This is a genomic window from Vibrio cionasavignyae (assembly GCF_050337155.1).
In the GTDB taxonomy this organism is placed as follows: domain Bacteria; phylum Pseudomonadota; class Gammaproteobacteria; order Enterobacterales; family Vibrionaceae; genus Vibrio; species Vibrio nomapromontoriensis.
On the sequence record NZ_JAKJSR010000013.1, the window covers coordinates 115,344 to 230,686 of the forward strand.

At 44.6% G+C, this 115,343-nt stretch carries 100 protein-coding genes and 2 pseudogenes (2 of these 102 cut by a window edge); 36 read left to right on the forward strand and 66 right to left on the reverse strand.

All coding sequences use genetic code 11. From position 1 onward, the window contains the following. The 6 genes in view from L4D74_RS10130 to rpiB are tightly spaced (at most 56 nt apart) and all read right to left on the reverse strand, a layout consistent with a single transcriptional unit that may run on beyond the window. Window positions 1–922, reverse strand: partial view of a dihydroxyacetone kinase subunit DhaK gene (locus tag L4D74_RS10130; protein WP_428752021.1) — the 5' portion only. It extends 77 nt beyond the left edge of the window; 922 of the gene's 999 nt are visible here — the first part of the coding sequence; the start codon lies at window positions 920–922; its stop codon lies beyond the left edge, outside the window. Window positions 923–964: 42 nt separating this feature from the next. Beyond that, entirely contained in the window at window positions 965–1,972 is a 1,008-nt protein-coding gene (locus L4D74_RS10135; protein WP_428752022.1) for a 4-hydroxythreonine-4-phosphate dehydrogenase PdxA, read from the reverse strand. 18 nt (window positions 1,973–1,990) lie between these two features. Then, on the reverse strand, window positions 1,991–3,277 hold the full coding sequence (locus tag L4D74_RS10140; protein ID WP_428752023.1) for a TRAP transporter large permease: 1,287 nt from the start codon (window positions 3,275–3,277) through the stop codon (window positions 1,991–1,993). Further along, window positions 3,274–3,849, reverse strand: a complete 576-nt coding sequence (locus L4D74_RS10145) for a TRAP transporter small permease (protein ID WP_265674280.1) — start codon at window positions 3,847–3,849, stop codon at window positions 3,274–3,276. Before L4D74_RS10145 ends, L4D74_RS10140 begins: the two co-directional genes overlap by 4 nt. A gap of 56 nt (window positions 3,850–3,905) precedes the next feature. Further along, window positions 3,906–4,889, reverse strand: a complete 984-nt coding sequence (locus L4D74_RS10150; RefSeq protein ID WP_428752024.1) for a TRAP transporter substrate-binding protein — start codon at window positions 4,887–4,889, stop codon at window positions 3,906–3,908. Window positions 4,890–4,940: 51 nt separating this feature from the next. Next, a complete protein-coding gene (gene rpiB, locus L4D74_RS10155) occupies window positions 4,941–5,387 on the reverse strand; it encodes a ribose 5-phosphate isomerase B (protein ID WP_428752025.1) in 447 nt (148 codons plus the stop codon). Between the two features lie 435 nt (window positions 5,388–5,822). On the opposite strand from rpiB, the gene glpX reads away from it, so the two are divergent. Further along, window positions 5,823–6,830, forward strand: a complete 1,008-nt coding sequence (gene glpX, locus L4D74_RS10160; RefSeq protein ID WP_428752026.1) for a class II fructose-bisphosphatase — start codon at window positions 5,823–5,825, stop codon at window positions 6,828–6,830. A 44-nt stretch (window positions 6,831–6,874) separates the two neighbouring features. Then, entirely contained in the window at window positions 6,875–7,849 is a 975-nt protein-coding gene (locus L4D74_RS10165) for a sugar-binding transcriptional regulator (RefSeq protein ID WP_428752027.1), read from the forward strand. A gap of 235 nt (window positions 7,850–8,084) precedes the next feature. Here the strand turns inward: L4D74_RS10165 and L4D74_RS10170 are convergent, their stop codons facing one another. From L4D74_RS10170 to L4D74_RS10180, 3 genes are all read right to left on the reverse strand, one after another. Then, entirely contained in the window at window positions 8,085–8,294 is a 210-nt protein-coding gene (locus tag L4D74_RS10170) for a hypothetical protein (protein WP_428752028.1), read from the reverse strand. Between the two features lie 325 nt (window positions 8,295–8,619). Next, window positions 8,620–8,832, reverse strand: coding sequence for a transcription antiterminator/RNA stability regulator CspE (gene cspE / locus L4D74_RS10175; protein ID WP_250619120.1), 213 nt, complete (start codon window positions 8,830–8,832; stop codon window positions 8,620–8,622). 406 nt (window positions 8,833–9,238) lie between these two features. After that, window positions 9,239–9,475, reverse strand: a complete 237-nt coding sequence (locus L4D74_RS10180) for a hypothetical protein (RefSeq protein WP_428752029.1) — start codon at window positions 9,473–9,475, stop codon at window positions 9,239–9,241. A gap of 87 nt (window positions 9,476–9,562) precedes the next feature. Between L4D74_RS10180 and L4D74_RS10185 the strand changes: the two genes are divergently transcribed. Next, window positions 9,563–9,991: a hypothetical protein gene (locus L4D74_RS10185; RefSeq protein WP_428752030.1), complete on the forward strand. Its 429-nt coding sequence runs from the start codon at window positions 9,563–9,565 to the stop codon at window positions 9,989–9,991. A gap of 337 nt (window positions 9,992–10,328) precedes the next feature. On the opposite strand, the gene glmS is transcribed toward L4D74_RS10185, so the two are convergent. The 10 genes from glmS to L4D74_RS10235 all read right to left on the reverse strand — a co-directional run bounded on the left by glmS (window position 10,329) and on the right by L4D74_RS10235 (window position 22,409). Beyond that, window positions 10,329–12,161, reverse strand: a complete 1,833-nt coding sequence (glmS, locus tag L4D74_RS10190; protein WP_428752031.1) for a glutamine--fructose-6-phosphate transaminase (isomerizing) — start codon at window positions 12,159–12,161, stop codon at window positions 10,329–10,331. A gap of 72 nt (window positions 12,162–12,233) precedes the next feature. Continuing rightward, window positions 12,234–13,001 carry a DeoR/GlpR family DNA-binding transcription regulator gene (locus L4D74_RS10195; protein ID WP_265674298.1) on the reverse strand — a complete coding sequence of 256 codons (768 nt, stop codon included), beginning with the start codon at window positions 12,999–13,001 and terminating at the stop codon, window positions 12,234–12,236. Between the two features lie 334 nt (window positions 13,002–13,335). Next, window positions 13,336–14,610: a 4-aminobutyrate--2-oxoglutarate transaminase gene (gene gabT, locus L4D74_RS10200; protein WP_428752032.1), complete on the reverse strand. Its 1,275-nt coding sequence runs from the start codon at window positions 14,608–14,610 to the stop codon at window positions 13,336–13,338. Between the two features lie 13 nt (window positions 14,611–14,623). Continuing rightward, entirely contained in the window at window positions 14,624–16,051 is a 1,428-nt protein-coding gene (locus tag L4D74_RS10205; RefSeq protein ID WP_428752033.1) for an NAD-dependent succinate-semialdehyde dehydrogenase, read from the reverse strand. Window positions 16,052–16,113: 62 nt separating this feature from the next. After that, complete coding sequence (aguA, locus tag L4D74_RS10210) at window positions 16,114–17,196, reverse strand: agmatine deiminase (RefSeq protein WP_428752034.1); 1,083 nt, start codon at window positions 17,194–17,196, stop codon at window positions 16,114–16,116. A 10-nt stretch (window positions 17,197–17,206) separates the two neighbouring features. Beyond that, window positions 17,207–18,073, reverse strand: a complete 867-nt coding sequence (aguB, locus tag L4D74_RS10215) for an N-carbamoylputrescine amidase (RefSeq protein ID WP_428752035.1) — start codon at window positions 18,071–18,073, stop codon at window positions 17,207–17,209. Between the two features lie 151 nt (window positions 18,074–18,224). After that, window positions 18,225–19,502, reverse strand: coding sequence for an NAD(P)/FAD-dependent oxidoreductase (locus tag L4D74_RS10220; RefSeq protein ID WP_428752036.1), 1,278 nt, complete (start codon window positions 19,500–19,502; stop codon window positions 18,225–18,227). A 76-nt stretch (window positions 19,503–19,578) separates the two neighbouring features. Continuing rightward, complete coding sequence (locus L4D74_RS10225; protein ID WP_428752037.1) at window positions 19,579–21,063, reverse strand: aldehyde dehydrogenase; 1,485 nt, start codon at window positions 21,061–21,063, stop codon at window positions 19,579–19,581. A gap of 26 nt (window positions 21,064–21,089) precedes the next feature. Beyond that, complete coding sequence (gene puuR / locus L4D74_RS10230) at window positions 21,090–21,647, reverse strand: HTH-type transcriptional regulator PuuR (RefSeq protein WP_428752038.1); 558 nt, start codon at window positions 21,645–21,647, stop codon at window positions 21,090–21,092. Between the two features lie 15 nt (window positions 21,648–21,662). After that, entirely contained in the window at window positions 21,663–22,409 is a 747-nt protein-coding gene (locus L4D74_RS10235; RefSeq protein ID WP_428752039.1) for a gamma-glutamyl-gamma-aminobutyrate hydrolase family protein, read from the reverse strand. A gap of 345 nt (window positions 22,410–22,754) precedes the next feature. On the opposite strand from L4D74_RS10235, the gene L4D74_RS10240 reads away from it, so the two are divergent. Both L4D74_RS10240 and L4D74_RS10245 read left to right on the forward strand, forming a co-directional pair. Continuing rightward, on the forward strand, window positions 22,755–24,098 hold the full coding sequence (locus L4D74_RS10240; RefSeq protein ID WP_428752040.1) for a glutamine synthetase family protein: 1,344 nt from the start codon (window positions 22,755–22,757) through the stop codon (window positions 24,096–24,098). Window positions 24,099–24,116: 18 nt separating this feature from the next. Continuing rightward, a complete protein-coding gene (locus tag L4D74_RS10245) occupies window positions 24,117–25,592 on the forward strand; it encodes a Na+/H+ antiporter NhaC family protein (protein WP_428752041.1) in 1,476 nt (491 codons plus the stop codon). Between the two features lie 147 nt (window positions 25,593–25,739). Here L4D74_RS10245 and L4D74_RS10250 read toward each other — a convergent pair whose 3' ends face one another. The 3 genes from L4D74_RS10250 to L4D74_RS10260 are packed head-to-tail and all read right to left on the reverse strand — an operon-like array spanning window position 25,740 to window position 27,398. Then, entirely contained in the window at window positions 25,740–25,976 is a 237-nt protein-coding gene (locus tag L4D74_RS10250; RefSeq protein ID WP_428752042.1) for a GNAT family N-acetyltransferase, read from the reverse strand. Then, window positions 25,973–26,554 carry an HD domain-containing protein gene (locus tag L4D74_RS10255; RefSeq protein WP_428752115.1) on the reverse strand — a complete coding sequence of 194 codons (582 nt, stop codon included), beginning with the start codon at window positions 26,552–26,554 and terminating at the stop codon, window positions 25,973–25,975. The genes L4D74_RS10250 and L4D74_RS10255 overlap by 4 nt, the downstream gene beginning before the upstream one ends. A 43-nt stretch (window positions 26,555–26,597) precedes the next feature. Further along, the gene (locus L4D74_RS10260; RefSeq protein WP_428752043.1) at window positions 26,598–27,398 is read right to left on the reverse strand and encodes a PhzF family phenazine biosynthesis protein; all 801 of its coding nucleotides are present in this window, start codon (window positions 27,396–27,398) and stop codon (window positions 26,598–26,600) included. Window positions 27,399–27,789: 391 nt separating this feature from the next. Between L4D74_RS10260 and L4D74_RS10265 the strand changes: the two genes are divergently transcribed. Further along, on the forward strand, window positions 27,790–28,812 hold the full coding sequence (locus tag L4D74_RS10265; RefSeq protein WP_428752044.1) for a GGDEF domain-containing protein: 1,023 nt from the start codon (window positions 27,790–27,792) through the stop codon (window positions 28,810–28,812). Window positions 28,813–28,951: 139 nt separating this feature from the next. On the opposite strand, the gene L4D74_RS10270 is transcribed toward L4D74_RS10265, so the two are convergent. The 3 genes from L4D74_RS10270 to L4D74_RS10280 all read right to left on the reverse strand — a co-directional run bounded on the left by L4D74_RS10270 (window position 28,952) and on the right by L4D74_RS10280 (window position 35,662). Then, entirely contained in the window at window positions 28,952–31,858 is a 2,907-nt protein-coding gene (locus L4D74_RS10270; protein ID WP_428752045.1) for an HD domain-containing phosphohydrolase, read from the reverse strand. Between the two features lie 55 nt (window positions 31,859–31,913). Then, on the reverse strand, window positions 31,914–34,817 hold the full coding sequence (locus L4D74_RS10275) for an HD-GYP domain-containing protein (RefSeq protein WP_428752046.1): 2,904 nt from the start codon (window positions 34,815–34,817) through the stop codon (window positions 31,914–31,916). A 272-nt stretch (window positions 34,818–35,089) separates the two neighbouring features. Next, window positions 35,090–35,662 (reverse strand): aldolase/citrate lyase/malate synthase family protein, encoded by a 573-nt coding sequence (locus L4D74_RS10280; protein WP_428752047.1) that lies wholly within the window; start codon window positions 35,660–35,662, stop codon window positions 35,090–35,092. A gap of 156 nt (window positions 35,663–35,818) precedes the next feature. Here L4D74_RS10280 and L4D74_RS10285 point away from each other — a divergent pair, with 156 nt between their 5' ends. After that, on the forward strand, window positions 35,819–37,357 hold the full coding sequence (locus L4D74_RS10285; protein WP_428752048.1) for a DUF3612 domain-containing protein: 1,539 nt from the start codon (window positions 35,819–35,821) through the stop codon (window positions 37,355–37,357). A gap of 420 nt (window positions 37,358–37,777) precedes the next feature. Here the strand turns inward: L4D74_RS10285 and L4D74_RS10290 are convergent, their stop codons facing one another. Next, window positions 37,778–38,251 (reverse strand): methylated-DNA--[protein]-cysteine S-methyltransferase, encoded by a 474-nt coding sequence (locus L4D74_RS10290; protein ID WP_428752049.1) that lies wholly within the window; start codon window positions 38,249–38,251, stop codon window positions 37,778–37,780. Then, window positions 38,248–39,627, reverse strand: coding sequence for a DNA-3-methyladenine glycosylase 2 family protein (locus L4D74_RS10295; RefSeq protein WP_428752116.1), 1,380 nt, complete (start codon window positions 39,625–39,627; stop codon window positions 38,248–38,250). The genes L4D74_RS10290 and L4D74_RS10295 overlap by 4 nt, the downstream gene beginning before the upstream one ends. A 383-nt stretch (window positions 39,628–40,010) precedes the next feature. Here L4D74_RS10295 and L4D74_RS10300 point away from each other — a divergent pair, with 383 nt between their 5' ends. From L4D74_RS10300 to L4D74_RS10335, 8 genes are all read left to right on the forward strand, one after another. Further along, window positions 40,011–40,421, forward strand: coding sequence for a MaoP family protein (locus L4D74_RS10300; RefSeq protein ID WP_428752050.1), 411 nt, complete (start codon window positions 40,011–40,013; stop codon window positions 40,419–40,421). A 198-nt stretch (window positions 40,422–40,619) separates the two neighbouring features. Further along, window positions 40,620–41,354: a GntR family transcriptional regulator gene (locus L4D74_RS10305; RefSeq protein WP_428752051.1), complete on the forward strand. Its 735-nt coding sequence runs from the start codon at window positions 40,620–40,622 to the stop codon at window positions 41,352–41,354. A 301-nt stretch (window positions 41,355–41,655) separates the two neighbouring features. After that, a complete protein-coding gene (xdhA, locus tag L4D74_RS10310; RefSeq protein ID WP_428752052.1) occupies window positions 41,656–43,101 on the forward strand; it encodes a xanthine dehydrogenase small subunit in 1,446 nt (481 codons plus the stop codon). Next, window positions 43,094–45,493: a xanthine dehydrogenase molybdopterin binding subunit gene (xdhB, locus tag L4D74_RS10315; RefSeq protein ID WP_428752053.1), complete on the forward strand. Its 2,400-nt coding sequence runs from the start codon at window positions 43,094–43,096 to the stop codon at window positions 45,491–45,493. Before xdhA ends, xdhB begins: the two co-directional genes overlap by 8 nt. A 73-nt stretch (window positions 45,494–45,566) precedes the next feature. Next, window positions 45,567–46,478, forward strand: coding sequence for a xanthine dehydrogenase accessory protein XdhC (gene xdhC / locus L4D74_RS10320; protein ID WP_428752054.1), 912 nt, complete (start codon window positions 45,567–45,569; stop codon window positions 46,476–46,478). Between the two features lie 161 nt (window positions 46,479–46,639). After that, complete coding sequence (guaD, locus tag L4D74_RS10325) at window positions 46,640–47,992, forward strand: guanine deaminase (RefSeq protein WP_428752055.1); 1,353 nt, start codon at window positions 46,640–46,642, stop codon at window positions 47,990–47,992. A gap of 269 nt (window positions 47,993–48,261) precedes the next feature. Further along, complete coding sequence (locus L4D74_RS10330; protein ID WP_428752056.1) at window positions 48,262–48,627, forward strand: YgiW/YdeI family stress tolerance OB fold protein; 366 nt, start codon at window positions 48,262–48,264, stop codon at window positions 48,625–48,627. Between the two features lie 366 nt (window positions 48,628–48,993). Continuing rightward, window positions 48,994–49,176: a hypothetical protein gene (locus L4D74_RS10335; protein ID WP_428752057.1), complete on the forward strand. Its 183-nt coding sequence runs from the start codon at window positions 48,994–48,996 to the stop codon at window positions 49,174–49,176. 217 nt (window positions 49,177–49,393) lie between these two features. Here L4D74_RS10335 and L4D74_RS10340 read toward each other — a convergent pair. The 6 genes and pseudogenes from L4D74_RS10340 to puuE form a co-directional block, all read right to left on the reverse strand. Further along, window positions 49,394–49,660, reverse strand: a pseudogene (locus L4D74_RS10340) (urate hydroxylase PuuD); the annotation flags it as partial. A gap of 126 nt (window positions 49,661–49,786) precedes the next feature. Then, window positions 49,787–50,686 (reverse strand): annotated as a pseudogene (locus L4D74_RS10345) (urate hydroxylase PuuD); the annotation flags it as partial. A gap of 70 nt (window positions 50,687–50,756) precedes the next feature. Then, on the reverse strand, window positions 50,757–51,284 hold the full coding sequence (locus tag L4D74_RS10350; RefSeq protein WP_428752058.1) for an ureidoglycolate lyase: 528 nt from the start codon (window positions 51,282–51,284) through the stop codon (window positions 50,757–50,759). A 17-nt stretch (window positions 51,285–51,301) separates the two neighbouring features. Further along, window positions 51,302–52,288 (reverse strand): allantoicase, encoded by a 987-nt coding sequence (alc, locus tag L4D74_RS10355; protein WP_428752059.1) that lies wholly within the window; start codon window positions 52,286–52,288, stop codon window positions 51,302–51,304. 111 nt (window positions 52,289–52,399) lie between these two features. Continuing rightward, entirely contained in the window at window positions 52,400–52,915 is a 516-nt protein-coding gene (gene uraD, locus L4D74_RS10360) for a 2-oxo-4-hydroxy-4-carboxy-5-ureidoimidazoline decarboxylase (RefSeq protein WP_428752060.1), read from the reverse strand. 62 nt (window positions 52,916–52,977) lie between these two features. Then, the gene (gene puuE / locus L4D74_RS10365; protein WP_428752061.1) at window positions 52,978–53,901 is read right to left on the reverse strand and encodes an allantoinase PuuE; all 924 of its coding nucleotides are present in this window, start codon (window positions 53,899–53,901) and stop codon (window positions 52,978–52,980) included. A gap of 479 nt (window positions 53,902–54,380) precedes the next feature. On the opposite strand from puuE, the gene uraH reads away from it, so the two are divergent. Further along, window positions 54,381–54,734: a hydroxyisourate hydrolase gene (gene uraH / locus L4D74_RS10370; protein ID WP_428752062.1), complete on the forward strand. Its 354-nt coding sequence runs from the start codon at window positions 54,381–54,383 to the stop codon at window positions 54,732–54,734. A 187-nt stretch (window positions 54,735–54,921) separates the two neighbouring features. Further along, complete coding sequence (locus L4D74_RS10375) at window positions 54,922–56,262, forward strand: NCS2 family permease (RefSeq protein WP_428752063.1); 1,341 nt, start codon at window positions 54,922–54,924, stop codon at window positions 56,260–56,262. Between the two features lie 96 nt (window positions 56,263–56,358). On the opposite strand, the gene L4D74_RS10380 is transcribed toward L4D74_RS10375, so the two are convergent. Beyond that, complete coding sequence (locus L4D74_RS10380) at window positions 56,359–57,558, reverse strand: sensor histidine kinase (RefSeq protein WP_428752064.1); 1,200 nt, start codon at window positions 57,556–57,558, stop codon at window positions 56,359–56,361. A gap of 68 nt (window positions 57,559–57,626) precedes the next feature. Further along, window positions 57,627–58,310, reverse strand: coding sequence for a response regulator transcription factor (locus L4D74_RS10385; RefSeq protein WP_428752065.1), 684 nt, complete (start codon window positions 58,308–58,310; stop codon window positions 57,627–57,629). A gap of 163 nt (window positions 58,311–58,473) precedes the next feature. On the opposite strand from L4D74_RS10385, the gene L4D74_RS10390 reads away from it, so the two are divergent. Further along, the gene (locus L4D74_RS10390) at window positions 58,474–59,247 is read left to right on the forward strand and encodes an efflux RND transporter periplasmic adaptor subunit (protein WP_428752066.1); all 774 of its coding nucleotides are present in this window, start codon (window positions 58,474–58,476) and stop codon (window positions 59,245–59,247) included. A 178-nt stretch (window positions 59,248–59,425) separates the two neighbouring features. Further along, the gene (locus tag L4D74_RS10395; RefSeq protein WP_428752067.1) at window positions 59,426–62,461 is read left to right on the forward strand and encodes an efflux RND transporter permease subunit; all 3,036 of its coding nucleotides are present in this window, start codon (window positions 59,426–59,428) and stop codon (window positions 62,459–62,461) included. Window positions 62,462–62,581: 120 nt separating this feature from the next. Here the strand turns inward: L4D74_RS10395 and L4D74_RS10400 are convergent, their stop codons facing one another. Both L4D74_RS10400 and L4D74_RS10405 read right to left on the reverse strand, forming a co-directional pair. Beyond that, complete coding sequence (locus L4D74_RS10400) at window positions 62,582–63,313, reverse strand: transglutaminase-like domain-containing protein (protein WP_428752068.1); 732 nt, start codon at window positions 63,311–63,313, stop codon at window positions 62,582–62,584. 116 nt (window positions 63,314–63,429) lie between these two features. Continuing rightward, entirely contained in the window at window positions 63,430–64,194 is a 765-nt protein-coding gene (locus L4D74_RS10405; protein ID WP_428752069.1) for a helix-turn-helix transcriptional regulator, read from the reverse strand. 262 nt (window positions 64,195–64,456) lie between these two features. Here L4D74_RS10405 and L4D74_RS10410 point away from each other — a divergent pair, with 262 nt between their 5' ends. Beyond that, entirely contained in the window at window positions 64,457–66,310 is a 1,854-nt protein-coding gene (locus L4D74_RS10410; protein ID WP_428752070.1) for a hypothetical protein, read from the forward strand. A gap of 73 nt (window positions 66,311–66,383) precedes the next feature. Here the strand turns inward: L4D74_RS10410 and L4D74_RS10415 are convergent, their stop codons facing one another. Further along, window positions 66,384–67,316 (reverse strand): LysR family transcriptional regulator, encoded by a 933-nt coding sequence (locus tag L4D74_RS10415; RefSeq protein ID WP_428752071.1) that lies wholly within the window; start codon window positions 67,314–67,316, stop codon window positions 66,384–66,386. Between the two features lie 203 nt (window positions 67,317–67,519). On the opposite strand from L4D74_RS10415, the gene L4D74_RS10420 reads away from it, so the two are divergent. Then, window positions 67,520–67,810, forward strand: a complete 291-nt coding sequence (locus tag L4D74_RS10420; protein ID WP_265674347.1) for a putative quinol monooxygenase — start codon at window positions 67,520–67,522, stop codon at window positions 67,808–67,810. Window positions 67,811–67,882: 72 nt separating this feature from the next. Next, window positions 67,883–68,539: an NAD(P)H-dependent oxidoreductase gene (locus L4D74_RS10425; protein ID WP_428752072.1), complete on the forward strand. Its 657-nt coding sequence runs from the start codon at window positions 67,883–67,885 to the stop codon at window positions 68,537–68,539. A gap of 73 nt (window positions 68,540–68,612) precedes the next feature. Here the strand turns inward: L4D74_RS10425 and L4D74_RS10430 are convergent, their stop codons facing one another. Then, on the reverse strand, window positions 68,613–69,611 hold the full coding sequence (locus tag L4D74_RS10430) for a LacI family DNA-binding transcriptional regulator (RefSeq protein ID WP_428752117.1): 999 nt from the start codon (window positions 69,609–69,611) through the stop codon (window positions 68,613–68,615). 107 nt (window positions 69,612–69,718) lie between these two features. Continuing rightward, the gene (locus L4D74_RS10435) at window positions 69,719–71,158 is read right to left on the reverse strand and encodes a 6-phospho-beta-glucosidase (RefSeq protein WP_428752073.1); all 1,440 of its coding nucleotides are present in this window, start codon (window positions 71,156–71,158) and stop codon (window positions 69,719–69,721) included. 273 nt (window positions 71,159–71,431) lie between these two features. On the opposite strand from L4D74_RS10435, the gene L4D74_RS10440 reads away from it, so the two are divergent. Then, complete coding sequence (locus L4D74_RS10440; protein WP_428752074.1) at window positions 71,432–72,046, forward strand: HAMP domain-containing protein; 615 nt, start codon at window positions 71,432–71,434, stop codon at window positions 72,044–72,046. Next, complete coding sequence (locus L4D74_RS10445; RefSeq protein WP_428752075.1) at window positions 72,030–74,441, forward strand: tetratricopeptide repeat protein; 2,412 nt, start codon at window positions 72,030–72,032, stop codon at window positions 74,439–74,441. Before L4D74_RS10440 ends, L4D74_RS10445 begins: the two co-directional genes overlap by 17 nt. A 124-nt stretch (window positions 74,442–74,565) precedes the next feature. Here the strand turns inward: L4D74_RS10445 and L4D74_RS10450 are convergent, their stop codons facing one another. From L4D74_RS10450 to L4D74_RS10485, 8 genes are all read right to left on the reverse strand, one after another. Beyond that, window positions 74,566–75,060 carry a YcxB family protein gene (locus L4D74_RS10450; protein ID WP_428752076.1) on the reverse strand — a complete coding sequence of 165 codons (495 nt, stop codon included), beginning with the start codon at window positions 75,058–75,060 and terminating at the stop codon, window positions 74,566–74,568. A 287-nt stretch (window positions 75,061–75,347) separates the two neighbouring features. Beyond that, window positions 75,348–76,778 (reverse strand): aspartate kinase, encoded by a 1,431-nt coding sequence (locus L4D74_RS10455; protein ID WP_428752077.1) that lies wholly within the window; start codon window positions 76,776–76,778, stop codon window positions 75,348–75,350. A gap of 96 nt (window positions 76,779–76,874) precedes the next feature. Beyond that, window positions 76,875–77,261, reverse strand: coding sequence for an ectoine synthase (locus L4D74_RS10460; protein WP_428752078.1), 387 nt, complete (start codon window positions 77,259–77,261; stop codon window positions 76,875–76,877). A 15-nt stretch (window positions 77,262–77,276) separates the two neighbouring features. Then, a complete protein-coding gene (ectB, locus tag L4D74_RS10465) occupies window positions 77,277–78,542 on the reverse strand; it encodes a diaminobutyrate--2-oxoglutarate transaminase (protein WP_428752079.1) in 1,266 nt (421 codons plus the stop codon). Between the two features lie 10 nt (window positions 78,543–78,552). Beyond that, window positions 78,553–79,107: a diaminobutyrate acetyltransferase gene (gene ectA / locus L4D74_RS10470; protein ID WP_428752080.1), complete on the reverse strand. Its 555-nt coding sequence runs from the start codon at window positions 79,105–79,107 to the stop codon at window positions 78,553–78,555. A gap of 511 nt (window positions 79,108–79,618) precedes the next feature. Beyond that, window positions 79,619–80,731 (reverse strand): NADH:flavin oxidoreductase, encoded by a 1,113-nt coding sequence (locus tag L4D74_RS10475; protein WP_428752081.1) that lies wholly within the window; start codon window positions 80,729–80,731, stop codon window positions 79,619–79,621. A gap of 306 nt (window positions 80,732–81,037) precedes the next feature. Continuing rightward, the gene (locus L4D74_RS10480) at window positions 81,038–81,616 is read right to left on the reverse strand and encodes a hypothetical protein (protein WP_428752082.1); all 579 of its coding nucleotides are present in this window, start codon (window positions 81,614–81,616) and stop codon (window positions 81,038–81,040) included. A 165-nt stretch (window positions 81,617–81,781) separates the two neighbouring features. Further along, window positions 81,782–82,696: a LysR family transcriptional regulator gene (locus tag L4D74_RS10485; protein ID WP_428752083.1), complete on the reverse strand. Its 915-nt coding sequence runs from the start codon at window positions 82,694–82,696 to the stop codon at window positions 81,782–81,784. Between the two features lie 125 nt (window positions 82,697–82,821). Here L4D74_RS10485 and L4D74_RS10490 point away from each other — a divergent pair, with 125 nt between their 5' ends. Both L4D74_RS10490 and L4D74_RS10495 read left to right on the forward strand, forming a co-directional pair. Beyond that, the gene (locus L4D74_RS10490) at window positions 82,822–83,886 is read left to right on the forward strand and encodes an HlyD family secretion protein (RefSeq protein ID WP_428752118.1); all 1,065 of its coding nucleotides are present in this window, start codon (window positions 82,822–82,824) and stop codon (window positions 83,884–83,886) included. Between the two features lie 3 nt (window positions 83,887–83,889). After that, a complete protein-coding gene (locus L4D74_RS10495) occupies window positions 83,890–85,452 on the forward strand; it encodes a DHA2 family efflux MFS transporter permease subunit (protein ID WP_428752084.1) in 1,563 nt (520 codons plus the stop codon). A 98-nt stretch (window positions 85,453–85,550) separates the two neighbouring features. Here the strand turns inward: L4D74_RS10495 and L4D74_RS10500 are convergent, their stop codons facing one another. Together L4D74_RS10500 and L4D74_RS10505 are read right to left on the reverse strand one after the other, a co-directional pair. Beyond that, a complete protein-coding gene (locus L4D74_RS10500; RefSeq protein WP_428752085.1) occupies window positions 85,551–85,937 on the reverse strand; it encodes a hypothetical protein in 387 nt (128 codons plus the stop codon). A gap of 97 nt (window positions 85,938–86,034) precedes the next feature. Next, on the reverse strand, window positions 86,035–87,327 hold the full coding sequence (locus L4D74_RS10505) for an alpha/beta fold hydrolase (RefSeq protein ID WP_428752086.1): 1,293 nt from the start codon (window positions 87,325–87,327) through the stop codon (window positions 86,035–86,037). 240 nt (window positions 87,328–87,567) lie between these two features. On the opposite strand from L4D74_RS10505, the gene L4D74_RS10510 reads away from it, so the two are divergent. Further along, on the forward strand, window positions 87,568–88,755 hold the full coding sequence (locus tag L4D74_RS10510; protein ID WP_428752087.1) for an alpha/beta hydrolase: 1,188 nt from the start codon (window positions 87,568–87,570) through the stop codon (window positions 88,753–88,755). A gap of 112 nt (window positions 88,756–88,867) precedes the next feature. Here the strand turns inward: L4D74_RS10510 and L4D74_RS10515 are convergent, their stop codons facing one another. Both L4D74_RS10515 and L4D74_RS10520 read right to left on the reverse strand, forming a co-directional pair. Further along, window positions 88,868–89,899, reverse strand: a complete 1,032-nt coding sequence (locus L4D74_RS10515) for an NADP-dependent oxidoreductase (RefSeq protein WP_428752088.1) — start codon at window positions 89,897–89,899, stop codon at window positions 88,868–88,870. 145 nt (window positions 89,900–90,044) lie between these two features. Further along, a complete protein-coding gene (locus L4D74_RS10520; RefSeq protein ID WP_428752089.1) occupies window positions 90,045–90,629 on the reverse strand; it encodes a TetR/AcrR family transcriptional regulator in 585 nt (194 codons plus the stop codon). Between the two features lie 334 nt (window positions 90,630–90,963). Here L4D74_RS10520 and cspE (L4D74_RS10525) point away from each other — a divergent pair, with 334 nt between their 5' ends. Continuing rightward, complete coding sequence (gene cspE, locus L4D74_RS10525) at window positions 90,964–91,176, forward strand: transcription antiterminator/RNA stability regulator CspE (protein ID WP_102468934.1); 213 nt, start codon at window positions 90,964–90,966, stop codon at window positions 91,174–91,176. A 102-nt stretch (window positions 91,177–91,278) separates the two neighbouring features. Here cspE (L4D74_RS10525) and L4D74_RS10530 read toward each other — a convergent pair whose 3' ends face one another. Further along, entirely contained in the window at window positions 91,279–92,055 is a 777-nt protein-coding gene (locus tag L4D74_RS10530; RefSeq protein ID WP_428752090.1) for an AraC family transcriptional regulator, read from the reverse strand. Window positions 92,056–92,154: 99 nt separating this feature from the next. Here L4D74_RS10530 and L4D74_RS10535 point away from each other — a divergent pair, with 99 nt between their 5' ends. After that, window positions 92,155–93,321, forward strand: coding sequence for a multidrug effflux MFS transporter (locus L4D74_RS10535; RefSeq protein WP_428752091.1), 1,167 nt, complete (start codon window positions 92,155–92,157; stop codon window positions 93,319–93,321). A gap of 108 nt (window positions 93,322–93,429) precedes the next feature. Here the strand turns inward: L4D74_RS10535 and L4D74_RS10540 are convergent, their stop codons facing one another. From L4D74_RS10540 to L4D74_RS10565, 6 genes are all read right to left on the reverse strand, one after another. Then, on the reverse strand, window positions 93,430–93,690 hold the full coding sequence (locus tag L4D74_RS10540; protein WP_265675767.1) for an HP1242/YdcH family protein: 261 nt from the start codon (window positions 93,688–93,690) through the stop codon (window positions 93,430–93,432). Window positions 93,691–93,790: 100 nt separating this feature from the next. Then, window positions 93,791–94,552, reverse strand: coding sequence for a regulatory protein RecX (locus L4D74_RS10545; RefSeq protein ID WP_428752119.1), 762 nt, complete (start codon window positions 94,550–94,552; stop codon window positions 93,791–93,793). A gap of 227 nt (window positions 94,553–94,779) precedes the next feature. Continuing rightward, window positions 94,780–94,932: a hypothetical protein gene (locus L4D74_RS10550; protein ID WP_250617636.1), complete on the reverse strand. Its 153-nt coding sequence runs from the start codon at window positions 94,930–94,932 to the stop codon at window positions 94,780–94,782. Between the two features lie 270 nt (window positions 94,933–95,202). Further along, the gene (gene araH, locus L4D74_RS10555) at window positions 95,203–96,195 is read right to left on the reverse strand and encodes an L-arabinose ABC transporter permease AraH (RefSeq protein ID WP_428752092.1); all 993 of its coding nucleotides are present in this window, start codon (window positions 96,193–96,195) and stop codon (window positions 95,203–95,205) included. A gap of 14 nt (window positions 96,196–96,209) precedes the next feature. After that, window positions 96,210–97,724, reverse strand: coding sequence for an L-arabinose ABC transporter ATP-binding protein AraG (gene araG, locus L4D74_RS10560; RefSeq protein ID WP_428752093.1), 1,515 nt, complete (start codon window positions 97,722–97,724; stop codon window positions 96,210–96,212). 56 nt (window positions 97,725–97,780) lie between these two features. Beyond that, window positions 97,781–98,782, reverse strand: coding sequence for an arabinose ABC transporter substrate-binding protein (locus L4D74_RS10565; RefSeq protein ID WP_428752094.1), 1,002 nt, complete (start codon window positions 98,780–98,782; stop codon window positions 97,781–97,783). A 368-nt stretch (window positions 98,783–99,150) separates the two neighbouring features. Between L4D74_RS10565 and L4D74_RS10570 the strand changes: the two genes are divergently transcribed. The 5 genes from L4D74_RS10570 to araC all read left to right on the forward strand — a co-directional run bounded on the left by L4D74_RS10570 (window position 99,151) and on the right by araC (window position 104,653). Next, a complete protein-coding gene (locus L4D74_RS10570; protein WP_428752095.1) occupies window positions 99,151–100,851 on the forward strand; it encodes a ribulokinase in 1,701 nt (566 codons plus the stop codon). A gap of 28 nt (window positions 100,852–100,879) precedes the next feature. Further along, a complete protein-coding gene (locus L4D74_RS10575) occupies window positions 100,880–101,602 on the forward strand; it encodes an L-ribulose-5-phosphate 4-epimerase (protein WP_428752120.1) in 723 nt (240 codons plus the stop codon). A 57-nt stretch (window positions 101,603–101,659) separates the two neighbouring features. Continuing rightward, window positions 101,660–103,153 carry an L-arabinose isomerase gene (araA, locus tag L4D74_RS10580; protein WP_428752096.1) on the forward strand — a complete coding sequence of 498 codons (1,494 nt, stop codon included), beginning with the start codon at window positions 101,660–101,662 and terminating at the stop codon, window positions 103,151–103,153. Between the two features lie 62 nt (window positions 103,154–103,215). Then, the gene (locus tag L4D74_RS10585) at window positions 103,216–103,755 is read left to right on the forward strand and encodes a hypothetical protein (protein WP_428752097.1); all 540 of its coding nucleotides are present in this window, start codon (window positions 103,216–103,218) and stop codon (window positions 103,753–103,755) included. 61 nt (window positions 103,756–103,816) lie between these two features. Beyond that, window positions 103,817–104,653 (forward strand): arabinose operon transcriptional regulator AraC, encoded by an 837-nt coding sequence (araC, locus tag L4D74_RS10590; protein ID WP_428752098.1) that lies wholly within the window; start codon window positions 103,817–103,819, stop codon window positions 104,651–104,653. Between the two features lie 111 nt (window positions 104,654–104,764). Here araC and L4D74_RS10595 read toward each other — a convergent pair whose 3' ends face one another. The 6 genes from L4D74_RS10595 to gcl form a co-directional block, all read right to left on the reverse strand. Next, window positions 104,765–106,618, reverse strand: coding sequence for a M48 family metallopeptidase (locus tag L4D74_RS10595; RefSeq protein ID WP_428752099.1), 1,854 nt, complete (start codon window positions 106,616–106,618; stop codon window positions 104,765–104,767). Beyond that, the gene (locus tag L4D74_RS10600) at window positions 106,618–107,208 is read right to left on the reverse strand and encodes a LemA family protein (RefSeq protein ID WP_428752100.1); all 591 of its coding nucleotides are present in this window, start codon (window positions 107,206–107,208) and stop codon (window positions 106,618–106,620) included. Before L4D74_RS10600 ends, L4D74_RS10595 begins: the two co-directional genes overlap by 1 nt. Before the next feature lie 456 nt (window positions 107,209–107,664). Next, window positions 107,665–108,297: a TetR/AcrR family transcriptional regulator gene (locus L4D74_RS10605; protein WP_428752101.1), complete on the reverse strand. Its 633-nt coding sequence runs from the start codon at window positions 108,295–108,297 to the stop codon at window positions 107,665–107,667. 413 nt (window positions 108,298–108,710) lie between these two features. Further along, complete coding sequence (locus L4D74_RS10610; protein WP_428752102.1) at window positions 108,711–109,604, reverse strand: 2-hydroxy-3-oxopropionate reductase; 894 nt, start codon at window positions 109,602–109,604, stop codon at window positions 108,711–108,713. Window positions 109,605–109,646: 42 nt separating this feature from the next. Then, a complete protein-coding gene (gene hyi / locus L4D74_RS10615; protein WP_428752103.1) occupies window positions 109,647–110,423 on the reverse strand; it encodes a hydroxypyruvate isomerase in 777 nt (258 codons plus the stop codon). Window positions 110,424–110,462: 39 nt separating this feature from the next. Next, window positions 110,463–112,238: a glyoxylate carboligase gene (gene gcl / locus L4D74_RS10620; RefSeq protein ID WP_428752104.1), complete on the reverse strand. Its 1,776-nt coding sequence runs from the start codon at window positions 112,236–112,238 to the stop codon at window positions 110,463–110,465. Window positions 112,239–112,551: 313 nt separating this feature from the next. Here gcl and aceB point away from each other — a divergent pair, with 313 nt between their 5' ends. Both aceB and L4D74_RS10630 read left to right on the forward strand, forming a co-directional pair. Continuing rightward, window positions 112,552–114,168, forward strand: coding sequence for a malate synthase A (gene aceB, locus L4D74_RS10625; protein ID WP_428752105.1), 1,617 nt, complete (start codon window positions 112,552–112,554; stop codon window positions 114,166–114,168). A 173-nt stretch (window positions 114,169–114,341) separates the two neighbouring features. After that, entirely contained in the window at window positions 114,342–114,779 is a 438-nt protein-coding gene (locus L4D74_RS10630; protein ID WP_428752106.1) for a GlcG/HbpS family heme-binding protein, read from the forward strand. Window positions 114,780–114,935: 156 nt separating this feature from the next. Here the strand turns inward: L4D74_RS10630 and L4D74_RS10635 are convergent, their stop codons facing one another. Continuing rightward, on the reverse strand, window positions 114,936–115,343 hold the 3' portion of the coding sequence (locus tag L4D74_RS10635; protein WP_428752107.1) for a hypothetical protein. It continues 27 nt past the right edge of the window; the window shows 408 of its 435 coding nt (coding positions 28–435); the start codon falls outside the window, past its right edge — the gene reads right to left on this strand; it ends in the stop codon at window positions 114,936–114,938.

Here is a 115,343-nt window from a genome sequence, read left to right on the forward strand (position 1 = left end):
GTGAATAACCCGACATCTCCTGAGAGGTACAGTAATTACCCACTAACGTGTGGTGAACGCTAATACCACGTTCAGCAAGCAAAGCGTGTGCTTTTCGGCTTGCGATTAACAATTCCATATAAGTCGATGAGCCCAAGTTGTTCACAAGTAAACAGACTTCATCACCCTTTTGGTAAGGTAAGTCATCACACAGTTGATCGATTAACTTCGTCACAACCTCATCTGCCGATGACATTTTTTCTCTTGCAACACCAGGTTCACCATGCAACCCCATACCAATCTCAAGTTCATCATCTGGTAATTCAAAATTAAAGGTGTTGGTTTGCGGCACCGAGCCTGCTGATAACGCCACACCTATTGAGCGCGTATTGTCTCGTGCGCGCTCCGTGACCTTCACAACGTCTTCAAAGCTATATGACAAAGAGGCGGCACCAGCAATTTTCAATACATAAACATCCCCTGCCGTGCCGCGTCTTTCCGTGATTTTTTCTAGCGGCGCTGACGCCACGTCATCCCATACTCGAATGGTATGAGTCTTAATATCATCGTCGTCTGCCAGTTCTGCGGCGATATCAAAATTCATATTATCTCCGGCGTAATTACCATATATATAGATAACGCCTTTGCCGCTATTTACCGCTTCTGTGGTTTGTAAAATAACGTTTGGTGGAGGCGCTGCAAAAATATCACCTAATGCGGCGGCATCCGCTAAACCATGCCCGACATACCCAGCAAATAAAGGCTCATGACCTGCACCACCACCCGTCAAGATGGCCACTTTATCAGAAGGAAGATCGGTGCGAATTGCCGCTGTAATACCCGGAAGTGCTTCCAACTTTCCGCTCATGACAGACAGAAGACCTTCAAATTGTTCTTGTGCCACATTAAGCGGCTCATTAATCAGTTTTTTTGGTTTTCTCATGGGTTCACCACTTATTTCTTAAGAGTTCTTTCAGGTTTATTTTTATGCGTTGTTTTGATAGCTAGTGGCCATTTTCACCGTCAGCTTCAACGCATTTTCCATCGCTGGAGTTGCCGCAATATTCTTTCCATAAATATCAAATGCAGAGCCATGGTTAGCGGTCGCTATTGGCAATGGGATCCCACCTTGAACCGTGACACCACGATCAAAACCCATCATTTTTAAGGCTGTTGCACCTTGGTCGTGATACATAGACACAATTGAATTCATCTTCTCTTTTTCAACAATCCACATCGTGGTATCACCGGGGAAAGGGCCAAATGCCTGAATGCCTTTTTCCTTGGCTTTTTCAATCGCGGGAGTAATCACAGTAATTTCTTCATCACCAAACAGCCCACCTTCGCCCCCATGAGGGTTTAATGCCTGAACAGCGATTCTCGGCTCCTCAAAACCTGCCGATTTTAAGGTGTTATTCATCAACTCGATGGTTTTAAGAACAGAGTCTATGGATAGATTTTCAACCACATTTTTAAATGGAATATGAGAGGTCACTCGACCTGCCCAGATATCATCAACGACGTTAATTTCACAGCCAAAGTCATGGAAGTCCGTCAGTTCAGCAAACCATGAAAGTTCGTCTCTGTGCTCTAACCCGGCCATACTCATTGCTTTCTTATTTAACGGTGCAAAGCAGATTCCATGCGTCTTATGCGCCAACGTTAGGTCGACGGCAATTTTCAATGTTTCCAGAACGTAAGTGCCACCTTGCGGCGTCGCTTTCCCATATTCAATGCTATCAACGTGGGATGATTTGAACTGAAGGAGCACAGGCTTACCCGTTTTAAAGTCAGCCTGCTCGAAGGTATCTACAACATCGTATTCAAAGGAAGCTTGAGCAATGTCCATGCCTTTTCGCAGCTCATATTCATCCGCAATGATCAAAATATTAGCTAATGACCGGCTGGCCGGCTGATTAAGCACTTTTGCCGCGACTTCTGGGCCAATACCCGATGGGTCACCTAATACAAGAGCAATCGTTGGTTTCGTCATTTTCTCATTCCTTGATAATTATTTGTTATAAATGTAATCCACGAACCCTACAGACAAAGCTGGTACGTAGGTCGCGAGCAGAAGCACGATAAACAGAACGCCAATAAATAACGCATTCACCTTGGTCACTTGCCAAATATCACGCTTAGCGATAGAACAAGCCGTAATAAGAACACTGGCGACTGGAGGCGTTTGTTGCCCAATAGAGATATTCAATGCCAACATGATGCCAAAATGAATAGGGTCAATGCCCAACTCATGAATAAGTGGCAATACGATTGGAACCGTTAGTATGATAGCGGCGGCGCCGTGTAGAAAAATACCGACGATAAGTAGCATGACATTCAGCATCATCAGTACCACGTACTTGTTTTCTGAAATACTCAGAATACCGGCAGCCATAGTCTGAGGCACTTCTTGCTCGGTTAGGAATAACCCTAAAACAGCTGATGTCGCAACAAGTAACATCACAACAGAAGTCCCAGTCACTCCTTCCATCGCAGCTTTATAAAACAGTTTCAGATCCATTTCTCGGTAAATGAAAACACTGATCACCAAGGCTAAAAGTACGGCGATACCTGCCGCTTCTGTCGCGGTCATAAAGCCGGACAATATCCCACCAAGAATGGCAAAAGGTAGGGTTAGCGCCCAAAATGCATCTTTGAACGCTATCCATAATTTACGCAAACTAAAGGCATTTTCGCGAGGTAAGTTATATTTCACTGCATAGTAGTAACACACGCCAAACATACCCGCAGCACCAAGTAGGCCTGAGACAATCCCCGCTACGAATAGCTGAGAGATCGAGACATCTGCCATTGCACCGTAAATGATCATGGGTAAAGAAGGAGGAATAATTACAGCAAGAGAAGCCGATGAAGAAGTGACAGCCGCTGAGAAACTAGCTGAATAACCTCGTTTTTTCATCGCTGGTATTAAAATAGAACCCAATGCGGCAACGTCCGCTACCGCTGAGCCTGATATCTCTGCGAAAATCATCGATACGCCAACGTTGACCATTGACAATCCGCCACGGACAAAACCAACAATCGCACTAACGAAGTTAATGAGTCTCAGCGAGATGCCACCCGTGTTCATTAACGCGCCTGCGAATACAAATAAAGGTATCGACAGCAGCGTAAACTTAGAACCACCTTCGAACATCGACAGTGCAGCATTATAAATCGCATCAATGCCTGACGTAGCGACCATACCAACAAGGGCAACAGAACCAATTGCAACCGCAATAGGCACATTGATCATCACTAACCCGATTAGACAAGCGAGTACAATTAGTGCGCTCATTTCACCACCTCCATCACTTCTGCCATATCTTTCTTAGCATCACGAATTGCGTCTTGAATTTCTTCTTCCTCTTGCGTTGAGCCTTTACAGACCATTTCCCATGCTTTCGGAAAAGAACAAAGTTGCGCCACAACAAAAAGAACAGCACCAATTGGCAAAGCAGATTGGGCGAACGATAAGGTAATAAACTCCAAGCTAGTCAAGGTTTCATCACCAAAAATTTCTAAAAGGTAGTAACTTGCCCACGCCATCACCACAAAAAAAGCAATGACAATAAATTCACTCAATAAGAAGACCAGCTTTCTTACCCCTAACGATAAGCTTGCAACGAGTCCACCAAATCCCATGTGGGAGCGTTTTAGCGCACAAAGTGCCGAACCATAAAATGTTAACCAGGCCAATAGAATCGCCGACACTTCGTCATACCAGTACAAAGATGCACCGCTAAAACGAGAAAAAACAGCAACAATGATGATTGCACTTAGAGACAGCAATATCGTTAATGAAATAGCGATAAGCACTTTTTCTAGTACATTTGAAATGGTATTTATGCCAGCTAGAAAAGACATCATAATCCCTCGTAAGAACACCTGAGAAAGCCATGACCTCATCGGCCATGGCAATATCGTTACTTAGCGCTTGCCATTGCTTTAGTTAACATGGCAGAGCCGTTATTTACATTTTCAACAAAGTCATCGTAAATAGGTTGGCTGGCATTAACAAAAGCATCTCGATTAGCCACATTTAACTTCATGCCACCTGCGACCAACTTGTCTTTAAGCTCACTCTCCAGTCGAGCCGCTTCTTTGTAGCCCCACTGCTGAGCTTCTACCGCCGAAGCTTCTAGGATTTCTTGGACTTCTGAAGGGAATTTTTTGTAGTGACGAGCGCCAGCGGTTAAGTACGCAGGGGTATACACGTGGTTAGTCACACTCACGTAACCTTGCACTTCGTGTAGCTTAGCCGCATAAATATTGGTATATGGGTTTTCTTGACCGTCAATAACACCAGTTTGCAAACCAATAAAGACTTCACTGAAACTCATTGGCGTTGGGTTTGCTCCCCAGTTTTTAAACATTTTTACGCGCCAAGAACTATTAGGTGTGCGAATCTTAAGACCTTCTAAGTCTGCAGGGGTATTAATTGGACGTTGTGCATTGGTGATATTACGGAAACCATTTTCCCAAAAACCTATCACTTTATAGCCTTTTTTCTCTGCTGCTGGTGCGATATACGGCCAAAATACATCCTGTTCAATTTTTGCCACATGTTGACGATCGGATACGAGGAAAGGTAACTCAAACAACGCCATTTCAGGGACATGAGTCGGAAGTGTTGACGTCAATAATGCAAGATCAATGGTGCCCAACTTTAGTTTTTGTTGGACATCTTTATCTTTTCCTAACTGAGCCGCACCGAAGAACTTTAGGTTGTAATCAAGACCAGATTTCTTGAATTGCTCGTTGGCATAATCCGCAAAATGCTGCGTAGTGTTGTATTGCAACGAACCGAGTTGTGCACTGGTGGCTACTTTAAGATCTTTTGCCGCGACTGCTGATGACATCATTACTGCAATTGCGATACTGGTATAAGTTAGCGTTTTATTTTTCATGTTAAATTTCCACGTTATTCCATTAATCAGATGGGTAATTTGCAATTATTGTTATGAAATGAACTCTTTTTCGATCTCCTTAATTCGATTTACTTTGGGGGTTGAGGGCCCATCAACAAACTCTGCTGCAAGCCAAGTATCTAATATTGATTTCGCAAGCTCAGAACCAATAACTCGCGCACCCATCGTGATGATTTGTGCGTCATTGCTTTTTCTTGCCCTTTCTGCTGAGAATGTGTCGTGACACAATGCAGCCCTAATACCGGGAACTTTATTTGCCACTATTGAGACGCCGATTCCAGTACCACATAAGATGATCCCTCTTTGGTGTTTACCCTCACTAACAGCCACGCTGACCGCTTTTGCAATGTCGGGATAAAGCGCCTCACTATCGGAATCAACACCATAATCAGCAACTTCAATACCCTTTTCGAGCATGTGTGCCTTAAGACACTCTTTCAGCTCAATGGCAGCATCATCACATCCAATCGCTATCATTCCTTACTCCTACCATGTACATATGACCAAACAAGTTACAAATGATAATGCACTTATAACCCTAATATTTACATGCGTTTCTATATTAAACGAGATGTAAATCACTTTTTATTTACATAGCAGCAACATTTATGTGATCAAACTACAACCTAGCTTTATCGTTAAAGGATGACAATTGTTCTTACCTCATTGGTCAAAATTCACACCGACAACACACAAAATCCAATAAAATCAAGGGACTATAAAAATGCACCCTCTCAACAAATAGAGTTAAAACTCTATCTTATAAAATAGATCCACAGAATTGTGTCATTTATATTTCAATTGAGTAATTAGTTACTCAATTCATAAATGAGAGCGCTGCAGCATTTATATTAATGCACATATGGTACTCATAGTGAACACATGAACAACAATCGCTAATATGGAGCTTTTATGAATACCGATCTCTCTCTAACTTTTTCCCAAGTAACCGAAGCTGCCGCGCTCGCTGGATATAAATGGCTAGGGTGTGGTGACAAAGAGCAAGCCGATCAATCTGCAGTAGAGGCGATGCGTCTATTACTAAGCAATGCTGCTATCAATGGAAAAATCATCATTGGAGAAGGGGAAATCGATGATGCCCCTATGCTATTTATTGGAGAGGAGCTTGGAAAAGGCGGTCCGAATATAGATATTGCCGTTGACCCAATAGAAGGAACACGAATGACCGCGATGGGACAATCAAACGCCATCGCAGTACTTGCGGCAAGTGAACAAGGAAGTTTATTGCAAGCACCCGATATGTATATGGAAAAGCTGGTTGTGGGACCGAAATCTCGCGGGGTCATTGATTTGGACTTATCTCTAGAGGAGAACTTAACTCGTGTCGCCCAGTCATTAAATAAACCTATTAATGAGTTGGTCATGGCGACATTAGCCAAGCCTAGACACGACGAGATTATTAAACAAGTACAATCTTTAGGTGTAAGGGTGTACGCTTTTCCAGACGGTGATGTCGCCGCCTCTCTTCTGACTTGTATGACAGAAAGTGATATAGATTTGATGTACTGTATTGGCGGCTCTCCAGAAGGCGTGATTACTGCAGCAGCCATGCAAGCCTTGGGTGGTGACATGCAAGCCAAACTACTTTTTCGCGATCAAGTTAAAGGTCAATCAGCCGAAAATCAGTTGCACGCGCATATAGAGCAGCAACGGTGCGTAGAAATGCACGTCAACGCCAATACTAAACTCGAGCTAAACGATCTGGCCCGTTCAAAAAATGTTATATTTTCAGCAACGGGTATCACCAAAGGCGACTTACTAGAGGGAGTAAAAGCCGGAAGTCAAAACCTAACGACAGAAACACTATTGATTCATGGGCAAAGCCGTATAATCAGAAAAATCCGATCTACGCATGATTTTTCATTACTTAATAGTGAATTACACGCCAAATCAGCCTAAATTGTCGCAAACTTAATTTGCGCCCAATAACGCGGTAAGGGAATATGGATTTATCAAATATTGAACAAACAGAAGAAAATAATCTACTCACTGAAATCGCTGTTGCGTATTATCAAGATGGAGCGACTCAGGAAGAAATTTCTAAACGGTTTGGGCAATCCAGGGTCACGATAGGACGGCTGCTAAAAAGAGCTCGGGACAAAGGTATTGTTGAAATAAAAGTTAAATACCATCCAGTATTTGGCGCAAAATTAGAAGAACAATTAAAAGAACGATTCGGCCTAAAGCGCGCTCTTATCGCCCTTGACCAACCGACGGAAGATGAGCAACGCAGTTTACTCGCCGGTGTTGTCTCTACTTATCTCTCTTCCACTCTTAAGGATGGAATGGTTGTTTCAATAGGGCAAGGTCGAAATGTCTCTGCAGTATCTGAGCATATTGGCATTGTGAATCCGAAAAAGTGTACGTTTGTATCGAGTATCGGTGGCATACACCCTAGAGGAGGCATGTTAAATGCCGACCACATATCACGTCGCTTTGCTAAAACATTTGATGGAGTGAGTGAAACGCTCTACGCACCAGCATTTATTAAAGACCCAAACCTACGCCAAGCGCTGATGGAAGATGAAACTGTTCAGCAAACATTGGATATAGCTAAAAAAGCAGATGTCGCTTTGGTGGGTATTGGTGATCTCAGTGAAAGCAGTTATATGGTGAACTTAGGGTGGTTCTCAGTTCAAGAAATGGTAGAAGCAAGGATTCAACAAGGCGTGGTGGGAGAAGTGGGGGGGTATGATTTTTACGATATAAAAGGGAGAGTTCAGGATACAAAAATGAGTAATCGAGTCGTTGGACTTACCATCAGCGATTATCAAAAAATCCCACAAGTTATCGCCATCGCTTCAGAAGCCAGTAAACCTTTAGCTATTGTTGGCGCACTGCGAACCGGAGCCATTGACATTTTGGCGACCAGTGTAGCCAATGCTATAACAATATTGAATCTCGACGCTCAGCAATAACGCACATCTATGATTTTATTTATAGAAAGGCAACGAAACGGTTGCCTTTCTATTATTAGCTATTAGGTTAAATATATTCATAAGATAATGAGCAGTCTGTCATTTTAGAAGATGAGTCTGAATCTACATGGCAAGAATAATGGGGTAATTGCCATATACAAAAAGTATTTTAGTGCAACGTTTCTAAAATTTATGATTCAGAGTATAGCGAAAAGTAGAATGATATTGTGTGACGTTAAGAGGATAGAGAAAAACGCCCAATACATTCATTTAGACTGTTAGTAATATTTCCTTGCTGAGTTCTCTCACAGTAGGAAAAATCGATACCAACATTACCCATATTATCTTTCATCATAACATGGCGCGATAAAATATCGCCGTTAAGCTGGTGTATTAACACACTCCAAGAGAGTTGATTTTTAAATAAAACAAAATTTACTGTCATTGATTACCTTTTTTTGCATTGCTGTTGCTATTATTTTTACAGTGTTGAAACCAAAAGCGTTTACGACCCATTGAACGAGACATAGAAGATCCTTAATATTATTTTGCAATGAAGATACCGTCACTCACATGAATGAGATATGTTAACTTGCTGATTTTATAGAAATTATGGTGTTGAGACTTATATTGATATTGCGAAGTGAATAAAACGTGTGACATGCGTGAAAGGCAGGTGTTGCGTATTTTCTGTGTTCGAAATTCCAGTATAGAGAATAAAAGTAGATATTACCGCAAACGGCCATCGGCCATTTGCGGTAACGTCGAAATTAGATAGCTACAACGTTAGCAGCTTGAAGACCTTTTTGGCCTTGCTCAACTTCGAAAGATACTTTTTGGCCTTCAGCAAGAGTTTTGAAACCCTCAGAAGCGATAGCACGGAAGTGTACGAATACGTCTGCGCCGCCGTTGTCTTGAGTTAGGAAACCAAAACCTTTCTCTTCGTTAAACCATTTTACGATACCAGTTGTTTTAGTAGACATAATGTGTCCCTTATAAGTTAAATTCATTAGAAAAATATCGCGATTTCGCGATGCGCTGAAAGCTTGAATTATTGAATGTGACGATGAAGCTAAGGGAACCGCTGAGGATAACAACTATTACGAAGAATTCTGAGGATTGCTTTACTTGATGTATCATTAATAACTCTGAACAACAGAGCGAGGTGGATAATACTAGAGTTCCGGAGGTTGTCAAGCGGTTTTATGACAAGATATTCAATAAATATTTTTCGATGCCTCTCTCTTTTACAATTGACCGCTAACAGTGAGAAAAAAGGCGTTGCACTATTAAAGCTGGCATGTGCGACGCCCTGCCAACTCCTTCTATAAATCAGTCTCGCGTAAAGTATTGTCGTCATACCTATGTCCATGCGCTACGTCTACGTAACTATGCAAAGAGACCAATTGATAGCCATGAATATAACCTTACCGAGCCACCGCCCAATGAGACGCCACCGCCATTGCCATCGGTATATGGGTCTGTTGAATCCATCCAAGCGGTGTTCAACACCGTTACGTCAAATAGCTCGCTCATCACTTCTGAACCCGAAACAGCAACCGAGTACAAAAGGACAGACACCTTAAAATACTTCTGGTTTCTGTCCTTTGGTTTGCTCCCATACATACTCTTACACCTTTCCATAAGAGCTAGATGCTAAACTCACATGTCGTATATAAAAACAACACTTTTAATAATAGCGATAACAATCTTATGAATTTCAAAGTCCTCTTAATAGCGTTGGGTCTAACCAGTACAGTGCTGTTTTCATCGCTCGCGACAGCTAAACCATCTTGCAGTATTGACGCTTTTCAACCTGTCGATATTACGCCTAGTATTCAAGAAAGCTTGGTAGAAAAACAAAACGGGCAAGTCGTATTGACTCAACAAGCGACGATGCGCTGCGCAAACATTACATTCTCCACCGCCTATACTCGCAATCGAGTCGCTCATACCATGGCTCAATCCTTTGAAGCCACTTACTTTGATGGCAAACACGCAACGTCTCGCTCTGTCACTTTCAACGAAGACGAGCTACGAGCCGGCTATATCAAAATTGGTCCACACCAACCCCGCAGCGCTTACGTCTGTTTTACTAAATCAGAAACACCTATAAACACCATTACATGTGACATTGACTAATCACTTTTTCGATCCACTACGAAAATTGAACATAACAAACCATACCCCGAAATCTATCTGGTCATCTAGCGACAGCAGAGATAACGATACGCTAGGAAAAACAATACCGCGACAGACCAAACTCTACCGTTTTAACTAGAAATAATCGCGGTTTTGATTCCAACCACCGTTGAGGTCCCCTGAGTGGAATAACACCATATAGACTATGGTATCGCCGGAACATAGGGAGCTTTCACAATAAAAAAGCGGCGCTGATTATATCTGTGCCGCTTTTATGATATTGCTCTTGGTACGTGAGTATGCTTCTTTAACAACTACGCGCCTAAACGCAACATACTTACTCAACTGTCACCGCTTTCGCAAGGTTACGCGGTTGGTCAACGTCTGTGCCTTTAATCAGCGCGACATGGTAAGACAACAACTGCATCGGTATGGTGTAGTAGATTGGTGCAATGATATCGTCTACTCGCGGCATTTTGATGATTTTCATGTTTTCATCGCCTTCAAAGCCTGCGTTCTCGTCTGCGAATACATATAACAAACCACCACGAGCACGTACTTCTTCAATATTGGATTTTAGCTTTTCTAACAGATCATTGGTTGGCGCGACGACAACGACTGGCATGTCTGCGTCAATCAGTGCCAAAGGACCGTGTTTTAGTTCACCTGCTGCATAAGCTTCCGCGTGAATGTATGAGATCTCTTTAAGCTTCAACGACGCCTCCATCGCGATAGGTGAAAACTCACCACGACCAAGGAACAAAGTATGGTGTTTATCAGCAAAATCAGGTGCTAGAGCTTCGATTTCTTGATCAAAAGCCAAAGCTTTTTCGATATTCGCAGGCAATTGATGTAACGATTTTACAATTTCAGTTTCACGCTCTGCTGTCATACGCCCTTGTAAACGGCCTATAGATACCACCATCATCAGGAGTGCAGCGAGTTGAGTTGTAAAAGCTTTGGTTGAAGCCACACCAATTTCGGTCCCAGCTCGCGTCATAAAGGCGAAATCTGACTCACGAACCAAAGATGAACCTGCGACATTACAAATAGTCATCGCCGCCATATAGCCTTTTTCTTTTGCAAGACGCAGCGCTGCTAGTGTGTCCGCGGTTTCACCCGATTGAGATAGCGTAACTAAGAGGCTATTTGGGCGAACGACGAAATCTCGGTAGCGAAATTCAGAGGCTATCTCCACATCGCAGCTCACGCCTGCTAACGATTCAAACCAATAACGAGCAACCATCCCTGCGTTATAAGATGTCCCACAAGCAATAATTTGTACGTGGTCAACTTTATTTAAAATTTCAACAGCATTAACACCAATACTTTCTGGCACTACCGCAGTGTCGGTAATACGACCTTCCATTGTATTGAGCAGAGCTCGGGGCTGTTCAAAGATCTCTTTTTGCATGAAATGACGGTATTGACCTTTATCACCGGCATCATGCTCGGTATTCGACTCCGCTATTTCACGCTCTACTGGGTTACCAGCAGCATCAATTACGTTCACTTCTCGGCGAGTAATCTCAGCCACGTCACCTTCTTCAAGATACATGAAACGACGAGTCACACTCAGTAGCGCAAGTTGGTCAGAAGCCAAGAAGTTTTCACCGACACCAAAGCCGATAACAATTGGGCTACCTGAACGCGCAGCGACAATGCGGCTTGGATCTTTACGATCGACAACCACGGTACCGTATGCACCATCCAGCTGAGCAGCGGTTTTTTGCAAAGCTTCAACTAAAGTTTCGGACGTACGGCGTTCCCACTCAACAAGGTGAGCGATAACTTCAGTATCCGTTTGAGAGTGAAAGACATAACCACGCTCTTTCAGCACGCTACGTAGCTCTTCATGGTTCTCGATAATACCATTATGCACAACGGCAATATCACCAGAGACGTGTGGATGCGCATTTGCTTCTGAAGGTTCACCATGTGTTGCCCAACGCGTATGAGCGATACCTGTACCGCCAATCACATGTTGTGTATTTACCGCATCGGCAAGCTCTTGTACTTTACCTAATCGACGAACTCGCGTCAGTTCTGCGCTTTCGTTGACCACAGCAACACCCGCTGAGTCATAGCCGCGATACTCAAGGCGACGAAGACCTTCAACCAAAATTTCAGCGACATCACGTTGCGCTACCGCACCTACGATTCCACACATAACATTTCTCCATTTATTATCTTTTCCTCCTATGAACGCAAGCAAGTCATTATCTAGGAGGAGAAATTTGAATTAGGCGCAGATTACCTTGACGCCGTTTGATTCTATTTGTTGTTTTTGTTGAAGTGATAAGCCGCTATCTGTCACCAAGACATCTATGGCATCCCAAGCAAGTTCCAAGTTCGGTATCTTTCGGCCAATTTTTTCAGACTCAATCATAACAATGACTTCACGAGCGACTTCTGCCATCACGTTACTTAACCCTGTAAGCTCATTGAATGTCGTCGTACCTCGAGTAAGATCAACGCCATCTGCTCCAATAAACAATTGGTCAAAGTCATACGATCGTAGTACCGATTCAGCTACTTTGCCTTGAAATGAATCAGAGTGGCTGTCCCAAGTTCCCCCGGTCATCAATAGTGTCGATTCGTTTTCTAGTTCATTAACAGCATTCGCTAAGGCGAGCGAATTAGTCATAATGACCAAACCTTTTTTACTTCCTAAACAGGAAACCAGTGCGCCGGTCGTACTGCCGCAATCAATGACAATGCGGTTGTGATCTCGAATCAAGTCAACGGCAGCTTTAGCGATGCCTTCTTTATCCGCGATATCTTCAATAGAGTGATTCAGAACTTCATCAACCGCTTCTTGTGGCAGCGCCACGGCACCGCCATACCGTCTTAAGAGCTGGCCATTATTCTCTAAAGAAGTCAGATCCTTTCGAATCGTCACTTCTGAGGTATCAAATAGCGCAGACAGCTCTTCTACACTGACTTGTCCTTTCTCTTTCACCAGCTGTGCAATTGAATGACGCCTTACTTGGGTATTTCGCTTTCGCATTAGTTTCACTTCAAAACTTATTAACTAAGCAAATTATTTCACAACGGAAGATAATAGGCAAATTAGTACGCGGTAAATTTCACACATACGCCTAAATGTCTCATTTTTATTACATGACTGGCTATTTTTCTCAATTACGAAACGAAACATGTAAAGTTCATACCTTCCGATATAATAAGGGAGCGCTAATAGCGTTAAAGAAAATTGACGGTACTTAATCGCTACAATAAAAAAGCCCCCTCGGGCTCGAATCGAGGGGGCTCGCTTTACCACGGTATGCTCATTTAGTCTCAAAATGACACACCGCTTATTGGAACTCAGGTTAAATGGTGAATTATTTCGCCACTTCTTGGATGATGGCTTCAAGTCTATCTAGACCATCCGCTAATACCTCAGGTTCAATCGTTAACGGTGGCAGCAAACGAATCACATTCGCTTTCACCCCACAAGATAACAAGATCAATCCATTCTCTTGCGCCTTACTGATCACGGCCTTGGTAATATCTTGACCAGGAAGCCCGGTCGAGGGATCGGTAAACTCAATCGCCATCATCGCGCCGATAGTACGAACCTCACCAATTGCTGGCACGGTTTCTTTCAGCTTATTAATACGCGCATTCACTATCTCACCAATGCCCTGCGCTTTCGCGCAAAGCTGCTCTTCTTCAACAATCTTAAGCACTTCTAATCCAGCAACACAGCCAAGCGGGGAGCCTGCATAAGTCCCACCTAGACCACCGGGCAATGCCGAGTCCATGATATGCGCTTTACCCACGACTGCTGAAATTGGGAAACCACCAGCAATGCCTTTCGCCATTGTCATCATATCTGGTTCAATACCTAAGTATTCTGTTGCGAACATTTTACCAGTACGTGCAAAACCGGTCTGAATTTCGTCGGCAATGAGCATGATACCGTGGTCATCACACAATTGACGTAATGCCTGAGCAAACTCTGCAGGCGCTTGATAGAAGCCACCTTCGCCCTGTACTGGTTCAAAAATGATGGCCGCTACTCGGCTTGGTTCAATATCGCAAGCAAAGAGATCGTGTATCGCTTGCAAGCTCTGCTCGGTTGAAATGCCATGATAGGCATTTGGGTACGGAGCATGGAAAATTTCATTCGGAAACGGTCCAAAACCCGCTTTGTAAGGCGCAACTTTACCGGTTAATCCCATCGTCATATTGGTGCGACCGTGGAACCCGCCTTTAAAAGCAATGACACCACTACGGCCCGTATGTGCGCGCGCCACTTTTACTGCGTTTTCTACCGCTTCAGCACCCGTTGTTAGGAAAATGGCTTTCTTCGGTGTATCACCAGGCGCGATATCAGTGAGCTTTTCCGCTAGCTCGACAAACGATTCGTAAGGCGTAACCATGGCACAAGTATGTGAAAAGTTATCAATCTGCGCTTTCACCGCTTCTGAAATACGCTTATTGGAATGGCCCGTATTGGTCACGGCAATACCCGCCGCAAAGTCGATGTATTTATTGCCGTCGACATCCCAAACAAAGGCATTGTCAGCTTTCTCAACGTAAAGGGGATAGAGCGCGCCCATACCCTGAGCAATTACTTGGCTTCTTCTTTGGTGTAGTTGTTGGTTTTTCATTGTTAATTCCTTCTTAATTGCCACCAAAACATAGGTATTTAACGTCCATATATTCGTCTATCCCTTGTTTTGCGCCTTCACGTCCAATACCCGATTGTTTCACGCCACCAAATGGCGCAACTTCTGTTGATATAATGCCTTCATTGATGCCTACCATGCCGTACTCTAGAGCTTCTGCTACCTTCCAAACACGGTGGATATTTTGGCTATAGAAATACGATGCTAAGCCGTAAATCGTATCGTTAGCCATTTCAATCAATTCTTCGTCAGTTTCAAAACGTACCACTGGCGCGACAGGGCCGAAGATTTCTTCTTGAATGATGTCCATATTGTGCGTGACATCTTTCAAAATAACAGGCTGCATAAAGAGCCCATCCATCGCCTTAATTTCTGTTGTCGGTGTTGCGCCTTGCTCAATTGCACGGTCAATCAGAGCTTGAATGCCTTGCTTCGCTGATTCGTTAATAACCGGACCAATATTGACCCCTTCATCTAAACCATTGCCGATTTTGAGCTGTTGAACGGCGGCATCAAATTTAGTCACAAACTCATCGTATACTGCGTCGTGTACGTAAAATCGGTTAGCACACACACACGTCTGTCCTGCGTTTCTAAATTTTGATGCCATTGCGCCTTGAACCGCAGCATCGATATCCGCATCCTCAAAAACGATAAACGGGGCGTTGCCACCTAGCTCCATAGAGGTGCGTTTGATGTCTTTGGCGCTTTGCGCCATCAATACGCTGCCCACTTGAGTAGAACCAGTAAATGACAATTTTCGAATCAGAGGGTGGGATGTGAAAATCGCACCTATCTTGCGAGAACTTTCACCTAGAACGACCTGCAGCACATCACGAGGAATACCCGCTTGATAAGCCAACTCAACAACGGCGAATGCCGACAACGGCGTCGAATCTGACGGCTTAACAATAAAACTACAGCCTGCGGCGAGTGCCGGACCCGCTTTACGGGTGATCATCGCAATAGGAAAATTCCAAGGCGTAATTGCACAAGCCACGCCGATAGGTTGCTTAATCGTGACTAAGCGCTTATCCGCTGTAGGCCCTGGAATAGATTCGCCGTACGTACGTTTCGCTTCCTCAGCAAACCATTCAATAAAACTGGCACCATAAAGCACTTCACCCGCCGCTTCCGCTAATGGCTTACCTTGTTCTAACGTCATGATACGCGCTAAATCATCTTTATTTTCAAGGAGCAATTGATACCAACGATTAAGCATGCCAGCGCGAGTTTTAGCTGGCAGTTTTGCCCACTCTTTTTGGGCAATATGAGCACGTTCAATGCTGTCCATTAATGCCGCTTCATTCGATACTGGCGCTTGACCTACCTGCTCCCCTGTTGCTGGGTTAGTTACGGTGACCGTCTGCTCAGCCGCAGAAGTCATAAAAGAGAGTAAGCTTTTATTCTGTATTTGCTGCATGGTAATTTACCTTCTTTTCGTCTTCCTTGGGCTCTACGCGCATTCGGAAAACACCTAAATTATTAAGCAGGGATCTGCTGTGTTATACAATGGATATTGCCACCACCCAGTAGTACTTCTCTGGTTGGGATACCCACGATGTCGAAATCGGGTAGTGCTTGTTCTAATATTTCTATTGCCACGCGATCGAATTGTTCATCAAGCAATGGAAGAAACACGTGGTCATTGACCATGAGAAAGTTCGCATACGAGGCACTTAATCGTTCGCCTTCTTGACGCACCATTCCGTCACTGGATTCAATCCCATCCGCTTCTTCTTGTGTGTAATACAAGGGGCCCGGCACAGGGATCTTGATGATCTCAATAGTTCGCCCTTTCGCATCTTGTTGGCTAGCTAGCGCGGTATAAGCTTCACGAGAAAGTTTAAATTGTGGATCAAATGGGTCGTCTGTCCAACTCAGTACCACCTTCGCCGGTCCAATAACATGAATCAGGTTATCAACATGACCGTCGGTTTCATCGTTATAAAGACCTTTCGGTAACCAAACAATTTTCTCAGCACCCAAATACTCACACAAGTTGTGCTCGATTTCCGCACGCTCTAGCTGTGGGTTACGACCGGGGCTAAGCAAGCACTCTTCCGTGGTATAGAGTGTGCCTTCTCCATCAGTATGAATGGATCCCCCCTCTAACACGATCGGCGCTCGATAATGATCCATACCCGCAACGTCACACACCGACTCTGCCACTTGATCATCTGCACGCCAATCATCATAAAGGCCGTTAAACTCGCCCCCCCACGCGTTGAACTTCCAACTCACGCCACGGCGCTCACCCAGAGCATTCACAACAACCGTTGGTCCAATATCACGCATCCAAGAGTCGTTATAATCCATTTCCACTAGCTTAATTGAGCTATGCAGTAAAGCGCGGGCACGTTCATAATGTCCAGATGCCACAGCCACTGTCACCTGTACCACATCTGCAATCGCGTTCGCGACATTGGCAAATGTTTGCTGAGCAGGAATGGCATCATTACGCCAATTGTCTTTTCGCTCTGGCCACGCTAACCACACTTCTCTCACTGGCTCAAATTCTGCTGGAAAAGAAAACCCGTCTTGTTTTGGTGTTGTTGTGAGTCTCATAGTGACCTCGCTATATCGCCATGCTCATCACGTCTTGATATAAATCAGGACGACGATCGCGGAACAAGCCCCATGCATGACGAGCTTTTGTGGTCGCCTGCAGATCGATTTCCGCATACACGATAGTCTCGCCTTCTCGTGGCGCTTCGGCCAGTTTTCCACCCGTATGATCAGTAATAAACGATGATCCATAAAAGGTGGTCTCAATGCCGTCGTCCACTTCCACGCCAACACGGTTGGCCGCAACGACGGGTACCAAGTTAGCCGCAGAGTGACCTTGCATCGTACGCTGCCAGTGATCACGAGAATCAAGCGTTAAATCTTGTGGTTCAGAACCAATCGCCGTTGGGTAGAAAATCGCTTCTGCACCATTTAGTGCAAGGCTACGCGCCAATTCAGGAAACCATTGATCCCAACAAATACCCGCGCCAAACGTACCAAATTTGGTTTTCCAAACTTTAAAACCAGTATCACCCGGGCTGAAGTAGTATTTTTCGCTATAACCTGGACCATCTGGGATGTGTGATTTGCGATAGTTTTCCAAGATCGTGCCATCAGCATCAATCATGACAAGTGAGTTAAAAAACGTATTACCTGCCTTCTCAAAATAGCTCACCGGAATCACAACGTTTAACTCTTTTGCCAGTTCACTCATGGTATGAATCAAAGGGCTGGTATCAAACTCTTCCGCGAGTTCAAAGTATTTGGATTCTTGCTTCTTACAAAAGTAAGGGGCAGCGAACAGCTCTTGGGGGACAACCACATTAGCGCCGTTTGCCGCCGCTTCGCGGATAGCGCTTTTGATTTTGGTCATATTGGCTTCAAGGTCCCACGTTTTGGACAATTGAAGCGCGGCGAATTTAACTACTCTACTCATGAGATCTTCCTTTATCTTATCGTTGATTTTGGCTGATGAGCGCCCGTCATAGCAGGCGCTTCTTTTTTCTTGTTTCACGTTATTGAACGGTGATTATGGTTTTGTCATCATTCGTCGTTCATAATGTTGGACTAATTTCGTTATTGGGTAATTAAATGGCTAATTTGTCTCGTAAGTTGTAGTACGCCGCACCCATTGCCGTCATTGGAATGGCAAAGTGACGGCCACCAGGGAAAGCGATATGAGTCAGTTGTGCGAATGCATCAAAACGCTCAGCATGACCCGCCAAGGCTTCGGCCAATAGCTTACCCGCTAGGTGCGTACACGTAACACCGTGACCACTGTATCCTTGCAAGTAATAGATATTGTCAGCGAAAGCGCCAAATTGAGGCATACGCGAATACGTCAGTAGGAAATTACCCGTCCACTTATAATCAATACCAATCCCTTTCAATTGTGGAAAAATCTTCTCCATTTTAGGGCGCAGTAGTGATTCAATATTTTCAGGGTCACGAGCGCCATACACCACGCCACCACCAAACAGCAGACGTTTGTCAGCACTTAAGCGGAAATAATCCAATAGATAATTACAATCTTCCACACAGTAATCTGATGGTAAAACCTGTTGTAACTGTGCTTCTGTCAACGGCTCCGTCGCCACAACCTGAGTGCCACAAGGGATAGCTTTGTTACTAATATTTGGCGCCAAGCCACCTAAATAAGCATTGCCTGCTAACACCATGTACTTGGCTTTCACGCTACCGTGCTCAGTATGGGCAACTGGGTTAGCGCCTTTCTCTATTCTTGTTACCCCTGACTGTTCGAAAATTCGACCACCCAAAGCCGTTACTGCCGCGGCTTCACCTAGAGCAAGTTTAAGTGGGTGGATGTGACCACCACTCATATCAAGTAGCGCACCTTTGTAGGCTTTTGTGCCAACCGCCGTCTCTACTTCACCTGCATCTAACAAACTTAATTGGTCGTTGCCATAGCGTTCCCAGTGCTTTTTATGTTCTTCTAAACCTTTCATTTGTTTAGAGTTTAAAGCGGTAAACATGCCACCTTGTTTAAAGTCGCAATCAATATTGTGCTTATCGATTAAGCCACGAATAATGCTGCCGCCTTCAAAAATCATGTCGCAAAGTGCTTTCGCTTGTTTTTCACTATAGCGACTTTCAATCACATCAACGTCGCGGCTGTAGCTATTAACGATTTGTCCACCGTTACGACCCGATGCGCCAAAACCCACTTTTGCGTTTTCTAAAATAACAACCTTAAAGCCTTTTTCTGCTAAATGTAGCGCCGACGACAAACCTGAAAATCCAGCACCAACGACACACACGTCGCACTCGATATTGTCACGCAGTTGTGGGTACTCACTTACATTTAAGATTGAGTCCGCGTAGTATGAATCTGTATGTTTATTCATTATTCAATTCCTTGTTGTTGCCACGGCTTGTTCTATCCCTATAGGGCTAAGCATGACGGTACTAAGCGCTACTGGCCTAAGGTTGGAGACGTATCCACGTCGTTTTGGTTTCAGTAAACTTTTCAATGGCGTGGATCGATTTATCTCGTCCGTTTCCGCTCATTTTAAAGCCACCGAATGGGACGGTCATATCGCCCTCGTTGTAGTTGTTCACCCATACAGAACCAGCTTCTAGCTGCTTAGCCACGCGGTGAACTCGATTTAGGTTGTCACTCCAAAGTGCGGCACCCAGTCCGTATTTAGAGTCATTGGCAATTTGAATGGCTTCTTGCTCGGTTTTGAATGAAATCACACACAGCACAGGACCAAATATTTCTTCTTGTGCCACGCGCATTTTGTTATCCACTTGATCAATGATGATGGGCTCAACAAAAGCACCGACACCTGCCACATCACCACCACAGCGGACTACTGCTCCTTCGTCTTGAGCCAGTTGTACATAACCTAGCACTTTTTCTTTATGCTCACGGTCAATCAATGCCCCCATGGATGAGGCGGGATCCATAGGATCTTTTGGCATAAAACGCTGTGCTGCCGACATCACTTTATCAATAAAAATATCTTTAATGCTTTCATGAACTAACAACCGAGTGGCAGCAACACACACTTCGCCTTGGTTATAGAAACATCCTGCCGCCGTTTCTGCCGCCGCTTTATCAAGGTCTTGATAATCTTCAAATACAATATTGGCGTTTTTGCCGCCCGCTTCTGCCCACACTCGCTTGAGGTTGGTTTCACCAGAGCTGATCATCAAATGTCCTGCAACACGAGTCGAGCCAGTAAATGCAATACAATCAACATCATCATGTCTTGCTAGCGCTTCACCGGCTTCATGACCAAACCCTGTGACGACTTGGAATACGCCGCTTGGGATCCCTGCTTCGTTGGCCAATTTCCCAAGGAAAATTGCACTCAGCGAAGACTTCTCGGAAGGCTTAAGAATGACACTGTTGCCTGCTGCTAATGCCGGACCTAGTTTCCAGCTTCCGAGCCAAAGCGGGAAGTTCCAAGGGACTACCGCCGCCACAACGCCAATAGCTTGATGGGAAACAAACGCATGGACATTTTTTTCAGTCGGAGCGACCTCTCCATACACTTTATCAATCGCTTCTGCGTACCAACGAATGGACTGGGCAGACCCTGGAATATCAGTCGACACACTGTGCGATATCGGCTTACCCGTATCCAGTGTCTCTAACATGGCTAGTTCTTCTGTATTGGCATCAATGAGCGCGGCAAATCTCATTAGCACCGCTTTACGATGTGAAGGCGCACTCTGGCTCCATTCACCTTCGATAAACGCTTGCCTCGCGTACTTAACCGCAAGATCCACATCGCCAGATTGACAGCGAGGAATAGTCGCTATGATTTCATCTGTCGCTGGATTGACGACCTCTAGCGTTTCACCTTGTATTGCATCACGATACTCTCCATTTAAGAAAGCTCGCTGCTCTATCGCTAATGCGTCTTTAAATTCAATCCATTGCTCTTGCGTTTTCATACGCGCTCCTTGCTTACCTCAAGGCGCTAGAATGCTTTAGGCGTGTGGGCACTAATCATTCTGCATGCCTTATCGGAGTGGTTAGTAAATTTGTGAGGAATCGTGGTGTCAATAACATAAGACTCACCCGCTTTAATCAGATAAGTTTCGCCATCGTATTCCAGCTCAACTTCACCGTCTAAAACGGTGCCGACTTCCTCACCTTCATGTTTAATATTGGCCGACCCTGTTGTGCTATGCGGTGCATATTCTTCAATCAGGAATCCAATTTCTTGTTTATTACTGCCATTGCTGACTAGTTTCATTGAAACTAACTTGCTGCCAATTTCAATTAACTCATCATTCTTCACCAGCACTTTTACTTTTTTGTCACTCTGCTGCTCTAAGGTAAAAAACTCGGAGAGTGACAATGAAAATTCGTTCACTATTTTTTGCAACGAACTCACCGATGGACTGACCTTACCATTCTCGATCGAGGAAATTGCGCTGTGTGTAATGCCCGCCTTTTCCGCCAACTCTCGTTGTGACCATCCACGCTCTTTTCTTAATTGCGCAATATTTTTACCAATTTGCTGGTTGTCCATTATTCAGTCCTTAAATCAATCTGAAGCGGACATAATAAATTCTTTAAATAAAATTTGTGAGAAATGATTGGTTTTTGCTTGCCATTCTGGGTGCCACTGCACGCCAACAAAGTATTTTTGCCCAGGTAAACTGAATGCTTCAACTAAACCATCTGGTGCTTTGGCCTCAACTCGTAGTGCACTTGCCAGCGTTTTCACTCCTTGGTTGTGCAATGTGTTCACTTCAAATGATGACGTGTCTTGCCATTGTTCTTGCTGTAACCATTTTGAAATAACGCCACCAGCCTCAACCATAACGGGATGAGCAGGTGCATATTTTTCGTCAAATTCCTCAACGGGGTTTTCACGGTGATCGTTGTAGCCAGATTCATGCACAGCAGGATCAAGCGAGCCTCCCAGCGCCACATTCATTTCTTGGAAACCACGACAGATCCCTAAACACGGTATGTTTTTATCAATAGCTTGACGTATTAACGTAATCGCTAGTTCATCTCTGTCTTCATCTTTTTTCGCTTCTTCATGTGTGCCGTTATAGCGGTGAGGCGCAACATTAGAGTGACTGCCAGGAAACACCAACCCATCGCAAACACTGAGCACTCGATCAAGTTCAGAGGCTTCAATCGAAGAAGGAAGAATAAGAGGTGTTCCTCCAAAGTCTCTGATTGCCTGAAGATAAAACTCATTCAGTGCTTGTATCTGGTAACCGGCCAGCGACTTTCTACAACTTACGAGTCCGATCATTGGTTTTCTTATTTCAGACATTGTCACATCCACGTTCGATTTATTTAACAAAAACACTACAAGCGACGTACAAAATTATCAACACCCGTGTTCGAAATAGATGCCAAAATGTGATTGCCGTCCCTATTTTGGTTAAAAAAAACACTAATTTCGTTCGAAATATTGAGCAAAAGGCGATCAACTGTTACAAATTAGTTAACAAACAAACAAGCACCAAACAAATAAGACCTAACAAATACCAATAAAAATCAAATAGTTAATGTGTAATTTGGCTATTAACCATATTATTAACGTGGTTTTTGTAGTGAAATTGTTAAATCAAGCCTAAGTGTCACTGATTACACCGGGCTATCAGGAGTAGTAAAGATGGAAGCATATCTACAGGAAGTTAAAAATTTTCGCCAAAAGTGGCCTGAAATTGAATACGTTGACCTTATATTTACCGACCTAAACGGAACCCCAAGAGGTAAGCGAATTCCAGTTAATGCACTGGAGAAACTCGCGAAAGGCGTTGCGCTCCCCCTTTCAACCATCACGCTGGATACAAAAGGCGCCGTGGTTGAATCTGCTGGTTTGGGCGAAGACCTTGGTGAACCGGACAATCTATGCTTTCCTGTCCTAGGTAGCCTATTACCCACTGCAAAAGAGCAAACCGGACAAATATTACTCAGTATGATGGAAGATGACGGCAAAACACCCCATCACCTTTTCATCCGCAATATTATCGATCGCATGCTTAATCAACTTCACAGCAACAATCAATTTCCTGTCGTGGCACTTGAGCTTGAATTTTACTTAATAGACAAAGTGCGTGGTGAAAACGGTGAATTGCAAACCGCTATTAACCCAACCAAAAATCGTCGCGAACGCGATACTGAAGTGTACGACGTTGATGGGCTTGATGATTATGCTGATTTCCTTGCGGATTTAAACAACGCCGCTGCGCAACAAGGATTGAATACCGCAGGAGCACTGTCTGAATCGGCTCCGGGTCAATTTGAAATTAACTTCAATCACTCCCAAGATGTACTACGTGTTTGCGATGAAATCATCTTTTCAAAACGACTTATAAAACAAGTTGCTCATAAGCACGGCTTTGATGCCACGTTCATGGCGAAACCATTCCTAGAAGAAGCGGGCAATGGACAACATATGCACATCAGTCTGGTTGACGATAAAGGCAATAACCTGTTTTCTCTGCCAGACGACACTGCAAGTCCACTTTTTTATCAAACCCTTACCGCAATGCTGTCCCATATTTCTGACTCGATGGCACTGCTGTGTCCTAACGTCAACTCATACCGTCGCTTTGTTCCAGGAGCCTATGTTCCAACCAAAGCCGATTGGGGTGAAAACCACCGAGGCGTTGCACTTCGTATTCCAATCAGTGACGGAAAAAACCGTCGCATAGAGCACCGCATTGCCGGCGCCGACGTAAACCCTTACATCCTCGCTGCCGTTGTGCTCTCTGCAGTACTTGCGAGTAATAACTATAACCAAGATCAATGTCCTCCTGCTCTGAGCGATACCGCTATCGACTTGCCTACGCGCATGTCCGATGCCCTAACTCAACTCGAAAACAGTGAATTAGGTGAGTATTTCTCTAAGGACTTCATCGATCTCTACCTTGCTTGCAAACAAAGTGAACTCATCGAATTTGAGCGCATCATCACGCCGCTAGAAATCGACTGGATGTTACACTCGGCATAACAGAAGGAATTTGTTTCTATGACTACCCAAACCAAGGCGCTGGATGCGTCGTTTAAACTCAGCAGTAAACACGTGGCGGTAAGCCTTAGTATCGTGTTCCTGTTCATTACTTTTACCACCATTGGACTGAATCATATTCCAGGGGAAAGTTATGGCTGGATGAGTTTATTACCCACTAGTTTAGTTTTGGTCTTCGCCTTAACAACGCACCGAACCGTCGAAGCACTATTTAGTGGCACCATTGCCGGTGTCTTACTGATTAACCCTACTGAAGCCGTTGAACAAATTGTTGGCATCTCTATGGATGTCATGATGAATGAAACCATTGCTTGGATCATTTTGGTCTGTGGCTTAATGGGCGGATTAATTGCGGTGCTCGAAAAAGGCGGCAGTATCCTTAGCTTCAGTGACATGCTGGTTAATAAAGTTAAAAGCCGCAACCAATCACTTTTGATGACCTTTTTTCTCGGCATTTTGATCTTTATTGATGACTACCTCAATGCAATTGCCATCTCATCATCGATGAAAAAAATCACTGATGGCTACCAAGTCTCTCGTGAGAAACTTGCCTATATGGTGGATTCCACTGCGGCTCCCATCTGTATTTTGGTGCCTATTTCCACCTGGGCAATCTTCTTTAGCTCACTGCTTGAAGCCAATGGCGTGGCTGAACCAGGTAAAGGTATTGCCGCCTACATCGAAGCCATTCCTTATATGGCTTACGGCTGGGTAACGTTGATCATTGTGTTTTTAGTCGCAATGGGAAAAATGCCAGACTTAGGCGCAATGAAAGTAGCGGAAGCCCGTGCCAAAGCAGGTCAAGTGAAACCGGATGGTGCGACCGATATCGATTTTGGTGCTGACATCAAAGCCCACTCCAATCCAACGATGGGATTGATCAACTTCTTGTTACCGATGGTCGTCCTTGTGGGGGCAAGTTGGTACTTTGGGATAGATCTACTTGCTGGGGTATTTGTTGCCATCATCTTTACTATCTGTTTTTACGGCATCCAAAAACTCGTAACGATGAATGAGCTATTTGACGCGGTTTACGACGGCATTAAGGTCATGCTATTGCCACTTGCAACCGTTATTGGTGGTTTCATGTTGAAAAGTGTCAATGACTCGCTTGGTCTGACACAGTTTGTTATTGAAACCGCAAGCCCATATTTGTCGCCGCAGTACTTCCCTGCCCTTATCTTCTTGATTACTGGTGGACTTGTTTTTGCGTCAGCATCTTCATGGGGAACCTTTGCAGTCGCGATGCCAATCATTTTGCCACTGGCAAACCAAATTGGTGTCCCCTTGCACCTGACGATAGCGGCAATGCTTTCAGCTTCTGCAGCGGGGAGTCACTCATGTTTCTTTAGTGACTCTACCGTACTGTCTGCACAGGGCTCTGGCTGTACATCCATGCAGCACGCAACCACTCAGTTCCCTTACGCTCTGATTGGTATTATTGCCACCACACTATTCTTTATCGTTGTTGCCTAAGTTAAGAGATAGCCAACAAGGATAAAACTCAAAAGGGATGCCACTCAGCCGGCATCCCTTTTTTTATCCTTACCTATCAATTATTCTTACTTGCCAATTACTCTTAGCTATCAGTTACAGTTACCCATCAATGAATCAAACCAATCGCTAGGAAAGCGCTTTCGCGACATACCAACAGTCGGCTTCTATCTCATACTCTTGTGATTTTGCCCAACTTAACCCTTCGGCAACCAATTGTTTCGCAACACCTTGACCACGGAAAGCATCAGGAACAAAAGTATGAGTAAAATTGACGCTATTGCCATTCAATTTATAATCCAACACCCCCTCTTGTCCGTCTTTACTGTACACAAAGCGCTTTCTTTCGATTTGATGTTCAATCATGATATCTCTCGTTCTAACTGCGTTAAATAAGACTGCATAAATTCCATTCTCACCATCGCTTCATTCTGTCCAGCCTCTGTTCGCATCGTTTTAGCAATCGAAAACAATTTGGTATAAAAATGGTCGATTGTAAACTCGCTATCATCTGGTGATCTTTCCGCACAAAACGGATCATTCACTGAGTATAATGTTCGCCCTAAGCTTGCCGACACCTGAATACAGCGCGTAACACCAACGGCGCCTAGAGCATCGAGTCTATCCGCATCTTGAACAACTTTTGCCTCTAGCGAAGTTGGCTCTACATTAGCCGAATAGCTATGGGCAACAATAGCATGATGAATGGCACTGATATGAGGTTTTGGATAACCAATTGTAGAAAGAAAATCGCTGGCTTTATTGGCCGCTATGAATGAACTTTGCTTTCTCTCTGGATGATCTTTGGGATAGGTAAAACAATCATGTAAATAGGCTGCTGGTAGGACTATGTCCAAGTTAGCGCCTTCCGCCAGAGCTAGTTGTGTCGCCGTTTTTACCACACGCAGCACATGGTTTAAATCATGCGCTACGTCAGTGGTCATTTCTTGCTGTATAAATTCAACTAGCCTTGGTCTCCATATTTGATCAAACACTAATGGTTCCTCTGATTAACGTCACCGCCTGTCCCGTTAACTCTATACGCTCACCTTTCAACATCATGCCAACATAACCACCACGCTCTGACGCTTGGTAGCCAATCAACGAACACTTATTCAGTTGTTCTCCCCAATAAGGGGCAAGCGCACAGTACGCCGAACCGGTGACGGGATCCTCATCCACCCCAACCCAAGGAGCAAAATAACGGGCAATAAAATCAACATCAGGGCGACTAGACTGTGCCGTTACTGCCATAGCACGACCTTCGCAGGTAATAAGCTGATGGAAGTTAGGATTCAGTTGCCGTAATAGCTCTTCATGCTTTAACACTACAAAATCTTTACCACCTTCAAACGCCCCCCAGAAGACGATATCGTCCTCTTTTATCCCTAATGCCTGGCATTTATCTTGCGGGTAATGAGTCAGTGGATTTGCACTATATAAAGGGAAGTCTAAAGATATTCGCTCGCCACTTTTATGGGCATGGAGTTCCCCCGATAAGGTATGGAAGGTAAAATTTCCCGTCTCATCAAGCAGATTCATTTCATCCATGACGTTGACGGTGGCTAATGTTCCATGACCGCACAGGGCGACTTCAACTTTCGGTGTAAACCAGCGAAGTCGGTTATCAGATAAAGATAAAAATGCAGTTTCAGATATCGCCATTTCTTTAGCAATGGACAACATTAACGATGCAGGTAATGGGGTATCGGTAATGCAAACACCCGCAGGGTTGCCTTTAAATGGCTCACTGGTAAATGCATTAACTTGGTATATACCTAACTGCATAACATCTCCTTATAAACAGTGTCTCTTACAATAATAGATAATCCGAAAGCAAATGGTTGGACTTTATTTTGGAATAAAGGTCTTACTTGAGTAATTCGCTCCAACAATATTCACGAATCCACTAAAAATCGACGTTTAGCTTATCTATAATCACGGATCCTATGCTACTTAACAATACTTTAACCACCAAAGCATTCAAATACACAATGGTTCACCGCGAATTTATACAAAATCAAGAAAAATCGCATCTTATTTCAAAAACTGTGGTTTCAAAAGTGACAAAGCTATCAAGTCGTTAGATAATCAAAAAACCGTTTACCGAATGGTCACTCGAAATATGCCTCAGGCGAACGATTCGCTATATTGATATGTTAAGGACTACCTAACAACCATGAAAAAAAACAATTTCCAAAAATCTGCGGCTAACCTAAAAAAAGCAGTGCCTCTCATGGTTAAGCATCATGTTCCAGCCACACCTGCTAACTATGCGCTATGGTATACCTACGTTGATCAAACCGTCCCAGAGCTTAATGAACAAGTCGATGCTCTACTCAAAGACTACGATGTACTTCCTCCGGTTAATGCCAATACACTGTATCGAGAGCATATTGCTAATAAGGCCGAGGTAGATCTGAGCAACCTTAAACAAAATATGGAAGCATTAGTCACCGAGGTTTCAAGTTCAATGACGGATGCCATTGCTGATACGTCTGACTTTTCAAAAGTGCTAACTAAAAGTTTTGATGGACTGAGTTCGAGTATCGAAGCCAATAACAACCCAACTTTGGATGAGGTCATGCCATTAATCCAAGAGTTGGTCGATGAAGCAAACGATATTAGACACTCAACTGACTTTATTCACAATCAGCTGAAAAGCGCTAGCGACGAGATTAGCCGCCTAAAAGTCGAACTGGCTAAAGTACAATGTAATGCGATGTTCGATAGCTTAACGTCAATATACAATCGCGGCGCATTCGATGCAGATCTCACGATGTTCTGTGATGCAAAGCAACCTATGAGCCTTATCTTTCTCGATATCGACCATTTCAAGAAATTTAACGACGAACTAGGACACTTATTTGGTGACACCATACTAAAAGGGATCGCTCAACGCCTTAAGCAAGCGTGTCGCGGTGGTATCAGCGCCTACCGATTTGGTGGTGAAGAGTTTGCTCTAATCGTCCCAAACAAATCGCTACGAGTTGCGCGTCAAATGGCCGATACCATAAGGTTATCGATTGAAAAAATGGCGATCAAAGATCGCAAAAGCGGCAATAAAATGGGTAACGTCACCGCTTCATTTGGCGTTGCCGAATTTGTAGAAGGGGATACCTATGACACGCTTGTCGATAAAGCCGATAAACAGCTCTACGATGCCAAGCGCTCAGGTCGTAACCGAGTAATGCCCTACTAGACCAAAGAGTTACTCCCCCTTTGGAGTAATATTCTCACTGCGATACAAGCCGATTCAGCGTAACGACCAACTTCGCTGAACCGGTTTTCTTTTTGTATCTATCTACAACTTGTCTCTTCCTACCATTCGCCTCTTCTTACTACTCATCGCTTCCTACCAATAAATAATCGGCAATAATCACCTCATCAATTTGGCTTGGCTGTAAAAACTGCTCAGCAAAGACTTGGTAAACGCCAGACTCTAGAAATAAATGAAATAGCGCCCGGTCTAAATGACGGTCTTTAACCATAAAGGACATAATACGCAGCGATTCCGATAACGTTTTAGGGCTTTTATAAGGTCTATCAGCACTCGTTAGCGCTTCAAAGACATCCGCTAATGCCATCACCTTGGCGGTAATAGGCATCTCTTCCCCTTTAAGCCCTAGAGGGTAACCGCTACCATCTACCTTTTCATGATGCCCACCAGCGATAATTGGCACATGACGCATAGATTTAGGGAATGGCAAACTCTCGAGCATGCGTATCGTTTCAACAATATGATTGTTAATAATATAACGCTCTTCATTATTTAATGTCCCTCTTCTAACTGAGAGATTATAAACTTCTCCTAACTGATTTTGATACGTAGGCGGCTTCAAATTGAAACGTCCATCCGTTTTAGGCGGCGTTTTCCAAGGTATGTTATGAGTATCATCATCGGTCAATACCGACGTTTCACTTGGGCCATCAAAAGGCAAATCGCTGTACCGACGGCGCTCTTCCCATGCCAACCCTAACCGTTCATCGATACTTTTCTTCCACTGCCGTTGCGCTATTGCTTGAATCCGCGCCAGCGATTCGTCATCAAGGAACTCACCGCCAATATTCGTTTGTGCGATAAATGCAAAGTCATCATCTAACTTCTGCCACTCATCTTCCAATCGCTGTAAAGACTGAGCATCCAACGAGTCGTCTAATGCTTCTGATAATGTGGCAATATGTGCATCGCGCTTTAACACTTCAAAACGAGTTCTAATCTCGTGAATCCGGTTATAAATGGTTTCCAACTTAGTAGCCTTATCCACTACATATTCCGGTGTAGTTATTTTCCCGCAATCATGCAACCAAGCGGCTAAATGCAGTTCCTGCCACTGTTCATCATTTAACGTAAACTGAGAAAATGGCCCACTTTTAGCCTCGACAGCCGCTTGTGTCAGCATTTCGGTAAGTACTGGGACGCGCTGACAATGATTCCCGGTGTATGGCGACTTAGTATCGACAGCGCCTGCCATAACCTCAATAAATGCCTGCATCAACGCCTGTTGGTCCGCTAATATTTGGCTAGTTTCAATTGCGACTGATGTGTATTCCGTTAGAGCCTTAATATAAGGCAGTTTATAAGTAAGAAGCTCATCTACCACTCGTGAGTCCATCGTCAAGCCAAAGCCACCTAGTAATTGATTACGCCTATCAAACAACGGGATAAACAAAAAGGACTCATGCGCAGAGATGCCCTGAATATATGCTTTTGCGTGGTCATACCCATAAACGAGTGTTGAGTCAGACGCGAGGAACTTTTCACGAAACGAGGTGAACTTAGGGTCATCCATATCTATGAATTTGGTAGAGTCAACGGGCAGTAGCTCGCCATTTTTCTTCATTATACAGTGGGGATTCAAGCGCATATTGGCATCAGAGAGGTAGATATAGGCCTGAGTCGCCTCTGACGAGTCTAAGGCTGCTGCATGTAACAGCTCTAAAAGTTTCTCTAAATCCTGCTCTTTGGCAATATTGCGAGTTAACGTTAAAAAATTTGAGATGGTGACCTGCATGGCGCATAAAGAACGAGATAAGTCATGTATCTCTTTAATGTGTGATTTGCTTTCATCGCCTAACTTAAAATCAAACTGCTCAATTCTACGCGCTCTTTCTGTGGCTTTCTTTATCGGCTTAGCTATCTGCTGTGCAATGATATAAACCAGAGGCAACGCAATAAGCAATATAATCAGGGAAGCATACACGGACGTTTTTGCAATAGTCTGTGATTTATCCAATAACTCGCTTGATTTCACCACCATTAACAAATACAGATCATGCCCTGATTTTGCGGTTGACGCCTCAATACGACCAATCCAATGCTCACCTTGCGCTTCAAATTCAATTGAACGCTCCAAAGCAAGCCCAACAGTCTCAACAGCTTCTTTGACAATAGGGTTCGCTATATCGCCAATATGTAAATTGGCACTCTTTCTTACCTCTTCCTGTACTTGGATTAACTCAGGATCACTGTAAGCATATAGCCGTTTTTTCCCATCAAATAGAACTCGAAATGACGACTCTCTCGTGACCGAGCCGGACAACACATCTGATATTTTATCCAACGTTAAATCGGCAGACACGACTGCACCATTCGTCGCACGCTTAGTTATCGTTGTGCCTATTTTTCCTACTAAAGAGAAATAGTACGGGCTCGACAACAACAACGTATCAACCTGAGCCTGCTGATACCACGCTTTTTCTCTTGGATCTAAATACAGCTCTGACCTTTGCTCACTAACAAGCAAATGATGCTGATCATTTAACTCATACGTCATTAGTTTGTCAGCATCACTTGAATAATTAAATATGACAAATGCTGTATTTGCTTCAACCTTCAGCTTACGGCGCATCATGTCATCATAGAGCCGATAGACTGAGAAAAAATCACCGTTTGGAAACACAATAGAATAGGACAAAACATAAGGGCTAGAGGAAAGCATACTGACCACCGCCGGTATCGCTGTTACCCGTTCTTTTGCTGTCACATACCTCGACAGTTCCCCTTTAGATAGAGCCTCTACCGCAGTATAAGCGGGTTGATAATGCACCGTAAGATTAGCTTGGGTCTCTTTGGCAATACGATCAAACAGATGCTCATTGGCATCCAGCAACACCTCACTTAAGCTATTCTGTGTTAACCAAATTTGAACGCTACTCACCGCGAGAACAACCACCAAAAACAAACTCGAAATGTGAATATGAAGAGGATACTGCGTCCAACTCCCACCTCTATGGTTATTCGTCATCTTCATTCCTATCTACGATTATAATAATAGTAAGAATAGGTTAGCTTCATTCATCTCACATTGTATTCGTACCAAAATAATCGGTGATATCGATTTCACTAATTTGGTTAGTGGAGACGTAACGCTGTGCGTATTGTAAGTAAACGCCAGAGGTCAAGAATAGTTCAAACAGTTCACCATCAAGGTGACCATCTTTAACCATCAAACTCATAATCGACAATGTGTCCGACAAGCTTTTAGGTTGTTTATAGGGGCGATCTTGACTCGTCAACGCCTCAAACACATCCGCTATCGCCATCGCTCGTGCTGGCAACGGTAGCTCTTCCCCTCGCAAGCCTAAAGGATAGCCAGTGCCATCCATTCGCTCATGGTGACTTCCCGCCAACAAAGGGACATTTTTCATCGCTTTGGGAAATGGTAAGCGCTCTAACATTCTCAACGTTGCAATCATATGACTGTTAATAATGTAACGTTCTTCTGGATTTAGCGTCCCCTTCCTTGTCGATAGGTTATATAGCTCGCCCAAGTTATTTTGGTATTCCCCCGCCTTTAATATAAACCGAGGCTCCCGCTCGGGTTCTTTCTCCCAAGCAATTAAATGCTCAACGCCATCCTTCAGTACAGGCTCGTCGCTATTCGCTTTAAATTCCGAAGCAGCATAACGAGACTGCTCCTCCCTCGATAACCCTAATCTAGGGTCAATCGTTGCAGTCCATCTTTGCTTAGCTATCTCTGCAATCTTCTTTAGCGTTTTATCGCTAAGATAGTCATCACCCGTATTAGCCTTCGCAATGAGTGCAAAATCTTCGTCAATGGCTTGCTGCTGTTTATTTAAGTAAGCCCGCTCTACCTCCGATAACGCACTCTCGGGTCTAGCGTGATACAAGCTCAGTTCTGCATCACGTTTAAGAATTTCGAACCGCATCCGAATCTCATGAATTCGATTGTAAATGGTGTCAAGTTTCGTCGACTTATCAATCACATGCTCTGGCGTCGTTACCTTTCCACAATCGTGCAACCATGCCGCAATGTGTAGCTCTTCCCATTGTTCTTTTGTCAAAGAAAAAGAAGCAAATGGGCCATCTTCTTGCTCTTGAGCTGCTTTTGTTAACATCTCCGTTAATACCGGAACTCTTTGGCAATGATTCCCTGTATAAGGAGATTTAGTATCGATCGCTTCGGCCATGACCTGAATAAACGAGTCCAGTAGCTCACGCTGGCTTAACAACATCGTTTGCGTTTCAATAGTCACAGAAGCGTAGGCGGCAAGAGCTTCAATGTATTCTAGGTTATCTTTAAGCACTAAGTGTTCATTTGCTCTGTCAAAACCCAAGCCCAAGGCACCAATTACATTTTTCTGTCTATCCATTAGCGGAACAAACAGTAAGTTATCGGTATTTTTTTCGCGCGTAATATAGGGTAGCACCTCTTCGGAAGGCACATAAATCGCCTGTTTCATATTAAAAAACTGATGGCGTTCTTCTGCAAGATTAGGATCGTTTAACGATAATCGTAATGCTTTAGAAACATCTAGCTCACCACGAGTTTTCAAATGAACATATTTGGGCTCAAGCAAGGTTTCATCATCGTTTAGCAGATAGATATAAGTACTATTGGCTAGGGTTGCTTTTGCCGTCTCACTACACACCAGTGCTAATAACCGTTCAAGGTCATCTTCCTTGGCCATCGAGTTAGTCAGTGACAAAAAGCGTTGAATTGTTGATTGCATCGCATTTAAGGAGTCCGACATCGCAATTATTTCAGAAACACGGGAGCGTTCTTGCGTACCATCATTAAACTTAAAATGCTGAATCGTTCTCGCTTTGTTTGTTGCTTGTCGTATAGGCTTTGCCAACCACTGCGACATATAATAAATGCAAGGTAGCACCAATAATAACGCAAAAAATGAACCCACAATGGAGCGCTGAGCGACCGCGTTTGCATCCTTAAGCAATTGATCCGATTTTACTGCCATCGCCAAGTTAAACAATTGGTCTCGGGTCCCTTTTAGACGATCGATTTTAACCACCCATTTCTCACCTTTATAGATGATCTCTTTGGCTTGTTCACCAAACGCTGAAAAATTGGTAGTACTTGCAATTAATGGGTGGTCAATGTCGGTCAGCTTGAGTAGTGTCGCTTGCCTTAGCGCGTCTCTAACTTGAAATAGTTCAGGTTGGCTATACGCATAAACATTATAATCATTGTCATACAGTACTCTTAACGCATCGCGACTTTCGTCCGAATCTTGCAATACCATAGACACTTGATCGAGCAGAATGTCTGCGCCAAACACGGCGCCATTCGTTGCTTTTCTATGCAAAGTAATCCCTGTACGACCCAAAAGTGGCATGTAGTAAGGTTTGGACACCTTAGAGATTGTCAACACCGAGTTACGAAACCAATCTCCCTTCCTAGGATCGAGCTTTAAATCTTCAATGATGTTCGTTTCAAGCAATACCAATTGGTTATTGTAACTTTTCACCACTAGCTCTTCAGTCACAACGCTGTAGTTAAACGCAGCAAACTCAGCATTCGGACCCACACGCATTTTTTTTCGAATATCATCATCTTGTACTCTAGCAACCGCCAACCACTCCCCGTCTGGAAATCCCGCTTTCAATGAGAATAGATGACGATTGGCTCTAAGCTGGGAGACTAGCTCTGGTACAAATGCAAAACGCTTACTAGGGTCAGCCTCTCGAATCAGTTCTCCAGCGGAATAGGCATCAACAATGCTAAAAGCAGGGCCAAAGTGATACGACATATTACTGCGAGTCTCGCTAGTTATGCGCTCAAACAAATTTTCGTTGGCATTGAGTAGCACTTTGCTCAAGCTTGATTGTGTAATCCAAATTTGCACCCCACAAACCAACACCACCAATATTACGAACATGGCAGTCATATGAACATGAAGTGGCAGAGACCATTTTTTCTGATTGTTACGGGCGTTTGGCATGATGGATAACACATTGAATTAACACAGCCTAAGACTAGTTGAGAACCGAGTCTACGAGAAGTCAAGAATAGATATATTGCATAAAAAACACATAAAACCAGGAGCCAGCGCCATTTCTCTGCGGGACATAAAAAAGCCTCCCTGAATCAGGGAGGCAAATTTACTCTTCATCACTATCGTTTAGTCCATTATTGCTATACATACTGCGTATTGCTCGCCGCACCATGTGGTACGCAATAATCTACCTTAGTTAGTCATGACACAGTAACTTCTTAGTAGGTATAGCTAAACCCCAACATATAATCATCACCATTTTTAGCGGTGTACTCTTTATCTTCGCCGCTCGCTCTTGGGCGACCATCCTCGTCACCTTGAACCAAGCTAACCCAATGTCTGATACCCGAAGCATGTAGCTGTTCACCTCGGCCAAAAGTCGTGCATGTTTCTAATTGAACATCATCAATCTCGACCAGTTCCAAACGACCCGTCCCTTTTCGGCAGCCGATCATCACTTCAACATGAGTGCCACTTTCATCCCGAAAAAGAATCGACTCCGGTGAACATTTGTCTCCCACATAAGCAACAAACTGTTTTGCTCGCTTAAGCCCACTATGCTGCCCATTTTTAAAATAGGCTTGCACGTGTCTGTAATCGATTTCGTAGCTAACCACATCCTCGTGGGAGCCATTATCCAAAGGAAACAGCGTGTCCAGCAACTGTTTTGCCATCTTCTGTTTTTCAATTTGCTCATCAGCTTTGACCATTTCCACGGCGAACACAGCTTCTGCGATAAACGTTGAATGGTTTTTATGTAGTTCTGTCTTATCGAATGTCAGCATGTTCATAATCTCTTCCTTTTACTGCCGCTAGTCTCAAATAGAGCAAATACACTAAACAGGTGTTTAAATTAATATTCGTTTTGTGATCTTGCTTACTATGTAGACTAGCGCTTTTTTTACTACAATTTCACAACAAAAATTTTACAGTGTGAATTTTACAAAATGCCGTTGTCAAAAAGCTTAATCAGACAGTCTCACTTTTTGGGGACTAAAGTTCGAAACCTCAGAAAACGTAACCATTTAACAATGGAAGACCTTTCTACTCGTTGTATTCGGGTTAACCCCGAGTGCGCGCCATCTGTTTCTTACCTTTCGATGATAGAACGAGGTAAGCGAGTGCCAAGTATCGATATGCTCGAGGTCATTGCAGAAGTCTTTCAGAAGAATCCCGCTTGGTTTCTTGATAGTGAACCCGAACAAGAAGAAATAACCCCTGTTAGAGGCAATCGAGGTGGAATAAGCGGTATGGCGCTAGAGCCTAGCTTTCTTTTTTCTAACGATATTTTGCAAATCGCCATTCCTGAAATGCTGTCGCAGACCGGGATCACCGGACGGCAATTCGCCCACCTGCTCATTCGTGCGCATCAAGAAAGTTTACAAAATCATTTTCCCGACCTAGAACGAGCTGCCGAAGAAGTGGGCTTAAAGCGTCTAAACCTTTCTGTCGAAGACCTTATCGACATCGCCAAAAACCTAGGACTACGAGTGCAGTGGGTCAACCGCACACCAAAAGATGTCGTTGATGAGCTTGGTATTAACGCGAAACAATTAGTGACCTCTTTTTTTGAACCACCAGGTACCATTTATCTCAATGAAATCTTAAAAGCCTACCCCACTCGGCTTAAATACGATCTCGCGGTTTACATTGGTCATCGAGTATTACATAGCGAAGAGGGGTTAAAGAGTGTGTTGAGCGTCGGTCATCATAATAGCTGGGAAGATTCCACTAACTCACTGTCAACATCGGCGCTCAACTCACAAGATATTTTACAAGCATGGCGAGACTTTGAATCAAGCTTCTTTGCCGGAGCGCTACTATGCCCAAAAGTGCCATTTCGACAACTCCTAGACCGATGTGGCTATGAAATAGATGCCCATAAGCATGCTGGTGTCTCGCCGTCTGTTGCTATGCGCCGAATGACAGTAGTATCACCTTACCCCCACTGGCATTACTTTGACGCTTACGGGCCTGGGAAGTTAAAAGCGGTGTATCGCGGAAACGGAATTCCGCTTCCATGGGGAAACATGCGAATGGTGAACGACCCTTGCCAACATTGGGCAGTATTTAGACGCCTTTCTGAACCGAGAAATGGTTCTTCTGCGCAACTCTCTATCCTAAATGTCAATGGTGAGCCAAGAATTTACTGCTGTGAATCCGTCAATATGACCGATCCGGCAGGCAATAATCGAGTCCTTTGCGCAGGCATTGATCTCAACCCAGCCATTGATGCGCAAGGAGGAAATGCGTTGGATATCGCCAACGAATTAAAAGGGCTTTGCGTCAATAGTGGCGGCAGTGCAACGATACCTAGGAGCATCAAAAAGGATCTCACTACCATTTCAAAGATCCTTAATATTAACTGGATTGAACGAGGTATTGATAATGAAGCGCGGTTGATTTGTTCACGGGGTGCAGGTTGCCCACGCAAACCTAGCTGCTATGACAAGTCAGATGACCAACACGAAATAATTTTAGAATAACGCTGTGTTTAGAAAGAAAAAAAGCCAGCCACAAAATAAGGTGACTGGCTATATACATGTGTGAACAAGAGGTGTTCACTAACAACGTCAGTTGGCTAGGTGACCCTCGGCTTAATAAGGGTCACTTATATACATGCAGATAGCGTGCCAAGTTTTAAATCTTCTTTTTTTTGCTGTTATTGCTTGGTTTTCCTATTAAGTGAATAAACTATACTCATATAATTTTTGCATAATGCAATTAAATCCGCAAAATGCAAACACTCGCAATTGCAAATCGATAAAAACCCACCGTTAACAATAATAAATATGAAACTTATCACTAAATGCTACCGTGTTATTGCGTGCACCTAACAACCCAAAGCAATAAATTAACTTTAAGCTGACAGAGCAAGGGTGCCATTGTGGTCACTAGCGTTGAGTCTATGCTCTATTTTCAAGATTCAGCAAAGCCTTTTTGCGTGCCACTCCACCGGCATAGCCCGTTAATTGACCACTTTTTCCAATGACACGATGGCACGGTACAATCACCGATATCGGGTTTTTCCCATTTGCTGAGCCTACGGCTCTCACCGCTTTTGGGTTACCGATGTAATCTGCCAACTCTTGATAACTCATTGAATGCCCATAAGGAATATCGCATAACGCTTGCCAAACCTGCATCTGAAAAGGGGTTCCTTTTGCCGCAAGTGGGATATCAAAAGTCTTACGAACACCAGAAAAATATTCACTAAGCTGTTGCTTTGTAAGTAATAAAATTGGATGGTCCGCTTGCAACTCCCCCAACTGTTCTGGCTGGGTGGTATGCTCCTCAAACCACACCCCGGTGAGCCCCTGCTCCGTAGCCTGAATCGTCACTCGCCCCAATGGGCTGTCTACTACCGCATAAAATGTCATGAATGTTGGCTCCAACAATGTAAAGTGGCATAACTTCCCCACGGTGAAACTCGGCTCGCGACACACGAAGGGTGAAGGTCTGTGTATTTTTTCACAATAAGATCGGTGGCTAGTAACAAGTCTGGCTGAGACAAGCCACGTAGCTTCGCATAGTTCATCGTCCACGGGCCAATGCCTTTTATTTCAGCCCACAAATCAGGGGCGAGATTTACATCGTCGTTAAGGGCAGTAGCTAACCGCAATAATGTGTCTTTTCGGCTCTGAGGCATTCGCAAAAAGCTCAAATCATGTTGGATAACTGAACATGGATCAGGAAACACCTTCTGCCCAGATTGAGTTTTATTTACTGTATCAGTGAGTAAATTAACTTGTCCAATCGCCGCTTTCACAGAAACTTGCTGCCCCAGCACCGCTCTAACTCCCGCCTCCCACGTTGACCATACCCCGGGGATACGGATGCCACTATGGCGTACGAGGTTTGCATCGACGTTTGATAGATGACTTTCAATCGCCGACAGATCCGCATTGAGGTCGAACATACGTTTAATATTACTGACCATAGAATACAACTGCCTCGCATCTTCCACATCAAACTCGACACGAACGGTTTTTTTATCTTCGAAGTCCGCCCAAACTTTAAACCACCCTAACGTTCGATCCAGTTCGATATATCGCTCATAAGAGTGCTCAGTCACTCGCTCTATGCCATCAATGGCTCTAAATTGATAAAATGCCAGAAGCCGTTGCCAGTCATAAGCACCACGGTAAGCAAGTACCAACGAGTTACTTGCCCCATCAACACGCTGCTGCCGTCGCACATTAGTTGGATTGAGCTTCAATAACTTTTGAAAGGCATCATTAAATCGGCGAGTACTGTTAAAACCACAAGCAAAACCAATATCCGTTACGCTCATAGAACTGCAGTGTAGTAACTGCTTTGCAAACATGAGTTGCTGATATTGCGCATATTGCTTTGGCGACATACCAAGGTGCTTTTCAAATACTTGTCTTAAATAACGGCTACTTATACCAAGCCTCGCAGCTAAGCGCTCGACACTACTCTGTTGCAACGCGCCTTGCTCGATCAAATGGATTGCTCGCCGGAAGGTCGTTTCAACGCCTTGCCACGCCCACGAGCTCGGGGCGCTATCCGGCCGACAACGCAGACAAGGGCGGTAACCAGCCTGTAATGCCATTGGAGCATTTACAAAATACTCAACGTTCTCTTCTTTAGGCAAATTAGCAGGACAAATAGGACGACAAAATATGCCGGTTGTCTTCACGGCAACGAAAAACTGACCGTCAAATCGACTATCCCGAGACAAGCGGGCCAGTCGAAATTGTTCTATTTGTTGATGATGAATGCCTTCTTGCATCTTTGGTTCACGCCCGTTGAAGTCATTCGTCAAGAACTCGTAAGTCGATAAATCGTTCAATGATACCGCCATCTGTTGTTAAACTCCCTTGTACTGCACGACCATGCCAATAATTGTCATCGTGATTAGTACAATAAGTGTAACGCACCTTCTCATCTAAACTCGCCATTTTCGGAAGTGAATATAAAAACGTGACGAACATAAAAATGTCATCACAGCATCATATTTTCTTAACGATAAAAATGAAAAGTAATGGTTCGCCAAGATGTTAGCAAATCTATGTTTCATCGGGGTGAAAATACTGGTTAAAAAACCTGCAATTTCGTCGACACTTTCTATACTAGGTCAGTGTCAAACAGTTAACATGATTGCATGAGGTTATTATGTCTGATGTAGATTTTCGTCTTGGCAATAAGCCATTTTATGACAACAACAAATTTCGCCGTGGCTTTGCAAAATCTGGCGACTTTACGTTAGCCGAAGAAGAGATTTTAATTCGTTATGGTGCGACTATGAATCAACTCGAACAAGGTGAGATAGCACCTGAGAGCATAGTCGAACAACACTTTTTGCTGGTCATGCAAGATGAAAGACAGGCTGAAACTAAGATCGAAAAAGCATGGGTCAAGTATATTCATTTAGCTCGCGATCGACGACGATTTCACACATTAAACGGTAAAAAGCCAGTTGAAGCTGAAGCGAGTCGCGACGACGATGACGATGACGACTACCAGCAAGATGACGTGTTGGACGACAGTTTGGTCACTGAGGACTCAGATATCGCCGATAGATAACGCTCAAATAATCAGCCGTCATCCATGGCGGCTAGATTGCTTTATTCTATGCACGCCTTTGTGATTTGTTGCTAACACGATGTTCTTCATAAATTCTGCACGACTCATCACAGTTTTCGTTTCAGCTAGATACTTGTATACAAAGTGAAGTATTATTGTTCTATTAGTTCATATTTTGTAAACGAGTACTGTTACCTGATGGCAAGCCTGAAAAACTCTGTAAACACAAACATTAAAACCAAGGTGGCGGGGCAAACCCAAGATGACGTGGTCTATTGCCATATCTTTGATGCCATTTTAGAACAACGCCTACCACCAGCAACCAAGCTGAACGAAGAAGCCTTAGGCGAAATTTTTGGTGTTAGCCGCACGATCATTCGTCGAGCTCTGCTACGTTTGTCATTGGAAAAAGTGGTCGATATTCGCCCCAATCGAGGTGCCATTGTTTCAGCGCCTACTGTCGATGAAGCAAAACAAATCTTTAAGGCGAGAGAAGTGATGGAGCTAGCAATCACTGAGCTAGCGGTCAACAACGCAACACCAGCACAAATCGCCGAATGTCGAAAACTCGTTGCCAAAGAAAACAAAGCTTTTGCTGTGAATGACTATGGTTCGGGCCTGCGTTTGTCCGGCGAATTCCACATCAAATTGGCTGAAATGGCAGACAATGCGCCACTGTTAACCTTCCAGCGTAGCCTTGTGTCGCAAACATCACTACTGATTGCGCAATATGAAACTGGCAGTCACTCTAACTGCTCTCTAGATGAACACACAGGGCTTCTCGACGCGATTGAAGCTGGTAATGAACAACAAGCGCTAAGCTTAATGAAAGAGCATTTAGACCATATACGCTCCAAGTTGAATCTCGACAATGCCACCACCTCAAATGATTTGCATGTCGTGTTCTCCGATCTCCTTAAAGCAAAATCCTAATGCTTGCAGTGCCTCCGTAAAAGGAGGGACTGCGCAACTTCCCCAAGCCACCTCCCCATTTAAATTCGTTTTACTCTTTACCGATCATCACAACACAACAAATAATTAACACATCAAACATAAGCTAACCTTTTAGATATCAACCACATAACTCAACCCTTTCATTATCAAAGACAATCCACCCTAAAATAATGTTGCTATTTTGTAAGAAAATAGTTGACCAAGCGGTCAGTTTGGCTAATTATTGACCCAAAGGTCAGAAAAATAATTAGTCTCTAAACGTCTTACACAAGGAGGTCTCTTGATTACTTTCCTACTCAATCAAGATATTAGACAAGAAGAAAATCTGTCTCCCAATATGACAGTACTGAATTACCTAAGAACACAGGTAAACAAAAATGGCACCAAAGAAGGGTGTGGTTCTGGTGATTGCGGAGCTTGTACTGTGGTACTGGGCGAACTTGTCGACGGCGAGCTTAGTTACCGCTCGGTTAATTCCTGTCTGACCTTTATTTCAGCTCTACATGGTAAACAACTCATCACGGTTGAAGATTTACAAGCAAAAGATCGCTCTCTTCATCCTGTTCAACAAGCCATCGTCGATTTTCATGGTTCACAATGTGGTTATTGCACGCCTGGGTTTATTATGTCTATGTTTGCGCTAGGGAAAAACAAACCTAACGCCAATAAACAGGATGTCATGGAGTCTCTCGCGGGCAACCTTTGTCGATGTACTGGTTATCGCCCAATTGTTGATGCCGCGTTATCTCTATGTGATGACACCCCACTCACTGACCAGTTTTCTGAACTCTCTCGAATCACCATTCAAAAACTGGAAAAGATCCAACAAAACGAAGCCAGTTTACGAGCAGGTCACCTTACCGCTTTTTCTCCTAAATCCACCGAAGAGCTGGCGAAACTGTATCAAGCGCACCCAACGGCAAAATTGGTTGCTGGAGGAACGGATTTAGCGTTGGAAGTGACACAATTTCACCGAGAAATAGAGACACTAATCAGCGTCAATTTAGTCGAAGACATGAAAGTGTGCGAGGACGCGGAAAACGATTTAATCATCGGCGCAAACCTCCCTATCAGCGACGCTTATCAACTGTTGCAGCGCTACTACCCAGATTTTGGTGAATTGTTGCATCGCTTTGCCTCTTTGCAAGTACGAAATCAGGGTACGATTGGTGGCAACGTCGCCAACGCTTCTCCGATTGGCGATACACCGCCACTATTAATTGCCCTAGACGCCAAAGTACAGCTCCGCTGTGGCAGCGAAACCCGCACATTACCGATTGAAGAATACTTCATCAGTTACAAAGTCACGGCTCAAAAGCCAAGTGAATTTATCGAAAAAATCATTATACCTAAACCAACACAATCGGGCTTTCGTGCCTACAAATTATCCAAGCGATTGGATGACGATATCTCGGCTGTTTGTGGCGCCTTTGATCTTAAAATTGACAACGGTACGGTCACTCATGCTCGCATTGCCTTTGGTGGTATGGCTGCCATACCTAAGCGAGCCAACCTCTGTGAACAACGTCTTGTAGGACAACCTTGGAACGAACAAACCATTGAACACGCCATGGCCGCTATAGCGGATGAGTTTGAGCCTCTTTCCGACTTTAGAGCCAGCCAAGAATATCGCTCAATGACCGCTTGCAACATGCTAAAGCGCTACTACATAGAAGAATCGAACAAGAACAATCAGATTGAAACGAGGGTAACGTCTTATGTCTAATGTGAATCACAACCCATTGACTCACGAAGAGATGGTGGCGCTAGTCAAACAAGATCTCAAAACGGGAGTTGGTAAAAGCGTCAAACATGACAGTGCACCCAAACAAGTCACTGGCGAAGCCGTCTACATTGATGACCGTTTAGAATTTCCCAATCAGTTGCACGTCTATGCGCTACTAAGCACACAGGCACATGCCACTATCACTCGTATTGATGTCTCTCCATGTTATGAATTTGAGGGCGTTGAAATTGCCATCACATCAAAAGACATCCCTGGTCAACTCGATATCGGCGCCATTCTTCCCGGCGACCCATTATTGGCTGATGGTAAAGTAGAATACTATGGGCAACCTGTTATCGCCGTTGCTGCCAGCAGCCTAGAAATCGCTCGAAAAGCGGCCCACGCCGCTATTGTTGAATACGAAGTCCTACCTGCGATCCTAGACGTAAAAGAAGCGCTCGAGAAAAAACACTTTGTCACGGAAAGTCATCAGCAAAAGCGTGGCGACTCCGCTAAGGCCATCGCCCAAGCGACCCATGTCATTGAAGGTGATATTGATATTGGCGGTCAAGAACACTTCTATCTAGAGACTCAAGTCAGCAGTGTCATGCCAACCGAAGATGGCGGCATGATTGTTTACACCTCCACACAAAACCCCACAGAAGTACAAAAACTGGTTTCTGAGGTGCTTGGAGTAGCGATGCATAAAGTCGTCATTGATATGCGCCGCATGGGGGGAGGCTTTGGTGGTAAAGAAACCCAAGCCGCAGCACCGGCTTGTATGGCTGCTGTCATTGCTCATTTGACTGGTCGTCCCACCAAAATGCGTCTATTACGTAACGAAGATATGACGATGACGGGTAAGCGACACCCTTTTTACAACCAGTATAAAGTCGGCTTTGATGACAATGGCGTGATCCAAGGCAGTGAAATTATTGTTGCCGGTAACTGCGGTTACTCACCTGATCTTTCTAGCTCTATTGTTGACCGTGCTATGTTTCACTCTGACAACGCCTACTACCTTGGTGACACAACCATTACCGGGCATCGCTGTAAAACCAATACTGCGTCAAACACCGCCTATCGAGGCTTTGGTGGTCCACAAGGCATGATGACGATTGAACATATCATGGACGAAATTGCCAGGTACCTAAACAAAGATCCATTAGAGGTTCGTAAAGCGAATTACTATGGCGACGAAGGACGCAATGTCACACATTACTACCAAACGGTAGAAGATAACTTCATGCCAGAAATCACCGAACAACTTGAGCAAAGCAGTGATTATCATGCAAGGCGTAAAGCCATCGCCAAGTTCAATCAGCAAAGTCCTATCCTAAAAAAAGGCTTGTCGATCACCCCAGTTAAATTCGGTATTTCCTTTACCGCGACGTTTCTAAACCAAGCTGGCGCCCTAATCCATATTTACACCGATGGCAGTATTCACTTGAATCACGGTGGTACCGAAATGGGACAGGGTCTTAATATCAAAGTTGCACAAATCGTTGCTCAGGAGTTTCAAGTTGATGTTGACCGTATCCAAATCACCGCAACCAATACCGACAAGGTGCCGAACACCTCGCCGACCGCCGCTTCATCGGGCGCCGACCTCAACGGTAAGGCCGCACAAAACGCAGCCATGACCATCAAGCAGCGGTTGATCGATTTTGCGTCCGCTCACTTTTCTGTTACACCAGAAGAGGTCATTTTCAAAAATGGCTTTGTGCAAATTCGTGAAAAGATCATGACCTTTGCCAACTTCGCTGAACTGGCATGGATGAACCAGATCTCTCTATCGAGTACTGGGTTCTATCGCACGCCGAAGATTTACTATGACCACGAAAAGGCTCGCGGTCGTCCATTCTATTATTTCGCCTACGGCGCATCTTGCTCTGAAGTCATCATTGATACGCTTACTGGTGAGTACAAAATCCTCAGAGTGGATATTTTGCACGATGTCGGCGCATCGCTAAATCCCGCCATCGATATTGGACAAATCGAAGGTGGCTTTGTACAAGGCGCTGGCTGGTTAACCACGGAAGAATTAGTGTGGAATGAGCAAGGTCGCCTGATGACTAATGGGCCTGCGAGTTACAAAATCCCCGCTATTGCCGACATGCCGATCGACTTTAGGACTGAGCTTCTAGAAAACCGCAGCAATCCAGAAGACACCGTCTTTAACTCCAAAGCGGTGGGTGAGCCACCATTTATGCTTGGAATGTCGGTTTGGAGTGCATTAAAAGATGCTATTGCGTCTGTTGCCGTAGATGGTGCTATCCCTAAATTGGATACGCCAGCAACACCAGAGCGCGTGCTCATGGCTGTACAGGCTGTCAGCACACCGCTAAAAAACAATTCCACTTCAGCCAAGGGCTACCAACGCAGCGCCTAACACCGCCGCCACGCGGTCTCTTTTCAAAAGGGACCGCCTACTGAAGGGTTGAGGGATATTTAAGGAGAACGGTATGTTTAAAGACAATTGGATTCAAGCACTGGCACAACTTGAGAAAGACCATGAGTCTTGCGTCATGGTAACCGTACTAGAAGATAAAGGCTCGGTTCCTCGCGATGCCGGAACGAAAATGCTAGTCACGCATGATCGTATTATTGCCACCATTGGTGGCGGTCACCTCGAACATGTCGCCGCAAAAATGGCTAGAGAGATGCTAGAAACAAGAGAGCAAGGGCTGAAAGTTGAGCGCTTCAATCTTGGCGCCCGTTTAGGGCAATGTTGTGGGGGAATGGCAACTCTAAGCTTTGAACCTATCGGCACAGCAGAAAGACATCTCGTGATCTTCGGAGCGGGCCATGTGGCGAAAGCCTTAATTCATATCGTGGCTACCCTGCCATTTCGCGTTACTTGGATCGATGAACGAGAAGAGGAATTTCCTGATAGTTTACCTCATGGCGTGACTAAGCTTGTCTCCGATGATCCCGTCGGTGAAGTGAGACACCTGCCATCAAACAGCTATTATTTAGTGATGACACACAACCATCAGCTTGATTTTGAGCTGGCAAAGGCCATCATTGATAAAAATGACAGTGTGTACTTTGGTATGATTGGCTCCCTCACTAAACGCAAGAAATTCGATTTCAGATTGTCGCAACGTGGCTATAACCAAGACCAAATTAATAGCATGGTTTGCCCTATCGGCATTAGCGCGGTAACAGGTAAGCACCCTGCAGAAATCGCCGTTTCTGTTGCTGGCGAATTAATTGCCCATTATCAAGGGCAAAGTATCGAGCAAAAGCGCCCAACTCATGGCAATAGGAATGATAACCGCGCGGCGGTACGCACCTCAAAAGAGAGCAATATCATAGACCAAGACAACAATATTGCCCCAAACGATGAAGCGCCACATCAACATATCGCGTAACCCAAGCTCGCCGCAATTGCGAGTGATTAGAATGGCAAAACTCTCACGGCACACAATGTGCTGGGCATGCCCATCACGAGCATCAGACTCAATACGCGTTTAGGTTACACACAGAATACATACACTGGTAAGCATGCTTGCTGGTAGAAAAGGAAATCAAAATGACAACGCAACGCAGCGCCTATCGCGCGAGCATACTCCATAGTATCGCAGACCCTAAAGAGGTCGATTTAGAACAGTCGTACCAATATTTCGAAGATGGGGTGTTAGTCGTAGAAAACGGTCATGTCATCGATATCGGTCCAGCAACAGAGGTTCTCGCACGCCACAGCCCATCCATGCCTGTGACGAGCTATCAAAACAAACTCATTACCTCCGGTTTTATTGATACCCATATTCACTACCCGCAAACCGGTATGATCGCCTCCTACGGTGAACAACTGCTCGATTGGCTTGAAAACTACACCTTTCCGGAAGAGCGCCGCTTTAAAAACCCTATCTATGCCCATAAGGTGGCAAAACTATTTTTAGATGAGCTTGCCAGTAACGGTACCACCACCGCTCTGGTATTTGGCACCGTTCACAAGGAATCGATTGACGTATTTTTCTCAGAGGCTGAAAAGCGAAATTTACGCATGATAGCCGGCAAAGTCTTAATGGATCGAAATGCACCAGACTACTTAACCGACACACCAGAATCCGGCTATCAAGCTTCAAAAGATCTGATTGAGAAATGGCATCAGCGAGGTCGGTTACTTTATGCCGTCACGCCAAGGTTTGCCCCAACAAGTACACCAGAGCAACTGGCGACCGTTGGGAAGTTATTAGAAGAATACCCCGATGTATACCTACATACTCACTTGTCCGAAAACAAAAAGGAAATTGAATGGGTACTTGACCTATTCCCAGAACGTGATAGCTACTTAGATGTCTATGATCACTACGGCTTACTACATAAGCGATCCGTTTTTGCCCACGGCATTCACCTATCAGACTGTGAGTGTGAGCGCCTTGCAGAAAGCGAATCGGCCATCGCTTTCTGCCCTACCTCTAATCTATTTCTTGGGTCAGGACTCTTTAAACTCACCAAACTTGAAGAAAAAGGCGTGCGTGTGGGAATGGGAACGGATGTCGGTGCTGGTACCAGCTTTTCTATTCTTCAAACCATGAGCGAAGCGTATAAAATCATGCAACTGCAGCAAGAAAAACTACATCCGTTCAAGTCACTTTATCTCGCCACTCTCGGTGGTGCGAAAGCACTGCACTTAGAAGATAAGATTGGCAACCTTGCCGTGGGCAAAGAAGCGGACTTTGTGGTTCTCGATCTCCATGCCACGCAGCTCATGCGCTTTAGGATGCAGCAAACTACAACGTTGGAAGAGAAGCTGTTTGTATTAATGAGCTTAGGTGATGACCGCACTGTCTGTGAAACCTACATCTATGGTAATAAAGCGTATGATGTAAACCAGTCCCAATCCAAACGTCCTGAGAAAAAAATCGTCAATCTTATTTAGCGTGAATCTATAAGACTGACCATCCTCATCAAAAAAGTCGCCTTTGAATGGCGACTTTTTTGATTATGAACGAATTCTGAATATTCACTTCAGTCCTCATTAATTCAGCCTAGTGCATAGTAGCACCATCAACGAAACGCTCAGGCAGTGCTTCATTGGATTAGTCAACGACTCAAGAACATAGAGTTCTATGAATCCGTCGCTAAAAATACCAACGACACCGCCTATTAATAGCACTATAAACGAATACTATAAGTTCTGAGGTTCACATGAAAAACATCATCATCGCAACAACTCTTGTCCTAGCATCTGGCTTCGCAGCGGCAAATACGATGCCAGCTAATGGCGGTTTCAACGGTCCAACTGAAGGAATGCAAACCACCGTTGAGCAAGCGCTAAAAGCCAATGACGATACACCAGTGCAAATCACAGGCACCATCACTCACGCGTTAGGTGATGAAGACTATCAATTTACTGATGGTACCAATACCATTGTCGTTGAAATTGATGATCGTGTTTGGCAAGGGGTTGACGTAACACCGCAAGACACGGTTATCATTACGGGTAGCCTAGATAAAGATGCATGGGAAGACGCGACGATCGATGTCAACCGCATTGTAATTGCAAGCAAATAATCGCAAGCAGATGGTTCGGTGACAAAGACTCCACAACGTGGGTTCTTTGTCACGTAAATTTAACAAGCGCTCATGCAGCCAATAGTGGACACTCTGTTTAAATTCGATGCCGATCGAAAAATACCATTTTTTTCTTGCCATAGGATCCGCCTAGTCAAACTCCTAAAATAGTTCACTACTCCAAATTAGCCTGGTATTTTGATATTAAAAACCATGTAGAGTGCCTTTATAGCGTGATACATCTACAACTTTCAATTAACCCTATAGTGTTAATCCACCGCACCTATTGATCTAGATCAAATCAATTCTTTTGAAAAACGTTCATGTTAATCACTTGTTGTTAAAGGTTAATAGAAAGGAAGCAGTATGGAACTTAAACAAGACCCAAGATGTTATACAGACGTTTGTATCAATGGAAAATGGTTTCATCACGATCACTGTACTACCCGAGCTTATATGCTCAAAGGCGGCAGTTCAGCCTGTATTGAGCTGGCCAAAATGCCGAAGACTGAAAATGAGTTGGTCGACTTACTTAATGACCTTTTCTAAATAACCAGTACCACTTAAATCATCGCCGCTTAACTGCGGCGGATTTCCAGCAATAACGTCCCACGCTGGCTTTACCTACATCACCTAATCAAATACCGGCAATAAAAAAGCACCAGAACCTATCGATCCTGATACCTTCTTGTTCATTCACGTTTTACGTTCACAAGATACTACCTTGGGTACCTTCACGAGACATAAAGGCGACCTCACTAGCCCATCACTGTATTTGCGCTCCCTGTTCTACCCATTCGCCAATTAAAACACGTTCATCATCGGTCATTTGGGTTAAATTACCCAAAGGCATGACTTTGGTCGTCACTGACTGGGCGACAATGCGAGAAGCGTTAATTTTGATCTCCTGTGGAGTATCAAGCATGAGCCCCCCTGGCGCGGTTTGAAACGCGGCATGTGAAGGTGTGGCCGAATGACACACCGTGCAACGTACTTGAATCACTTGGTTAATCTGCGCAAAGGAAGACGCCGAATCCTCTATGGCCACATCGCTGCTCTGACTATCAGTGCTAACCACGTCTGTTGAGGTATCATTGGATTCCTTCTCGATAGAACTCTCAGTCACAGTGCTAGTGTGCCCAGCTTTCATTACCGATGGCTTATTGGCGTACGGCGAGGTAACGAACGCCAATGTGATCATACCTAATGCGGCGACGGGTATGGTCCATGCGAACTTTTGACTGCCATGGCGAGTATTAAAGTAATGACGAACCAAAATACTAAATACCGATAAGCCTGCTAATATCAGCCAGTTATAGTGTGACCCATAGGTACTAGGGAAGTGGTTACTGATCATGATGAATAATACTGGCAGCGTGAGATAGTTGTTATGTCTAGAGCGCAACAACCCTTTGGCTGGCAGACGTGGATCTGGCTCTGTATTCTCTTCAATCGCCTTCACCAGATTACGCTGTGCGGGCATGATAACAAAGAACACGTTACCCACCATGATAGTGCCAATTATCGCACCAACATGAATGTAAGCGCCTCGTCCACTAAAGACCTGAGTTAATCCATACGCCGCCGCGACCAAACCAAGAAACAGCACAACGCCTAGAATAACCGGGGTTTTTCCTAAGAATGAATCACAAAGAAAGCTGTACACCAACCAACCTACTGCTAAAGAGCCAATGCCAATCGCGATGGCGGTAGCAGAATCGATACCAGAGCCTGGGGCAACAAGATAAAGGTCTGCGTTGAGGTAATACACAGCGCCGAGTAAGCAGACCCCTGTTATCCAAGTAAAGTACGCTTCCCATTTAAACCAATGCAAGTTATCTGGCATTTTAGGCGGAGCCAATTTGTATTTCTCAAGGTGATAGATGCCACCACCGTGAATCGCCCAAAGATCGCCAGAAAGCCCTTCTTTTGGGTTACTGCGGTTAAGGTTGTTTTCCAACCAAACAAAATAAAACGATGCGCCAATCCAAGCGACACCGACGACCATATGAACCCATCGAATTAGCAGGTTCAACCATTCTGTCATGTGCGGATCCATAACATACTCCTTCTTAGCAGCCTCAATCTAAGCGCTGCATTCATTCCTTTTAACCCAGCTTATCGTCGTGCTAACTCATTGTTGGGATATCATCAAGATGAAGCGATACAAGGTTCTGATCAAAGAACACTTCATCGCAGTTGTGCCCATCACCTGCCCTGTCAACGACTAAGAACTGATCGTTCTCAGTCAGTGTCAGAACTGGGTGATGCCACACCCCTTTATGATAATTAACACCTTGTCGCCCATTACTGATGAATGCGCGACATTCTGTTAATGACGGTGTGTCCCCTCTCTTTGCAACGACGATAAGATACGGTTGACCAAGTAATGGGATAAACGCTTGCGAACCAAGAGGATGCCTTTCAAGCATTTCTATCGTCAGTGGGTATTTCAACGGCATGGCCTGAAATATACTGATGATCGCTTGCCCTTGCTGTTCATCAACATCGGTGTCAGCAAGGCGATGATAGCGACGTGTTGAACCGTTATTGATCATAAAGTAGTCTCGATTTTCGGTCTCAATAACGTCACCAAAATCAGAAAAACGCTCTTGGGTGAGAGGCTCAATCGCTAAACGGCGGATTCCATTACTCATTATACGTTCCTCATTCTTCAGTCTGCTTTGGTACCAAACAAACGAAGACGACTAATTCCTCCGTCAGGGAAAATATTTAACCTAACGTGTGTCACCGGGCCTATCTCATTCACTTGCGACACGAACTCCTGAATGTCATGAGCGTTGAGTTTTTGTGCTGGAAGTAGCTCTTGCCAGAAAAGGCTTTGTGTCGCGACTTGATCGTCCGTGCCACCTTTCACATATGCCGCTTGAATAGAGCAGCTATCTGGGAAATTACCTTTAAAGTGCGCGGTATCGACAACAACCCGTCCAATATTGCCAGCATGACCTAACGCGACAATAACCCAGTCATTACCAGGCGTCCGACGACGCGCCGTTTCCCAACCGTCACCCATGTTTTCACCACGTCCAGGGCCAAGAATATTAGACTTATTTCCATAGTGCTCATCACTACAAGCTAAAGCTCGACCACCATTCTCTACCGCTGCAAGATCAACTTGCTGCAGTGAATCAATCGCTTCCCAATCAACACTCGGTTGCCCGTAAACACGCAGTCGCGCGACACCGCCATCTGGGTAAATATTTAAACGAACATGAGTAAACACTTTGTCACTGGCAATGTCATTGAGATGGTGTTGGTCTCCAGATAGCGCTTGTGATGGTAAAATTTCTTCCCAATGAGCTAAATCCGTTGGATCTTCATTTGGACTATAAATCGCATCAACAGAGGCCGATGGCGGGAAGTTGCCAGTAAAAAACGAAGTATCAATATCTAATCCAGCAATGGTGCCAGCTAACCCCAACTTCACGACACAGTAATCGTAGCCTTCACTACGTTTGCGGCGGCTTTCCCAGCCATCCATCCATTTGCCGTTGTCATCATAAACATCATCTTTCCATTCTGGCGCTGCTCTGCGTAACAAACGCGACTTATCAGCAAAAAAATCATCGGTGGCAAAAAGCGCTTGAGCACCGAGTTTTTCATCGGCTAAGTTGATGTACTGTTCAAAATCTAAGGACATATCCGGTCATCCAGTTCAATTAATCAATAAATAATAAAATGAGTGTCAGGTGACGGCGTGTTAACGCCACTTCCACCTAACCAGTAGCAGAGATAGCTGTCTTCCTATGACTTACATATCTCTGAGGCGAAAAAGTGCTATCTTGTTGATTTCATTAATCGCCGTAGCAAACTCAGTTTCACTATCATTGCCTAATCGCATCTCGAACGATTCAAGAATTTGGTAACGATTGGCCCCTTTTACCGCCATGATAAAGGGAAATGTGAAGCGACTTTTGTAGCTATCGTTATAAGTGGTAAATTGTGCGAACTCTTCCTTCGAGCACTGGTCAATACCTGCCCCTGCTTGCTCTGAAGTTGAAGCCGCCGTGAGTTCTCCGTCTATCGCTGCTTTGCCCGCTAAATCTGGGTGAGCATTAATAAGCGCGAGTTGTTGTTCATAAGGGGCAGCCAATAACACTGACGCCATTTTTTCATGAAGTGATTCAATGTGGTTATCTTGCTCAGCAAGCCCTTGCTCAAAAACCGACTCCGCGACCCAAGGACTGTGCTCATAGATATCGGCAAACCGCGCGACAAAGTCGGTTTTATTTAATTGCGTCGGTTTGCCAAATTTAAACGGTGTCATATCTATGCTTCCTTCCATCGAGTTAAAAGTATGGTGGTGCTGAACGGCATTGGTAGCCGTGTTCACGACTTAGATTCAGCCTGATACGGATGAGTTTGATGCCAATGATTAGCAATATCGATGCGTCGGCATAACCAAACCTTGTCGTGCTGCTGAACGTATTCAATGAATCGCTTGAGAGACGCAATTCGTCCAGGCTTACCGATTAAACGGCAATGTAGGCCAACGGACATCATTTTAGGCGCGCTCTCGCCTTCGGCATAAAGCGTGTCGAACGTGTCTTTCAAGTATTGGAAAAATTGCTCTCCTGAATTAAACCCCTGCGCCGTAGCAAATCGCATATCGTTAACATCGAGAGTGTACGGAATCACAAGCTGAGGCCGTCCGGCTTCTGTATGCCAATAAGGTAAGTCATCATCATAAGCATCAGAGTCATAAGCAAACCCCCCTTCCTCAGCCACAAGTCGACGTGTATTCGGCCCCGTTCTCCCCGTATACCAACCCAGTGGGCGCTCTCCAATCACCCGTTGAATAATTTCAATGGCTTTCATCATATGATCGCGCTCTTCGGATTCATCCATATATTGATAATCAATCCAGCGATAACCATGGCTACAGATTTCATGCCCAGCTTCTTTCATCGCAATCGCAACGTCGGGGTAACGCTCAACCGCCATTGCCACAGCAAATACCGTTAATGGAATATCGTATTCTTCGAATAAACGCAAAATCCGCCATACTCCAGCACGACTGCCATATTCATAAATGGACTCCATGCTCATGTGACGCTCACCGGGAATCGCCAAAGCGCCCGGAATTTCAGACAGAAACGCTTCTGATTCATCATCGCCATGCAATAAACATCGCTCTCCCCCTTCCTCGTAGTTCAGAACAAAAGAAACCGCAATGCGAGCTTCATTTGGCCACTTGGGGTGAGGGGGCGTTGGTCCATATCCGATAAGATTTCGAGAATAATCCTGACTCATCCAATCGCTCCTGCTAGTCCGTAAGTTCTATGAATTTCGGCGTAGAGAAGCGCGCCGACAAATCCATTCAATACATTTATTGTATACAATTTTTTATTTTAATGTAAAGATTTTGTTTCTAAAGTTAAATTATTTATTTTACCTCTATTAAAACAATAAGTTAAAATACAACCCGACGAACATTTGTTCGTGACGACGATAAAAAACATCAAAAATATCGTTAGCCAAATCAACATTTTTATAACAACAACCTTTACTAATTGTAGATATTGTGTACATATTATTATCAAGAATATAAATGTGAGCGGTACCGATGGTGTTCTCATCGCGAAGAAAAACTCAGCGAAAGCACGCCATTGTTCCAACACTCAGCTTCTTAACATCGATAACAACGTCAAAAGACAGCAATAAAAACAAGACTAACAACAATACTGCGCGATCAATCGCGCATCACTATGGACTTAGCACGAGCACACATTATGGGAAAATTAACCACGCACGTTCTCGACACCGCGAGTGGTGTTCCAGGCGCCAACATTCAGGTGGTGCTATACCGCTTGGACGGTGATACGCCAATACGTATTCTACAAACCGAAACCAACTCTGATGGCAGAACCAATGCGCCTCTACTGGAAGGGAGGGCATTTGTTGCAGGCAGATATCAGCTCGTCTTTCATGTTGCTCCTTACTTCCAACAGCAAGGAATTGAGCTCGATGACGTTCCCTTCCTTGATGACGTGGTCATTCGCTTTGGACTTAGCGACGAGGCGTCTCATTACCATGTGCCACTTCTTGTTTCTCCATACAGTTTTTCAACTTACAGAGGCAGCTAATCGCCCAAAATAGACGTTCTACATAAGAGAAGAATTACCTCGCTCACTTAATCGTGATCGCGCCACACTCTCGAAAGCAAACCTCGACGTCGTAAAGACTCATTAATAAGCATCAAACTCCATTTTGATGTGATGGGCTTGGTCGTGTGCAGTTTAGGGAAATTCAATATTAGAAGGACTTGCTGAAATGAACGAAAGCAAAGCAGAAACGCTCAATCAAACCAATGAGAATAGCTTTCTCGAACGATGGTTTAAGATCAAACAACACGGTTCAAGTGTCAAAAATGAAATGCTTGGTGGAGTCACAACCTTTGCCACTATGGCCTACATTATTTTTGTAAACCCTAGCATTATGGCGGCATCTGGTATGGATCAGGGTGCGGTGTTTGTAGCAACCTGTATCGGGGCTGCAATTGGTTGCTTACTCATGGGGCTTTTTGCCAACTGGCCTGTTGGCCTCGCCCCGGGAATGGGCTTGAATGCCTTTTTCTCGTTTACGGTTGTAAGCGAAATGGGCTATAGCTGGGAGGTCGCACTGGGTGCAGTATTTATCTCAGGTATTCTTTTTGTCGCGATGAGTTTTTACAAAATTAGGCAATGGATCATTGAAAGTATCCCACACAGTTTGCGGTTTGCAATGACCGCCGGTGTGGGGCTATTCCTTGGTCTAATCGGGCTGCAAACGGCAGGGATCGTCGTTGAAAACCCAGCCACTTTAGTATCACTTGGTGATTTTACTAAGCCTGATGCGATTTTAGCTGCAATGGCCTTTCTTATCATTGCAGTATTGAGTGAAAGACGGGTATTTGGAGCGGTATTAATTGGTATTTTAAGTGTTACCGCCGTCGGCATGATGCTGGGATTAGTACAATACAACGGATTTTTTGCCGCGCCGCCGAGTATTGCACCAACATTCCTAAAAATGGATATTGCGGGTGCATTTAACATTTCGATGGTCAGTGTGATTCTTGCGTTCTTGTTTGTGAACATGTTCGATACCGCTGGTACCCTAATGGGCGTGGCGGAACGAGCCAACCTAGTCAATAAAGACACGGGTAAAATCGAAGGTCTGAGCAAAGCCCTTAAAGCAGACAGTATTGCCAGTGTAGCTGGTGCGTGTGTCGGTTGTCCCCCTGTCACTAGTTATGTAGAGAGTGCTTCTGGTGTTGCTGCTGGTGCACGAACTGGCCTGTCCGCCATTGTGGTGGCTGCCCTATTTATAGCTGCTATTTTTCTTTCGCCACTTGCCGGCATGATTCCTTCTTACGCCACCGCTGGTGCTTTGATTTACGTCGCCTTTGTCATGATGAGTAGCATGCAGCATATCGACTGGAAAGATTTCACCAACGGAGCACCGGCTGCTATCACAGCACTCATGATGCCCCTGACGTTTTCCATTGCCAACGGTATTGCGCTAGGTTTCATCACCTATACCGTACTTAAAGTGTGTACTGGAAAAACGAAAGATGTTTCCATCTCTATGTACGTATTAACGGCAGTGTTCGTCGCTAAGCTAATCTACATTTAATCGATAGACATTTCTGTGTAGAAAACGAGAGGACAAATACCCTCTCGTTTGTATTTTACGACAACGCCAACTATTCGCCTCCCGAACAATGTAGGCTTAACTCTCCCTTTCTAAGTGTGCGGTACAGCCCGCTTGGTGTGCATTGTTGCTCAGGGTAAATGACCAACCATAACTTGCGCATAATCGCTGCACGATAAGTAACCCCAGTCCATGCTCAGTTTCATTCTGCCCACCAATGCCACACCCAGAATCAGTGACAGTAATCGCCTGTGATGTCACCTCAACATTAATATGCCCTTGTTTAGTAAAGCGAGCCGAATTATCAATGAGGTTTTTTAAGAGCATATTTAATACCGCAGGAGGGAAATTCAACGGCGTGTTATCTGCGATTTTCAGTGTAAATTGCACATCAGGGTGTCGCTTACTTATCGATTTTTGCACATCGATATCGTCATACGAAAACTCAGTTAACGTATTTTTATGCTCGGTATTTTCTTGTTTAACAATGTTAAGCAATACTTCCACGGTTGCCTGCATGCCTTCCGCAGCATGAATAATGCGCTGACGCTGCCTAGCTTGAAAGTCTTTCTGTTGTTTCATCGCTTGCAAATTGGCCGCTCCAAGGATGATTGATATTGGTGTCTTTAATTCATGGCTGGCGTATTTGGCAAACATAAGTTCTTGTTTAACTAGCCGATCTTTCATCTGAGTGTACCTATTGAGGTGATCCGCCAGTTGTTTTACTTCATCAATCGAGCTCGAAGACACGGAAAAACGCTGTGCCTTTTCAGATTTTAGCTGTTCACTTAGATCTGCGATCGGTGACATTAATCCTCCAAGCATGCGCTGCAAAGAGACACGTAAAAATGCAATCAGCATGAGCATTAATGCTAAAGCAACCAGCATCAAGCTATCCCAACTGTCGTCGCCAAAATCCAGAGCTCGCATACCAACACTTAGATACAGGGGACGTAAAGTCCCTGTTTTGTCGATAAATTCAGTATGAAAGACAAGAAACCCTTCCTCACTGAAGCGGTTATAGCGAGTCACCTCATTAAGTGGGTAAGGAGCCTGTGCTTGCAACTTCTCGGTTAACGCTTGCTCGCTAAAGTACGCCGTGACATTGGGGCTAATCGACACCACTTTAGCGTTATCTAGTGCATGATGCTGGATGGCAACCTGCTCGAAGGACACTAAGTGACGCTCTATTTGATTGTCCTCATTGAAGACCAGATAGAGTGAGAAAGAAAAAAACACCAGAAACGAGGACGACAGTGCCATTATAGAAAAGGTCATAATGAGCCGCGCTTTCACATCTTCAATAGTGTTTCGTTGGCACTTTTTAAACCTGCGCTTTAACCCCATCATACCGCCACCAATTTAAAACCTACTTTTGGTACGGTGACCAACATCTGGTGCTCAAACGGCTTATCCAGTGCGTTTCTCAACAAATAGATGTGGCTTCGTAACACATCTTTATCAGGAATATCTTCACCCCATAACTGATGAATCAGCATCTCTCTAGATACCACCTCCCCCTGCGCTTTCGTCAACGCCAACAAAATTTGATACGTTGCATGGGTCACCGTTACCGGTTGAGAACCACGCATCACCTGATGGTTTTTTTGATCAATCGTCAGATCACCAAATTGAAGACGAGATTGCGCGACTTCACCTCGAAAACGCTTGATTAATGCCGATAATCGGACTTCCAGCTCTGGGAATTGGAATGGCTTACTAATAAAGTCATCAATGCCGTTTTCAAAGCCCATCAGTAGGTCCTCTTGTCCATTAAGTGCTGTCAGCATCAAGACGGGAGTGGTGTTGCCATGCTCTCTCAGTTCACGCGCCACTTGCATGCCGTCTTTTTTCGGCATCATCACGTCCAAAATAATGGCATCAAATTCATGCTCTAGGGCAAGCTCTAAACCCAATTCACCATTATCAGCAAAATCGACTTCTGCCCCTTTCACTTCTAAAAAATCAGCCAAGATGCCTTGCAACTCTTCATTGTCTTCAACAACCAGTATTCTTTTCCCCGCTAGCATGCGCTTTCCTCTGCCCCTAAAACATCCTTCTATTATAGATAAAACATGTCGAATTAATGTCGAACAATGACCAAATTCCACATCGTAACATCCGCCGCGCATTCGACATAAAATCGACACGCAGCACGACACACTATGGAAAAATCCATTTGTGGAGTTAGCCATGAAAACCTCATTACTCATTACTTTTCTCAGTCTATCCGTATTTACCAGCCACTCATACGCGGTTGAATTGATTGGTAAAACCACCAGCAAAAATGCCGTTCGTATTGTTTCCGAAGTGAGCGGCGTGATCAAAACAGCCTCATGGCAGGTTGGTGATGCGATCACCGCTTCCTCAGCCCTAGCCGAGATCAAGCGACAAGATTTTGAGTTAGCAGTACAGAAGCAGAAAGCCAGCCTGACGCTGGTTGAAGCCGATTTACATATCAATAAATCCACATACTCTCGCTACCAAGCCCTTCGCGCTAAAAACAGCCTGTCTCAAAATGAACTTGATGTTGCAAAGGCAGACTATGCGGCAGCGGAGGCTAATGTGGAATTAGCAAAAATAGAACTCAATAAAGCGCTGTTAGATCTAAAGAACACCACGGTCTACTCACCTATTGATGGCTATGTCGTCGAGCGAAATGTCAACGAAGGTGCCTGGGTGAACCGAGGTGATCAACTCTTCACATTAACGAATATAGATACACTCAATGCACGGCTACTTGCCAGTGAATTTGACCTCGCGTCCATTCATGTTGGGCAACCAATTCAACTTTGGGCGGAAGCCAACCCAAACCACAAAATTACCGCAATTATCAATCGTATTGGTGTGGAATTAGACGCTAAGACATTTGCTTATCCGGTCGAAATTGAAATCGAGAATAGCCAACACCTCTTTAGACCAGAGATGTCCTTACATGCCACGACAACATTTTCGTCAGGTAACTGAATCTGTGTAATTAGCTAAGTCTGTGTAATTAGCTAAATCCGTGTAATTAACGGAATCCAGCTAATTAACTAGGTTCACTTAATTATCTCGGTTCGCTTAATTAAGCCCTCGCGATTCACCACTACTCATTCAACCATCGTCAATCTAGTGATTGCTAATTCAACTTAAGGGGTCTCGAATGAACACTTTTCTTGCCTACTTTGCTAGGCGCAGTTTTCTCGCTCGTATTATTACCATAATGGTGCTTTTAGTGGGGGCTGGCGCAATCAGCATTCTCAAACTTCAAGAGCTCCCTGACGTGGCATTTGCGGAAGTCGAGATCACGACACAATATCCGGGGGCATCCTCGCAAGATATTGAGTTAAACATCACCAACAAAATTGAGAAAGAGCTGAAGTCGATTCAAGGGCTCACAACCTACTACTCTCAGTCTTTTGATGGCCAGTCTTATATCAACATCGAGCTCGATGAAAGTTATGAGGTCAATAAGACGGTTCGTGATATTCAACAAGCAGTGGATCGTGTTCAAGGTCTACCAAAAGATATCTCTAACCCCCCGTTAGTCGTCCAAAAGGACACCTCCTCTTTCGATGTTATGACATTCGGCGTGGTGACAAAACTCGATAATCGCGCATTACAGCAATACACTCGTGAGCTTGAGAAACGGTTAAGATCAGTACCCGGTGTCGGAAGCGTGCGTCTGGACGGCTACACCGAAAGAGAGTTTTGGATTGAGGTTGACCCAACCAAAGTACTTCGATATCAATTAACCTTTAATGATGTCATTGCCGCTATTAACACGCGTAGCCTGTCACTTTCTGGGGGAATTGTGGAGTCGTGGGACAACGACCAACGCATTGTTACCCTTACGCAAATTCACACGGTTGAGGAACTCGCCAATACCATCATCGATGTCTTGCCCACGGGTGAAATGATCCGATTGGGGGATGTTGCTCAAGTCTCCGATGGGTTTGAGAAAGCCACCGAACTGGGTATGGTGGATGGACAGAACGCCGTAGTGTTCTCCATTAGCAAAAATGCCAGTGCGGACATTATTGCCACGATTGATCGCGTAAAAACGATTTTAGATCAAGAAAATGCACGCCTAGAAGGTCAGTTTAGCTTTCCGATTACTTTAAACCTAGCAGATGATATGGCAGAAAAATTCTCCATTGTTACCACCAATGGTGGTGTGGGGCTCATTCTGGTTCTTATTGTCCTAAGTATGATATTGAAACGCCAAGTCGCCTTTTGGGTATCTGTATCCATTCCATTTTGTGTACTTGGGGTCATGGCCGTCTTACCCGCGCTTGGCATGAATCTAGACAGTATTACCCTTGCTGCTTTGCTTCTGGTGATCGGTATTATCGTCGATGATTCAGTCATCGTCGCCGAGAGTATTTATCAACAAAAAGAACAAGGGAAATCTGGCGTTGAAGCAGCGACCTTGGGGGTTCAGAAAGTCATTCGCCCGATCATCGCCAGTCTGACAACAACGGCGCTGGTTTTCATCCCTATGTTTTTTATTCCTGGCACCATGGGCAAAGCCATCATTGTCATTCCTATCACGGTCATTACTGCGCTTTTATTTTCACTGGCAGAATGTACCTTTACTCTGCCTGCACATTTGGCGACATCCCTCGATAGCCCCCCGAGAAATGATTCGGACAATGCGCGCTTCACGGCACTCATTCAGCGCTACAAGACGATACTTTGCTACTGTTTAGCTCGCAAAAAACGTATTTTAGTGATCGCACTTACGTGCCTTGTGGGCAGCTCAGCGGTATTAACCACCCTAAAGCTCGACATTTTCCCAAGTGATGCGGCCAAATACATTGAAATTTACACAGAGATTGCTCCGGGCACCCCGCTCAATAAAGTCCGCCAAACCCATACGGACTTAGAGAACGCTATCGCAGCATTACCAAGCAATGAAGTCGTCTCGCATCAAATCACGTACTCCAGCCCTGTGAGCCGTGGGTTGATCACGCTGACAAATGTTGATCAACGTACACGAACCGCCAATGATATCGCCGACTCGCTCAGCCACAAATTGACCAACTCAACCAGTATCAATTTTGTAAAATTTACGGTAGATGCAGGTGGTCCCCCTCCCGGTGAACCAGTAGAAATTCGCATCATCAGCAATAACCAGCAAGAGCGTGAACAAGCATTGAACCTTGTCATGGATTGGATGAGCCAGCACAGTGGGCTTGATAACGTCACTCATAACGAAGCGTTGACCGATCCACAATTACAGGTATTACCACAATACGAGTGGCTAGCGCGCTACAATTTAACAGTGCAAGATCTTGCTAACACGCTGCGCATTGCGTTTGATGGTGATACGGTGACATCAACATGGGTTGGCGACGAAGAAGTGAAGCTGCGCGTGATACTGGATGAAAAATTCCGCAATCTCGACAAGCTTGCCACCACTAAAATCACCACACCTTCAGGGGTAAAAGTGCCACTCAGCCGTTTAGCAAAAGTTCAAGAAATTCAAGCGCCACGAGAAATTCTCCACTACAACGGCGATCGCCACATATTGGTTAGCGCGCAAATTATCGATGACAACCTAAGCTCTGGAGCACTCAGTCAGCAACTGACTCAAGCGTTAACACCGCAGGTAGGAACAAGCGTAAGACTCGATGTTGGTGGTGAAGCAGAGAACACCGACGAAACCATGTCTGGCTTCTTTGTCGCTTTCCCTGCTGCAATGATTGGCATCTATTTTGTGCTCGCCATTATGTTTGGGTCGTTATTACAGCCGCTATTGATCATGGCCGTCATTCCGTTTGCTATTGTCTCTGCATTAATGGCGCTATTTCTCCACATGCAACCTATTTCGTTATTTGCTTTGGTTGGAATATTGGGGATGGCTGGGGTCGTGGTCAATAACGCTCTGGTCCTCATCAACCGTATTAACGAACTGCAATTAGAGGGCTTTCCCGTCACTCATGCGATTGTTGAAGCCGCAGCAAGCCGCTTCAGACCTATCATGCTGACATCACTGACAACTGTGGTAGGTTTACTGCCATTAGCCTACGGTATTGGCGGCACCGATGTCTATATGGGGCCAATGTCATTAACGCTTGGGTATGGACTGCTGTTCTCATTACCGATTGTGTTAATTGTAATCCCATGTCTATATGCTCTTTGTGTGCGACCTAGGACCATAAGCGACACCTCTCCTGTCACGAATGACCAATAAGTAAAATTCGCTAAAGCGACCCTAACCAATAGCGCTGCTCGGAACGTCTAACCGCAGCAGCGCTCACATAACACTTCCAAAGCTAGTGCCAAAAACCATTTAAGCCCAACTACGCACATATTACGACGTCCTTTGTCCAATCCCTCTCAAACGAATACGGCTGACATTTAGGTTCATAATGTGGCGCAATACGTAACGATATAATACCTTTTTGACCCCGGACAAATTACTACCATATTTTGAATAAAAGTCATCCGGCTGCGGGTACACTCCAAAATCATCGGCAATACCTTCACTCTGTATATAGGTATCACCGCCCTTCCAATCGACATTTGGCTGAGCCAAATTTTTTGTCGATATTGCATAGCCTGAAAAGGCGTCTTGTTGCGCGGCAAAACGCTGTTGTACCTGCCTTAGATATCCACTATCTAATATGTAACCTTCTAAATTAATCCAACGCCCTTCTTGGTAAACTTCCACCCAACTATGAATAATTCGCTCTGGAGCCACACGAAAAATCGCCGTAGGAATAGCGCCTCGTTGCAGTTCATTATAAATCGTAAAGCCATGCAGTCTGGTTTCAATACCCACAGAGCGAAGGAGCGCCGTTAATAACGTACCTTTGGTGTTGCACTGCCCATAACCATCTTTTAATACTTGGCTCGCAGGAAGACGGTCGTCACTATTGTAACCAAAACGAATATCGTCTCGAACAAAGTGATAAATTGCACCAATCGCATCATAGCGAGACAAGGTTTTCCATTGTTTTTCGTCAATCAATTTTTGGATGTCATCATGTAAAAAGTCCAACATCGGCGTGGGTTGCAAATAAGCGTGAGATAAGTCGTTCATAGATTACTCCGGTCACTGAATCTACCATTAGAGTAACCAACCACTTTTTAAAATAATTGAATAAACTGGCTATATGATTAATACCGAGGAAGAAGGGAGCCAGTGCCCATTAAACACTACGATGTTTGAAAGAGTATTTTTGCTTGTCGAATCGTCATCCCGAAGGTTTTACGAAAAGTCCGACTCAAGTGAGCACTATCCGCAAACCCTGCCATATAAGCTGCGTCTGTCGCTGACTGTCCATTAAACACGGCTTCAACCGCGCACAACATCCGACACCATAATAAATAAGGTCGCCATGGCACCCCTAACTCCTGGCGGAACAAATGCAAAAATCGGCTTTCCGATAATGCCAATGTGGCTGCCACATCACTAGCACGCCATGTATTAGGTTTCAGACACGTCGTCCCTAAGCATTGGTTGAGCTCAGTGATTAAGCGTTTGATTCGACTATCAATCACTCGACTATCATTAATAAGTGGCGAAGAGATAGGCTGTTCAAAATAGGCTAATAAAGGAGTAAGTAGCGAACCAATATCATCACTGGCATTAATGGGGTTGTCCCATTGAACACTCGAATCAGAGCAAATAAAATCAGAGAGCATCGTGATAGATAATTCTACTACACGATCACAAAGCGCCTCTCCAAGCGTGCTGCTTGGCTCCACCAATAAAATCCAACCCTCTTCCATCTGCAATTGATGCTCTTTATTAGAGGGAATGATGACCGGCGTTGTTGTCTCTAGCGAGTTGACCATGCAACGTCTTCCCGGCTTAGGCCACACAAGTTGTATCGCATGATGGCGATGGTAGCTCGCATCGATTGAAGCACCATACATAATCACGATTCCAGCTCTTATCCAAACCTTAGGCTGTCGCATTTTTCTTCCTTAAATATCCGTTATACCTGTTCGACTGCGTCTGTCGCGCTTATATCAAAGTCAGCCTAATCCTACGTTATGGTGAAATTAATCCGAGTGAAATCGTTTATCTCGCCTGCTCTATATCATTGATATAAAATCCGCTGCCCGCAAATACTGCTAACAAAATAGGCTACGCTGGCACATCTGTTTTCGCTACATATCATCTTTTTTCGGATAGCACTTTTTTCGGACAGAACTTTTTCTCGGATAGAACAACACCATGAAACAAAAGACAATTACCGCAGTTCTAATGACTGCCCTCATTTTGTCTGGCTGTAAGTCAGAATCGACATCCTCTCCTAGCACACATTCGGTGATCAATGGCCTAGCCTCCCAGGGTGGTGCGATCAAAGGCACCGTTACGGTCCTACAAGCTTCCCGCTCGAACCATACGAATAGTCTATCTGATGAATCTATTCATCCAAGTCACCTGCCGATAGGCAACACATTCATTGACGTCTTTGATAGCGGTAAATTCACTATCAAAGAGAGCTATCAACTCCGTTACCCTTTATTACTTAAAATAGAGGGTGTTCATGGCATTAAGCCAGCCAGTGAGTATTCTCTGGTGTTCGACGACACCAATCGTCAGGTGAACTTGTCGCCATTAACAAGACTCGTTATCAGCCGAGCGGCAAAGACTGACGCAAGCGTAGTGTTTGATAACTTTGTCGACTACCAAGGTGAATTAACTCGCGAGGCGATAAACGAAGCGCAAAGTGAACTATTACAAGTGCTAAAACCACTACTCATTGCAGGTAATATTGATGAGCACATCGACATTTTTACCACTCCTTATGATGCTGATTTCACTCAACTTGACGCCGTACTCTCCACTCTAAGCGTTGATTATCAACGAGACAAAGCCATATTACACTACCTACCAAACAAGGCTTACCAAGTGGAACTGCCTTATGCTGAAAGTTGGAGCGATCGTTCTCTTATCCCTGTGGACAGTAACCAAGACATATTGCAGCATGAACTTCGCATAATTCATCAAGCTCATAAAATCTTGGAAGAGATGATTCTACTTAAAGATGATGAAGCTCACTTCAATAGCCTTTTGGCACCTTCCGCACATTGGTTTGGTAGCGATGCAAGTCAATTGCATAGCAGCTACTTTGATATTCTTCCCAACGAAAATGATAGCACCTTAAATCGTTATCGCGACATCGTGCTACTGGATAGTCAGCCAGAAAAGTCTCGCTATTTACTGGGTTACACCACTGCATTTGAAGCGAGTACACAATCCAGTGTTGCTCGTGACCAAGCTTGGTTTGAAATTATTGATGGCGAACTGAAGTTTCTCGGGGATAACGAACCATTCCCTACTTCATTTTATGCTTTGTATAAGTTAAACACGGCACCAGCGGGTTACAACTGGGTACCGCAAGAAGCATTCAACTGGGTATTTGAAACCACTGGTTTTTTAGCGATGCGCAATTGCACCGATGAGCTTGATAGAGGTGACTGGCAATGGGGTTCGAGTGACTTCATTAGTACCTTACCGAGTGTCAGCGATGTTTTTGATGGACTGCAATACATCACGGTCACATCCCCGACCAGCGCAAATATTAAGCTTGATAAAATCTTTAGGGACCCAACCAACAAGAGCTGCCATCTTGTAGACAGTACAAATCAAATCAGTGGGCTACTGGATGGCTACCCGATTGATATTGCGCAGAATAATATCAAAAACAACTCAACCTACACCGCGACTTATGTCTATGACTCAAAAACCATAAGTAAAACCATATTTCTAACGCAAGCTCCAGAAAATAAGGAGGTTATGTCACCTTATATTGCCAGATTAGATGCGATTAATGGCACCGCACCTTCTTTCTTTTATGATTGGAGCCGAACAAATCCGTTCGTTGTTGAAGGTGATATCTATGTGTACTACCCATCTCACATCGGCTCAGGAACACGGATCACGATAAACTCAGGACAAACTAGTGTGAGCGAAACACTCAACCAAGATGTGGTTCGTGTCTTCCATTCAGCGTTCGATCCATATGGACGCGTCATCAACAATTACTATGTTTCCCAAGATAGTGAATCACCGCTAAAGTAGTGAGTCAGCAGCAATCTTAAAGCCGAGCCCGCTAAGCTCGGCTTTTTACTGGAAAATAATACCTTTTAAGCCATTAAATTCCGTTTGAACCAAACACCCCTTTCTCTATAAGCTTGGTTAATATCGCCTGACTCTTATCTCTAAACCGATCTCGCAATAGACGTACAGTGGGTGTTATCGATTGGCGACTTGGGCAAACCAACCATAATTCTGATGGCGTCGGTTTATATTCTGGCATCAAATTGACCACTCGCCCTGCTAGCAAATCACTCGACATATCGATACATGACTTAAACGCGATACCTTTTCCTTCTACACACCAACGTCGTACAAAATCGCTGTCATTAGAGGCTCTATTGCCCTTTAACTTAATTTTATAATCTCGTTCGCCGTCATTAAACGCCCACTCGTCTTGTATAATATCGTGTAATTGGTAGAACAGCGCGTTGTGATTCAGTAAGTCCTGTGGCGTTCGCGGGGTACCATATTCAGCCAAATATTTTGGACTGGCACATAGTACCCTTGGCGCATCACTAATCTTAAATCCGTATAGATTCGAGTCTAATTTGGGCCCATAGCGCAACGCCATATCAACGGAATCGCGATAAAAATCAATATTGCTGTCACTAATATGGGTACGTAGAGACACCTTCGGGTATTCAAGTAAAAAATCGTCGAGCCAAGAGGCCACGATATTACGCCCTAAATCAGAAGACATGGCTATTCGCACTTCGCCGTCAATGATACCAAGCTCTTCTCGCATATTGAGCTTAGCCTGTTGAAGCATTTTCACAGCTTGCTCACACTGTGGTAGATACCGTTCACCCGCAGCAGAAAGTCGTAAATGACGTGTGGTGCGAACAAATAGCTCCGCACCAAGTGACGCTTCAACACGCTTTACCGCGGCACTGGCGGTGGCAGTTCTCATATCAAGATTAGTTGCAGCTGCTGTGATACTGCGAAACTCCGCCACCTTTAAGATAACGTGTAAATCTTCAAGTAGCATTTACCTACCCCTGCTCTCTCGGTTTGATTAGATGATGCTCCGCACCACTTGCTTCACGCTTATTATCAAATAATTTTTGATAATAATTCAAATTATAGCCTCTTTATAACTATCAATCTTACTATTACTATGTTTCGACACAAACACTTTATCCATACTCATAAGCCGCTTATTACTGCGCCTTAAGAAGACGAGAACAGACTATGACGTCATTAACTATTGTTGCCAATATCATCGCTAACGAAGATAAAATTGAATTGGTTAAATCCGAATTATTAGCACTTATTGACGCAACGCGCGCCGAAGAAGGCTGCATCAATTACGACTTGCACCAAGATAACAACAACCCTGCGCACTTTACGTTTTATGAAAACTGGACGTCACCCGAGCTGTTACAAGCGCATTTGCGTAGCGCTCACATTGCGAAATACAAGACGGCAACCGAAGGTGCCGTTGCCAGCTTTACACTCAATGAGATGACTCGTATTGGGTAATGCAGTCAGAACTTCGACTACTTTTATTTCTAACGCTTTCTATTCCTAACTATTTTCATTTCGGAGATGACCATGACACATCCCATCATTGCTGATTTAGAGCAACGTTATACCGCTAAACGCTACGATGCGACAAAGCGTATCCCTCAAGACGAACTAGAGGTGATTTACGAGGCAATACGCCTATCGGCTTCATCTATTAACTCACAGCCGTGGAAGTTTATTGTCATTGAAAGCGATGAGGCTAAGCAACGCATGCACGATACGTTTGTCAACAAGCATCAATTTAATCAGCCACACATCAAAGCCGCGTCACATATTATTTTGTTCGCATACCACCCAAGCTACACGCGTGATGATTATGCAAAAGTCGTTGATAAAGGGATTGAAGATGGCCGTACGGCACCCGAACAACGTGAACAAGCCTTTGGCGGTTTTGCGTTTGCTGAATTGAACACCGATGAAACCGGCAACACGTCAACATGGACGAAAGCACAAACCTACCTTGCGCTCGGTAATACCATGCATGTTTTAGCCCGCTTAGGTATTGATTCAACGCCTATGGAAGGAGTCGATTCTGAGATGATCACAGAGCTGTTTAGAGAGGAGTTGGGTGGCTATCAGTGTGATGTTGCCTTAGCGATGGGGTATCACCATGCGGATGAAGACTATAATGCATCCCTGCCTAAATCTCGCTTAAGCCGCGAAGCCGTATTAACGGTTTTATAACCGTTTAGAGTGCCGTTACTTCCGCCAAAATAGTCAATTTGAACAATGGTTCGAACCATCCCTTAAACGATGGCTACTCTGGCGCTGTTAGTGACTTAATTGACTCTCTAATCACTAGCGAGCCCGATATTGAAATTAATTGGGCTCGTTCATTCTCTCCCAATATCCGTAGTATCGCCACCTTAACCATATTGCCCAACGGTACACTGACCGAGCTCAAGCTTGGTGATAAATACTCGCCCATATTGCTGTTGTCAAAACCTGCAATTGATATCTCTTCAGGTAATGACAAGCCTGCATTACTGAATGCACGCATGGCACCCATCGCCATATCATCATTGCAAGCCAGTATTGCTGACGGTCGTCGATCACACTCAAGTAACCGTACTGCGGCTAAATAGCCCCCTTTCAACGCCCAGTTTCCGCATTGCTCCAGTTCTTTATCAATGGGTAAACCATGTTTTTCCAATACCTCTCTATAGGCGCGATAACGCTGTTGATCTGTGCCTGAGTTTGGGTTACCACGAATAATAGCAATGCTGCGATGACCGTTTTGCACTAAGTGCTCCATCATTAAACATGCACTTTGATAATGATTGGTTGTAATCGCGTGTTGAGGGTGTTCGGAGACAGGGCGATTCAACACCATGATCGGGGTAGTGGTACGGCTAATGATTTCCGCGAGCTCTTTTTCGTTCAGATATTTTGAATAAACAATGATGCCGGCACATTTCATATCCAAAAGAAAATTAATGGCGTCCCTTTCCTCTGCTTTACTGTGTTTCCCATCCGTCATCACTAACTGGTGGTTCGACTCTTCGCAAAATGAAGCTGCGTGATTCATCAACGTTGAAAAATAAGGGCCATCAAATAGGACGTTACTCATAACAAAACCAATGAAGTTGGTTTTCCTCATGGCAAGATTCTGCGCCAGAATATTGGGGCGATAACCCGTTTTCTGAATCGCATCAAAGACACGTTTAACAACATCTGGTCTCACGATATTTTTCCGGTTCAATACCCGAGAGACCGTCGATTTAGAAACACCAGCCTCATTGGCGACATCCAGCATCGTTACTTTCACCACCAATACCTCTTTGTTTGATTTAAAACGCCCACTTACCGCGGGCGTACTCTGTGATTTAACGTTATGATTTAACGGTGTGAGTTCAGATTAACCTAAAGCGTTTCACCATTTGACGCAATCACACTCTGATACCAGCTAAATGATTTTTTCTTGGTTCTAGCAAGACTACCCGCTCCATCATTGTGCTTGTCAACGTAGATAAAGCCATAGCGTTTTTTCATTTCACCTGTGGTAAAGGAGACCAAATCAATGCAACCCCAAGGGGTATAACCCATAAGATCAACACCATCAATACAGACGGCTTTTTTCATTTCGGCGATATGTTCACGCAAATAATCGATGCGGCTGTCATCTTCAATGCTGCCATTTTCCGCTACGTGATCCACCATGCCAAAGCCATTTTCTACAATAAACAATGGCACCTCATAACGCTCATATAATGATGCAAGGCAGTAACGCAGGCCTGTCGGGTCGATGGGCCACCCCCAATCGCTGGATTCAATAAATGGGTTCTCAACCGAGTTTTCATGTCCCCCATCCATACTCTCTTCCGTTGATTGATGAGAGGTAGAATCCAACGTATTCGACATGTAGTAACTAAAACCAAGGTAGTCTGCTTTGCCCTGTTTAAGAATAGCTTCGTCTTCAGGATGCATCTGAATGTTGAATCCTTTCATTGCCCAGTCGCGCTTTGCATAAGCTGGGTAATGGCCGCGCACCATCACATCGGAGAATAAATACCGATCTCGCATGGCTTGCTGCGCTAACATCACATCAGCCGGTTTTGAAGAGCGTGGATAAAAAGGCACCATGGCGCACATGGCACCAATTTTCATAGCAGGGTTGATTTCATGACCTTTAGTCACCACTAACGCACTCGCGACAAATTGATGGTGAACCGCTTGATACATCGCTTCTTGTGGCCGATCATAATCTGAGAATTTCACCCCAGAGCACATCCAACCGAATAGATCTGCAGAGACGTTGGCTTGATTATTGATTTCATTAAACGTCATCCAGTACTTCACTTTATGCTTATATCGCTCCATGACCACCGTAGAATAACGAACAAAGAAGTTGATCACTTTACGATTCATCCAGCCACCATATTCTTTCGCTAGGTGGTAAGGCATCTCAAAGTGGCTCAGTGTGATAACGGGTTCAATGCCGTGCTTAATTAGCTCATCAAACATATCATCATAAAACGCCAGTCCTTCTTCACACGGTTCTAACTCATCCCCTTTAGGGAAGATGCGAGTCCAAGCAATGCTGGTGCGAAAGCATTTAAACCCCATCTCAGCAAACAACTTTATGTCATCTTTGTAACGATGATAAAAGTCTACCGCATCTTGATTCGGGTAGTGTTCACCTTCTAGCACACCGTTAGTAATACGACGCTGAACACCATGCTCCCCAGCCGTCAAGACATCCACGACACTAACGCCTTTACCGTTAGCATTCCAACCGCCCTCTAACTGATGCGCCGCAACGGCACCACCCCATAAAAAATCGCTAGGAAAATCTGTTTTCATACTTTGTTCACCAAATTAACGGAATATATCCGGAAGTACTTTTTGTGCAGGTTCGAAATAAAGTCACCCAGCCTTTAAGGTCAACACTATTTCTGAAACCGGTTTCAACAATAACAAAAACAATAAAGCGTGAGATAAGTCACACTAACAAAACGGTGCTGCGTTATTTCCTATGATGCTGCGATCGCTAGGGTTGAGCGGATTAAGAATTTGCACTGCACTCTCTAAATACAGTTATATACTCAATATACAACTCGTTTAAGGAGAAACGTTATGTTGCGAGCATTGCGGCTGCCTACCATGCTAAAAGGAATCAAAATATGGTCATCTAAGCGATTGATATGGCGAGTATTATTTATTGCTTTAATCAGTGCAGTCATCAACGCGACACAATTCTATTTCTTTTATGCACAAACCCTAGACGTCCTCGCCCAAAGACTTTCCTTTCAGTTATTACCCGAAGAATTAAATGCCGTCGCACAATCTTTACCATCCATGTATGAAGCGATGAGTAACTGGCTGCTATTGCTGCTGTTATTACAGCTGGTGCTGGCGACGTGGGCTGGCTGCTGGTTAAGCTATCGCCTATATGGACCCGTCGCTCGAATTCGCCACGCCTTAGTCGATATTTCTATGGGTAAACTCTCCACCGTGATTCATGTTCGTGATGGTGATGAGCTCACTGACATTGCCGAAGACATCAATGACAGCTCGGCGAGACTGCAAATTGTGGTCATGAGCATGAAAGACAACCTCGATATGATAGACGGTTGCGATCTGCCCGCAGAGACCACGTTACGTCTAGAGACCATTAGAGAAAACTTAGCGTATTTTGAGACCATCAATCTGGCAGACACCGCAGCGAAACCAAATGAGCCAACGCAATAGCCGCCGGACGCTAGCCGACCTCCCCCTTGCGATTGTCATTACGATGCTCATATTAGGCTACATGCCACCGCTTTATGCCGCTTCGAATGTTGACCCGATTGGTTTGGGCATACAACTTATTCAGCAAGGTCAACTCACTCGCGCCAAAACCCAACTCGCCACAAGAGTGCCCCCTTATCAAGGGGAGGCGTTATTTTTGGCAGCGCGTATCGCTGAGTTTGAACATAATTGGAGCGATGCAATGTCGCTTTATCGACGCTATCTTGCGCAAGATCCCTTTAGTGTTCATCGACTAGAAGCACGAGCCGCCTTTGCTTTACTTCGAACATATCGCAATGATCCATTACTCGGCGACTACCTTGCCCTCATGCAACTACGTGATCAAAATGCGCTAGTAGAAATGCAGCAAATCAGCCTTCGTTTATCCACCAGCAATCCCTTAGAAGCTCTGGCCATAAAAGGACAACTGCTCGTCGCTCACAGCCTATTGGAATTTGCCCAGCAACCTCAACAAGCGTTGCAGCATTATCTCGAGGTTATTGCTTCAACCGAAAATATGGAAGCCGATTGGTATATTCAAGCTTTGTTCGGTGCGGTATTTTCCGCGCTAAGAGACCAAAAACCAGCTCAGGCAAAACAATTTGCCAATCAACTGCAAGCTAAACTCGATTCCAGTTGGGGAAGCCGAAATAGCTTGCTTGCTCGAAGTTGGCAACAACGCCTAGACGCTATGGCGTTTATTTTTGAGTTGCAGCAAGATACTCGCGCCACGCCAAGCGAGCCTTTTCTATGGGGTGTCGGCGCTCGACTATTACTGGATCACCCTGTGGGCAGCGGACAAAATTATGCACCGGTGTGGGAAACCTTATCGGCTAACCAACTCGATGTACAAAGTGTGACGTTGTGGATCACACAACACAGTGACTGGAACTGGTTGCGTAGTGATCTACTTCGTGGCGCACATCAGCACGGCTATATTCCCATGATCAATTATTGGTTTTTTGGCGACCAAATCAGCCCTGACTATGTACAAGCTAACCGACAGCGCTATCTCGATGAAATCAAAAACAAACTCATTCCACTATTACGCGACTTACCTCAAGCCTATTTGATCTTAGAGCCAGAATTTAATAAACAAGGCATTGAAACTTGGGATGGCTGGGATCCATTAATGTTGGAAGTCATTGCGTTAATTCGAAAGCATGCGCCACAAATTAAAGTGGGCCTTGGTCTTGGCGACTGGGATCAACCAGGCAGCACACCCAGCTATAACAGCGCGCAAAAAAGTATTGAAGCAAGCGATTTTGTCGCCAGTATGCTGATGCTCTCAAGTTACACTGAACGAGCACACTCGGCTCCGGATTGGTCGGCCTGGATACGCGCACTTCGCCTAGGCAAGCAATTGCAAAAGCGCTTTAATAAGCCTTGGATACTGGCTTATTTATCCATTGCCTCTCAACCTAACTGGCAAGCGCAACAAGCCAATGAGTTGGACAAACTGACCTTCTATTTACCTATGCTGCGTCAACTCGGATTATTTGCGCTTAATTGGTTCTCTCTTACTGATGAGCCCAACCAAGTAGGATGGTTTTCTGATGCAGAACAAAGTTTTGGTTTGCTCGATGCCAACTATCAAGCAAAAACTGCCCTTGCAACCTATCGACAGCTTACCGCCCAAAACCACGTAAACCATTCGGCTCCGCAGCTCAAACAATTCACACTAACAAAGCAAGCAAATAACCCATTGCCTCACTGGCAGGTCACCGCAACATGGGCCCACTGGAGCCGTTGGGAATTGCGGATCTCGCAAGGAAGCAACACTTGGACAACTCGCGGCGCGGGGGATAGTTTCAGCCTGAACTGGAACGGGCAAATGCTGCCTATTTGGGCTGAGTCGGGTATTGTTATCATTAACTTGAAATTAAATAATCAAAGCGTCAAACACGTCACCACCTCTTGGAAACGCTCCGCCCTGTCACTCATGGACATTAACGAGCAAGTGAACCTTGCCACTTGGCATACCTGGCAAAAATTACCTTGGCGCCCCCTCGAACCAACGGTACTGGGACAACCCAACAGTGGTTCATTCGAACTGGTGGTGACGGGGCTCAACAACAAGCAGCTTAACGGGCTCTACATCGGTTTTATCGATCAAAATGGTTTTTATCAAACGCTGTCAGCATCAGGGTATGCTTATCAAATTGGCGAAGAAACCGCCATCTATATTCCCCTTTCTGATTTTAAGCAAAGCTGGGTCAAATTTGAAAACGGCATGCCCATATGGCGTGAGGAAGCAGCAGGAAGCCCGGCTATTGTTCTACAAAATAATAGCCAGAAGCCACTGTCATTCAGAGTTAAAGCCATGCAGTTTCTACTCCCTGAAAATCAAAATTAGTGGCCCGAGCTTAGATAAAAAAGTCTCATACTAACGGCTACAGCTAACCTAAGCTGAATCAAAAAGCAAAATGAAAGGCCCGACCGTGTTAGGTTTTATTCCATCAATTTTGTACGCATTGACGTTAGTTCGTTTTTGATACGGCGTACTGTTCGACAATGAACGCTATCTCTTCTTCATTTAAGCAAGATTTACTGACATATTGGCGCTGTTTGCCCATATGAAAAATAAACCCTAAATCGCTTTGTTCAAGTTGGTCGATTTCACTCCAAACGATGCTACGGGTGTTGTTACCATTTTTATAAGTCACACCGTTAGAGTCACCCTGAAATACCACTTTACTACCAGCGCTCATACTGAGTGTTTGTCGCCATAGCCACCAAGTTCTCTTAAAGTAAACACTGAGCGCCTCAATAACACTCAAAACGATAAAAAACCAACCAATGTAACTGCTGGGCAATAACTCAAATTTAACTAAAACCACACCAAAAAGAAGAAAAAGTACGCCTTTTAAATAGGCTTTGGGGAATTGAGTAGGCAGACTAGTTTGATCGTAGCACTCGGCAAAAAAGGCCTTATCAAGGATGTATTCTGTGGTGAAACCAGTATCTTTAGGCATATGTGGTTACTATAACGTTTGCTGTGAATGAGTATCGAATGCTGCGATCTCGCAACTCAGGTATTGTATCCCTTCTCGGTGCTTATCCTTAGCTATTTTGCTGCTCTTTTGTAAATCAATGATACTGGCAGAAACTACTCTCTAACTACATTTGGCTAAGCTAGAAAGACAAAAATGGCAGCGTACCGATGCGATCACTGCCATTTAGTATGATTATTATGACTTGGTGTGAAGCGCTAACCCTCCCCCACAACAAACATCCATTTGTACAGCAAAATAGAAAATAATTACGCTACTTTTACTGCATCAGAGCACTGGTCAGTAGAGTCAAAAAACTCATCATGTAACGCGCAAATTGCGGCGCAGTATTCTTTATTATCCACGACAAACTGGACGTTTACATTACGCATTGAAGAGTGCAGTGCGACAGGTGTAATGCTGTTGTTCATTAACGCCAGTACTCCCTGAGCTAAGGATTTATTGGTATCAATCTGGGAGCCAATGACGGAAATTAACGCCACCATGCGGCCTTTTATTTCTGCGCTTGGGAAACGCTTCTCGGCCTTATACAGCACTTTATTCAGACTTTCCGTGCTGCCACCAAGATAATAAGTCATTGAATTAGCGTTCATTTCCTTACCAATCAAGCTAACGTGAGCGTCGGCAATGATCTGCATGAGCTCATAACTGACGTTATCAATCTGCCCTACCATGGCTTGATCAAACAAATGCAGCGCAAACACTTCCTCTTTACCCGCAATAATTTCCACTTTGTTCGCCGTTGGGCGGTGACCACCACTGATCAATGTACCCGGATGGTCGGGCTCAAAGGTGTTTTTTATCTGCAGTTCGATGTTGCTCTCTCGTAGTCCTGCTGCGGCATTAGGATGAATAGCCTCCATCCCTAGACTAGCAAGCTGATCCGCTACATCGTAGTTAGTATGCCCAATCGGAAAGACCTTCTCTGATCCCACCATGCGCGGATCGGCAGAGCTTAAGTGGTATTCTTTATGAATAATGGCGAGGTCAGCGTTGGTTATCGACGCAATTCGGCTAAACGTCATTTCGCTATAACCACGATCGTAAGTCGACATCAACCCTTCACTGCAAGACGCATAACCTGTGACAATCGGCAGTTCTTTGCTGACATCAATATCAGCAAAGACTTCTCGAATGTGATCATCCAGTTTTTGCGGAGTTTCAGAATTCCAGCCTGACAAATCAACAAACTTGGCATTAATACCCAAATTCTTTAATTTTAGAGCGGTATTATAAGCGCTGTGGACCTCTCCCATCGACGCTAAAAATTCGCGGACTTGCGGCAAATAATGACGTAATGAGAACTGACCATATTGGCAGGTTTCTAGAATGTTTGAGATGCAGTTTTTTGCCTCGGAGAAACGCGAACGAATAAATTTATCCGCGCGCATGCGGCTCATAGGGTCAGCAAACATATTCTCATTGGTCAGTAGCATTCGCTGCTCAACATAATTAAGGGCGTCTTGCCAATTTTCATCTCTCTTCGCGACTAACTGATAAACACCTGGTTTGCTGGTTTTCTTACATTCAAGTAGCGCATCTGTCATTCCGCCATAAGCGGACACCACAAATACTCGGTTATAACGATGTTCCGGAGCTGGGTGCAAAAAGATATTTTCGAGTACAGCATCAAATGCTGTCATGGAAGTACCGCCGATTTTCTCTACGGTATAAGTCATAAGGGGAGCCTTAATAAAGTGTTGGTTTGGTAATACAGGAAAGAGAGTGAGGGGTTAACCTCACTCGTCATAACGGGGGAAGCCTGCTCTATTTCCTTAGTCGACTAAGGGATAAACGCCATTTTCGTCATGCACTTCTTTACCAGTAATTGGCGGATTAAATACACAAGCCATCACCATTTCCGTACCCTTAAAAGCTCTTAAGTAGTGCTCATCATTTTTATCTAAAATGTACAGAGTGCCAGGCTTAATTGGGTAAGTTTTTCCATCTACCACTTCAATTTCACCTTCGCCGCTCATACAGTAAACCGACTCAAGGTGGTTTTGATAATGAATGTGCGTCTCGGTATTCTCGTAGATCGTCGTAATATGGAACGAGAAGCCCATCTTGTCATCTTTGAGCAACATACGGACACTTTCCCATGTTTCCGACGCTACTCTACGCTCGCTATCGCGACACTCATCTAATGTTCTTACTATCATCTTTTACTTCCTTGATTAAGATGCTTTTTTAAAGCGTTTCGCGACAACTGACTCAACCGCATTTTCAAAAATAGACAGACCTTGATTCAATTCAGCCTGTGTGATCGTCAGTGGGCAAAAGAACTTCACCACCTCATCATTTGGGCCCGCGGTTTCGATTACCATACCGTTATCAAAACAAGCTTTTGCGATATCACTCGCTAGATCGCCGTTGTGGCACTCAATGCCAATCATCATTCCGCGCCCTTTTTGCTGAACAAAAAGCTGTGGGTGACGTTGTAGGTTACGCTGAATAATGTCTGATACGGCTTCAGAGCAGCGGGCGATATGGGTTTCGAGTTGATTGTTTGACCAGTAAGTCTCAAGCGCTTTTGTTGCTGTCACAAACGCATGATTGTTACCGCGGAAAGTACCGTTGTGCTCACCCGGTTTCCAAATATCCAGCTCAGGGCTCAGCAATACCACTGCCATTGGCAGTCCATAACCACCTATAGATTTAGATAGCGTAACCATATCTGGCTTAATACCCGCAGGTTCAAAGCTAAAGAACGTTCCCGTGCGACCGCAGCCTGCTTGGATATCATCGATAATCAATAAAATATCGTGCTGCTTACAGATCTTGCTTAAACGCTGTAGCCATGCATTCGATGCCACATTCAAACCGCCCTCACCTTGTACCGTTTCCATCAGCACAGCGGCAGGTTTGTCCATTCCAGCCGAGTTATCACTTAACATGGTCTCAAAAAGTTTAAGGCCGTCGATGTCTGCATAACCTTCGAAAGGAATACGCGTGACGTTGTTTAAGCTCATTCCCGCACCCTGACGATGATGCTGATTCCCTGTCGCAGCCAAAGCACCTGCAGTACAACCGTGAAAGCCGTTAGTGAAAGCGACGATTGAGCTGCGCCCTGTTACTTTCCGCGCCAATTTCAGAGCAGCTTCAACCGCATTGGTTCCCGTAGGGCCTGTAAATTGAACCTTATAATCCAGCTCTCTGGGAGCCAAAATATAACGCTGAAGCGCCGTTAAAAATTCCGCTTTTGCGTCAGAGTGCATATCGAGGCCGTGAGTAATACCGTCTTTCTCAATGTATTCCAGCAAGGCTTGTTTAAATACCGGATTGTTGTGGCCATAATTCAGTGATCCTGCACCAGCAAGAAAGTCTAGATAACGCTCTCCTTTGTCAGTTTCAAGCCAGCACCCTTTTGCTTTGGTGAACATAACTGGAAAACTGTTTGAGTAAGATCGTACTTTCGATTCTTGCTTGTTAAAAATATCCATGATAGACCGTTTAATTTCCTATTTTTTGAGTGTTTTTTAGCGGGATTCGATACAAGAATTCGGTATCGTGCTCCCCCTTAAAATGAATTTGTTCGTCTAGAAATGTACTGACTTCACCTTGTTGGCCCTGTTGCGAATCAAGTTTTTTAAACAATGCCCATGACGCGCTATTTTGTTTGGTGATCGTGGTTTCTACCGCTACGACAGATCGAAGTATGTCTCGATTGAGCAAATGGCTAAGCATGTTAAAAGCAAGCCCCTTACCTCGATAATTCGGAGAAACCGCTACTTGCCAAACAAATAGTGTCTCGGGATCGTCCGGCTTGCGATAAGCAGAAATAAAACCTGCAATGTCATCACCGTAGCGCGCGATAACACAAGTTCGGCTAAAATGCGTAGATTGCAAAAAGTTGCAGTATGAGGAGTTCATATCGAGGGGAGGGCAGACGGCAATAAGGCCAAAAATGTCATTTCCATCATCGCCAGTCGGTTCTAAAAACGTCCATTCTTTACTTGGTTTTTCACTCGTTTCGGGATACATCACCCAAGGTGCTGATGTAATCATACGCTGATACATTTCCTTTGTACTCTAAGTAAAAATTCGCCTTTATTAGTTCATAATTAGAGAGCCAAATCAAAGTTAGGCGCCAAAAAACCCAAGAAATGTGAGCGATAACGCATAAAGGAAATATATACATGCACAAAAAATCATTCACATGTGATTAGAGCTCTAATCTTTTTTAATCATTCACTTCTATACGTTTCGCATAAAGATAAACAAAAAGGCGGTAAATAGCTTAAAAACTCACCCGGAAATGAATGCCAGTTTCTCGTCTATTTATGTGGAATAAAAACCATTAAACGCGCTGGAACTCGCGCTAAAAAATCAGCCACAATCAGCACAATTTTGGGGTGGCGAGAAGCAGTATTTGAGAAGGTTTGCGAAAGGCAGTCAACATTGAGGAAAATAACGACGCTATGACATGACCATGCGCTATCGCATTCGCAGATAGGCATGTACGCGAATAGGCACATCAACAGATGGACACATCATAGCTTGATAAGGGAATGGAGGGTTATAACGCGGCCAGTTGCGCTTTTCTGTCCTTGTTCACTACACAAAAATTACCACGTTTTGTGCGACACTTCGAACAACGCTCACATTCAACTGGTGAGCGTTCGCCGGTTTGCCAACGTTTAATCAGGTGCGGTTCAGAAAGAAGCGGCCTAGATAGCGCAAAATATTGAATATTGCTCCTGGTCGCGATCGCATCAATTGCGTTGAACTCCGTTAAGCCACCGACCGTTATGACAGGCACACTCACTTCTTGACTAATTACGTCACCATATTCATGAAAATACCCTTCTTCTTGAATGGTGTAGCCATCATAAGATTGCCCAATCATGGTGTCGGCTTTACCGTGAACATTGCCTGAAATAATAATGCCATCCACACCAACTTGCTCAAGTGCTTGACAGATTTTACGTGTGTCATTAAAGGTTAAACCACCAGAAAAAAACTCCGAAGCCGTTAGCTTTACAAGTATCGGGAAAGCGTCTCCAACCCGTTGTCTTGTTTGTTGATAAATTTCTAGCAGAAATCGCATACGATTATCTAAACTGCCACCATATTCATCGTCTCGCTGGTTGTAATATGGGCTAAGAAATTGATTAATCAGGTATGTGTGCGCAGCATGAATTTCTATTCCATCAAAACCAGACTGTTTCGCCCGCAATGCAGCTTTGGCAAACGCTTGAACTATATAGTCAATATCTGACTTTGTCATCGCCGTACCCTGGGTCTGCGTCCCTATCTCTGGTACGTCACTTGGCGCATAAATAATTCGCTCGCCAACATTGTAGGTCGTCTTCGTCCCCCCATAAGCCAATTGCATCACAATTTTTGAGCCGTGGGAATGAACACCTTCCGTGAGCTTTTTGTACTCATCAATAAAGGAATCATTGTAGATACCCATCATTCCTGCATTGGGTTTTTCTTCTTCAACAATATTGGCATAACCGGTAACAATAAGCCCTACTTCACCTTGTGCTAACTCTTCATAGATGGCGTATAGCTTGTCGGTCATATGACCGCTTTCCGTTGCCATATTTTCCCATGTTGCACTGCGGATAAAGCGATTTTTCAACGTCATGTTGCCAAGGCGCGTTTCTGTAAACAAAATACTCATTTCTTCTTCTCACGTTCGATCTTTCGCCCTACCTCTCTTTTTTCATACAAAGAGAACAAAAAGGACAAAAAGAGCGACCATTCACATAGATGGCAACTCTTTTTGTCCTTTTGTGTACGAGGTTAAAGGCTTACGGTTATGTTCGAGGGCGATCATAGCGGCAATAGCCTCAATGAGACTTAATCTAGATTAAGATCACGTAAACTATTACCTAAGCGGATGAAGAAAAATACACGGTCTTTGCATACAACGTCGGCGTACAAAATTAGGGGAGTGAAAGCCAATCAATCTAATTGGCTCTCACGGCTAGAATCTAAACCCTAGTAAGAAGCTAACTGTTGTAGCATCAATGCCAGTAGGTTCTTGTTTACCTTCAATATTGAGCGTTTCTATCCCGGCAAAACTTGCATGAACGTTAAATATGAGGCGTTCATTAATCGGGTACCCAAACCCTAAAAACGGCAGATATTTTCGTTCCGTCAGTTGATAAATTTCTGCGCCTACGACCTCTGAACCTACCGTGCCATACGCGTCTGCACTCATGTCTAATACCATCTGTGTCACACCCATTTTAAGTGTTAACCCTTCCAGCATCGTGTCTGAAAATTGATAACCTACATAAAGGGTACCCAATTGGCTAGAGCGCTTTTTAGTGTAAGTACCATTACTAATCGGTGGTTCATTATAAGACCCACTTTCGTAATTCTCAGTCGTACTTAAATTAATCTGAGCACCAAGCACGTAGTTGTCGTACACCACCCCTTCAATACCTGCGGCGAAAGATTTATTGGTATCCACCCCTGCATTAAATTGAAAATTGTAAGCGCTAGAAGGTGCGCTCATTATTAACAGAGTTAGAGGTAAGCCGAGTTTGCAAAATTTCACTCTTTAATCCTTTAATCGTTGGACGCCTAGTATTAGGTGCCTGTAACCACTAGACGCCCATAAAAATTAGCGCTTATGTTGTCAAATTATAGCGTACATTCAATGTTAAAAAGAACCACAAATACCAATTATCTGTATGAATCTACAACTGATTCTGTTCGACTTTTAACGACCCACACCCTCATCCTCACGTTGCTGGAAAGCCGTTAATAAGTAATCGATAAACACCTTTTTCCGCTTAGGCATAAGCTTTCTCTCTGCATAGACAAGACTCACCGACACCTCTGGCATTTTGTATTCGGGCAGTAAACGAATAAGACGCCCTGCTTGGATATGCTCTCGACAAATGAACTCTGGCAATACCGCTATCCCTAAACCGTCAATGCAAGCCGTCAAACAAGCGCTGATCGTATTTACTCTCAATTGATAAGGCAGTTCGATTTGTACCGACTCGCCACCTTTTAGTTGTAAATGCCATTTAGGTAAGCGCGCTGCTTTGTTAAAGACTTCAATCATTTTATGCGGTGACGTCAAATCCTGATGAGTGCTAACTTGACCAAATTGAGCTAAATATTGTGGGCTCGCCACCAACACACGCGATGAGGTAGTTAAATAGCGAGACACCAAACTCGAATCAACCAGCTCACCAATTTGAGCATACAGATCAATCCCTTCAGCAATGACGTCCACCTCACGGTTCGTCAGTTCCAAATGCATGGTGACATGAGGGTAGGCCTTTAGAAACCCGTGAATATAAGACGCAAGTACCTGATGGCCGAGCTCAACCGGTAGCACCACATTCAGCTTTCCTCGAACTAAATCTTGACTCGAAGATACCTGGATCTCGGCTTGATTCATGATTTCTAGCATCTGAACACTCGACTGATAAAACTGCTCACCTTCCGGGGTTAGCACCAAACTTCGCGTCGATCGCGTGATCAACCTCACACCTAAATGCTCTTCTAGTTCAGCCAGTTTTCTACTTACTGTTGATTTTGTCATATTCAAAAGTTCAGCTGCATGAGTAAAGCTACCACAATCAACAACTTGAGTGAAAACACTCACCGCATTTAAATCCATAGAGCTTCTCCATACCATCTATTAGTAAGAATATTGCAACAGTGTTTCTCTTTTTTCCCATCTTATCAATTAATGGGAATCATTTACAATTCGTTACACCTAAGGCCAACATAATGAGTAACGCTATGACCGACAACACCCCTACCTCTCCAGTAACCGCTAAGAAAAAACGTAATAAAGCACCACTGATTGCCACAGCGGTAATGCTGTCACTGGGTTTACTAGGAAGTGTCTATTGGTTTGGTTACGGTCAGTACTTTGAATCAACAGATAACGCCTACCTGCAAGGCGATATTACCAATATTAGTCCTAAGGTCTCTGGCTACATAGTGAAGTCCTACGTCACCGACAACCAATTAGTGAAAAAAGGCGATCTGCTGGTGCAAATCGATGATCGTGATTACCAGGCGACACTCGATCAAGCCAACGCGCATTTGTCCGTCGTCCAATCTAGCGTGCACAACCTTATTGCTCAGCAAACGCTACAGCGCAGTCAAATTTCTCAAGCAGAGAGTCGAGTTGATTCTGCACAAGCCGAATACGACCGCGCTCTGCAGCAGTCGGCTCGTTCTCGTAGCCTTCATCAGCGAAATTACGCCTCACAGGATGAAGTAGACAGCATGCTAGCACAACAAAAAGTCGCCCTTGCCGCCTTAGAAGAAGCCAAAGCCAACGTCGTTGCTAGCCATGATCAGATGGGGGTCATCGCCAGTGAAATCGCTCAGGCAAAAGCCTCAGTTACCGAAGCGCAAGCGCAAGTAGAACAAGCACAACTCAACCTTGATTACACCAAAGTATACGCACCAAATGATGGCATTATTGGTAAGCGCAGCGTACGAGAAGGCTTACTTGTGCAATCTGGTGCTCCGCTCATGAGCCTCGTACCGAACAACAATGTTTGGATTGAAGCTAACTTTAAAGAGACACAACTTAACGGCATTCATAAAGGCCAAAGCGTTGAAGTCGAACTCGATGCGTTTCCAGGTCAACCTCTTAAAGGGGTGGTCGACAGTTTTTCTCCGGCTACAGGGGCTAAATTTGCCCTACTTCCACCAGAAAACGCAACTGGCAACTTTACCAAAATCGTGCAACGTGTTCCGGTGAAAATCATCATCACCGATCAACAGCAATTACAAGACCGCTTACTACCAGGCTTGTCTGTTGTCGCCACGATTGACACTAGAGGCTAACCAATGAGCAATACCGCGACGATCGCCTCTAACACTCAAAATAACAGCCAAAGTAGCGACGTTTCGACGCGCCAGTGGATCGCCCTATTTGGCGGGTTAATTGGCGCTTTTATGGCTATTTTGGATATCCAAATCACCAACTCGTCACTCAAAGATATTCAGGGGGCGCTCTCCGCAACGCTGGACGAAGCGTCATGGATTTCGACCTCCTACTTAGTCGCTGAAATGATCGCCATCCCTTTAAGTGGTTGGTTATCCAAGGCACTAGGCAAACGCCGATACCTCACATGGACCACCACCATTTTTACCTTGTCATCATTGCTCTGTTCATTCTCATGGAATATGACCTCAATGATTGTCTTCCGTGCCATGCAGGGCTTTAGTGGCGGCGCATTAATTCCACTCGCATTTTCACTAGTGATCCAACTGCTGCCAATCAACAAACGAGCCGTGGGTATGGCCCTGTTTGGCGTCACCGCCACCTTCGCCCCTTCCATTGGGCCAACCTTTGGTGGCTGGTTAACAGAAAACCTGTCATGGCACTACATTTTTTACATCAATATTCCTCCCGCTCTCCTTGTGATATCGATGATTCGTTACGGGCTAGACGATGAAAATCTCGACCTAGGCACACTTAAAAAAGCCGACTGGTTCGGGATTATCACTATGGCATTGGGCTTAGGGTGTTTAGAGGTCGTGTTGGAAGAAGGCAACAGAGAAGAGTGGTTTAGCTCCGGCTTCATCATTGGCTTGAGTATTATCTCTGCCGTCAGCTTGGTCTACTTTGTGATTAATGAGCTGCAACATAAAAAGCCACTGGTCAACCTAAGGCTACTGAAAGACGGTCAATTTGCCATGTCTTGCTTGGCCTATTTGATTTTGGGGATGGCACTGCTTGGATCAATCTATGTATTACCGATGTACTTAACACAAATTCAGCAATATAACGCGATGGAGATTGGTGAAGTACTCATGTGGATGGGCTTTCCGCAGTTGCTTATCTTTCCACTGGTACCAAAACTTACGCAGATAATTAAACCGAAGTACTTGGTCACGTTTGGCTTTGCTATGTTTGGCTTTAGCTGTTACGTCAATACGCACATGACCGTGGATTTTGGCGGGCAACAATTGATTCTATCCATGCTACTTCGCGCCATTGGCAGCCCATTTATTATGGTGCCGCTATCGTTGGTAGCAATGAAAAACATCAGCAAAATGGATACACCAGATGCCTCTACCCTAACCAACGTGATGCGAAACCTTGGTGGAGCGTTCAGCATTGCTATCATCGCGACCCTGTTAGATAACAAAACCCGTGAGCACTTAGGACACATTAAAGAGTCTCTGCCAAGCGTGAGCCAGCTTGGCTGGCAAACCCTACATCAGCAGCAAGCCTTTTTTATGCAATCTGGAAGCGATGCGGCCACTGCAATGCACCAAGCGCAAGCAAGCCTACTGGCAACCATGCAACGCGATGCCGCAATCATGGCTTATAATGATGTGTTCTTAATGATGACGGCATTTCTCGCCTTTGCAGCGATGCTTATTTTGAATATGAAAGATTAACGCAACCAAAAACGAAAAAGGCGTTAGCGAACTCAACATCGCTAACGCCTAAACATCATATTATTGATGGAAAATCTATTTAAACTGAGTAAAGACGCTTAGTTTGATTCTTCTTCCGTATCGCAATCCGTGCAACTTTGCAGCGCAATCTCATGCTCAAAGACAACAACATCGCTACCTTCTTCCAGTAGTTCTGCTATTTCATCTGCGACTTCTTTTTCGTCATCTGCTTCAACTTGGCTTACCAGTTCTTCTGCGGAGTATCCGAAGAAATTTAATAATAAGTATTCACGCGCTTCGTCTTTAGTGCACGTCACATTTACCGAAAGATCTGGCTCAACGCTGTCTTGCGCAATAATTGATGCAATTTGCGCAATAACATCGTCTTTCATCGCAGCCGTCAACCAACCAAGATCAGTGCTTACAATGGTTTTTTTACAGTTAAAACAAGGCAGTTGATGAAAGTAATATTGAAAATCAGTCATAGGTAATTTCTTCTTTAAGTGTTGTATTGCGAGATTATGCGCGTTTTCTAGAAAAATACTATCTCAATAGGCATTGAAGTGTGGATTGGTAAGGCAATTACTTGGGCAGATTATCTAACTCATTCGCCATCACCACCAAACGGTCCAAAATACGTTCGCCATCTACCCCTATCCCGTTATGCTCATATTCATTCGTAATCCAAGCTTTCGATAATGGGAGCGCCGCCAACGTTTCTCGACTGTAATCTAGCTCGACATACATGTCATCCGCATAAACCGCACAAGCGACGGGGACGGTATTCTGGCTCAGCACTTCCGCGTTATATAACTCGCACCAATCTTCTTTCTGTGCCAACAAGTGGGCAGCTTCACGCAGTGACTTTAAGGTTTCTAATTGATCAAACATCCATGGATAAACCATTTCGCCAGTAAACCAAAATGTTTGTCCCGATTGATAATTATATTTCGAGTACTGCTCACGGACTCGATCGGCAGACCAATTAGACGCCGTGCCTTGACAGTAGATCGACTCATGCAAAATCGCGTAAATAGGGTTGGTGAGATAGGCTTGCTCTTGCTGCATCTGATTCAAAAAGCTATAACTCAACTGCTTCTGTCCTTCCACGTGTATAAAGGCGCTCTCAAGCATCAAATACAGTGGCATATTGGCGCCACCTCGGCCAAGATTAATGCCAATCAATTGAAACTGCTCAACAGTAAATTGCTGGCCATTTGGCAGTATCACGTCATTTTCAAGCAAGTACTGTGCAATATCACAACACATCGCTTGAGCCTGAGGAAACTGTTCAAAAAACGCCTTATTCTTGTCGGATAATCGTTGATACGTTGCTTTATACACCTCATCAGCATGGCGCGAGATTGAAGGGATCCCTCCGGTCACATAGCAGCGTAGTAAACTTTGTGGGAACAGGGACAAATAAGTTAGCGTACAAAAGCCGCCAAAACTTTGCCCTAACGTTGCCCATTGCTTAACACCTAGCTGCTCACGAATCGCTTCTGCATCTCGAACAATATTGTCGGCACGAAAGTGTGACAAGTAGTGAGCTTGCTGCTCTGCGTTAAGGTGCGCTAATGACTCTTGATTAATGACCGAACTATTTCCAGTGCCACGTTGATCTAACAATAACACTCGGTATTCTTGTAGCGCACGTTTCAACCACCCCGACTCTCCACCTGCACGAGGCGAAGGAAAACCCGGCCCGCCTTGAAAATACACCAACCAAGGAAGTTCTTGACCATCTTTAGCCAAATCGACAAGTTCACGAGCAAACACTTGAATCTGCTCACTGCCTTCATCTTGATAACTTAAAGGCAGGGTAAAAGTATGCTGGCGATACAGCGTGGTTCCATCAATAAAACTCGATTGCACGTCACTTTCCTTTTTATCACGTCGTGTATTAGAGGCTGCCGAGTCACCAAGGCAACGCTTAGCAAAAAATATTACCATTAATTTTGAAAGAAAGCGTAAAGCTAATGCTATGAGACACTACAGGAACTAACATCACAATAATGAAAGCTTGCAATGCCCCATCGTGACATTGACATTTTTTCGACATCGGCAATATTATTCTAACGGCACTTAGTTTCTCTACCCAATAAAGAGTGCCCTATGAACATAAAACTCATTTCATTAAACGTATTACTTGGACTCACCTCTTTTGGTTCATTAGCAACCAATATCGATGCGCATGAAAAATTCCGTGGCGAGCAAGCCTTAGAAGCCGACCAATCGCAGTGGTTTCGTGAATTGAGAATGGAAAACTGGACAGAAATAGTACCACAGCAGGATATTAGGAGTACGCTAAGCCGGATCAACTCTGGTCATAAACTCCGTGACTTTATCAATGACGATGAACCCGGTCACTGGACCTATGAGTTCACTAAAGCGGCAGATAACTATGCGGCATCAGCAAACGATTATGACTCATACCGAAAAGCTTCAATGATGTACCTAATCGCATCGTATCCAAACCATATGACGCCGCATGAACATACCGCCATTGAGCGCTCAGTCGAACTTTACTTAAAGGCAGAGTCATTAAGTCATACTATTGATGTCGAACGCATTGATATGCCTCTGGCCAATGGCCTATCGATCACCGGTTTATTACATAGACCAAAAGGGGCATCAAAACCGGCAGTGATCTTGTATACAGGCGGTGTAGACAAGATTCTAACCGAACATAGAGATTCCATTGATGGATTATTAGAGCAAGGTTTTGCAGTCGTTACGTTTGATATCCCCGGTGGTGGTCTCAATAATCAAATAATTATTGAGTTAGGTAAGGAAGATCAGGCTCACCAAGCCGCGCTCGCATACGTAAAGTCCGATAAACGACTCGATGGTAACAATGTCGGCGCGCTAAGTTCGTCTGGCGGGGGAGTTTCATTAATGACGTTCATTTTAAACACCCCGGAGCTAAAAGCGGGGGTTGCACGTTGCGCGGTCGTAACCGACGTACTCACCGATACCCAAGTGTTCCATCATGCCCCGCTCATGTCTTCCATGTCTTACGGCTATCGCATCGGGGTTGAAGACGTTAGCGACCTTGATTCATACGGCAAATGGACCATCCCGTTAGCACTTATGACAAAGGGCTTTAAAACGAATGAAACTAATGTGCCCGTTCTCGCAATCAACACCAAAGATGACATGGTGAACCCACCTAAAGAGATGGTATACACCGCAGGCCTATCTACGAAAGGAGAAGTGGCGTATTTTGGCAACTCAGGGCACTGTCCCGATGGCGAAGAGCCCGAAAAAGCGATCATTAATTTCTTTGATAAGTATATGTAACGCAAAAACGACGCTTACATCCAATGTAGACGGATATAAGCGTCGCTTCTTTATAGATTTAAATAACGCTCTTCCACCCATTCAGTCCGGTGTGAGACGTTAGATATCGGCGCTATTTAGGTTGGTTTACCTGCACGACTAGCTTACCAAAATTTTTCCCTTCCAGTAGCCCGATAAAGGCTTCAGGCGCTTGCTCTAACCCATCAACCAAGTGCTCACGATATTGCATTTTGCCTTCTGCCAGCCATGTTGTCATATCTTGAGCAAACTCATTGTAGCGATGAGCGTAGTCGTCAAAGATAATAAAGCCCTGCATCTTAATTCGCTTAACAAGCAGTGCACCCATCAAGGCTGACATGCGATCTGGCCCCTCTGGCAGTGACGTAGCGTTGTATTGAGAAACTAAACCACACAGCGGGACACGTGCTGCGGTATTCAATAGCGGCAATACCGCATCAAACACTTTACCGCCAACATTTTCAAAATAAACATCAATGCCTTTGTCACACGCAGCAGCCAATTGTTCAGAAAAATCCTCGGATTTATGGTCGATACACTCATCAAAGCCAAGGACTTCTTTTGCGTAACGACATTTTTCTTCACCACCTGCCACACCAACGACGCGACACCCTTTCAGCTTGCCGATTTGCCCAACCGTTGCACCAACAGGCCCCGTCGCCGCCGCCACAACCAGGGTTTCACCCGCCTTTGGTGCGCCAATATCAAGCAGTCCCATATAAGCGGTAAAACCCGGCATACCCATGATGCCTAATGCAAACGAAGGATGCGTAGGATTTTGACCTAACTTAATGAGACCTTCTCCATTAGATACGCCGTAATCTTGCCAACCCGTATAGGCAAGCACCCATTCGCCCACTGGAAAATCTGAATTATTTGACTGCTCCACTTGGCATACCGTCGCCCCAACCATTACGTCATCAAGCTCAACAGGATCAGCGTACGATTTCGCGGCGCTCATGCGACCGCGCATATAAGGGTCAAGAGATAAGTAGATACTACGTAGCAACATTTCATTGTCGCCAATGGCGGGTACATCGGCGTTTTCAATACGAAAATCAGCTTGAGTTGGCGCACCAACAGGACGAGATGCCAGCACGATACGGCGATTGGTAGGTTGAGTCATTGGGTTTTCCTTTTGTCGTAGTAACACTGATCCATCAATAAAATTAGACCAGTCGTCTAGTGTTTATTTCTAAAAATCCCGCTCTGTACTCGCTGTTAGAAAAAACGTCTACAACAAGTAATCTGGCGGGTCTATTTTCTATTCTCTATTTGGCTAGAAGCTGCTTGGTTGTTGTAAAGGCTTGCTCTAATCCTAGTTGATCTTGAGTCAGTTTGCTCATTAAGCTTGCACCAAGCCAAAGCTGATAAATGACTTGCGCAGTACTTTTGCTATCAGTCACATTTATCGAGCCATCTTCCATGCCACTTTGCAGGCAGTTAGCAATGGCAGCAACCACACTGTTGGCCCCTGATAACAAGGCCTCGCGCATCGGTGTAGACAGATCTGAAACTTCAGCACTTAACTTAACGACCAAACATTTATGTGCGTTACAACTGCCATTTTCCACGCTTAACCAGCGACTAAAGTACGCTAATACTCGATCAAGACCAGAGCCCTCCCCATGTTCTAAAATAGCGTTAATCCGCTCTAAATAATGGTGAAAGTAGTCTTCGATCAACGCCTCACCAAATTGCTCTTTCGACTTAAAATAATGGTAGAAAGAACCTTTAGGCACATCGGCCGTTTTTAATAATTCAGACAGGCCAACACTGGTGAAGCCTTTCGTTACCACTAACTGGTAACCGACATCCAAAATGTGCTGACGTGTATCGTTGGTTTTTATGTTCATGTGGCTAGCCTACTACAAAATAGACCAGTCGTCTAGTCAAGTGTCACAAACGTAAAAATTCTATCTCTCTTATTACCTAAAACTCACGACAATGAAAAAACCCAAAAAAAGACTGTACAAAAAACAAACAATCTATACTATAGCGCTCAGTTGTTCAGAGAGTTATTAAATGCAGCATCGAGTACAAGTAAAACTTCCACTACTAAACCTTAGTTTTGTAGTTAGGCGTTTCCCTTTTATTTTAGCGTAACATGATATAATTCAACCACTTAGCTAGCCATAATAGCTTGTTAATATTGAACTTTTCTTAAATCAAATGAATAAGGGGCATCACATGTCTAACACAACAACTGGTACAGTAAAATGGTTCAACGAAACTAAAGGTTTCGGTTTTCTAACTCAAGATAACGGTGGCGATGATGTATTCGTACATTTCCGTGCTATCGCATCTGAAGGTTTCAAAACACTTAACGAAGGCCAAAAAGTGTCTTTCGAAGTTGAACAAGGTCAAAAAGGCCTACAAGCGAACAACGTTGTTGCTATCTAATTAGCCACGATGAGTATTCATTCCGATGAATGCTAAAACGAATAAATGAAAGGTCGCCATTGGCGGCCTTTTTTGTGCTTACTGTAAAAAACCTATTTCGCATTAAAGCTCGCGTAGCTTAGTAAAGCTTAATGGCGTCTCCCCTGTATGCTGTTTAAAAAAAGCTATAAATGCGCTGTCAGATGAGAAAGCCAACCTGTGAGCAACATCCCCAACTTGCCCTCCTTCGCATAACCACTCAATCGCTTTAAGTAACCGCCATTGCTGACGCCAATCTTGGTATGGCATGCCCGTTTCTTGTTTAAAAATGCGCGTCACGGTTTTGGTGCTTGCGCCGACTTGTGTCGCTAACGTGGTAAGGCTGGGCACTAAATACGCGCCGGATGAGAGTTGCTGATTAAAGCTTTGCAGCCTCTTGTGCTTGGGAAGAGGTAGATAAAAGGCGTGCCGCTTGGCTTGGTGGAATTCTTCCCAGAATAACGTTGCCGTTGCATTCATTTTTACAGCAGGCAGATCCCAAGGCCAAAGCGCCATTTTATTGATCAGCGCTTTCATCACTTCATTCACTTCTATTGTCGTGATCTGTTTTGGTAGGGTGAACTCGCTCGGTTCAAAATACACCGAACGATAAGCCACCACATTGGTCATCAATGCTCGATGCCGTGTATAAGGCGGAATCCAAACCGCTTTTGTGGGCGGTAAAATACACAACGAACCTTCAAGTGCAAAGCTCATACAGCCTTGTGGGGCATACAACAACTGTCCTTTTTTGTGCTGATGTAGGCCAGAGTCATGCTGACCAACGTCTGCAGCAATACCGACAATAGGCATCTGGATACTATCGGCATCAAAGGTTGTATTCTCAGAAATGAATGCCATATGTCCTTATTTTGATGTTATTGGTATTAATGTTGTTAATGGGAATAGAGTAGTCCTATTTATACTTCTCGCCAAGTTAAACCAATACGAGAAAACACAATGAAAACCAAACCTTCACTGGGACTCATGGTGACGATGCTGATGTTTCCGCAGATAGTGGAGACGATTTATAGCCCCGTTCTTGGCTCCATCGCACAACATTTTTTTGTGACCGATGCACAAGTCGCACAAACGTTATCCATCTACTTTATCGCTTTTGCTATTGGCGTTGTGGCTTGGGGCGTGTTCGCAGATAAATATGGCAGACGACCTGCAATGCTTTGTGGATTAATTATTTATGCAGTAGCCTGCACGATCGCGTTATTGGCAGACAACTTTGCCACCATTATGTTGGCGCGAGCACTTAGTGCATTTGGCATTGCGGTAGGCTCCGTGGTCACGCAAACCATGCTTAGAGATGCCTACAGTGGTGAAGAGCTAAGTAAAGTATTCAGCCTTATGGGGATGGGTATAGCTATTAGTCCGGTTGTTGGCATGCTACTGGGAGGGCAGTTAGCGCACCTAGGAGGACATCAAGCGGTGTTCTTTACTTTGTTAGTGATGGCTATGCTGCTATTGCTATTTAATACGGTGAAACTGCCCGAGACTCAACACGAAAAGCGACCTCTTGAGTTAAAGGCTTTAGCAAAGAAAATGTTAACCGACGTCAAAGTGTGGCAATCGGCCATATTAGTGTCGGTTTACAACATTGCCCTATTTTCTTACTACCAATTGGGAGGATTTGCCTTTTCTGATTTAGGGTTAACGGCCGACCAGTTTGGTTACAGTGGCGTTGTCTTAGGTATCGGGACACTGTTAGGAAGCGCACTCAATCGCTATCTGCTGTCATCGCGTTTACTTACCAGTCCACTGTTATCAAGCAGTCAAGGTCAAACCCGCCTATTAGGGCTATCAGCAATACTTCTGATGACGGGAGGGGTCGGCGTAAATTTCACGCTAACGTCTATTTACTTCCTCCTTCCTATGATGATGGTTGTGATGGCCTTTGGAATCGCCATCCCAAACATATTGAGTATTGCGTTAGTCGACTATAAAGCACAGGCGGGCAGCGCTGGCGCATTATTTGGTCTGAGTTATTACTTAATGATTGGCGTTGGATTAGCACTGGCTGGCTTCGTTCAGCACTTAGGGACAGTCTTGATAGGGTGTGGTGTGATCACGATTGTCATCATGGTAAGCACCCACAAGAACGAAAGGCACTCATAGTTATCAACCACTGCGGCTTGTCGCTATGTGCAGAACAAAAAAATAGCCAACTCTTCCACGACTCAGGGCAGAGTTGGCATCACCAATTTTGTACTATACCCTTTCAGTTTATTGTGGGCTGGTATGCTTATGATGTTCTGTTAGCTGTAGATAAAGTTGGTCTTTTAGCTCCATCCGCTTCACTTTAAGGATGTGCATATTTTCATCGTCAATTGGGCTGCCGGAAATTTCTAGCTGGCGGATATCATAATCAAGCTGATGGTACTGTTGAAGGTCGGCTTTAAATGTCGGGTCATCGTGGTTAAGTTGAACAATATCGAGTTTGAGTTCTGGAAAATCCAAAATAAAAGCATGATTTTCGTTGAGCATCGGCATTCCCTCTTCCGTCTAATTACTTATAAGTATAGAAGTTCTCAGCGCGCAGAAATGTGTCTTAAAACCCAAAGCCAAACATTGTTCGACCATTGAATTACTGTTCCGCTTCACTTAATGCAAATTGAATCTCTTCCGCTGAGTATCCCTTACGGCTCAACATTCCATAGGCTTTGCTGCGTTCTTTTCGATTGGCAAGATCATACGCTTTCTTCTCTAGCTGCTCTAAGCATTGCTGGAAAAAATCAATCTGTTCCGACTCAGTCAAACGATTGACGACCGCCTCTAGATCGGAAATATCAATCTTTCTTTGCCTAAGCTCTTGGCGGATCACAATCAGCCCTTTCCCTTTACGTGCCAGCTTTAAGATCTCTTTCTCTATGTCGGCTTTTTGAGCCTTAATCTCCAATTTAGATTGAAGTTGACCCGCATCTGCGTGTTGGTTTACGGCTTCTTTTACTTGGGAAAAACTAAAGCCACGGTTTTGTAGAGTAGCGAACAATTTCTCTTTACTCATAGTAAGCGCTTGATAATAGTGATTCACCCTATCATTCAAAATAGTTTGTTCATCAATGGCTTTCTCTGCTTTTACCACATCGATGCATTCCAAAATAAGCGCGTCGCTTAACCCTTTAAGCTTTAATTTTTTAATAATATAACCGGACCCATACTCACCCATAAATGCACGCTCGGTAAATTGCAGCGCAAAGTCTTTATCTGACTTTACATAACCAAAGTCTTGCAGCTTAGCCATTGTGTCTGCAATCCATTCTTCGTTATCGGTTTTGACTCGCAATTTGCTCAATAACTCGCTTTGCGTCATGTCTTGGCGACCAAGATGCCACAAGGCTGAGTTCATCACGCTCTCAATTCGCGTCGCTTTTTTTACTGGGTTTCGATCGTTACTCAAATTTAATCATCCTACTTATCCATTTCACTCAAGGAAGCTCCATCTAGGTCATGTCGCCACACCCAGCCACTCAACTTAGCGTAAGATGCCCAATAGTCATAACAATAACACCTTTCTTTTCCCCAAAATGAAAAAGGCAGCCAGAAGGCTGCCTTTTAAATCAAATACGCTAGCAATTATGCTTTTTGAAGGTCACGTGCTGGGTAAGTCAGCGTCGCGCCATCCACTTTAACGTGAACGTAGTGACCGCCAGCGCTTGTGCCAACTACTACCATTTGACCCAAATCCACACCTTTCGTTGCTACTACTAGATCATCAATCGCGAACATGTATACACCTTGAAATAAACAAATAAAAAATGAACAACATTTATGCGCGCATTAAACCAGACCACTACCTTAGGTACTAATCGGATTATTTGTCGTATTGATTAGTTTTTATTGTTTAACACTGGCGATTTTTTAACGCTTTGCTTAACTCCGCTTTATGAGGAGATAACCTGTAAAATCACGGCTTAAAAAAACAATAAATGAAATGTAAACGTTGCCTTAGTAGTAAAAAACATCCCTCTATCAGGACAGGATAGAGGGATATTGGCGTCACACTTTACTTGAATTTTGCTTATAGCGGTCAAAGATAACGGCGGCAAGTAAGATCAGGCCGCGAACCACATATTGAGAGAACGGCGACATATTCAGTAGGTTCATCGCATTTTCTACGGTCCCTAGAATCAGTACCCCAGCGATCACGTAAGACACTTTACCAATACCGCCTTTCAACGATACACCACCCAGCACACACGCCGATATCACCACAAGCTCAAACCCAACCGATGTCATTGGTTGCCCACTGGTCATTCGAGCGGCCAAAATGACACCTGCCAATGCTGAAATAAAGCCAGAGATAGTGAAGATGATGATCTTTGTTTTGACCACATTAACACCCGCAAGACGCGCCGCCTCTTCATTGCCACCAATCGCGAGTGTATTACGTCCGTAAACGGTTCTATTTAATAAGAATGCGAACACGGCAAACGTAATTAACGTTAACCAAATGGGGGTTGGAATACCAAGAACCGATGAGTTACCAAGGGTAAAAAAGCTTTCTTCCGTAATCCCTACCGCTTTACCATCGGAAATGATATAGCCTAGCCCGCGCGCAATTTGCATCGTAGCGAGCGTAGTAATAAGTGCGTTGATTTGCAGCTTAGCAATAACAAAGCCATTAAGTAGTCCAAAGGCCACTCCAGACAGCAAGCCTGCGCCAACGCCTAACACCACGCTGCTGGTTGCATTAATGGCGACCGCCGTCACTACGCCTGAACAAGCGATAATGGAAGCAATGGACAAGTCCAAATCACCACATGCCAGGCAAAACAGCATGGCACAAGCCACCATACCACTCATGGAAATCGCGAGCCCTAGTCCCTTCATATTGATAAAGGTGGCGAAATAGGGGACAAATAAAGCACAAAGAATAAACAAGGCAGCAAATACCATTAGCATGCCAAATCGATCCCAAATTTGAGCAACACTAAATGGTGCCTTTTTCTTTTCGTTATTAAATATTTTGGTTGAACTGGTTAGAGACATTTTAATTATCCTTATTAAGCAGCATCAGAAGCATGGCCCATCATGGCAAGGCGCAGCGCCGTTTGTTCGTTAAAATCACAGCGAGATAACTCACCCGTTACCGCTCCATCTTTCATCACGAGTAAGCGGTCTGAAATACCAAGTACTTCAGGTAAATCACTTGAAACCACCAGCACCGTGACGCCTTTATCAGCCAATTTAAATATCAGATCGTAGATTTCGGATTTAGCCCCGACGTCTATGCCACGTGTTGGTTCATCGAGTAAAATGACACGCATGTCGGTTGACAACCAGCGGCCCAAAATGACCTTTTGTTGATTCCCTCCAGATAGATTGCCGATCAACTGATCCAGTGATGGTGTTTTCACATTAAGCGCACTAACTTGCTCAGCCGCATTTTGTTTTTCCCACTTAAAATTGATCAAACTACCCAATGTAAGGTGCCAAGGGCGAGCACTAATATTGGTGTTTTCTTCCACCGATAAGATAGGCACAATGCCATCCGATTTTCGGTCTTCAGGGCATAATGTAATACCGGCTCGAATCGCCTCTCGCGGATTTTTGATGACCACTGGCTTACCATCTAAAAGGATGTCCCCGCCGACTGCTCTCTCTGCGCCAAAGATCAAACGAGTTAACTCGGTTCGTCCTGCGCCAACAAGGCCAAATACCCCCAATATTTCTCCTTGTTGAATGTTAAGAGAAACAGGGGCGGTTAATCCCGGACCTATTAGGTTTTTAAGCGCTAAACCGCTTTCACCAAAACGGCGGCTGCGATAGTTATAAATATCATTGATCTCCCGTCCAACCATAAGCTCCACCAAGCGTTCGTGGCTAAGTAACGATAAATCGTCAAACGTTTGAACATGTGTACCATCTTTGAAGATCGTGATGGCATCACATAGATTGAAAATTTCTTCCATACGGTGTGACACGTACATGATGATTTTTCCATCATCTCGTAGCTCACGAATCACTTTAAATAATCGTTCTATTTCACGTTGAGACAAGCTGCTGGTTGGCTCATCAAAGGCAATGATATGGGCATTACGGCTCAATGCTTTGGCAATTTCTACCATCTGCCATTGTCCGATAGAAAACTCTTTAAGCGGACGTGATGGGTCAAAGTCTTCACCGAGTTTAAGTAACTGCTCACGCGCATTCGCATTCAAAGTTACGGTATCTACACGACCATTTTTGGTTGGCAGCTGACCCAAATATATATTTTCAGCTACGCTCAATTCCGGTACCAGATTGAGCTCTTGGTAAATAATCGCGATACCATGCGTCAACGCATCCGTTGTAGAAGCAAAACTTAACGGAACTCCATCAATAATTAGCTCCCCTTCTGTCGGCTGATGTAACCCACTAAGCGTTTTCAGCAACGTGGATTTTCCAGCTCCATTTTCACCCATGAGTGCGTGAATACTGCCTTTGTTGGTACGAAAGCTAATATTGGATAACGCCTTCACTCCCGGAAAGTGCTTAGAAATATTGCGAAACTCTAAATAAGACGGTGAGACTGACATATTTTCCTCCTATGAATATCCAAAGCGGCAGGCATCCCTGCCGCTCGGTTCGTCCATTACAGTCCTTTTTTCGCCAATTCTTCTTTGAAGTTATTGCGAGTAATCAGTACCACATCCGTCACTTCAACAAACTTCTCTGGCTCTACGCCTTCTTCAACCCATTGATATAGCGACTCAATACTCTTGAAACCATGAACGTCAGGGCTTGGCAATAACGACCCATAAAAACCCGTCGCCTTAGATTTTGCCAGCTCATTGACCGCGTCCACACCGTTGATGCCGATACCAATAATATTCTCAGCATTAAACCCTTGCCCCTCTGTCGCTCTCACACCACCAAGTACCGTATTGTCGTTCATGCCAACAATCAGCCATTGCTTCACATCTGGATATTGAACTAGTAGGGAGTTGGCTGCATCAAGTGCGCCTGGGATATCATTTGATTTGGTTGGTACACGGTGAATTTGGTCTTTAGGAAAACCAAGCTCGCCTAGCGCTTGAATAGAGCCACCCACACGGCGACGAGCCGTATCAAGTTCATCGGCAGTAATCGCCATTACTGCTGTTGTGGATTCATCCCAGCCACGTTTCTTCATTTCATTGTAAAGTTCTGTTCCTTGGCGATGACCAATTTGACTGGCGGCCATCATGACCAATGGCACATCGAGCATCGGCTCACCTTTAGCATTTAAGAATTGGTCATCGACCGTGACAACTTTTAGGTCATAACTCTTGGCTTTTGCCATAATCGCGGGCCCCAACTTAGGATCCGGGGTACAAATAACAAAGCCTTTCGCACCGCTCGCAGCCAAAGTGTCTATCGCATTAAGCGTTTTTTCACCATCAGGCACCGCCATTTTTATCACTTCAAAGTTATATTGCTCGCCAGCTTTTTCGGCAAAATTCCATTCTGTCTGAAACCATGGTTCTTCTGGTTGTTTAACCAAATAGCCTAATTTGAGGCCATCATCGCTACCAAAAAATGCGCTTACAGATGAACTCAGTAGTGTTGCTCCCGTCAAAGCGGCTAGAGTGAGTGTTTTTCTTATTTTACTCATGATGTCATTCCATTTACTGATGCAGGTTGATGTTCTATTGCATTATTAGAGGCAATGATGGGTGAAAGAAGTGATGAAAATCACACCAAAAATTTGTAGCCATTTTATCCATGCATATAGCAATCTCAGCCATGATTCAGATCTCACTTTGTCAGCCGCATATGCACTCACATGCCATAAACGCTACATCAATCAAGCTAACAACGTGATTTTCACGCCACTTCCTCGATATTCGTTATTTTATTAACTCAACCACACAATCCCCATTGCGGCGATTTTGTCCATGTATATGACGATTCAATTCATGGCTCTACCACCACTTGCTGGCTATAAAATAAAGGAAATACCGATTGTTATGTGGAGTCATCATGGACAAATTGAGTGCGGTGCATTCGCATGTTATTGGATTAGACTTTGGGTCCGATTCCGTGCGTGCATTAGTTGTAGATACCGAAACCGGCGCGGAGGTGGCGAGCGCTGTCACCTATTATCCAAGATGGAAGGAAGGGAAGTATTGCGAACCTGCTCTATCGAAATTCCGCCATCATCCCAAAGACTATATCGAAGCAATGAGTGATGCCATTTGTCACGCGGTCAAGGCACTACCTACTGAAATAGTGGCCTCAATTGTTGGTATTGGTGTCGACACCACAGGGTCCACTCCAGCACCCATTGACAAACAAGGTAAGGTATTAGCGCTCACCCCTGAGCATGAACATAATCCCAATGCGATGTTTATCTTATGGAAAGACCATACGTCGATTTCGAAAGCCGATCTGATTAACACCCTGGCACATTCTGGCCAATTTCCTGACTACACTCGCTATGTCGGCGGTGTGTATTCTTCAGAATGGTTCTGGGCGAAAGCTGCATGGGTTTCAGAGCAAGATCCCAACCTAGCACAGCACATTCATAGCTGGGTGGAGTTATGCGATTGGATACCTGCACTTCTCTCTGGTAATGAGCATCCAGAGACACTGAAACGCGGTATATGCGCTGCAGGTCACAAAGCCATGTGGCATGAAAGTTGGGGAGGGCTACCTTCACAAGACTTCCTTAGCGCCATTTCTCCGGCGTTCGATGGCATTCGAGACCGCATGTTTTCCAAGGTCTATACCGCGGATCAAATTGCTGGCTACTTAACACCACATTGGGCACAGCGGTTAGGACTTCCTGAAGGCATTGCGATTGCAATTGGGGCTTTCGATTGTCACATGGGGGCCGTTGGAGCCGGCGCCAAAAAATACGATCTCGTCAAAGTAATAGGCACCTCAACCTGCGATATTTTGATGGTGGATGCGAACGATGTAGCCGACCGCACCATTCATGGGATCTGTGGTCAAGTTCAAGGCAGTGCAGCACCAGAATGGTTAGCGCTCGAAGCGGGACAATCTGCGTTTGGCGATATATTTGCTTGGTACAAGCGCCTTCTTATGTGGCCCATCGAACAATTGGCTCAGCAGCAGCCAGCCCTAGAACTTGCCATTGAACAACTTGAGCATCAACTCATTCCGATGCTCGCTAATGCCGCTTCTCCAACAATAAGAGAAAACGCCCCTATTGCGATGGATTGGCACAATGGTCGTCGAACACCCTATGCCGATCAACGCCTCAAAGGCGCTATTGCCAACTTGAATCTCGGTACCGAGGCACCAGACATTTTCCAAGCTCTGGTTGAATCTACCGCACACGGAGCCAAAGCGATCGTCGACTGCTTCGTTTCACAAGATGTAAAAGTCGAGCGTGTGGTTGCTATCGGAGGGATTTCTAAAAAGTCTCAGTTCGTCATGCAGATGTGCGCCGACGTCATTGGCCGTGAAATCATCGTCGTCGAATCAGAACAAAGTTGCGCACTAGGCGCTGCCATCTTTGCCGCGGTTGCAGCGGGCATCTATCCCAACACGCAAGATGCCCAACGTGTCATGGCTAGCCCCATCTCACACGTCTATACACCCAACGCCAATGTGGTACCCGTGAGACAGCATCGAGCAAACTTATATAAAGAATTGGGTCGCGAGCTAGAAACATTCAGTGAAATTCAACAGCAGGGAACTCAGCATGAACAGTAATGCACCCCATATCTCAACGGCACATATCATGTCCGAACAAATCGCCCGATTAGCGTCGCTAAGAGAGCAGGTATGGCAATCAAACCTTGATTTGCAGCAACATCAATTAGTGACATTCACTTGGGGCAATGTGTCAGGCATAGACAGAGAAAGTGGTCTTGTGGTCATTAAACCTAGCGGCGTGGCTTACGAGGACTTACGTCCAAGTAATATGGTGGTAGTCGACCTCAATGGTCGCGTCATTGAAGGCAAACTTAACCCCTCTTCAGATACCGATACTCACCTTGCGCTGTATCGCGCGTATCCGGAATTAGGGGGCATTGTGCATACCCATTCGCCACACGCAACAAGTTGGGCGCAAGCAGGACAAGCCATCCCTGCATTTGGTACTACCCATGCCGATTATTTCTATGGACATATCCCCTGCACACGAGCGCTATCTGATGCTGAAATAGCGAGTGATTACGAGCTCAATACTGGCAACGTCATTATCGAAACAATTGGCGACACGGATCCTATGCAAATTCCTGGCGTGATCGTTAAAGAGCACGCGCCGTTTAGCTGGGGGAAAAGCCCAAATGATGCCGTACATAATGCTGTGGTACTCGAAGTTGTCGCCCGCATGGCACTGCAAACGCTACAAATCAACCCTAACGTCGGCACTATCAATCAACGATTGCTGGATAAGCACTATCTCAGAAAACATGGTTCAGATGCCTATTACGGGCAAAAAGATTCCACCAATCATTAGTTACTAGCATTAAGCATTAAGCATTAAGCATTAAGCATTTTAAATTAAGGGCTTCTCATGAAAACATATTCTGATAAACAAGTCTGGTTTGTCACAGGCTCACAACACCTTTACGGGCCTCAGGTATTGCAAAATGTGGCTCAAAACAGCCAAGAAATTGTGACCACATTAAGCCACAGCAGTGCTATTTCTACCCCTATCATCAATAAAGGGACCGTCACGTCACCTGATGAAATATCCTCGTTGTGCCGTGAAGCGAATAATCACCCTGACTGTATTGGCCTCATACTATGGATGCACACTTTCTCGCCTGCCAAGATGTGGATCAATGGATTAGGGTTACTAAACAAACCTTTCTTGCACCTCCACACTCAATTTAATGCTGCACTACCATGGGACAGCATTGATATGAACTTCATGAACACCAACCAAAGCGCCCACGGTTGCCGTGAATTTGGTTTTATTGGTACTCGAATGGGGATTGATCGCAAAGTGGTGGTTGGTCACTGGCAAAACCAAAGTGTTCATCATCAAGTAGATGATTGGTGCCGTGCCGCAATGGGCATTCACGAAGGGCAACATCTAAAAGTCGCACGATTCGGGGACAACATGCGACAAGTGGCGGTCACCGAAGGCAATAAAGTCTCGGCTCAGATTCAGTTTGGCTACGAGGTAAACGGTTATGGACTCGGTGAACTCAGCGACTGTGTTAACGATGTCTCGGACAGTGACCTCAACGCCCTTCTGGATATCTACGCCACTGATTACGATTTGGCACCAGCATTATTACAAGACAAAGCCAGCCTTCTCATTCTCCAACAAGAAGCTCGTTTGGAGCTTGGCATGGAGCAATTCTTAACCTCTGTGGGTGCTAAAGCCTTTACAAACACCTTCGAAAACCTGTCTGGTTTAACCAACCTTCCTGGGCTGGCAACGCAACGCCTAATGGAAAAAGGTTACGGTTATGGCGGCGAAGGAGATTGGAAAACAGCAGCGATGACTCGCATTATGAAAGTCATGGGACAGGGAAAACAAGGTGGGACTTCTTTCATGGAAGATTACACTTATAACTTCGGAGCAAACAGCCAAGTATTAGGTGCACACATGCTAGAAGTGTGTCCCACTATTGCCGCTAACAAACCAAAAATTGAAATTCACCGTCATACCATTGGCTGCGACTGTCATGTGGCAAGAATGATATTTAGTGGTAAAGCCGGTCTAGGGTTAAACGTCTCTATGATTGACCTTGGCTCACATCATCGCATGTTGGTCAATTGTGTTGATACGGTATTGCCACCGCAAGCCTTGCCTCACCTACCTGTCGCCCACGCCCTGTGGACACCACAACCCAATTTAGAGACGGCCGCTGCCGCTTGGATCCACGCTGGTGGTGCGCACCATACCGTCTACAGCCAATCTGTAACCGTTGATATGCTGACTGATTACGCTGAAATGACTGGGGTTGAGATGATCTTAATCGATAACGACACTAAGTTGCGCCAGCTAAAAACGGAGTTAAGACATAACCGTGCACACTACCGTTTCGCCTAGCGATCGAATGTCGTCATATTTTCATAAGGAGGCTCCTTCTTGGAGCCTTATTAGGTCAAGCTATGAATACAATGAATGAGTCGCTCCCATCTACCGCAATGCTCAATTGCAATGAATGGCAGCTCAGCCTGAACAAGCATACCCCCGATTGCTTTCAACTTTTGCACCATTCACATGCCATTTTTCAAGGGCAACTAGAAATCTACAACAATGGAAACCCGTTAGATTTAAGTGCGATCACATGGCAGTTTCGTGATAAACCCCATCAGTTTGAGCAATGGTGTAACCTACGAATCAACCATGCCATTTCTATTAGTATGACCTACTCATTTCAACAGGGCGTGTTCGTCATCGACTATCTCGCCAGAAGCCATAATCCAACAAGGTTAGATATTCGACATCATATAACGGAAATAGACCCTTCTCTACTGGGTGAGAGCGACCATCAGAGCCTAAGCCCCTTGTCGAATTGGCAGCATCAACGAGGTGATAACCCCAGCGCTTACTTAGTCGAGTCGAATGACCGTGAATTTCGTGAAGGGTTTAGCAGCACGCAATGGATTGTTTTGGAACAAATGGCAGACGAAATCCATCGCGCTTAATTCCATCTAGGCGTAAAATATCGACAAATTAACAATAAACTCAATAAGTAAAGTTCACATTATGCAAACTGACCCACTCAAACCCGGATTCAATTTCGATGCGCATTTGGTCGCGGGGCTAACCCCTATTATTGAGGGAGATGAGCTGGACTTTATTATTGACCGTCCTGACGGGATGAAAGGGTTTATTATCAACATCACCAGTAAGGGAGAAGGCACCATTTTTTCCGGTGATAATGCCTTTGACGTTAAACAGGGCGATATATTGCTTTTTCCTCCAAGCGCCGCGCATTACTACCATAGAAAGGAGCAATGCTCGTCTTGGTTTCATCGGTGGATCTATTTTCGACCGCGTGCGTTCTGGCATGACTGGTTGTCTTGGAGTGACAACATTAATGGTGTTTTCGTGACCCGACAGCTAGGGATGGAAACCATCAAAGCGTTAGAGAGCCTATTCATCGATATTGAATACACCTCAAAATCAGAAGTGCCTTATCGAAATGATTTGGCGATTAATTTACTTGAGCAGCTACTCATTCGTTGCAAAACACTGCAGCCTGACGTGATGAGTAAACGACTCGACCCAAGGGTTATTGAGGCGATGAACTACATGACTCAGCACCTCAATGAAGAATTTACCGTTGAGGACGTCTCGGCGCACATCTGCCTTTCCCCGTCTCGCTTAGGACACTTATTTCGCAGTGAGATGAACATGCCCATCACTCAATGGCGTGACGATCAACGAGTCAGCCGCGCCAAACATTTACTTCTGACAACCAACTATTCCATCAACCATATTGGACGAATCATTGGCTACTCAGATCCGCTCTATTTTTCGCGAGTATTTAAACGCAAAGCAGGAGTCAGCCCTAAGCACTTTCGAGAGCAAATTTCATAACATTTAGCCGTAGGATAAAAAATGCCAGCGGTCACCACTGGCATTTTTCTTTGCAAAGAATCGTTTATCTTATCTCGAGGCTGTTATATCGATGCTGTTATATCGATGCTCTTATATCGAAATAGTTAACGGCGGCTCTGGTACGTCAAGGAAGCTGGCGATCACTCGATAAAGTTCACCTTCGGCAACAGTAATCTTACCGTCTGACTCGATCGCTAAACGACACGCTTTCACAAACAAGCGGCGTTCTTGCGCTTTAAGCTGAAGCAATAACTCCAACTCGGCACGGCTCAAACGCCAGCTATTACTTGCAGGCTCTAATGCAACTTCCGGTAAGCTCAATGAGGCAATAGCGTTATTAAATGCGCTCTGTGCTTCTATGGGACTTGAGTGACTCACCCAAGACAACTCCCTCAATAGCCAATAAACGCTCTGCTTAAGCTGCTTCAAGTTTTTGTTTTGGCGAGTAGCGCCAAACGAAACGAGAATTTGCTTCTCTAATAAGTTGATCACACACCACTCTCCTAAAGAGTAATGATTGTCGGTTTGAGATAGCTCCCTTAGCACTTCACATAACCGATTCTTTTGCCCCTCACTGAGAGATTTTAGTGAGGGGGTGGCCAATTCTAACAAAGGAAGACGCAAGTGAAGAGGTAAGTCATAATCCAGCCAAGGTAGTAATGCTGCATGAGAAGCCATGGGAATATGGCCTTTGATCATTTCTCGCTGTATGTCGCTGCCATCAAATATCAGTTTTAGTGCGATAAAGCGCGCACTGTAGGGTTCACGAGCAATATCCACCAAATCTTGTGGTAGCTGGCTGATAAGCTGCTTACCGGTTTCCGTAAACTCAGTGAAGGTCGGCAATACATCTTGAGGTACAGCGTCGGCACCCGACGCAAACCCACTCACTTGTTCATGACTGAAGGCAGAATCTTGGCTCTGGCCTCTGAGAGAAAAGCTGCCGTCCCAGTTTGGCTCAATGCGGCGAATCCTTTCATCTAGCGGTGGGTGAGTAGCAAAGAAGCCCGTGAAGCCCGATAGACTGCTCTGTCCAAACATCATATGACTCATTTGATTGCTCGTTTGGGAATTTAAACTAGAGCCAGCCGTGTGACCGCCAATTTTTTTTAGTGCACCAGCAATACCTTGGTCATTACGTGTAAACTGAACAGCACTCGCATCGGCTAAAAACTCACGTTGACGAGAGATCGCCGCTTTGATCATAGAGCCAAACAAGGTGCCAACCCAACCGAAAACTAAACAGACAATAGCAATCAGCATAATCACCATGAAGCCTTTGTTAGAATCTGAGGAACTTCTAGAAGTACGACGGCTGTAGTGTGTGCTATCTAAAACCAAGTGACCAAAATGCGCAATACAAGTAATACCGAACAGCACGCCAATCAAACGCGTGTTCAAACGCATATCTCCATTTAAGACATGGCTGAACTCGTGCGCAACGACACCTTGAAGTTCATCCCGCGTAAAGCTGTCTAAAGCACCTTGCGTTACACCGATGACCGCATCATCAATGCTCATGCCTGCGGCAAAAGCATTAATACCACGCTCTTCCGACATGACATAAACAGGAGGAACAGGAATACCAGATGCTATTGCCATCTCTTCCACGATATTTAGCAGCTGTCTATGCTGGGCATCTAATGTATTTGATGAAATGAGTTTACCACCGATGCTCTCAGCGACACCTCTACCACCATTGGAAGAAAGCTCAGACAGACGAATCATGGAGCTTATGGCCACAACGAATGTCACCCCAGCAAAGCACAGCAGGACGTAGAGAATAGCGGTTCGCTGATCAAAGGGTTCGCCAGTCACCCCGTAATAGATACCAATCGATAGTACGCTTACCAAACCTGTGATAATTAATACCGCTAAGGAGAACAGGAACACGAGGAGCCCGGTGCGCTGACGCGCGGTATCTTGATGATCGAAAAAATCCATTAGAACTCAACCTTTGGTACATCTTGAATTGCTTCACTGTCTGCAAATTCCAGCAGTTTACCGTCATGGAAACCAAACATATTAGCGAACAAAAGTGGTGGGAATGTTTGCTTGTAAGTGTTGTAGTTGGTGACAGCATCGTTAAATGCTTGGCGAGCGAAGGCAACTTTGTTTTCAGTACTGGTCAACTCTTCTTGTAATTGGCTCATCGTTTCATTGGCTTTTAGCTCTGGATAGGCTTCGACAACCACATTCAACTTACCTAGCGCATTTTGCAACATGCCTTCTGCTTGTGCCAATTGGCTAATTGCAGCATCGCTGTCTGGAGCGTCACTTGCTGCCTTCAACCCAGAAATGGCTTGATTACGAGCTTGAATCACACGCTCAAAGGTTTCTTTCTCATGTTCCATATAACCTTTTGCCGTGCTCACCAAGTTTGGGATCAGGTCGTAACGACGTTTTAACTGAACCTCAATTTGAGCAAAGCTGTTTTTAAAGCGATTACGTAGCGTCACCAGCTTATTGTAAATGCTGACAGCGAACACCGCGATAAGCAAAATGATAACAATAAAAACAATAAGTGAAATCATAGTAAGTTCCATTTTATGAATGTATTGTAACTTTATATATTTACTCTAGATATTAAGCAAATTGGACTTACTCATATCTGATATTTTATCGTATAATGCGATATACGCTCCACTGCTTCGATTATAAATCCCTTTTTCAACATATAAGTGCACCATTTATTTCAGTATAGGTTTCAAAACGCCTTTCCCAGCTATGGTATGCCTACCAAAAATAAGATTTACAGCTTAGATGTTCATTCTATTTATAGATGGAACAAAAATAGAGAATAGCAAAAGTAAGTTAACCACAGTGTGTGACTAGGTGGGCGCGATCGGTAGGTTCCAGCCTGAGTAGGCTTATGACGAGTAAAATGACAGTATTTGAACGGGATAACAGCGTATGAAACAAAATGATTCCGCTCGCCTCGGTCGATTTAATCAGACAGAGGCAACTGTATTAAGATCATTCTGCCTTTATTATCCTCCTACATCACCAGCGATAAGCGTTTTTACCCCGCACCCTTGGATCACCAGCTGCGTTAAAAATGATGCGGCTTGTTCATAGTCTTCATCACTGAGCGTCGGCTTATCCATAACACTGCCAATTTGCCAGCTGAAATCGGCGTAGGTTTGTGTGGCTGCCCATATGGTGAACATTAGGTGGTGAGGAGGAACGCGCTCCATTAAACCTTGTTCAGTCCAAACGGAGAATTTATTGATTATCATTTGGGATTGTTTGAAAAGCTGCTCTCGAATACCCTCCGGAAGTACCTTCGCCCCAGACATCACTTCACTGGCAAATACACGCGAAGCATGAGAGTGGTCGCGTGAAATAGTCAACTTCGTTCGAATATATTGGCTTAACGCTTCGACAGGATTATCCAGCTCTTCAATAGGACGAGAAGCTTCCAATAAAGGTTTGGTCACCGTTTCTAATACCGCACAATACAATTTATCTTTAGAGCTAAAATAATAGAACACATTGGGCTTAGGTATATCGGCAGCTTTGGCAATATCTGCCATTGTTGTTGCCGCATAGCCATGGGTGGCAAACTGTTCGCTGGCAACTTCGATGATCAAATCTTGATTCTTTCGTCTTATCCGTGACATTGTTTTTCCTACATGCTGGCTGCTCGTGTTTCATGGTAATGATTTCGTTGGCTAAATCCAAGAAATATAAAAATGCCAATGGCATAAATAAGCTAAGAATAGTCTAAGAGTCAGAAGCATAGCGCAAACAATGATGTGAAAATAACACGCACGCAGACGTGACATTCGTTGATATATGAAGAAAAAATCCCACTACAACCCAAATCAATGCCTGTTAATTCGGAAACCGTCATGATGCAGAAACCCACGATGGTGAAAAACAACACCTTGGAATTTGCGATAAAGACGTTTCACAACCGATTGAATTGTAGAGGGAACGCGTATAAAAGGAGACGAAACTACGCGATTGAAACCCTTATGCTCAAACTCTACTAAGAGATAAGGGCGCGTGCGGAACGGATGTGTCGTTACTCTTAACGACGAATATCATGGTCAGAACGTTGCTCTATCGCCTTAATCAGTGCGGAGTGATCCCATTCCTCTCCCCCCATGGCAGCGCATTCATCAAACAATGTTAACGCGGTCTGAGTGTTTGGCAATGCCACCTGCAGCTCTTCTGCTCCTATTAGAGCAAGGTTAAGGTCTTTTTGGTGTAGCGCAATTTTGAAACCTGGATTAAAGGTGCCTTCCACCATTCGCTCACCATGCACCTCTAAAATTTTGGAGCTAGCAAAACCACCAAGTAGAGCTTGGCGCACTCGCGCTGGATCTGCGCCAGCTTTAGATGCAAACACCAACGCTTCAGAGACCGCTTCAATGTTCAGTGCGACAATAATTTGGTTAGCGACCTTGCATGTTTGACCTGCCCCATTATCCCCAACTAAGGTAATATTTTTCCCCATCACTTCAAACAATGGGCGCGCTGCATCAAATGCGGCTTCTTCGCCCCCAACCATAATGCTTAACGTACCATTGATTGCGCCTACTTCTCCGCCAGACACAGGCGCATCCAAATATTGAGCGCCACTTTCTTTAACGCGCTTAGCAATAGATTTGGTCGCCATTGGCGAGATGGAGCTCATATCAATCACCAGTTTTTCATCACGGCTTTGAGCCAGCCCCTGCTCCACGCCATCATCATCAAACAGTACGGCTTCTACTTGCGGCGTATTCGGCACCATAATGATGACCACATCGGCCAATAGCGTCGCTTCTTTTGGAGAGTGACAAACTTGTGCACCTGCGGCAACAAGCTCTGCAGGCGGCGCATTGAAGTGATCAGAAAAAATCAATTTATACCCTGCTTTTTGCAGATTTTCGGCCATGGGTTTACCCATGATTCCTGTTCCAATAAATGCAACTTTCATACTATGTTCTCCTTAACGTCTTCGTAATCTCTTAATTCCAACCTAGCGATATTCATTCAGCCAATTTAAGCCTGCTTGGGTGGTAGTTTGAGGTTTATATTCACAACCGACCCAGCCTTGATAGCCCATCTCATCAAGATAATTGAGTAAGTAGGCGTAGTTAATTTCACCCGTACCCGGCTCGTGTCGGCCTGGATTATCTGCAAGCTGAATATGAGCTATCTGCCCTAGATTCTGCTGAATTGTCGGCGCTAAATCTCCTTCCATAATCTGCATATGATAAATGTCATATTGCAAATTGAGGTTGGCACTACCGACCTCTTCAATAATGGCGTTAGCTTGCGCTGTCGTATTTAAGAAAAAGCCGGGAATATCACGAGTATTAATCGCTTCTATAACAAGGGAGATACCTGCCTCTTCTAACGCTTGCGCAGCGAAGCGTAAATTACTCACAAAAGTGGCTTGCGCCTGCTCTGTCGTCACGCCATCAGGTACAATACCGGCTAAACAGTTCACTTGTTTACAACCCAATACTTTGGCGTACTCTATTGCAGTTGGCACACCCTCTCGAAACTCAGCGACTCGGCTCGGGTCAACCGCGACTCCTCTGTCACCCGCATCCCAATTACCTGCCGGTAGATTAAATAGCACTTGCTCTAAGTGGTTCTGATCAAGCTGGCGCTTAATATCGTTGGCAGACTCTGCGTAAGGGAATAAGTACTCAACCCCGTGAAATCCAGCGTCAGATGCGGCTGAAAAACGTGCCATAAAATCCAATTCGGTAAACAGCATTGATAAGTTGGCAGCAAATTTTGGCATTCTCTTCTCCTCAAAGATTGTTAGTTAATTGCCACCATATTATTGGTGGCGTGGCAATGCTGTCGGTGCATCTTCAATGGATTCAGATAGCGCTTCGAACTCATTAATGGCGTTAATTTCTACGCCCATCGCAATATTGGTAACACGCTCTAATATCACCTCAACCACCACCGGAACCTTATGCGTTTTCATCAGTTCTTTCGCTTGCAAAAATGCGTCTTGCATTTGCTCTGGGTCAGTGACTCGTATTGCCTTACAGCCAAGTCCTTGAACCACGGTGACATGATCCACACCATAGCCATTCAGCTCTGGCGCGTTCTGGTTTTCAAAAGCTAGTTGAACACAGTAATCAATATCAAACTGTCGCTGTGCTTGACGAATTAGCCCTAAATACGAGTTGTTCACCAACACATGGATGTAAGGCAAGTTGAACTGCGCCCCTACCGCTAACTCTTCCATCATGAACTGAAAATCATAATCACCCGAAATAGCCACAACATCTCGATTCGGATCCGCCGCTTTGACACCCAGAGCCGCTGGTGCAGTCCAGCCTAGAGGACCCGCTTGCCCACAATTAATCCAATGACGAGGTTTATAAACATGCAGAAACTGAGTCGCGGCAATCTGAGATAAACCGATAGTGCTGACATAACACGTATCACGGCCAAAGACTTTATTCATCTCTTCATAGACACGCATTGGTTTAATGGGTACTTCGGTATAATGCGTTTTACGTAACAGGGTTGCTTTACGTTGTTGGCATTCACTTACCCACTGATTTCTATCAGGTAGCTTGCCAGCAGAGCGCCATTCACGTGCCACTTCCACCATCAGCTCAAGTGCAGCTTTAGCATCGGAGACAATACCTAGATCCGGACAAAACACTCGGCCGATTTGGGTTGGCTCTATATCAACATGAACAAACTTTCTGCCCTGCGTATACACATCAACCGATCCAGTGTGGCGGTTAGCAAATCGGTTACCCACACCAAAGACAAAATCTGAAGCTAACATGGTTTCGTTGCCGTAACGGTGGGCGGTTTGCAAGCCCACCATGCCCGCCATTAGTTCGTGATCATCTGGTATAGACCCCCATCCCATGAGCGTTGGAATAACGGGTACTCCAGTAATTTCAGCAAACTGTTGCAACAACTCAGAAGCGCCCGCATTGATAACACCACCGCCAGACACAATCAAAGGATTGGATGACGCACACATCATCTCCATTGCTTTTTCAATCTGTGGACGGGTCGCGACGGGTTTATAAGGTGTCAAAGGCTCGTAAGTATCGATATCAAATTCGATTTCTGCCAACTGAACATCTAATGGTAAGTCAATTAATACGGGACCCGGTCTCCCTGACCGCATTAAATGAAAAGCTTGCTGGAAAGCACGGGGAACCTGCGCTGGTTCGAGAACCGTTGTACACCACTTGGTGACAGGTTTCGCTATCGATTCAATATCAACCGCCTGAAAATCTTCTTTATGCAGACGCGCTCGCGGTGCTTGTCCAGTAATACACAAAATAGGAATGGAGTCTGCAGACGCGGAATAGAGCCCGGTGATCATATCGGTACCCGCAGGGCCAGATGTGCCGATACAAACACCGATATTGCCTTGTTGAGTACGGGTATAGCCCTCTGCCATATGAGACGCTCCCTCAACGTGTCGCGCCAAGATATGATCAATACCACCTAGTTTGTTCATTGCTGCATACATAGGGTTTATTGCTGCACCCGGAACACCAAAGGCGATGTTTACCCCTTCTCGTCTTAATACTTCTACCGCCGCTTCAATTGCTTTCATCTTCGCCATGTTGTTCTCCAATTCAGATTGTATACAATTCAACTTTGTTTTGTGTACTATGAATCATATTGGAGATATCGCAAGTTAAAATTGTACATTTTTGCAACATAGAGCTTATACACTAAGTAACCACTAACTCCAGACACCACACTCACACTAGCTTTATATTAAATATCTTCACATAAAAATATTTTCATTGATTTTTAAATGAAAAATAATTGTTAAATACCCTTTGATTGTTCACACAAATTAAAATATAAGTAGATTAATTAATGTACTTTTGTATACAAAATCAAAAGACATTGTTTAAAGGAGACGAGCAATGACAATGAATGACGCGAAGGAAGAAACAACAATGCACAGTATCCAAATCGTTGGTACGACCCGACCACAAGGATATAAAGATATTTTGTCGGATGAAGCGTTGTGCTTCTTATCCTCGTTAGTCGATAAATTTGGCCAACGACGTGATGCCCTACTTCAGCAGCGAGACGCTATACAAGCGCAGTATGATCAAGGAGCTACGCCTGATTTTCGAACGGACACCAAGGCCATTCGTGATGATAAAACTTGGCAGATCACTCCGCCACCTCAGGATTTGCTTGATCGTCGCGTTGAAATTACCGGACCCGTTGAGCGAAAAATGGTGATCAATGCCCTTAACTCAGGCGCCAAAGTCTTTATGTGCTGCTTTGAAGATGCGTCGTCACCCACATGGGAAAATATGGTTGAGGGCCAAATCAATCTGCGTGACGCCAATTTAGGAACGATCAATTATTACGATCAAAGCAAAGCAAAAAACTACACATTAGACGCCGACCCAGCTTTGCTCATTGCTCGTCCTCGAGGTTTGCATTTACCCGAAAAATCGATTCAATTTAAGCATCAAGCAATACCTGGCTGCCTGATGGATTTTGCCTTGTATTTTTTCCATAACTACCAAACGCGCGCAGCAAAAGGCCAAGGTGTGTATTACTACCTTCCTAAGCTAGAGACCATGGAAGAAGCTCAGTGGTGGGATGACATATTTTGCTTCACAGAGCGTTATTTCAATGTGCCCACAGGGACCATTCGCGCCACAGTACTTATTGAAACCTTACCAGCGGTATTCCAAATGGATGAAATACTCTATGTCATGCGCCAACATATTGTTGCGATGAACTGTGGACGTTGGGACTACATCTTTAGCTATATCAAAACACTTAAAAACCATGCAGACAGAATTCTACCCGACCGACATGGCATTGGAATGGATCAATCCTTTCTTAAAGCCTATAGCCAACTATTAGTGCGAACTTGCCACGCCAGAGGTGCACTCGCCATGGGAGGTATGTCGGCATTCATCCCATCAAAAGATACACAAGAAATGCAGCAAGTCACCCGCAAGGTCATTGATGATAAACAACGAGAAGCCCGTAATGGCCATGATGGCACCTGGGTAGCGCATCCAGCTCTAGTTGATTTAGCGATGTCGACATTTAACGAGCACCTGAAAGGGCAAGCGAACCAACTTAATTTCCCGAGTCCAACGCATACGATTGATGCCGAGCAGCTGCTTGCCCCTTGTCCCGGAACCCGAGATGAGGCTGGCGTTAGAAAAAACATTCGAATTGCGGTGTATTACATTGAGGCATGGATTCAAGGGCATGGTTGCGTCCCTATCTACGGGCTGATGGAAGACGCAGCTACCGCTGAAATTTCAAGGGCTAACCTTTGGCAATGGATCCATCACGCTATAGAGCTAGATGACGGACAAGTGTTCACCAAAACACTATTCCATCGCTGGCTCTATGAAGAACTCAACACTATCAAACAGGAAGTTGGCGAGACGCGCTATGCTGCTGGCCGCTTTGTTGAAACAGCTGACCTTTTTTATGAGCTATCAACAGCAAAGACATTCGCGAGCTTCCTGACCCTTCCAAGCTATCAACTACTGTAGGAGTCGCCCGTATCTAATGGTCGGCAAGGTCATAGACATCGCAAGATAATATCGACATTAAGGCCAGTCAAAAGCAGGCATGTGATACCGCTTCTACAGCATGCCGCTTTCTTGATGCCATCTTTCAATAGTTAGTAGCACCACGATAAACGCGATAAAACTAGGAGATTAACATGGGAAGTTTAACGCTCAAGCAAGCACTGACCATTACAGATGGCACCTTTGGCGCTGGGGAGGAAAGTCACAGTGCACCGCTCACTGTCGCGGTACTCGACAGTGGCGGAAAACTCATTACACTGCAACGACAGGATGGGTCCAGCATGATGCGCCCTGATATCGCCATTGCCAAAGCATGGGGAGCTCTCGCACTTGGCTGTTCTTCCCGAAAATTGGCACAAGATGCCGACGCAAGACCCGCCTTTATTTCAGCCATTAACGTACTGGCGCATGGCAATATGGTGCCAGTTCCTGGTGGGCTATTAATTAGGGATGCCGAGAAAACGGTACTTGGCGCCGTTGGTGTAAGTGGCGATCTTTCCGATCTTGATGAAAGTTGCGCATTGATAGGCATTGACCACGCTAATTTGTTCAGTGATGAACAACCTAATTAAAACGTATACCTCAATGACCTAAGCAAAACCTGTCACGTAATACTGAATACAACACTGACATAGACCCAGAATCAGAATCAGAAAAATAGTTAACAGCCATTAGTACTTTACAAAGCCTTCATTTATGGAGGCTTTGTCACTTCAACATCGCCAATCCTATTTATCTTTAGTGTCACTCAGCGTGCTCACCAAAAATGCTTCCGCTTCATCGAACGAAATAATATCCAAATGGTGCATCGTTTCAACAATTGAAGCAAAGGCGCAATTGATTAGACTATTGGGGCGTCCATTGTAAATTCGGATGCAACGATCCACGTATAATAGAATGTATTTTTTTGCCGCAAGCTTATCGAGTTCAGTACGTGAAGCCATTGGCTCTCCTGGCTCTAGAGCATATTGCTCCATTTCACCTGAAGTTAAATGAATAGCGCCATTCAGTTTTCCATTTAGCGCCGCATCTACGGGTAAGTCCACAAACTCATCCGTATAGCGTAAAATCATTTGGTTCAATTGCGCCATACACTTCGTTGTATCCGCATCAACACGGTGATTGGCGTAGAATTT

Excerpts from the sequence above, each read along its gene's own strand:
- L4D74_RS10135 (WP_428752022.1), bottom strand. The coding sequence starts at position 1,972 with ATGACGAAACCAACGATTGCTCTTGTATTAGGTGACCCATCGGGTATT.
- L4D74_RS10140 (WP_428752023.1), bottom strand. The coding sequence starts at position 3,277 with ATGAGCGCACTAATTGTACTCGCTTGTCTAATCGGGTTAGTGATGATC.
- L4D74_RS10145 (WP_265674280.1), bottom strand. The coding sequence starts at position 3,849 with ATGATGTCTTTTCTAGCTGGCATAAATACCATTTCAAATGTACTAGAA.
- L4D74_RS10150 (WP_428752024.1), bottom strand. The coding sequence starts at position 4,889 with ATGAAAAATAAAACGCTAACTTATACCAGTATCGCAATTGCAGTAATG.
- rpiB (WP_428752025.1), bottom strand. The coding sequence starts at position 5,387 with ATGATAGCGATTGGATGTGATGATGCTGCCATTGAGCTGAAAGAGTGT.
- glpX (WP_428752026.1), top strand. The coding sequence starts at position 5,823 with ATGAATACCGATCTCTCTCTAACTTTTTCCCAAGTAACCGAAGCTGCC.
- L4D74_RS10165 (WP_428752027.1), top strand. The coding sequence starts at position 6,875 with ATGGATTTATCAAATATTGAACAAACAGAAGAAAATAATCTACTCACT.
- L4D74_RS10170 (WP_428752028.1), bottom strand. The coding sequence starts at position 8,294 with ATGACAGTAAATTTTGTTTTATTTAAAAATCAACTCTCTTGGAGTGTG.
- cspE (WP_250619120.1), bottom strand. The coding sequence starts at position 8,832 with ATGTCTACTAAAACAACTGGTATCGTAAAATGGTTTAACGAAGAGAAA.
- L4D74_RS10180 (WP_428752029.1), bottom strand. The coding sequence starts at position 9,475 with ATGTATGGGAGCAAACCAAAGGACAGAAACCAGAAGTATTTTAAGGTG.
- L4D74_RS10185 (WP_428752030.1), top strand. The coding sequence starts at position 9,563 with ATGAATTTCAAAGTCCTCTTAATAGCGTTGGGTCTAACCAGTACAGTG.
- glmS (WP_428752031.1), bottom strand. The coding sequence starts at position 12,161 with ATGTGTGGAATCGTAGGTGCGGTAGCGCAACGTGATGTCGCTGAAATT.
- L4D74_RS10195 (WP_265674298.1), bottom strand. The coding sequence starts at position 13,001 with ATGCGAAAGCGAAATACCCAAGTAAGGCGTCATTCAATTGCACAGCTG.
- gabT (WP_428752032.1), bottom strand. The coding sequence starts at position 14,610 with ATGAAAAACCAACAACTACACCAAAGAAGAAGCCAAGTAATTGCTCAG.
- L4D74_RS10205 (WP_428752033.1), bottom strand. The coding sequence starts at position 16,051 with ATGCAGCAAATACAGAATAAAAGCTTACTCTCTTTTATGACTTCTGCG.
- aguA (WP_428752034.1), bottom strand. The coding sequence starts at position 17,196 with ATGAGACTCACAACAACACCAAAACAAGACGGGTTTTCTTTTCCAGCA.
- aguB (WP_428752035.1), bottom strand. The coding sequence starts at position 18,073 with ATGAGTAGAGTAGTTAAATTCGCCGCGCTTCAATTGTCCAAAACGTGG.
- L4D74_RS10220 (WP_428752036.1), bottom strand. The coding sequence starts at position 19,502 with ATGAATAAACATACAGATTCATACTACGCGGACTCAATCTTAAATGTA.
- L4D74_RS10225 (WP_428752037.1), bottom strand. The coding sequence starts at position 21,063 with ATGAAAACGCAAGAGCAATGGATTGAATTTAAAGACGCATTAGCGATA.
- puuR (WP_428752038.1), bottom strand. The coding sequence starts at position 21,647 with ATGGACAACCAGCAAATTGGTAAAAATATTGCGCAATTAAGAAAAGAG.
- L4D74_RS10235 (WP_428752039.1), bottom strand. The coding sequence starts at position 22,409 with ATGTCTGAAATAAGAAAACCAATGATCGGACTCGTAAGTTGTAGAAAG.
- L4D74_RS10240 (WP_428752040.1), top strand. The coding sequence starts at position 22,755 with ATGGAAGCATATCTACAGGAAGTTAAAAATTTTCGCCAAAAGTGGCCT.
- L4D74_RS10245 (WP_428752041.1), top strand. The coding sequence starts at position 24,117 with ATGACTACCCAAACCAAGGCGCTGGATGCGTCGTTTAAACTCAGCAGT.
- L4D74_RS10250 (WP_428752042.1), bottom strand. The coding sequence starts at position 25,976 with ATGATTGAACATCAAATCGAAAGAAAGCGCTTTGTGTACAGTAAAGAC.
- L4D74_RS10255 (WP_428752115.1), bottom strand. The coding sequence starts at position 26,554 with ATGACCACTGACGTAGCGCATGATTTAAACCATGTGCTGCGTGTGGTA.
- L4D74_RS10260 (WP_428752043.1), bottom strand. The coding sequence starts at position 27,398 with ATGCAGTTAGGTATATACCAAGTTAATGCATTTACCAGTGAGCCATTT.
- L4D74_RS10265 (WP_428752044.1), top strand. The coding sequence starts at position 27,790 with ATGAAAAAAAACAATTTCCAAAAATCTGCGGCTAACCTAAAAAAAGCA.
- L4D74_RS10270 (WP_428752045.1), bottom strand. The coding sequence starts at position 31,858 with ATGACGAATAACCATAGAGGTGGGAGTTGGACGCAGTATCCTCTTCAT.
- L4D74_RS10275 (WP_428752046.1), bottom strand. The coding sequence starts at position 34,817 with ATGCCAAACGCCCGTAACAATCAGAAAAAATGGTCTCTGCCACTTCAT.
- L4D74_RS10280 (WP_428752047.1), bottom strand. The coding sequence starts at position 35,662 with ATGAACATGCTGACATTCGATAAGACAGAACTACATAAAAACCATTCA.
- L4D74_RS10285 (WP_428752048.1), top strand. The coding sequence starts at position 35,819 with ATGCCGTTGTCAAAAAGCTTAATCAGACAGTCTCACTTTTTGGGGACT.
- L4D74_RS10290 (WP_428752049.1), bottom strand. The coding sequence starts at position 38,251 with ATGACATTTTATGCGGTAGTAGACAGCCCATTGGGGCGAGTGACGATT.
- L4D74_RS10295 (WP_428752116.1), bottom strand. The coding sequence starts at position 39,627 with ATGCAAGAAGGCATTCATCATCAACAAATAGAACAATTTCGACTGGCC.
- L4D74_RS10300 (WP_428752050.1), top strand. The coding sequence starts at position 40,011 with ATGTCTGATGTAGATTTTCGTCTTGGCAATAAGCCATTTTATGACAAC.
- L4D74_RS10305 (WP_428752051.1), top strand. The coding sequence starts at position 40,620 with ATGGCAAGCCTGAAAAACTCTGTAAACACAAACATTAAAACCAAGGTG.
- xdhB (WP_428752053.1), top strand. The coding sequence starts at position 43,094 with ATGTCTAATGTGAATCACAACCCATTGACTCACGAAGAGATGGTGGCG.
- xdhC (WP_428752054.1), top strand. The coding sequence starts at position 45,567 with ATGTTTAAAGACAATTGGATTCAAGCACTGGCACAACTTGAGAAAGAC.
- guaD (WP_428752055.1), top strand. The coding sequence starts at position 46,640 with ATGACAACGCAACGCAGCGCCTATCGCGCGAGCATACTCCATAGTATC.
- L4D74_RS10330 (WP_428752056.1), top strand. The coding sequence starts at position 48,262 with ATGAAAAACATCATCATCGCAACAACTCTTGTCCTAGCATCTGGCTTC.
- L4D74_RS10335 (WP_428752057.1), top strand. The coding sequence starts at position 48,994 with ATGGAACTTAAACAAGACCCAAGATGTTATACAGACGTTTGTATCAAT.
- L4D74_RS10350 (WP_428752058.1), bottom strand. The coding sequence starts at position 51,284 with ATGAGTAATGGAATCCGCCGTTTAGCGATTGAGCCTCTCACCCAAGAG.
- alc (WP_428752059.1), bottom strand. The coding sequence starts at position 52,288 with ATGTCCTTAGATTTTGAACAGTACATCAACTTAGCCGATGAAAAACTC.
- uraD (WP_428752060.1), bottom strand. The coding sequence starts at position 52,915 with ATGACACCGTTTAAATTTGGCAAACCGACGCAATTAAATAAAACCGAC.
- puuE (WP_428752061.1), bottom strand. The coding sequence starts at position 53,901 with ATGAGTCAGGATTATTCTCGAAATCTTATCGGATATGGACCAACGCCC.
- uraH (WP_428752062.1), top strand. The coding sequence starts at position 54,381 with ATGGGAAAATTAACCACGCACGTTCTCGACACCGCGAGTGGTGTTCCA.
- L4D74_RS10375 (WP_428752063.1), top strand. The coding sequence starts at position 54,922 with ATGAACGAAAGCAAAGCAGAAACGCTCAATCAAACCAATGAGAATAGC.
- L4D74_RS10380 (WP_428752064.1), bottom strand. The coding sequence starts at position 57,558 with ATGACCTTTTCTATAATGGCACTGTCGTCCTCGTTTCTGGTGTTTTTT.
- L4D74_RS10385 (WP_428752065.1), bottom strand. The coding sequence starts at position 58,310 with ATGCTAGCGGGGAAAAGAATACTGGTTGTTGAAGACAATGAAGAGTTG.
- L4D74_RS10390 (WP_428752066.1), top strand. The coding sequence starts at position 58,474 with ATGAAAACCTCATTACTCATTACTTTTCTCAGTCTATCCGTATTTACC.
- L4D74_RS10395 (WP_428752067.1), top strand. The coding sequence starts at position 59,426 with ATGAACACTTTTCTTGCCTACTTTGCTAGGCGCAGTTTTCTCGCTCGT.
- L4D74_RS10400 (WP_428752068.1), bottom strand. The coding sequence starts at position 63,313 with ATGAACGACTTATCTCACGCTTATTTGCAACCCACGCCGATGTTGGAC.
- L4D74_RS10405 (WP_428752069.1), bottom strand. The coding sequence starts at position 64,194 with ATGCGACAGCCTAAGGTTTGGATAAGAGCTGGAATCGTGATTATGTAT.
- L4D74_RS10410 (WP_428752070.1), top strand. The coding sequence starts at position 64,457 with ATGAAACAAAAGACAATTACCGCAGTTCTAATGACTGCCCTCATTTTG.
- L4D74_RS10415 (WP_428752071.1), bottom strand. The coding sequence starts at position 67,316 with ATGCTACTTGAAGATTTACACGTTATCTTAAAGGTGGCGGAGTTTCGC.
- L4D74_RS10420 (WP_265674347.1), top strand. The coding sequence starts at position 67,520 with ATGACGTCATTAACTATTGTTGCCAATATCATCGCTAACGAAGATAAA.
- L4D74_RS10425 (WP_428752072.1), top strand. The coding sequence starts at position 67,883 with ATGACACATCCCATCATTGCTGATTTAGAGCAACGTTATACCGCTAAA.
- L4D74_RS10430 (WP_428752117.1), bottom strand. The coding sequence starts at position 69,611 with ATGCTGGATGTCGCCAATGAGGCTGGTGTTTCTAAATCGACGGTCTCT.
- L4D74_RS10435 (WP_428752073.1), bottom strand. The coding sequence starts at position 71,158 with ATGAAAACAGATTTTCCTAGCGATTTTTTATGGGGTGGTGCCGTTGCG.
- L4D74_RS10440 (WP_428752074.1), top strand. The coding sequence starts at position 71,432 with ATGTTGCGAGCATTGCGGCTGCCTACCATGCTAAAAGGAATCAAAATA.
- L4D74_RS10445 (WP_428752075.1), top strand. The coding sequence starts at position 72,030 with ATGAGCCAACGCAATAGCCGCCGGACGCTAGCCGACCTCCCCCTTGCG.
- L4D74_RS10450 (WP_428752076.1), bottom strand. The coding sequence starts at position 75,060 with ATGCCTAAAGATACTGGTTTCACCACAGAATACATCCTTGATAAGGCC.
- L4D74_RS10455 (WP_428752077.1), bottom strand. The coding sequence starts at position 76,778 with ATGACTTATACCGTAGAGAAAATCGGCGGTACTTCCATGACAGCATTT.
- L4D74_RS10460 (WP_428752078.1), bottom strand. The coding sequence starts at position 77,261 with ATGATAGTAAGAACATTAGATGAGTGTCGCGATAGCGAGCGTAGAGTA.
- ectB (WP_428752079.1), bottom strand. The coding sequence starts at position 78,542 with ATGGATATTTTTAACAAGCAAGAATCGAAAGTACGATCTTACTCAAAC.
- ectA (WP_428752080.1), bottom strand. The coding sequence starts at position 79,107 with ATGATTACATCAGCACCTTGGGTGATGTATCCCGAAACGAGTGAAAAA.
- L4D74_RS10475 (WP_428752081.1), bottom strand. The coding sequence starts at position 80,731 with ATGAGTATTTTGTTTACAGAAACGCGCCTTGGCAACATGACGTTGAAA.
- L4D74_RS10485 (WP_428752083.1), bottom strand. The coding sequence starts at position 82,696 with ATGGATTTAAATGCGGTGAGTGTTTTCACTCAAGTTGTTGATTGTGGT.
- L4D74_RS10490 (WP_428752118.1), top strand. The coding sequence starts at position 82,822 with ATGACCGACAACACCCCTACCTCTCCAGTAACCGCTAAGAAAAAACGT.
- L4D74_RS10495 (WP_428752084.1), top strand. The coding sequence starts at position 83,890 with ATGAGCAATACCGCGACGATCGCCTCTAACACTCAAAATAACAGCCAA.
- L4D74_RS10500 (WP_428752085.1), bottom strand. The coding sequence starts at position 85,937 with ATGACTGATTTTCAATATTACTTTCATCAACTGCCTTGTTTTAACTGT.
- L4D74_RS10510 (WP_428752087.1), top strand. The coding sequence starts at position 87,568 with ATGAACATAAAACTCATTTCATTAAACGTATTACTTGGACTCACCTCT.
- L4D74_RS10515 (WP_428752088.1), bottom strand. The coding sequence starts at position 89,899 with ATGACTCAACCTACCAATCGCCGTATCGTGCTGGCATCTCGTCCTGTT.
- L4D74_RS10520 (WP_428752089.1), bottom strand. The coding sequence starts at position 90,629 with ATGAACATAAAAACCAACGATACACGTCAGCACATTTTGGATGTCGGT.
- cspE (WP_102468934.1), top strand. The coding sequence starts at position 90,964 with ATGTCTAACACAACAACTGGTACAGTAAAATGGTTCAACGAAACTAAA.
- L4D74_RS10530 (WP_428752090.1), bottom strand. The coding sequence starts at position 92,055 with ATGGCATTCATTTCTGAGAATACAACCTTTGATGCCGATAGTATCCAG.
- L4D74_RS10535 (WP_428752091.1), top strand. The coding sequence starts at position 92,155 with ATGAAAACCAAACCTTCACTGGGACTCATGGTGACGATGCTGATGTTT.
- L4D74_RS10540 (WP_265675767.1), bottom strand. The coding sequence starts at position 93,690 with ATGCTCAACGAAAATCATGCTTTTATTTTGGATTTTCCAGAACTCAAA.
- L4D74_RS10545 (WP_428752119.1), bottom strand. The coding sequence starts at position 94,552 with ATGAACTCAGCCTTGTGGCATCTTGGTCGCCAAGACATGACGCAAAGC.
- L4D74_RS10550 (WP_250617636.1), bottom strand. The coding sequence starts at position 94,932 with ATGTTCGCGATTGATGATCTAGTAGTAGCAACGAAAGGTGTGGATTTG.
- araH (WP_428752092.1), bottom strand. The coding sequence starts at position 96,195 with ATGTCTCTAACCAGTTCAACCAAAATATTTAATAACGAAAAGAAAAAG.
- araG (WP_428752093.1), bottom strand. The coding sequence starts at position 97,724 with ATGTCAGTCTCACCGTCTTATTTAGAGTTTCGCAATATTTCTAAGCAC.
- L4D74_RS10565 (WP_428752094.1), bottom strand. The coding sequence starts at position 98,782 with ATGAGTAAAATAAGAAAAACACTCACTCTAGCCGCTTTGACGGGAGCA.
- L4D74_RS10570 (WP_428752095.1), top strand. The coding sequence starts at position 99,151 with ATGGACAAATTGAGTGCGGTGCATTCGCATGTTATTGGATTAGACTTT.
- L4D74_RS10575 (WP_428752120.1), top strand. The coding sequence starts at position 100,880 with ATGTCCGAACAAATCGCCCGATTAGCGTCGCTAAGAGAGCAGGTATGG.
- araA (WP_428752096.1), top strand. The coding sequence starts at position 101,660 with ATGAAAACATATTCTGATAAACAAGTCTGGTTTGTCACAGGCTCACAA.
- L4D74_RS10585 (WP_428752097.1), top strand. The coding sequence starts at position 103,216 with ATGAATACAATGAATGAGTCGCTCCCATCTACCGCAATGCTCAATTGC.
- araC (WP_428752098.1), top strand. The coding sequence starts at position 103,817 with ATGCAAACTGACCCACTCAAACCCGGATTCAATTTCGATGCGCATTTG.
- L4D74_RS10595 (WP_428752099.1), bottom strand. The coding sequence starts at position 106,618 with ATGGATTTTTTCGATCATCAAGATACCGCGCGTCAGCGCACCGGGCTC.
- L4D74_RS10600 (WP_428752100.1), bottom strand. The coding sequence starts at position 107,208 with ATGATTTCACTTATTGTTTTTATTGTTATCATTTTGCTTATCGCGGTG.
- L4D74_RS10605 (WP_428752101.1), bottom strand. The coding sequence starts at position 108,297 with ATGTCACGGATAAGACGAAAGAATCAAGATTTGATCATCGAAGTTGCC.
- L4D74_RS10610 (WP_428752102.1), bottom strand. The coding sequence starts at position 109,604 with ATGAAAGTTGCATTTATTGGAACAGGAATCATGGGTAAACCCATGGCC.
- hyi (WP_428752103.1), bottom strand. The coding sequence starts at position 110,423 with ATGCCAAAATTTGCTGCCAACTTATCAATGCTGTTTACCGAATTGGAT.
- gcl (WP_428752104.1), bottom strand. The coding sequence starts at position 112,238 with ATGGCGAAGATGAAAGCAATTGAAGCGGCGGTAGAAGTATTAAGACGA.
- aceB (WP_428752105.1), top strand. The coding sequence starts at position 112,552 with ATGACAATGAATGACGCGAAGGAAGAAACAACAATGCACAGTATCCAA.
- L4D74_RS10630 (WP_428752106.1), top strand. The coding sequence starts at position 114,342 with ATGGGAAGTTTAACGCTCAAGCAAGCACTGACCATTACAGATGGCACC.